Origin of the sequence: Micromonospora sp. NPDC048909, from assembly GCF_040649635.1 — a bacterium.
Classification (GTDB): Bacteria; Actinomycetota; Actinomycetes; order Mycobacteriales; family Micromonosporaceae; genus Micromonospora.
Genome location: NZ_JBEZFU010000004.1, coordinates 1 through 112750 on the forward strand (window position 1 = coordinate 1; position 112750 = coordinate 112750).

The following is a 112750-nucleotide window of genomic DNA, read 5'->3' on the forward strand; positions in this document are numbered from 1 at the left end:
CGCGACGGTCACGGCACGCCGATCGGAGGCATCTTGGTCGCACCACTTGTCATCCCGCTGGCCGCCCTGATTGCCGCCGGGGCCCCGGCCCGTTCCGGCTGCCTCGACGCCGGTCGGTCAGCGGCAGGTCCCGGGACGCTTCGGCTGCCCCACGAACGGGCGCCGGCGTCCCGATCCTCCTCACGCTCCGCAACGGTCACGCCGGTGTCGGGCGCCCGCCCGGTGATGGCGGTCCGGCGGTCCCGCCAGCCGGTGTCACCTTGGTGACAACTTCCAGCGGATGATTCTTGCGTCCCCGTGCTCCGGCGTAGGCTGCGCAGCGTGGCGTACGCGTCGGTAAAGATCATGAGCCGAGCAGCGGCCGGCGTGGCGACTACGCAGCGTGGCAGCGAGACCACTCGATGCGACTGACCGTCCTGGGCTGTGCCGGAAGTTTCCCCGGACCAGAGTCCCCCTGCTCGGCCTACCTGGTCGAAGCCGACGGTTTCCGGCTGCTGGTCGACTTCGGCCCCGGCTCGCTGTCCAGCCTGCAGCGCTACGCGGGGCTGCACGCCCCGGACGCGATCCTCCTCAGCCACCTGCACTGCGACCACATCCTCGACGCCGTGTCGTACGTGGTGGTCCGCCGGTACGCCCCGGACGGCCCCTACCCGGCTCTGCCGGTGTACGCCCCGTCCGGCGCGCCGGACCGGCTCAGCGCCGCCTACGGCGACGACGGCACCATGGACGACGTCTTCCAGTTCTACGGCTTGCAGCCCGGCACCTTCCCGATCGGGCCGTTCAGCGTCACCGTCGACCGGGTCAACCACCCGATCGAGACGTACGGGGTGCGGCTGGAGCACGAGGGACGGGTGCTCTGCTACTCGTCCGACACCGCGCCCTGCGACGCCCTGCTGCGCCTCGCCCAGGACGCCGACGCCTTCCTCTGCGAGGCGAGCTACCTCGACGGCGTGGAGAACCCGCCGGATCTGCACCTGACCGGCCGGGAGGCCGGCGAGGCGGCGACCAAGGCGGGCGTGCGCCGGCTGCTGCTCACCCACCTGGTGGCCGCCTGGGGCAGCGAGGCGCACACCGTCGAGTCGGCCGCCGCCGCGTACGCCGGCCCGCTCGAGGTCGTCCGGCCCGGCGCCAGCTACGACGTCTGACCCACCCGGCGGCCGGTGCGGCGCCGCCGCGACCGCTCTTGCCGCATTGTTCGCCGGCCGGTCAGCGGCCGGTCGTCTGGCGCACCCGTGACACCCGCACGGTGTGGGCATGCGGATCGCCATCGTGACCGAGTCGTTCCCGCCGGACGTCAACGGCGTTGCGCACTCCGTCGTCCGGACCGCCGAGCACCTGGTCGCGTGCGGGCACCAGCCGTTGGTCATCGCCCCGGCCCCGCCGGGCGCCGCCCGGCACGACGCCGGCGCGTACCCGTACCCGGTGGTGCGGATCCCGAGCGTGCCGCTGCCCCGTTACCAGGGTTTCCGGTTGGGCGTGCCGACCACCACCCGGCTCGCCGGGGCGCTGCTGGCGCACGCGCCGGACGTGGTTCACCTGGCCAGCCCGTTCATCCTCGGCGCCCGGGCCGCCACGCTCGCCGCGCGGCACGGCCTGCCGACGGTGGCCGTCTACCAGACCGACGTGGCGTCGTACGCCCGCGCGTACCGGGTCGGCTGGGGCGAGGCGGCCGCCTGGCGGCGGCTTCGCGAGATCCACAACTCGGCGGGGCGCACCCTCGCCCCGTCCACCCGGGCCGCCGCCGACCTGATCGCCAACGGGGTGCAGCGGATCTGGCTGTGGGGGCGCGGAGTGGACGCCGAACGCTTCCAGCCCGCGAAGCGCTCCGCCGAACTGCGGGCCCGCCTCGCACCCGACGGCGAGCTGCTGGTCGGCTACGTCGGCCGGCTCGCCCCGGAGAAGCGGGTCGACCTGCTGGCGGCGGTCTCCCGGCTGCCCGGCGTACGGGTGGTGGTGGCCGGGGACGGCCCGGCCCGCCGGCAGCTGGCCCGGGCGCTGCCCGAGGTCACCTTCCTCGGCGTGCAGCACGGCGAGGACCTGGCCCGGCTCTACGCCAGCCTGGACGTCTTCGTGCACACCGGCCCGCACGAGACCTTCGGGCAGACCGTGCAGGAGGCGCTGGCCAGCGGGGTGCCGGTGGTCGCGCCGGCCGCCGGCGGACCGCTCGACCTGGTGGAGTCCGGGGTGACCGGGCTGCTGGTTCCGCCGGAGGACGGCGACGCGCTGGCCGCCGCGGTCGGCGCGCTCGGCGCGGACGAGGCACGCCGCCGCGGGTACGGGCTGGCCGCCCGGGCCGCGGTGCGCCGCCGCAGCTGGGCCGCGGTGGGCGACGAGCTGATCGGGCACTACCAGGCGGTCCGGTTCGGCCGGGCGGCCGTCGACCTGCCCGCCGCCTCATGACCGGACCCGACTCCGCCGGCGGGCTGCGGATCGTCCGGCTGGCCAACTTCGTGACCGCCCGCTCCGGCGGCCTGCGGACGGCGCTGCGCCACCTCGGCGAGGGCTACCTCGCCGCCGGGCACGAGCCGGTGCTGGTCGTCCCCGGCCGGCGGGACGGCGACGAGCGGCACCCGTGGGGGCGGGTGGTCACCCTCGCCGGCCCGGAGCTGCCCGGCAGCGGTGGTTACCGGCTGCTGACCGGCCGGCGTCGGCTGAGCCGGCTGCTGGCCGAGCTGGCACCCGACCGGCTGGAGGTCTCCGACCGGTTCACGCTCCGCTGGACCGGGGGCTGGGCCCGGGCGCACGCGGTGCCGGCGGTGATGGTCTCGCACGAGTCGCTGACCGGGCTGCTCGGGCAGTGGGGCGTGCCGGACGGGCTGCGCCGGCCGATCGCCGACCGGCTCAACCGGCGCACCGCCCGGTCGTACGACCGGATCGTCTGCACCACACGATGGGCGGCGGAGGAGTTCACCCGGATCGGGGCGGGCAATGTGGAGCAGGTGCCGCTCGGCGTCGACCTGGACACCTTCGGACCGGACCGGGTCGACCCGGGCCTGCGTGCGCGGTACGCCGACCCCGCGGAGCTGCTGCTGGTGCACTGCGCGCGGTTGTCGGCGGAGAAGCGCCCCGAACTGGCCGTCGACGCGCTCGCCGCGCTGCGCCGCGCGGGCGTGCCGGCGGTGCTGGTGATGGCCGGGGACGGCCCGATGCGAGCGGCGCTGGTCCGCCGGGCGGCCGGGCTGCCGGTGCACTTCACCGGCTTCCTGCCCGATCGGCTCACCGTGGCCGGGCTGCTGGCCAGCGCGGACGTGGTCCTCGCGCCCGGACCGGTGGAGACCTTCGGCCTGGCCGGGCTGGAGGCGTTGGCCAGCGGCACCCCGGTGGTGGTCAACTCCGCCAGCGCGCTGCCCGAGGTGGTCGGCCCGGCCGGACTGGCCGCGTACGGCTCGCCGGACGCCATCGCCGCGGCGGTGACCCGGTTGACGGCCCGCCCGGAGGCGGAGCGGCGCCGGGCGGCGCGGGCGCGCGCCGAAGAGTTCGGCTGGCCGGCGGCGGTGGCCGGATTCCTGCGGGTGCACGACGCGCAACCGGCCCGGCCCACCGCTCCGGCCTGACCGATCGGGCAGGTCGGGACACCGCGGCGTGGTTGGATCACCGCACCGCATAGGGTGCAGGCATGGCGCGACCCGACGGGCGACGGCCCGACCAACTCCGACCGGTGACGTTGACCAGAGGCTGGAGCACCCATCCCGAGGGCTCCGTGCTCGTCGAGTTCGGCGCGACCCGGGTGCTCTGCACGGCGAGCGTGACCGAGGGGGTGCCCCGCTGGCGCAAGGGCTCCGGCCTCGGCTGGGTCACCGCCGAGTACGCGATGCTGCCCCGGGCCACCAACACCCGCTCCGACCGGGAGAGCGTCAAGGGGCGCGTCGGTGGGCGTACCCATGAGATCTCCCGGCTGATCGGCCGTAGCCTGCGCGCCTGTGTCGACCTGAAGGCGCTCGGCGAGAACTCGGTCGTGCTCGACTGCGACGTGCTCCAGGCCGACGGCGGCACCCGGACGGCGGCGATCACCGGGGCGTACGTGGCGCTGCACGACGCGGTGACCTGGCTGGCGCAGCGCAAGGCGCTCGCCGGCAAGCCGGCGTCGGTGATGCACCGGTCGGTGGCCGCGGTGAGCGTCGGCGTCATCGCCGGCGAGGCGCGCCTGGACCTCTGCTACGACGAGGACGTGGCCGCCGAGGTCGACATGAACGTGGTCTGCACCGGCACCGGCGAGTTCGTCGAGGTGCAGGGCACCGGAGAGGCGGGCGTGTTCGCCCGCGACCAGCTCGACGCGCTGCTCGACCTCGGCGTTGCGGGCTGCGCGGAACTGGCCGAAGCCCAGCGGAAGGCGCTCTCATGAACAAGGTGCTGCTCGCCACCCGTAACCGTAAGAAGCTGGTGGAACTCCAGCGGATCCTCGACGGCGCGCTCGGCGCGCACCGGATCGCCCTGGTCGGCCTCGACGACGTCGAGGAGTACCCGGAGCTGCCGGAGACCGGCCTGACCTTCGGCGAGAACGCGCTGATCAAGGCGCGGGAAGGGTTCCGCCGGACGGGCCTGCCCACCATCGCCGACGACTCCGGGCTGGCCGTCGACGCGCTGAACGGCATGCCCGGTGTGTTCAGCGCCCGGTGGGCCGGCCGGCACGGCGACGACCAGGCCAACTTCCAGCTGGTGCTGGACCAGATCGCCGACCTGCCGGACGAGAACCGGGGCGCCTCGTTCGTCTGCACGGTCGCCCTGGTGCTGCCCGGCGGCAAGGAGCACCTGGTGGACGGTCGGCAGTCCGGCCAGCTGCTGCGTGCCCCGCGCGGCGACGGTGGCTTCGGCTACGACCCGATCTTCCTGGGGGACGGGCAGACCCGGACCAACGCCGAACTGACCCCGCAGGAGAAGGACGCGATCAGCCACCGCGGCAAGGCGCTGCGCGAGCTGGCCAAGCTGGTCGCCAAGGTGCTGCCGCCGAACGGCGGCTGAAGCATCCACTCTGACCTCGCCTGATGCTGCCCGGCCGCCGATCGCGGCCGGCCGGGCATCGGTTGGTCCGACTCTGCTTCGTCGTGGCCGGCGCCGTACCGGATAGAGAAAAGGCGTGCCGGCCGTATAGCCTCGCCGACGCCACCACTCTGTGGCGGCGTGGCCGCTGAGCGCCACCCTTACCCCTACCGCCGTGGCGAGGCACAGTGCGTGATTCGAAGCTGACCGATCGCGGCGTGCTGCGGCCGGAGATCCAGGCTCTGCGGGCGCTTGCCGTGCTCCTGGTGCTGCTGTTTCATTTCTGGCCACACCGGATCCCGGGCGGTTACGTCGGTGTCGACGTCTTCTTCGTGATCAGTGGCTTCCTCATCACCGCGCACCTGGTACGGGAGGTGCAGACGTCAGGGTCGGTCCGCCTCGGCTCCTTCTGGGCCCGCCGCATCCGGCGTCTGCTGCCCGCCTCGCTGCTCGTGCTCGTCGCCACCGCGGCGGCCGTCTTCATCTGGGTGCCGCAGCTCTACTGGCCGCAGATCCTGCGTGAGATCGCGGCGGCGACCATCTACGTCGAGAACTGGCAGCTGGCGCACGACGCCGTCGACTACCTCGCCGCGGAGAACGTCCAGTCGCCGGTGCAGCACTACTGGTCGCTCTCGGTGGAGGAGCAGTTCTATCTGGTCTGGCCGCTGTTGATCGTGGTCGCGATCGTGGTCGCGGGCCGACTGCGGCGGACGGATCCCACCGGCGCGATCCGGGCCACGCTCGCCATCATCGTCGCGGCGTCCTTCGCCTACTCCGTCTACGCGACGCTCACGAACGGCGCGGCCGCCTACTTCGTCACCCCCACCCGGGCATGGGAGTTCGGGGCCGGAGCGCTGCTCGCGACGCTGCCCGGGCTCGGCCGGTCAGCCGGCGACCGCACCCGGGCGGCAGTCTCCTGGCTGGGGCTGCTCCTGATCGGCGTGGCCGCGTTCGTGCTGCACGGCGGGACTCCCTTCCCGGGCTACGCGGCGGCGCTGCCGGTCGTCGGTGCGCTCTGCGCCATCTGGGCCGGCGCTCCCGACCTGCGGTGGTCGCCCCTCGGGCTGATGAGGTTGGCGCCGGTGCAGAAATTCGGCGACTGGTCGTACTCCGTCTACCTCTGGCACTGGCCGCCGATCGCGATCTTCGCGTTGGCGACCGGCGACAAGATGACCTGGCCGGTGAAGCTCGTCGTCATCGCCGGCGTGGTGGTCCTGGCGGCGCTGACCAAGCGCCTGGTCGAGGATCCGGTGCGGTTCGGTGTGTTCGCCCGTCGGCGTCGGCTGTGGCCGCAGTACGCGGCCGCGGCGATGTCGATGGCGATGGTGATGTCCGTCGTCGTCGTCGGAAACCGACTGCTGGAGCAGAGCAGCCAGGCGAGCAGTTCGCGCCTCGAGCAGTTGTTGGCCGAGGGAGCGCCGTGCCTCGGGGCGGGCGCGATGATCGCGGCGCACGGCTGCGCGCGGGGCGCCCTGGGCCGAGAGGTGTTCCCCGAGGTCTCGATGCTCACCAAGGACACCGGCTCCGCGTACCGGTGCTACGACCAGAAGCCGGGTGCCGAGCTCAGTTCGTGCCGGATCGGCTCCCAGCGGCCCGACGCGACGAAGGTCGCGATAGTCGGCGACTCGCACGCGGCGATGCTCATCCCGGCCATCGAGGGTCACCTCGAGGCCCGGAACTGGGTGCTCGACACCTATGTCGCCCGGGGCTGCATCTGGGCGAGGGTGGACACCGCCGACCAGGCCGACCCGTGCTACGCGCGACGGCAGGCGATGATGCAGCGGCTTGCCGCCGGCCCGAAGTACGACCTGGTCATCATCAGCGGGCGGCGCAGCGCGAGCGCCGACCGCCGCACGGCCGACGGCCAGACGCGCAGGTACGTCGAGGCGTGGCGCCCGGTGCTCGCGCGGGGGACCAGGATTGTCGTGGTGGCGGACAATCCGATGCTCGGCGAGGAGGATCTCGGCTGCCTCGTCGACGACGCGGCGAACGGCGGGGATCCGACCCGGTGCTCCGTCGACCGTCGGACGGCGCTCGGCACCGGGGACGCCCTCGAGGACGCCGCACGTCGGGCCGGCGACAAGGTGCAGGTGGTCGACCTGACCGACCTGTTCTGCACCACGACCGAGTGTCCGTTGGTGATCGGCAACGTCATCGTCTATCGCGACACGCACCACATCACCGCGACCTACGCCCGCACGCTCGGCACGCACCTCGTCGACCGCATCGCGGCAAGCACCGCGCGGTGACAGCAAGCCTGGTGCGGACGGGGAGCGGGCGCGGCGACCGCCGCGCCGAGGCTTCCCGGCGCTCCGGCCGCGTTCCGTCTCGAGAACACGTGCGGGACTGCGCGGATTACTGCTTGAGCCTCGGGGCCGGTGCCATTGAACGTGCCGGAGTGGTCGACAGTTATGGCAGTTCTCCGCCTAATAGCGGCGATCGGTCCTTGCGGTTGCCGACGCGCGTCCTGCCGCCGCCCAGCGAGATGCGGGCGAAAGCGGAGAAAATGCCGCAGGACGGCAGCGCTCGTCATCGGGTTTCGGGGCGCCCGAGGCGACCTCTGGTGGTCATGGTCCTCGCGTATAGTGCCCCGAGAGGTAGGGCGGAGAGGATCATGAAATGGACATAATGCCTCAGAAGCCGGTGGCGACCCAGACTGTGGGCGGTGGCCGTCGTCTGATGGGCAGGAGCCTGCCGCTCTCCGCCGACACCGCGCACAATTCGCCAGGCGACACCCCGATCACACGCTTTCTCTGGGCAGCCGCCCGGATAATGGCGGTGCTCGCCATGGTGATGGTTGGCGTGAAGCCATTCTTCGACGTCTTCGGTGCGAAGGTCGCGGCCGACACCGTGGATTCCGGCATGGTGGCGACGGTGATTGGCGCTGTTCTCATGGTGGGCGCCTTCGTCGCCGTGACCGTGGCGTCGAGAAGGTTCCTGACCAATCTGACGCCCGCGATCGTCGCGCTGGTTCTCCTCGGCCTGTTCTCCGTTATCGGCCTGATCGCCCTGCCGGCCCGGGAGGAGTTCTTCCAGGTCTTCACCACGGCCAACGTTCGGGAGATCTTCGGGCCGTACATCGCACCGAAGAGCGGGATCATCACGCAGGCCGCCCAGCTCGCGGTCGGGTTCGCGCCGATCGTGTTGTTGGCGGTCATGTTCGTCAGGCCGGGCTGGTTCTCGCTCGACCGGCTGCGCTGGGTCCTGCTGCTCGTGGTCGTCGGCGCCGTCGTGCACTCCGTGATCGCCTGGCTGCAGGTCGTCGGCGTCGTGCCGTACACCTACTTCTTCAACCTGATGAGCGGCAAGGTCGGGCGTGCCTCGGGTGGCTACTTCCACCCCGCGTCACTCGGGCGGCTCCTGATCTTCGCGGTGTTCATTCTCTATGCCGCCGGTGACCGGCTGCGGATCAGCCCGCTGGCCCGCTATGCCGCCGTCGCGTTCCTGACCGCCACCGCGGTCGTGAGCACCCACCGGATAACCATCGTCTGCGTGGCGTTCGTGATCGTGGCCTTCGAGCTGCGCCGGCTTCCCGAACTGATCCGTCAGGTTTCCAACCTGCGATTCCGCACCGCCGTCTGGGGCGCTGTCGCTCTCGTCGTGCTGGTGGTCCTCGCTGCGGTCCGTTGGGGCGCCTATCTGTTCGACCGTGCGGTCTTTCTCGCCACGCAGATCGGCTCGCTGAATCCGACGAACGACGAGTTCCTGCACGGCCGCGGGCAGATCTGGTTCAAGTTGGCGGAGGTGTGGGGGGACGCCCCGCTGGATATCTGGCTCATCGGGCTGGCCTACGAACCGTGGAACACGCACAGCGACCCGTTGCGGATCTTCGTGGTCTGGGGGCTGCTCGGGGTCATCCTGATGACGATTATCTTCATCAACCTCTGGCGGGTGACGAGGCGTGCCATCGCGGTCGAGGCGCGCTGGATGCTTTCGGTCCTGTACGCCGTGACAGTCATCTCGGCGCTGACGCAGAAGCCGACCTCCTATTCGTACTTCATGTGGATGTTCTTCCTCTCCCTGATGCTGATCATCGCGTTCTATCCCCGGGTGAACGCGCCGGTCGCACTGGCAACGGACACTAGTGGTGATCGCGAATGAGCGCCCCCCTCTTCATTTCGTGGAAGCGTTATCAGCGTCGGTCGGACGTGCTCGCCCAGGCGTTGGGCGCAGAATTGGCATGGCGTCCGGCCAAGGCGACGCCAAAGGCGCTCCGCCCCTTCGACTACCTCGCCCACACCTGGAACGATCTCAAGCTGCTCCGGTCGCGGCGACCATCGTTCGTGGTGGCGCAGGCGCAGCCGCACCTGGCAGCCCTGGCGCCCTACCTCGGTCGGGTTCCCTACGTGGTCGACGCGCACAACGGGCAGTTCCAGTCGTGGTGGCGCCGGGTTCCGAGCACCGCAACGGTGCTGCGCGGGGCGAGACTGGTCCTGACGCACACGCAGGAGGCCGACGTCATCGCCCGCGCGGCCTTCCCGGGTCTGCGCACACTCGTCGTGCACGATCCGCTCCGGCAGATCCCGCCGGCGGCACCGCGCGACTGGGTGTTCGTCGTGGCTACCGTCGCCCCGGACGAGCCGATGGACGTCCTCATCGATGCGATCGAGGCCATGCCCGAGGTCAACTTCGTGACCACCGCACCGCTGCACCGGCTGCCCCCGCCGCTTCGCGAGCGCGCCGAGGGGCTGCCCAACTTCACCACCCTGGGCTTCCTCGATCTCCCCGACTACGAGGCGGCGCTCGCCGGCGCGCGTGCGGTCGTCGTGTTGACCGACCGGGACGCCACGCAGCCCAGCGGCGCGTGCGAGGCGCTGAGCGCGGGCCGACAGCTGGTCCTGTCCCACACCCGCACCACCGAGGCCCTGTTCGGAAGCTTCGCTACGCTCGTCGCCAACGAGCCCGAGGCCCTCGCCGCCGGCGTCCGGAAGGCGATCGGGGACGACCCTGCCGCAGCCGGGCGGATCGCGGCGGCCCGCGAGGCCTGGATGAGTCGGACGGAGGCCGAGCTGGAGATGTTGAGGTCGCACGTCTCGGCCAGAGCGACCAGATGATGGTGGAGCTGCGGACCGGTACGTCGACGTCCAGCCGGTCCGGCGGCGGCATGGCACGCCGGCTCCGTCAGCTGGGAATGCTCGGAATCAGCCAAGCCGGCGTCACCCTGATCGCGTTCCTCACCCAGGTGCTGCTCGCCCGTAGCCTGCCCAAGGCGGACTTCGGCGCCTTCATGTCAGTCATCTCGCTGGTGACGCTGGCCGGGCCGTTGGCCATCTTCGGGGTCGCCGAGTTCTGGTTGCAGCGGTTCGGACGCGAGGGGCCGAGGGCGTTCCGCTGGGTGCGGCCGTCGATCGTGCTGGTGGTCGTCACGTCCGGCCTGCTGGTCCTGGCGCTCGTCGGGTGGGGTCTGCTCGACCGGGACGACTCCGTCACCGCCGGCCTACGCATCGGGCTCGCCCCGATCATCCTGTCGCTCGTCGCCATGGCGCTGTCCGGGTCGGCCCTCCAGCTGCAGGGCGCCTACGGGCAGCTCGCGGCGCTGCAACTGGCGCCGCAGGTCGGCCGGCTCCTGGTGGCCCTGCTGACCGGCTTCTTCGGGCTGTCGGCGCTCATGGTGGCGCTGGGCTACGCCTTCGTGGCCGCCGTCACGGTGGTCATCAGCGTCCTGGTGATCGCACCGTTCTGGTACGCCCGGGCGACGTTGGAGGGCCACACGCAGGTGCTCGGTCGCCCGGCGCGCGCGCCCCGGATGAGCCACCTGGTCGGCGGAACGAGCCTGTTCCTGCTGGGCAGCCTCTTCTATCAACTGGGCATGCAACTGGGCATCGTCACCTCTGCCGAGTTTCTGAGCCCGGAGGCCGCTGCCGTGCTCGCCGTGCCGATGACGCTGCTGACCGCGATCTACCTCCTGCCCCGCATCGTCTATCAGCAGTACTTCCTGGCGAAGCTGCACCGGTGGTCCCGCTCCAACCGCAGCGCGGTCCTCATCGCCTACCGTGCCGGCACGGTCGGGATGATCGGTCTCGGGCTGCTGGTCGGCCTCGTCGTCGCCGTCGCAGGCCGCTACGCCATTCCCTTGATCTTCGGCGCCGAGTACCGCCCGTCCGTCCCGGTGATGGCGATTCTCGCGCTGGCGATCCCACTCCGCTTCGGCTCCGCCAGTGTCGAATCGCTGCTGATGAGCGGCGGCCTGGTGCGGCAGAAGGTGCTCTATCAGGGGCTGGGATCGCTCGTCTACCTGGCCGCGCTGGCCACCGCGATCCCGATGTTCGGCGTGGCCGGGGCCGCCTGGGCGACGGTGCTGTCCGAGGCGATACTTCTGGTCCTGTTCTGGTCCCGGGTGAAGCGGAATGTCGTGGCGGGCGCCCAACTTCCGTCCTGGGCCGAGATCCGCCGGACGGTCACCAGAGGCTGAGCCCGCGTGGGCACAGGGGTGGAGCGAGGCCCACCCCTGTGCCGGCTCGGCCGCTGGTCAGGCCAGCGGACCGATCTCGCGTTCGATGGCGGCGCGCAGCTCGGGGCCGGCGAGCACGTCCCGGGCCGCGGCCATCACCGGGGCGAGGAAGGTGTCCGGCCCCGGCTCACCGGCGATGCCGCCGAGGGCGGCGACCGCGGCCTGTCCGGCCGGCGACGGGACCAGTGGCGCGCGCAGCTGCAGACCGCGCACCCCGGCCAGCAGCTCGACCGCGAGCACGCTGGCCAGGTTGTCCAGCACCGTACGCAGCTTCTTGGTCGCCGCCCAGCCCATCGAGACGTGGTCCTCCTGCATCCCGCTGGTGGGCAGCGAGTCCACCGAGGCGGGCGCGGCCAGCCGGCGGTTCTCCGCGACGATCCCGGCCGCGGTGTACTGGGCGATCATCAGCCCGGAGTTGACGCCGGCGTCGGGGGAGAGGAACGCCGGTAGGTCCCGGCTGCGGGTGACGTCCAGCAGCCGGTCGACCCGCCGTTCGGCGATCGCCCCGACCTCGGCGGCGGCGATGGCCAGGAAGTCGGCGGCGAAACCGAGCGGCGCGCCGTGGAAGTTCCCGGTCGACTCGACCCGGCCGTCCGGCAGCACCACCGGGTTGTCCACCACCGAGACCAGCTCGCGGGCCGCCACCGTACGGGCGAACTCCAGGGTGTCCCGGGCCGCGCCGGCCACCTGCGGGGCGCAGCGCATCGAGTATGCGTCCTGCACCGCGTGCGCCAGGTCGTCCCGGTGCGAGTCCATCACCCGGGAGTCCTGCAGCAGCCGGTGGATGTTCGCCGCCGAAGCCGCCTGACCCGGGTGCGGCCGGATGGCGTGCAGCTCGGGCAGGAACGGCCGCTCGGAGCCGAGCATCGCCTCGATCGCCAACGCGGCCGTCACGTCGGCCATGGCGAACAGGTGGGCGGCGTCGTTCAGGGCGAGCAGCAGCATGCCCAGCATGCCGTCGGTGCCGTTGATCAGCGCCAGGCCCTCCTTGGCGGCCAGCTCGATCGGCTTCAGCCCGGCCCCGCGCAGCGCGTCGGCCGCGTCGATCCGCCCACCCGCCGGGCCGAGCACCCAGCCCTCGCCGAGCAGCACCAGCGCGCAGTGCGCCAGCGGCGCCAGGTCGCCGGAGGCGCCGAGCGAGCCGTGCTCCGGCACCCACGGGGTGATCTCGTGGTTGAGCAGGTCGACCAGGGCCTCGGCGACCAGCGGTCGGACGCCGGACCGGCCGAGCGCGAGCGAGCGCACCCGCAGCAGCATCATCGCCCGGACCACCTCGCGCGGCATCGGCGCGCCCACGCCGGCGGCGTGCGAGCGGATCAGCGCGTGCTGGAGTTCGGCCCGCCGCTCCGGCGCGACGAAGGTGTTGGCCAGCGCCCCGAAACCGGTGGAGACGCCGTAGACGGGGCGGCCGGCGGCTTCGATGCCGTCCACGATCGCCCGGCTGGTCGCCATCGCGTCCGTCGCGGCCGGGTCGATCACGACCTTGGCGGAGCCGCGGGCCACGGCGAGCACGTCGGCGGGGGAGACCCCGGTGGGCTGAATGGTCACGATCGACATTGCGGTACTCCGTTTTGCAGGACCTGGCGGATCAGTGGAACCCCGGGCCGGTAGGCCAGGTGCAGGTGGGACGGGGCGTCGAGGACGATCAGGTCGGCCCGGGCGCCGGGGCGCAGCACCCCGACGTCGTCGCGGCGCAGCGCCCGGGCGCCGCCCGCGGTGGCGGCCCAGACGGCCTCCGCCGGGGTCATCCGCATCTCGCGGACGGCGAGGGCGACGCAGAACGCCATCGACGAGGTGTACGACGAGCCGGGGTTGCAGTCGGTCGCCAGCGCCACGGTGACGCCGGCGTCGAGCAGGCGACGCGCGTCCGGGTAGGGCGAGCGGGTGGAGAACTCGGCGCCCGGCAGCAGGGTGGCCACCGTGGAGGTGTGCCGCCCGTCGGCGCACATGCAGCCGATCGTGGTCGAGGCGAGCGCGTCGACGTCCGCGTCGCTGAGATGGGTGCAGTGGTCCACGCTCGCCGCGCCCAGCTCCACGCCGAGCTGAACGCCCGGGCCGGGGCCGAGCTGGTTGGCGTGCACCCGGATGCCGAGCCCGACGGCCTGCCCGCAGGCGAGGATGGCCCGGGCGTGGTCGACGTCGAAGGCGCCCCGCTCGCAGAAGACGTCGATCCAGCGCGCGTGCGGGGCGGCGGCGGCCAGCATCGGCCCGCACACCATGCCGACGTAGTCGTCGGGGCGGTCGGCGTACTCGGCCGGGACGACGTGCGCGCCGAGGAACGTGGTGTCCTCGCTGAACTCCGCGGCGATCCGCAGCGAACGGGCCTCGTCGGCGACGGTGAGGCCGTACCCGCTCTTGATCTCGACGGTGGTGGTGCCCTGCCGCAGCGCCTCGTCGCGCAACCGCCGCACGGTGGCACGCAACTCGTCGTCGGTGGCCGCGCGGGTGGCGCCGACGGTGGTCCGGATGCCGCCGCCGGTGTACGGCTGTCCGGCCATCCGGGCCGCGAACTCGGCGGCCCGGTCCCCGGCGAAGACCAGGTGGGCGTGGCTGTCCACGAACCCGGGCAGCACCGCCGCGCCGTCGGCGTCGATCCGCCGGTCGGCGGCCGGGGCGTCCCGGGCCGGGCCGATCCAGGCCACCTGCCCGTCCTCGACCAGCAGGGCGGCGTGCCGGCGGATGCCCAACGGGCCACCCGCACCGCCGTCGGAGTTGGTGACCAGCTCGCCGATGTTGTCGACCAGCAGGCTGCCGGTGTTCCGGCTCGCCGGGCGTACCGGGTCACCCGGCCGCGCCGGCCGCTCTGGGAAGAGGTCCGTGGTCACGACGTCACCGCCGCGATGGCCGCCCGCAGTTCGGTCGGTACGTCGACGGCCACGTGTCGACCCTCGGCCACCACCGTCCGCCCATCGACCACGACGTGCGTGACATCGGCGGCGGTGGCCGCGAAGAACACCCCGACCGGCGGCACTCCGGCGGTCCGGGCACTGTCCGGCCGTACCGTGACCAGGTCGGCCCGGTCACCGACCGAGAGCCGGCCGGCGTCGGTCCAGCCGAGCGCGGCGTGCCCGGCGGCGGACGCCGCCCGCAGCAGGTCGAAGCCGGTGAAGTGGCCGCGCCGGCGGGTGCGCAGCCGCTCGTCCAGCTCCACCGCCCGGGCCTCCTCGAAGAGGTCGATCACCGCGTGGCTGTCGCTGCCCAGGCTGAGCGGGATGCCGACGTCGGCCATCCGCCGCGCCGGGCCGATCCCGTCCGCCAGGTCCCGCTCGGTGGTGGGGCAGAGGCAGACACCGGTACGGCTCTCGCCGAGCAGCGTCAGGTCGCCGCTGGTCGGGTGGGTGGCGTGCACGGCGGTGGTGGCCGGGCCGAGCACCTCGCGGTCGGCCAGCAGCCGGGTGGGCGTGCAGCCGTGCACCGCCCGGCAGGCGTCGTTCTCCGCGGGCTGCTCGGAGAGGTGCACGTGCAGCGGCGCGTCGCGCTCGCGGGCCCAGCGCGCCACCGTGCTCAGCTGCTCGGCGGGGACGGCGCGTACCGAGTGCACCGCCGCGCCGACCCGGACGTGCCCGCCGGTCGGGGAGAACGCGGCCACCCGTTCGGCCCACCGCGCGGCGTCGGAGTCGCCGAAGCGCAGCTGCGGCCCGACCAGCGGATCGCCGTCCACCGAGGCGGTCAGGTAGCAGGCGTCGAGCAGGGTTAGCCGGATTCCGGCCTGGGCGGCCGCCTCGACCAGCGCGGCGCTCATCGCGTTCGGGTCGTCGTAGCGCGTCCCGCCGGGCCCGTGGTGCAGGTAGTGGAACTCGCCCACACAGGTCACCCCGGCCAGCGCCATCTCGGCGTAGGCGGCCCGGGCCAGGGCCAGGTAGGAGTCCGGGTCGAGGCGGTCGGCCACCGCGTACATCTGGTCGCGCCAGGTCCAGAAGTCACCCCGGCCGCCGTGCGTACGCCCGCGCAGCGCCCGGTGGAAGGTGTGCGAGTGCGCGTTGGCCAGCCCGGGCAGGGTCAGCCCGGGCAGCCGTACCGCGTCGGTCAGCACGTCGACCCCGGCGGTCGGTGAGTCGCCGCCGGTCAGCGGCGTCACCGCGGTGAACCGGCCGTCCGTCGCCTCGATCAGCACGTCGGCGGTCGGCTCGTCGTGGTCGGGCAGCCAGGCGTACTCGGCCAGCCAGCGGGTCGCGGTCATTCCGCGGGCCCCCTCTCGAAACAGCGCGGACGCGGCGATCCGCCGCCGCCCGCCGGTGCCGGGCGGGCCGCTGCGACGGCCGTCAACATGCCAGTTCCGCCAGCACCCGGGCCAGCGCGGTCACGCCGGCGGCGCAGTCATCGTCGCTCGCCGACTCGGCCGGGGAGTGCGACACACCGGTCGGATTGCGGACGAAGAGCATGGCGGTCGGCAGGTGCGCGGCGAGGACGCCGGCGTCGTGTCCGGCTCCGGTCGGCAGCACCGGCGCGTCGAGCAGTCGGGCCAGCCGGTCGGCCAGCCCGCCGTCGAAGGCGACCAGCGGGGTGGCGGACTCCTCGGTCACCGTCATCTCGGTGCCGTCGCGCCGGGCCCGCTCGACCGCCTTGCCGTGGACCGCCTCGACCAGGCCGGCCAGCGTCTCCGGCTCGGCCGCGCGGGCGTCCAGCCAGCCGGTCACCTTCGACGGGATCGCGTTGGTGGCGTTCGGCTCCACCGACACCCGGCCCACGGTGGCGTGGGCGCCGCGCAGCCGGGCCTCCTTGTTCGCCGCCAGCACGGTGAACGCGTACGTCAGCATCGGGTCGCGGCGGTCGGCCATCCGGGTGGTGCCGGCGTGGTTGCCCTCGCCGGTGAAGTCGAAGCGCCAGCGCCCGTGCGGCCAGATGGCGCTGGCCACCGCCACCGGCGCGGTGGTGTCGGCCAGCGCGCGGCCCTGCTCGACGTGCAGCTCCACGAAGGAGGAGAACCGGCCGAGCAGCTCCGGTCGGGCGCCCGCCGGCGGGTGGCCCAACGCGTCGGCGAAGCTGACCCCGTCGGCGTCCCGCAGCGCCGCCGCCCGCTGCGCCGGCAGCGCGCCGCTGAGCAGCCGGGAACCCAGGCACGGTACGCCGAACCGGGCCCCCTCCTCCTCGACGAACGCGCCGACGACCACGGGTCGGGCCGGGGTGACGCCCGCGGCGCGCAGCTCGTCCAGGGCGAGGAACGCGCTGACGATGCCGAGCGGACCGTCGTACGCGCCGCCGTGTGGCACCGAGTCGAAGTGGCTGCCGGTCAGCACCGCGTTTCCGGCGTCCGCCTCGCCCCACCAGGCGAGGAGGTTGCCGTTGCCGTCCTCGGTGACCGGCAGCCCGCGTCGGTCGGCCTGCTCCCGGTACCAGGCCCGCAGTCGCAGCTCCGGCTCGGTCAGCGCGTAGCGCAGGTAGCCGCCACTGCCGGCGTCCCGCCCGATCGGCGCGATCTCGTCCCAGAGCGCCCGGAACCGGACGGCGAGGTCGCTCACGGGGTACTCCTTTTGTTCGCGGCTGCGGGGCTCCGCTGCGCTGCACTCCTCGCGCTCACGCGCTTCCCTCGGCCATCGGTACCCGCACGCCGGTCCGCTCGGCCACCTCGCGGGCGGAGTCGTAGCCGGCGTCCACGTGCCGGATCACGCCCATCGCCGGGTCGTTGGTCAGCACCCGCTCGATCTTCTGACCGGCGAGCGCGCTGCCGTCGGCGACGCAGACCTGGCCGGCGTGGATCGACCGGCCCATGCCCACCCCGCCGCCGTGGTGGATGGAGACCCAGGACGCGCCGCTGGCCGTGTTGACCAGCGCGTTGAGCAACGGCCAGTCGGCGATCGCGTCGGAGCCGTCGGCCATCGCCTCGGTCTCCCGGTAGGGGCTGGCCACGCTGCCGGTGTCCAGGTGGTCCCGGCCGATCACCACCGGGGCGGAGAGCTCGCCGGAGGCGACCATCTCGTTGAACCGGACGCCGGCCTTGTCCCGCTCGCCGTAGCCCAGCCAGCAGATCCGGGCCGGCAGGCCCTGGAACGTGACCCGCTCACCGGCCAGCCGGATCCACCGGGCGAGGGACTCGTTCTCCGGGAAGAGCTCCAGGATCGCCCGGTCGGTGGCCGCGATGTCGGCCGGGTCGCCGGAGAGCGCCGCCCACCGGAACGGGCCCTTGCCCTCGCAGAACAGCGGCCGGATGTAGGCCGGCACGAAGCCGGGGAAGTCGAAGGCCCGCTCGTAGCCGCCCAGCTGCGCCTCGCCCCGGATCGAGTTGCCGTAGTCGAAGACCTCCGCGCCGGCGTCGAGGAAGCCGACCATCGCCTCGACGTGCTTCGCCATCGACGCCCGGGCCCGGTCGGTGAACTCGGCCGGCTTGGCCGCCGCGTAGTCCCGGGCGTCGGCCAGCTCGACCCCCTCGGGCAGGTACGACAGCGGATCGTGCGCGCTGGTCTGGTCGGTGACGATGTCCACGGCGACGCCCCGGCGCAGCAGTTCCGGGAAGACGGCGGCGGCGTTGCCGACCACCCCGACGCTCAACGCCCGGCGGTCCCGCTTGGCGGCCAGCGCCCGCTCGACCGCGTCGTCCAGGGAGTCGGCGACCTCGTCGAGGTAGCGGTCGTGCACCCGCCGGTCCAGTCGGCTGCGGTCCACGTCGACGATCAGGCAGACGCCGTCGTTCATGGTGACCGCGAGCGGCTGGGCCCCGCCCATCCCGCCGCAGCCGGCGGTGAGCGTCAGCGTCCCGGCCAGGGTGCCGCTGAACCGCTTGGCCGCGACGGCGGCGAAGGTCTCGTAGGTGCCCTGGAGGATGCCCTGGGTGCCGATGTAGATCCAGGAGCCGGCGGTCATCTGCCCGTACATGGTCAGGCCGAGCTGCTCGAGGCGGCGGAACTCCGGCCAGGTGGCCCAGTCGCCGACCAGGTTGGAGTTGGCCAGCAGCACCCGCGGCGCCCACTCGTGGGTGCGCATGACGCCGACCGGTCGACCGGACTGCACCAGCATCGTCTCGTCGTCGCGCAGGTCGGTGAGGGTGCGTACCAGCGCGTGGTAGGACGGCCAGTCCCGGGCCGCCTTGCCGGTGCCGCCGTAGACCACCAGGTCCTCGGGGCGCTCAGCGACCTCCGGGTCCAGGTTGTTCATCAGCATCCGCAGCGCGGCCTCCTGCGGCCAGCCACGGGCGGTGCGCTCGACCCCGCGGGCGGCGCGGACCAGTTCGGACATCTCGGTTCTCCTCTCAGCCGAGGAACAGCTGTCGGCGGGCGGCGGACGCCTCGAACGCTTCCAGCCGGCGCTGGGTGTCGGCGGGGGCGGCGTCGCAGATCGCCTGGAGCAGCACCATGGCCAGGGTCATCGGGGCGGTGTGGAGGTCGAAGACGAGTTGGGCGCCGACCGCGGCGGGCAGCACCACGTCGGCGTGTTCGGTGGCCGGGCTGACCGGCGAGTCGGTGATCGCCACCACGGTCAACCCGGCGGCGCGCGCGTCGCGCAGCGCGTCCAGGGTCTCCCGGGGGTAGCGGGGCAGCACGAAGGCCAGTACCGCCGAGGCGCCGGCCTCGGCCGCCTGCTCCAGGCGGTCGGTGAGCAGGCTGCCGCCGTCGTCGAGCACCCGGACGTCGGGGTGCACCTTGGCGGCGAAGTAGGCGAAGTACGCGGCCAGCGGCGCGGCGGCGCGCAGGCCGAGCACCGGCAGCGGGCGGCTGGCGGCGAGCTGCCGGCCCGTCTCGGCGATCCGGTCCCGGTCGGCGAGCTGGTCGGTCAGCCGGTCCAGGTTGCCGATCTCGGCGCGGACCGCCTGCTGGAGCTCGTTGCCGGCGTCGGTCGGGCCACCGAGCGCTCCGGCGGTCAGCTCGCGGAGCCGGCGGCGCAGCGCGGGGTAGCCGTCGTGGCCGAGCGCGACCGCGAACCGGGTGACCGAGGGCTGGCTGACCCCGGCGAGCTCGGCCACCTCGGCGGCCGAGAGGTACGCCGCGGCCGGCGCGTGCTGCACCAGGCAGTGTGCGATCCGACGTTGGGTGGGGGTGAGCCGCACTCCGTGGAACAGATCGAGCACCCGCTCGGTGGGCGCGGCGACAGCTCCTTCATTCACGCCATGACTCTATGCATAAAAACTTTCAGGGGGCAACCCGTTGGTGTCCGCTACCGTCCGCCTGCGGGCTGTCGGTCGGCCGACCGGTGGACGACCTTGTGAGCGTCCCCTCTGTAGGATCCGCACGGCGGTCGAGCAGAGGAGTGCGCATGCAGTCGGTTGGCCCGTACCGGTTCACCCACTTGTTGGGCACCTGCCCTGTGGGCAAGGCCTGGGCTGCGATCGACGGGCAGGGCCGGTTCGTGACGGTGGCGGTGCTGGACGCCGCGGCCGCGAACACACCGGGCTGGCGGGAAAGCTTCGCCGGCACCGCCGACGCCATGTCCCAGACGCTGGGCGGCCAGGCCTTCGCGTACGCCGACTTCTCGGCGGCTGAGCCCTGGGTGGCCTATCCGGCAGAGGTCGGCCCGGGCGCCGAGAAGCTGTTCCGCGCGTTGGGGCAGGAGTACCAGCTGGTGCCGACGGACGATCAGGGCGCCGCGGAGCCGGTCTCCGGGGTGCCACAGCAGGTTTCCGGGCCGCCGCAGTCGGTGTCCGGGGTGCCGCAGCAGGTCTCCGCACCACCGCAGTCGGTCTCCGGCGCTCCACATCAGGTCTCCGGGCCACCGCAGCCCGTCTCCGGCGCCCCGCAGCCGACGTCCGGTGGGTCGTTCGCACCCTGGGCCCTGCACGCCGGCCCGCTGCCCACCGTGCAGCCCGCGCCGACCCCGCAGCCCGCAGTCGACGTGCCCCACTCGCCCGCGCCGGTGTCCGCCGCGCCGGCGGATCCGCCGTCCTACGACCCGTTCAGCGCCCCGGTCCGGCGGATCAAGCCGTCGGAGCCGCCCCGGCGGCGTACCGGACTCTGGATGGGGGTGGCCGCGCTCGTGCTGGTGGCGGCCGTGGGCAGCGGATTCGGCGTCTGGGCCGTCGCCGGCAACGACCAGGCCGATCCGGACCCTCTGCCGACGATCGCCGCCACGGCGGCCCCCACCGCCGAACCGGTCGAGCCGGGGCTGAAGCCGTGGGCGCAGGCCGCCCTCTACAGTCCGGAGGAGCACGCCCTCGCGGTGGCCGCACCGTCGCTGGTCTTCGTCGAGGCGGTCTTCACCGGTTACGTCCGCGACGCCGCCACGAACGCTCTGGTGCGCCCCACACCCGTCAGCTTCATCCGTCGATGCAGTGGCTTCCTGGTGAGTTCGAGCGGCCACGCCGTCACCAGCGGCTCCTGCGTCGCGCCGGACGAGGATCACGCCCGGTGGATCGCCGTCGACGCGCTCGCCCGGTTGCTCGTGCAGGAGAAGAAGCTTCCCAGCGGGGAGGTCGCCAACTACATCCGGATCAACCTGCCCAAGGTGCGGTTCACCGGCGCCGAACCGGGCACCAAGCCGGTCAGTGAGGTGTACGGGCAGCTCAACAACGCCAAGGGCAACGTGTCGAAGGAGCCGGCCATCCAGGCCGAGGTCGTCCGGGCCTTGCCCGCGGAGAGTGGCAGCACCGCATTGATCAAGCTTGGCCAGGACAATCTGCCGGCGGTGGAACTCAACCGGTCGGCGAGCCTCGACCAGGACGCCTCGCTGTTCATCCTCGGCTTCCGGACCACCGACACCGTCTTCCGCAACGCTGTCTACCGTCCCCAGTCGAAGAAGGTGACGGTCACCGGCACGAGCCGGCTCGGCTCGGTCTCGATGTACCGGATCAGCGGGGACCTCGGGACCGTGTCGCACGGTGGTATCGCCCTCGATCCCAACGGCCGGGTAGCGGGCGTGATCGACCAGGACCAGGCGCTACCGGACAAGGCGAACCGGGCGGTGGTGCCGGCGTCGACGATCGGCACACTGCTCGATGAGGCCGGGGTAGGCAACACGCTCGGCGACACCGACAAGATCTACCGCAGCGGGCTGGACGCGTACTTCGGCGGCGACCTGTCGGTCGCTGTCACTCAGCTCGACAAGGCCGCCGGCGCGGCACCCGCCAACCTGCTCGCGCAGGCGTACCGGCAGAACGCCGCCGAGCGCGAGCGGTTGGACAGCGCGCAGGGGGATGGGTCGGGCCTGGTCGTTCCCCTGCTGGTCGGATCCGGCGTGCTGCTCGTCGGGCTCGTCATCATGGCCGTGCTACTCGTACGTCGGCGATCGACGATCGGCTGATCGCCGGCTGCTGCGCAGTGGCCAACCGCCGGGCTCGTGATCGGACGATTACACCGGATCGGACACATGGGAATGTAAGCGTAGGCATGCCCCCCGGTTGTTCGGCTCCGCCCGTCATTCGCACACCACGAACAACCCGTGCCGCCATCAAGATCGTATTTTTGGTCAATGTGGATTCCACCGGACGGTGCCCGTTCGGCCGCCTGCTTCGGCGGCGTGTCCGACCGGCGCCGCAATAGCAGCCTGACCAGCGAATTCCTGGCTGCATCAACGATTTCGGGCCCTCATCGTGGTGACTGATGGGTGATGGTGCGGGGGTGTAGCGATGGCTATACTCCCTGTTGTTGCGCGATGGATCTTCATTGTCGTCGATCAAGGGAACGTTCCTACGAACGCGTCGCTGAAAATGTCGCTGCAAATGGTGGCTTTCATGGGGGTGGCGAAGGTATGGACGTGTTGGATCGCGGAGCCGTGTCGACCGGCGGAGCCGTCCTGCCGGGCGGCGCAGGTAGCCCAGCCGGGCTGCGAAACGGCCTCCGTCCGTGACGAGCCATCCCGCCTACTCGACGCCTTCGCTGCGTGACTCCGCCGGCAGCACGCTCCCGTCCGATCAGGAGCCCCAGCTGTCACAGATCGACGAGCCCACGGTGCTGATGATGCCGGCCGTCGACGCGTCGACCGTGTCGCTGGTGCGGGCGGCCGAACGGGTCACCCCGGCGATCTCGGTCTGCATCGCCGTCCGGGACCGACCCCAGCTGCTGGTGAAGTCCATCCAGAGCGTGCTCGCCAACAGCTTCAGCGACTTCGAGATCGTCGTGGTGGACGACGGATCGGCCGTACCCGCTCGGGACGGGCTGGCCGAGGCGGGCCTGCTGGCAGACCGACGGATTCTCGTCGTCCGGCAGGAGCCGACGGGCATCAGCGCCGCGCGCAACGCGGCCCTGCGGGTGGCCCGGGGCAGGACCGTCACCGTGCTCGACTCGGACGACGAACTGGCCCCCGATGGCCTGGCCCGGATCCACGACTTCCTGTCTCGCACGGGGGCGCGCTGGGTCTACACCGACTACGAGGAGTTCGTCGGCGACTCCGCAAGGGTGATCAGGCTCCCGTCCTACCCCGACTCGCGTCGGATGCTCTGGTCCGTGCTGACCCGGCCACGGCTGCCCTTCAAGCACTCCGGCATGTCCATCGACCGCCAGTTGCTGCTTCAACTCGGCGGATACGACGAGCAGATGTCCATCAAAGTTGATGTCGAGCTGGTGCTGCGTGCCCTGAGCACCGGCGTGCACCTGCAACGACTCGACCAGCCGGTTGTCCGGTTCCACCGGCACAGCGGCAACATCAGCCGGCGGCGCCTCGCCGGCGTCGCCGCCTGGCGCAAGATGATCAAGAAGTACAGTCGCCCGCGCATTCCGGGCCTCGCCCTGTGTATCGTGGCGGTGCGCGCGGCGAGTGAGGTCGGCAAGTGGTTGGTCACCGCCGCCGGGCGGTGATCCGTCGGCTGGCGGGCCGGGCGGCGGAGCGACTCGCCGAGTAGGACCGTCCAACCGCGACCGTCGGGCTCGTTCGTGCTGGCCTCGCTGCTTGGGGATCGTGATGACTGGAGTTGTCCCCGCCGGATCTGCCGTCCGTGCGGCCGATCCCACCAGGGACGTCGGTCGGCAAGCGGCATGGACGGTGGACGACGCGGCGGATCCCGCAGTTGACGCCCTTCGGCGACGTCGACGGCGACAACGCGGCCTGATCCGGCTGGCCGCGCTGACCGTGGTGGCCACCGTCGCGGTCGGCGGGGTGCTCGTCGCCCAGTCACAACGGGGCGAAACGCAGACGTTGCCGTCCGCTTCCCCCTCGCCGTCGCCGTCCTGGTCCGGGCTGCGCGGCCTCGCGTCGCCGAACATGCGGATCGGCTCCGCGGTCGACGGGCGACGGCTCGCCGCCGACCAGCAATATCGCGAGACGCTCGCCGCCAACTTCAACGCGGTGACGGCCGAGAACGTGATGAAGTGGGCGAGCCTCGAGCCCCGACGGGGAGAGTACGACTGGACCGCGGCCGACCGGCTCGTGGAGTTCGCCCACGCGCACGGTCAGGCCGTCTACGGCCACACCCTGGTCTGGCACGCCAGCGTTCCGTCCTGGGTGACCGACGACTGGTCAGCCGAACGTCTCCGCGCGCTGATGCGCGAGCACATCGTCACCGTCGTCACCCGCTACCGGGGCAAGGTGTGGGCCTGGGACGTGGTGAACGAGGCGCTGAACGAGGACGGGACTCTGCGGGACAACATCTTCCTGCGCAAACTCGGGCCCGGCTACATCGCCGACGCGTTCCGCTGGGCGTACGAGGCCGACCCCGACGCCCGGCTCTTCATCAACGACTACGGGGCGGAGGGCCGGTCCAAGAAGGCGGACGCCCTGCTGGGCCTGGTCCGAGACCTTCGGGCGCGTGGGGTGCCGGTGCACGGTGTCGGCTTCCAGAGCCACCTGCGTGCCGATCAGGCACCCACCGGCATCGTCGGGAACCTTCAGCGTTTCGCGGATCTGGGCGTGTCGGTCGCCATCACCGAACTCGACGTCCGGGTCAAGCTGCCGGCGACGCCGGAGAAGCTGGTCTCGCAGGCGCTGCTCTACCAGCACATGCTCACGACCTGTCTGGCCGTGTCGACCTGTGAGTCGTTCACGCTCTGGGGGTTCTCCGACGGCAGCAGCTGGATCGGCGCGCACTTCCCGGGCTACGGAGCCGCCTGTGTGTACGACCGGGAATTCAGGCCGAAACCGGCCCACGACGCGCTGATGCAGGAGCTGCGGTCGCGCCATCGACAGTCGACGAACTGATCAGACCAGGCCAGGTACGGCCGAACCGCCACTAGGCAGGGCACCGCGCCAGCACATAGGGTGCTCGTCGCGATCTCCCGCCGGGGGCGATGTGGGAAAGGAAGGTCGTGTCCGCGCACACTCAGTTCCTCCAGGCTGTCGCGCCGCAGGCGGCGCCGAGGTTCGACCCCGATTTCGGGGTCATCACACCGCCATCCAACGGCATGCCCCGGTCGGCGTTCGGTCGTCCGGTGGCCCCGCGAGCGGTCTGGCGCCGACGCTACGTGGCCTGGCTGGTCGTGCTCGACGCCCTCGCCGCGCTGGCGGCCAGCCGGACGGTCGTGGTCGCGCTCGACGAGGCCGACGCCGGCTTCTGGGACCAGCAGATCCTCGGTGGCATCAGCTCGTTCTCGCTGGTGGCGAACGTCGGTGTGCCGTTGGGCTGGCTGGTCATGCTCGCCGCTCTCGGCGCGTACGACCGGCAGGCGCTCGGGCGTGGCACCGAGGAGCTCAAGCGGGTGGTCCGGGCCAACGTGGCGATGGCCGCCGCCGTGTCGTTCCTGGCCCTCGGCTTCAAGAAGGACCTGTCCCGGGCGACCGTCGCCGCGATCATCCTCTGCCTGCTTCTCTACGCCCTGGTGGCCCGGTTCGCGGCCCGGGTGGTGCTGCGCCGCATCCGGCGTAGCGGGCGGGCGTCGCAGAAGGTGCTATTGGTGGGCCGGCTCTCCGACGCGCTCGCGCTGCACGAGGTGGTGACCCGCAACCCCGGCGCCGGGTTCCGCCCGATCGGCATCCACCTACCGAATCATCCGCGGCCGGGGGAGCGGGTGACCGCCCCGGTGCCGGTCTACGTGGGCTGGGACCTGGTGCCGCTGGTGCAGCAGCTCGGAGCGGACACCATCGCCGTCTGCGGCCCGGCCAGCCTGGAGTCGTACGAGCTGCGGAAGCTGGCCTGGCAGATGGAGGGCACCGGGCTGAACCTGGTGGTGGTGCCGCAGGTCACCGACGTCACCGGTCCCCGCATCCACGTCCGTCCGATCGAGGGGCTGCCGCTGCTCAACGTCGAGGAGCCGACCATCTCCGGCCTCTCGCTGCTGACCAAGAGCGTGCTCGACCGGGCCGCCGCGCTGCTCGGAATGGTGCTGCTCAGCCCGGTGTTGCTCGCGATCGCGATCGCCATCAAGGTCACCGACCCGGGCCCGGTGATGTTCCGGCAGACCCGGATCGGCTACCAGGGCCGCGCGTTCAAGGTGTGGAAGTTCCGGACCATGTACACCGACGCCGAGCAGCGGCTGGAGGCGTTGCGGGGGCAGAACGAGAGCGACGGCCTGCTCTTCAAGATCAAGGACGATCCGCGGGTCACTCCGATCGGCCGGCACCTGCGGGCGCTCTCGCTGGACGAGCTGCCCCAGCTGATCAACGTGGTGTTCGGGCAGATGTCGCTGGTCGGTCCGCGCCCGCTGCCCACCGAGGACGACGACTACCGGGGCGACGTCCGGCGGCGGCTGCTGGTGCGCCCCGGCATCACCGGGCTCTGGCAGATCTCCGGCCGCTCAGACCTGACCTGGGACGACGCGGTCCGGCTGGATCTGCACTACGTGGACAACTGGTCGCTCGTCTACGACCTGGGCATCCTCTGGCGGACGGCCAGTGTGGTGCTGGCCCGCCGCGGCGCGTACTGATCGAGCGCCGCACGAGCGACGCGAAACGGGCGGTGGCCTCGCGGCCACCGCCCGTTTCGCGTGTCGGCGCCGGGCCGCCCGTCGGGCGACCCGGTCGGCTACTTCTTGCCCTGCGCGATGATGTCCGGCACCGCGTCCCGCCGCACCGCCTCGTAGAACGACGGGACCCGCTTCGAGTCGGCGAAGACCACGCTCTCCGAACCGACTGTGCCGGTGCCCTTGGTGGGGCTGGTGAGGAACGTCAGGTTGCTGCCGCGCACTCCGCGCATCTGGTTCGCCATGTCCAGCAGGGACATGTTCTTGTCGACCGAGACCGAGTTCGAGGTGGCCTGCAGGAACGAGTTCAGCTTGCCGGGGTTCGTCAGCAGGCCACCGGAGGACGCCTTGTCCAGAATCGCCTTGATGACCTGCTGCTGGTGCCGGATCCGGGCGAAGTCGCCGTCGGCGAACTGCTTGCGCTGGCGCGAGTAGTCGAGCGCCGCCTCGCCGTCCATCCGCTGCACCCCCTGCTTGAAGGCGCGGAACGGCGGGTGGATCGAGGTGAAACTCTTCTCCACGTTGACGTCGATCCCGCCAAGGGCGTCGATGATCTCCTTGAAGCCGGCGAAGTCGATGATCGCGACGTGGTCGATCCGGACGTCGGTGAACTTCTCCACGGTCTGCACCATCAGCGGCACGCCGCCCCAGGCGTAGGCGGCGTTGACCTTCGCGTCCCGGCCGCCGTGGTTGCCGTCCTTCGACCGGGGCACCGGCACCCAGGTGTCGCGGGGGATCGAGATCAGCTGCGCGCTCGACCGGTCCTTCGGCAGGTGGGCCAGGATGATGGTGTCGGTCCGGGAGCCCTCCGTCCGCTCTGGATCACGGGTGTCGCTGCCCAGGATCATGATGTTCATCGCGCCCTTGACGACCGGCTGCGGGCGGGCCTCCTCGGGCACGTCCTCGAAGGCGTCGACCCGCTCGATGCCCGACTCCACCGAACGCAGGTAGAGCCCGCCGGCGACCGCGCCACCGGCGCCCAGCAGGGCCACCACCAGCAGACTGATCAGGACTATCCGCCGCCACCGCCGGCGCCGGGGTGGCTGCGCCGCGGTCGGCTCCTGCTCCGGTCCGCCGGTCAACCCGTTCGTCTCGTCCGAGCCGGGGTCCGCGGTCTGCTCTCGACGTGGCATGGGCGCGATGCTACTGATTCAGGTTCCGGCTCGCGTACCCTCGTCCGGCCAGGACCGCGCACCGGTCGGCCGCCGTCGTCGCGCATATCGAACATGAGCATTTTCAGCCATCGGCCAGCTTCACCTGGTATGAACCAACCCGTGGATGCAACGAAGCTCCGGCGGGCGATCGCCCGTACCCCCCTCGCCCCCGTTGCCGCCTTCCCCAAGCGGCTGGCCCGGGTCGCCCGCCACGACGCCAAGGTGCTGCGCACCTCGGCCCGCTGGCTGGTCACTTCCCGGGAGCACCACAACTACACGTACGAGCTGACCAAGCTCAGCCGCCACCACCTGGCCTGGTTCGTCAGCGTCGTCTGCGACCTGCCGGTGAAGCAGGTCCGCGGCTACCTCGCCGAGATCGAGTCCGACGACGTGCTGCGCCGGCACATCGAACAGGCCACCGCCGGCGCCGCCCGCCGTGGCCTCGCCGACCGGCAGGTCCGCTACGCCCGCCGGATCGGTTGGTACGCCATCGTCCGGGCCACCCGCCCGTCGCACGTGGTGGAGACCGGAGTGGACAAGGGACTCGGCAGCTGCGTGCTCGCCTCGGCCCTGCTGCGCAACGCCGAGGAGGGGCATCCCGGGCGGCTCACCTCGCTGGACATCAACCCCGAGGCGGGCTACCTGGCCCACGCCGCGCCCTGGTCGCAGGTGGTCGACCTGGTGATCGGCGACTCCATCGCCTCGATCGCCGCGCTCGACCGACCGGTCGACCTCTTCCTGCACGACAGCGACCACAGCCGGGCTCACGAGAAGCGCGAGTTCGAGGCGGTGGAGCCGAAGCTCGCCCCGGGCGCGATCCTGCTCACCGACAACGTCACGACCACCAACGTCCTCGCCGAGCACGCCGAGCGGACCGGCCGGCGGTTCCTCGCCTACCGGGAGACCCCGGCCAACCACTGGTATCCCGGGGACGGCATCGGCGTGGCATGGTAGCCGCGTGCGGCTGAACGCGATATCCACGTACCCGGTCAAGGGTTGTCACCGGCTCGACCACGACGGCGCGGTCGTGCAGCCGTGGGGGCTCGCCGGCGACCGGCGCTGGATGGTGGTCGACGCCGACGGTGTCGGCGTCACCCAACGGGAGACCACCCGGCTGGTCGGGCTGCACGCGACGCCCCGCGACGGCGGTCTGCTGCTGCGCGCCGACGGGCAGCCCGACCTCGACGTGCCCGAGCCGGCCGGTGGCGACCCGGTCCTGGCGCGCACCTTCCGCAACCGCAAACTCCCCGTCCCCGCGCTGCCCGCCGGCCCGGTGGCGGACGGCTGGCTGAGCGCGCTGCTCGGCCGGCCGGTCCGGCTGGTCTGGCTGGCGCACCCCGCTCGGCATCTCGCCGCCGCCGAGCGCGCGCACGACACCGGCGACCAGGTCAGCTTCGCCGACGCCTACCCGCTGCTGCTGGCCAACGCCGCGTCGCTGACCGCGCTCAACGACTGGCTCGTCGAGGCCGGCGAGGATCCGGTGCCGATGAGCCGGTTCCGCCCCAACCTGGTCGTCGAGGGCGCGCCGGCCTGGGCCGAGGACGGTTGGGAGGGCGGGTCGCTGCGGATCGGCGGCGTCCAGTTCCGGGCCGCCGGGTCATGCGACCGCTGCGTGGTGACCACCACCGACCAGGAGACCGGGGTACGCGGCCGGGAGCCGCTGCGCACGCTGGCGCGGTACCGCAACGTCCGGCAGAAGCTCCTCTTCGGACTGCACCTCGTCCCGGTGCGGACCGGCCAGCTGGTGGTGGGCGATCCGGTGAGCGTCGACGGCTGACCCGGTCGGTCTTGTGGTCCGCGACCTGCGGATCGATGATGGTCTCATCTTCGAGCCGGAGGTGGCGACATGACGGTGCTGCATCAGCCTCGGGTGGCCTGGGACACCGCCCGGGTGTTCGTCGGTTCGGTCCACGACGACGACCTGTTCAACTTGCTCGGCGCGGAGGTCGGCGAACTGTTCGGCCCGGCCTGGCAGGCGCAGCTCGGCGCGACGCGCGAGCGGCTGCGTCGGGCGACCGACCAGCAGCCCGGCCTGGTCGAGGCCGGGCTGTGGCGGGTCCGGTTGGAGGAGGAGCTCCGCGGCCGGCCCGAGCTGGCGGGGCCGCTGCGCTCGCTGACCACTGTCGCCGCCGGCCGGCTGCGGCAGCGCGCCACCGGGTCGACACTCTCTTGAGCTGACCACCCAGCGCCTACGGCCGCGACGCCGGCCCGGGCCCGGGCCGGTTGCCCGGCTCAGGTCAGGGCCGGTCGGCGGCGGCCGTGGCGGGGACGAGGTCGAGCCACATGAGGACCTCGTCGCGGTCGTCGCCGGGGCCGACCCGCAGCGCGCCGGGCAGCCGGCCGACCTCCCGGTAGCCGAGCCGCTGGTAGAAGTTCTCCAGCCCCAGCCCGCCTCGCAGGGTGACGTGCAGCGCCGTCAGACCCAGCTCTCGGCCCAGGCGCTCGGCCTCTCGCATCAGCGCGAGCCCGTACCCCTTGCCCTGGGTGTCCGGGTGGACCATCACCCGCTTGAGCACGCACCAGTGCGCCTTGAGGTTGAACCGGTTGTCGGTGAAGATCAGCGCGGCGACGAGCTGGTCGCCCGCGTAGCCGAGCAGCAGCCGGTCCGGCCCGTCGGAGATCGCGGCGAACGCCGGGCCCGCGAGGGTGCGGACGTCATCGGTGGTCACCGGCGGCACGAAGCCGACCGCCCCACCGGCGTTGGAGACGTCCGTCCAGAGCGCGACGATCCGCTCGCGCAGCTCGGGAGTCAGGTCGGGGTCGAGGACGAAACGCAAACTCACGCCCGCCATCCTGTTACGGCAGCAGCCGTGCTGGCCCGCGATAGTGACCCTCGTGACAGGGGTGCTGTGGTGCGGGAGGGGGGATTCGAACCCCCACGTCCTTTCGGACAATAGGACCTAAACCTACCGCGGCTGCCATTACGCCACTCCCGCCGACCCGCTGAGTCTAGAGCGTCGGCCCGCGGCGGTCGCGGGGCCGGCGTCCCGCCTCGGGGGCGTACCGGTGTCGGGCCAGGTGCCGAGGATGTGCCGGCCCGGTGGGGCGGGGTCAGTCGAGGCCCAGGTCGCGGCGGAGCTTGGCGACGTGCCCGGTGGCCTTGACGTTGTAGAGCGCCCGCTCGATCTTTCCGTCCGGGTCGATGACGAAGGTCGAGCGGATCACCCCGGTCACCGTCTTGCCGTAGAGCTGCTTCTCGCCGTACGCGCCGTAGGCGGTGAGCACGGCCTTCTCCGAGTCCGAGACGAGCGGGAAGGTGATGGCGTCCCGCTCGCGGAACTTGGCCAGCTTCTCCGGCTTGTCCGGCGAGATGCCGACCACCTCGTAGCCGGCGGCCTGGAGCGAGGCGAGCGAGTCGCGGAAGTCGCAGGCCTGCTTGGTGCAGCCGGGGGTCATCGCCGCCGGGTAGGCGTAGAGGATGACCGTGCGGCCGCGCAGGTCGGCCAGGGAGAGCGTGGCGCCGGTGTCGGTCGGGAGGCTGAACTCGGGTGCCGGGTCGCCGGGGGAGAGGCGGTCGGGAGCGGTCATGGCCCGACCCTACCGCCGGTGGTGGTCGGCGGGCCGGCCCCGGCACGCGGTGGGCCCGTGATCAACACCATTGCTTAATGCCAACTCTTTGCAAGAGAAAGGTTCGGGAAATAGTCTGAGCCCGCCGGCGCGGAGGGCCCCGCCGACGCGTGGGAGGTCGCGTGGAAACCCTGGCGATGCACATCTCGAACGGGATCATCAACGGTCCCGTGGCCGCGGTCTTCGCGGCGCTCGCACTGGCCGCCATGACCATCTGCGTGCTGCGCGGCCGGCGGGACCTGGACGATCGGCTCGCCCCGATGGCCGGCCTGGTCGCCGCGTTCATCTTCGCCGTGCAGATGCTCAACTTCCCGATCTTCACCGCCGGGGTGAGCGGTCACCTGCTCGGCGGTGCGCTCGCCGCGATGCTGGTCGGCCCCTGGGTCGGCGCGCTCTGCGTGGCGGTGGTGCTGGTCGTACAGGCGCTGGTCTTCGGTGACGGGGGCGTGGCGATGCTCGGCCTGAACATCACCAACATGGCGCTGATCGGCACCGCCGCGGCGTACCTGCTGATCGCGCTGCTGCTGCGGGTGCTGCCCCGCACGCCCGGCGGCCTCGCGGTGACCGGCTTCGTCTCCGCCGTGCTCAGCGTGCTGGTCGCGTCGCAGGGCTTCGTCCTGCAGTACTGGCTGGGCGGCACCACCGACCTGGGCGGCAACCTGGCCGGCCTGGCCGGCACGATGGCCGGCGCGCACCTGCTGATCGGCATCGGCGAGGGCCTGATCACCGCGACCACGGTGGTCACCGTCGCCAAGGTCCGCCCCGATCTCGTCTACGCGCTGCGCGGGCTCCGTCCGGTCGCCGCGCCCGCCGTCCCGGCCGTAGGAGGTGCCCGGTGAGCAAGCGTCCCTGGATGTTCGTCGTCGGCGGCCTGCTGGTCGCGCTGCTGCTCGCCGGCGTGGTCAGCAACTACGCCTCGTCCCACCCGGACGGCCTGGACTCCTCTCTGCTCAAGGGCTGCACCGTCGACGCCGACGACAACATCATCGGCGGCAGCTGCCCGGCCCAGCAGGCCAAGGATCACGAGCTGGCCGACAGCCCGCTCGCCGACTACGGCGTACGCGGCATCGACAACGCGTTCCTCTCCACCGGGCTCTCCGGGGTCCTCGGCGTGCTGCTCACCTTCGCGGTGGGCGCCGGCGCCTTCTGGCTGCTCCGCCGCCGCTCCCCGGGCACCGGTGCGACGGCCGGTGGCGCCGGCGACGACCCGACGACGGCGCCGGCGGGCACCGGAGCGGCGGCCGGCGCGGTCGGCGGCTCGGCCGACCGGAGCTGACGACGATGGGAGCCGGGCACGGGCACGTGCTGTACCGGGAGAGCCGATCGCCCGTGCACCGGCTCCCACCCGAGGTCAAGATCGTGGCGATGGTGGTCTTCACCATCGCGGTGGTTTCCACCCCGCGCGAGGCCTTCTGGGCCTTCGGCGGGTACGCCCTGCTGGTGGCGGCGGTCGCGGCGCTGGCCCGGGTGGGCCCGCGGTGGCTGCTCAGCCGGGCGCTGATCGAGCTGCCGTTCCTGCTCTTCGCGGTCGCGCTGCCGTTCCTCGGCGCCGGAGAGCGGGTCGAGGTGGCCGGGCTGCACCTCTCGGTGGACGGCCTCTACGGCAGCTGGAACATCGTGGCGAAGGGCACCCTCGGGGTGCTCGTCTCGCTGCTGCTCGCCGCGACCACCACCACCCGGGACCTGATCGTCGGCCTGGACCGGCTGCGCTGCCCGCAGGTGCTCACCCAGATCGCCACCTTCATGCTGCGCTACCTCGACGTGCTGGTCGGCGAGGCGCGGCGGATGCGGGTGGCCCGGATCTCCCGGGGCGACGACCCGCGTTTCCTCTGGCAGCTGCGCGGCTTCGCGGCCGGCGTCGGCGCGCTCTTCCTGCGGGCCTTCGAGCGCGGCGAGCGGGTCTACCTGGCCATGCTCTCCCGTGGCTACTCCGGTCGGATGCCCGCGGTCTGGCAGGGCGCCGGTGCAGCCACCACCGGGCAGTGGCTGGTCGCGGCCACCGTGCCGGCGCTGGCGACCGCCATCGCTGCCACCGCGGTCGTGCTGGGATGATCGGCGACGTGCAGTCGACAGCTCCCAGCCTGGACGTCACCGGGGTCCGCTACGCCTACCCGGACGGTCACCACGCCCTGCACGGGGTGGACCTCACCGTGCCGCGTGGCGGGCGGGTGGCCCTGCTCGGTCCGAACGGCGCCGGCAAGACCACGCTGGTGCTGCACCTCAACGGCATCCTCACGCCGACCGAGGGAAGCGTGAGCGTCGGTGGGCTGACCGTCACCCCGGACCGGGCGACGCTGGCCGAGGTGCGGCGCCGGGTGGGCATCGTCTTCCAGGACCCGGACGACCAGCTCTTCCTGCCCACGGTCGCCGAGGACGTGGCGTTCGGCCCGGCGAACCTCGGGCTGCGTGGCGCGGAACTGGCCGCCCGGGTCGACGAGGCGCTCGCCTCGGTCGGAATGTCCGCGCACCGGGACCGGGCGCCGCACCACCTCTCGTTCGGGCAGCGCCGGCGGGTGGCGGTGGCCACCGTGCTCGCCATGCACCCGGAGATCCTGGTGCTCGACGAGCCGTCGTCGAACCTCGACCCGGCCGCCCGGCGTGAGCTGGCCGAGATCCTGCGCGACCTGCCGGTGACCCTGCTGATGGTGACCCACGACCTGCCGTACGCGGCGGAGCTCTGCGACCGCTCGGTGATCCTCGACGGCGGCCGGATCGTCGCCGACGCCTCCACCGCGGACCTGCTCGCCGACGCCGACCTGCTGGCCCGGCACCGCCTCGAACTGCCGTACGGCTTCGACCCCCGGGCGGTGGCCCGGCGCTGACCGCGCGGGTCAGACCCGGGTGGCCGCAGGGGTGCGGGCGGCGTGCAGGCGCAGGACGCCGGCGGCGGTGGCGCCCGCACCGGCGATGAGGACGATCGCGACCAGCACCCGGGCCGACGTGGCGGGCCACGGCACCGGCGCGACCGAGCGGGCGAAGACGGCGGCGTTCGCCACCCCGGCGAAGAGCGCCAGGCAGGCGCCGGCCAGCGCCACGGCGAAATCGGCGGCGGGCCGGCGGGCCAGCGCGTAGCCACCCGCGACGATCGCGCCGAGGCCGGTGAGCAGCGCCCAGACCTGCCCGCCGAGCAGCCCCAGCAGCACCCCGCCCGCCCCCTGCGCGCCGGCGTCCAGTTCCCGGCCCACGGTGTAGACCACCGCGGCCGCGCCCCCGGCCACGAGCAGCGCGCCGAGTCCGGCGAGCGCCCGGGCGCCGGGCACCGACCCGGCGGCCAGCAACCCGACCGCGCCGACGGCGAGCAGGCCGACCGTGGCGATCGCCCACCAGGTGTACGCGTCCGGCGGCGGCACCCAGTCCAGCGTGCCGCGGATCTCCACCGGGTCGGCGCCGTCGCGCAGCGGGACCGCCCAGTCCCGGATCCGGTGCTCCCGCTCGGGGGCGGCCCGGACAGCGCTGGGCGGGGCGGACTCCCGGTACAGCGTGCGCTGGTCGTGCCAGCGCACGCTCGGTCCGTCGGCCACCCGTCGCCAGGACGGCGCCGCGGCCGGGTCGGCCTCCGGCGGCAGCGTGGTCTCCCCGGCGATGGTGCGGTTGAGGTACGTGGCGGGTGAGTGCGCGTTCTCGAACACCCCGTCCGGGCCGACCCGCAGGTACGGCTCGCCGGAGTAACCGATCACCTCGACCGGCCGCCCGGTGCGGTTGGTCAGCTCCAGCCGTGCGCCCGCCTCGACCACCCGGACGCTCAGCCCGTCACGGATCGGGGTGATCCCGCTCACCGTGGTGCGGTAGTCGGTGCCGTCCGGCGCGTCGGCGCCGTGCGCGGCGGCCGGGGTGGCGGTCGCGAGGGTGGCGGTGAGCACGCCCGCGGCCACCAGACCGGCGCGGGTCAGCAGGGTGCGGATCACTTGCCGGCCGCCGCCACCGCTGCCCTGATCGCCTCCGGGCTGGGGTTGCCCACCTGCTCGCCGTCGACGATCACCGTGGGGGTGCCGGTGATGTTGTTCCGGCTCGCCTCCTCGGTGACGTGCTCGGTCCACGGCTTGAAGGTGCCCTCGCGTACGCAGTTGCCGAACCCGTCGCGGTCCAGCCCGACACCCGCGCCGATGTCGATCAGCTGGTCGTCGGTGAGCCCGGCGCTGCCCTCCGGCGGCTGCTGCTCGAAGAGGGCCTTCGCGTACTCCCGGAACTTGCCGCCCTCGGCGGCGCAGCCGGAGGCGGCCGACGAGCGGGTGGAGTACCCGGTGCTGGAGAAGCGGTTGAGGTAGGCCACCGGGTGGTAGACCACCCGGATCTTCCCCTCGCTGATCAGCTGGTCGATGGTGGCCCCGCTGGTCTGGTCGAACTGCTTGCAGACCGGGCAGAGGAAGTCCTCGTAGATGTCGACGGTCACCGGACCGGAGCCGGCCACCACGCCGGTGCCGTTCTCGGCGGACCCGGTGGGCGGGGTGAAATCGCCCGACCGCTGGCTGGACCAGACGCTCCAGCCGACCAGGCCGGCGATCACCAGGACGACCACCGCGGCGACCGACACCCAGATCGTCCGCCGGCGCCGCCGCTCCCGGGCCAGCTGTTGACGGACCACCTGGGCGGCGCCCTTCTGCCCCTTGCGACTACTCATCCTCGTCCTCCACGACGGGTTCGCCCGTCAACCAGCCGTCCACCGAGACGGGCGTGCGGGGCCAGATCAGCAGGAATCCCGTCAACACCAGGAATCCCAGGTCCCGGAGGATCTCCGGGAGGTAGCTCGGGGCCTGCCCCTCGGCGAGCTGCCCGCCGCTGCCGAAGCAGCCGCAGTCGATGGCGAGGCCGCGGGCCCAGGCCGAGGCGATGCCGGCGATGAAGACCACCAGCAGCGCCGCGGAGACGCCCGCGCTGAGCCGGGTGGCCAGCCCGAGCAGCAGGAGCACCCCCAGCGCCAGCTCGACGAAGGGCAGCGCCGCGCCGACCACCGTCGAGACGTCGTACGGCAGGAGCCGGTAGGCGTTCACCGCCCGGCCGGAAGCGGCCAGGTCGTCGATCTTCGACGCCCCGGCGAGCAGCCAGACGGCGGCCAGGCCCAGCCGGGCGGCGACGCCGAGCCAGGGGCGGACGGCGGGCCAGCCGGCGACCCGGGTGCGGGGTGTTGTCACGGTCATTGGTCGTCCCGTCGCCACCGGAAGTTCCGCCCGGTCAGCCGGCGAGCGCGTCGTTGACGGCTTCGACCAGGTCGTCGCGGGCCCGGGCGACCCGGGAGCGGATGGTGCCCACCGGCACCCCCTCGACGGCGGCGGCCTCGGCGTAGGAGAGGCCGAGCAGTTGGGTGAGCACGAACGCGCCGCGGCGCTCGGCGGAGAGCCGGCGCACCAGGTCGGCCGCGCCGAGCTGCCCGGCCGGGTCCGGGTGCGGCCGGTCGGTGTGGGCGTTCGCGGCGAGCCGGGCGTCGAGCCGTCGGCGCCGGACCACCGTCCGCAGGTGGTCGGCGCAGGTCCGCCGGGCGATGCCGAGCAGCCAGGTACGGGCGCTGGAGCGGCCCTCGAACGTCGGCAGCGCCCGGAACGCCCGCAGGTAGGTCTCCTGGGTCAGGTCGTCCGCGCTGTCCGGATCCACCAGCGCGGCGGCGAACCGCCAGACCTCCACCTGGGTCAGCCGGACGAACGCGGCCTGCGCCGCGGGATCGCCGTCGCGGGCGGTCAGCGCCCACTCGGTGGCCGGATCCCGGGCAGCCCCCTGCGCCGGGTCGGCCGAGCCGGCGGCGGTGTGGCGCGGGGCGGGGATCACGACAGTCCAGGTTACGCGGCGCGAAAGGGGCCTGGAGGGTCCTTGGACGCTTCCATGGTCTGCGCCACGCCGGGAACTTTTCTCGCGCCCCGACCGACTACCCCCTCATGAACTGCGACGACGTGCGCGCGGCGCTGTCGGCCCGGCTGGACGGTGAGGATCCGCAGGTTGCGACGGCGGTGCTGGACGCGCACCTGCCGGGCTGCCCCGGCTGCCGGGTCTGGCTGGGCCGCGCCGAGCAGGTGACCCGGCTGGTCCGGGTGCAGTCGGTGCAGGTGCCCGACCTGACCGCGTCGGTGCTGGCGGCGGTGGCCGCCGACCCGCGGGCCGCCGATCGTGCGCCGGAAGCGACGCTGCGGGCGCGCCGACAGGTGCTCCGGGTCGCGGTGGGGGTGGCTGCCGTCGCCCAACTCGCCATCGCCCTGCCCATCCTGCTCGCCGGCCTCGGCGTCAGCGTCGACCCGCACACCAGCCGGGAGATGGCCTCGTTCGACGTGGCGTTGGCGGTCGGCTTCGCACTGGCCGCCTGGCGCCCCGATCGCGCCCGCGCGTTCGTGCCGGTGGCCCTGGTGCTGGCGGTCTGCCTCGCCGGCACCAGCGCGGTGGACATCGCCAACTCGACCACGGCCCTGGTGCACGAGGTCGGTCACCTGGCCGCGGTGGTCCAGGCCGCCCTGCTCTGGGCGCTCGGCCGGGCCAGCCGGGACGCCGACCGGCCGCTGGCGCCAGTGCTGGCGGTGGGGCGCGGGTGAGCAGGGGTGGTCGGATACCCTCCCCGTCGGCGAGCATGATCGGCATGACTGCTGCCCCTCGTCGCTGGCTCGCCCGGCTCTGCGCCACCGCCGGCCTGCTGGTCACCGTCGTCGCCCTCCTGATCGCCCCGGCCGGCCCCGCGAGCGCGCACGCGGTGCTGGTCAGCAGCAGCCCCGCCGCGTCGGCGGTGCTGCCGAGCGGGCCGGCCGAGGTGGTGCTGACCTTCAGCGAATCGGTCCGGAAGGTGCCCGACAAGATCCGGGTCATCGCGCCGGACGGCTCCCGGGCCGACCGGGGTGAGCCGACCTTCGGCGGGACGGTGGTGACCATTCCGGTCGACCCGGCCGGCGAACGCGGCACCTACCTGGTCAGCTACCGGGTCATCTCGGCCGACAGCCACCCGGTCTCCGGCGCGTTCACCTACTCGGTCGGCGCGCCGTCGCCGCCCCCGGTGGACACCGGCGACGACAGCCGGGCCGACCCGGTGGTCGGCGCCGCGGTGAAGATCGCCAAGTACCTGGGCTACGTCGGGCTGGTGCTACTGGTCGGGCCGGCGCTGGTGCTCGGCGCGCTGTGGCCGCGGCGGCTGAGCCGACGCGGTCCCGCCCGGCTGGCCTGGGCGGGCCTGGGACTGGTCGCCCTCTCCACCCTCGCCGACCTGTGGCTGCAGGTGCCGTACACCGCCGGTGGCGGGCTCTTCGACGTCACCGGCGCCGGCCTGAGCAGCGTGCTGGGCAGCACCTTCGGGGCGGCGCACCTGGTGCGGCTCGGCCTGCTGGCCGCAGCCGCCTTCCTACTCCGGCCGCTGCTCGCCGGGCCGGTCGGCCGCGCGGACGGGATCATCCTCACCGTGCTCGGCGTGGCCGCCCTGCTGACCTGGCCGCTGGCCGGGCACCCGGCGGCGTCTCCGGCGCCGGCCGTCTCCGTGGTCGTCGACGCGGTGCACCTGGGCAGCATGGCGGTCTGGCTCGGTGGCCTGCTGATGCTCGCCGCCTTCCTGCTGCGCCGGGCCGACGAGCGGGAACTCACCGCGATCCTGCCGATCTGGTCCCGCTGGGCCGCGGTGGCCGTCTCCGCGCTGTTGCTCGCCGGCACCGTCCAGGCGCTGATCGAGGTGGCCACCCCGGACGCCCTGGTCAACACCACCTACGGCCAGCTGCTGCTGGCCAAGATCGGCCTGTTCGTGCTGGTGATCGCGGTGGCCGCGTACTCCCGGCAGCTGGTACGCCGGCGGGTCGCGGCGCAACGGCCGGTGCCGGTGCGCCGGGCGGTCTGGGTGGAGCTGGCGGTCACCGCGGTGGTGCTCGGCCTCTCCGCCACCCTGGTGCAGACCCCGCCGGCCCGCACCGCCGCCGACGTGGCCGGTCCCGAGGCCGGCTACTTCACCACCACGCTGGACAGCCCGCTGCTCAACATCCAGGTCGAGCTGGACCCGGCCGAGCGGGGCAACAACTCGATGCACCTGTACGCGTACACGAAGGACAACCGCCCGCAGCCGGTGGTGGAGTGGCGGGCCACCGCCGCGCTGCCCTCGGCCGGGATCGAGCCGATCGACATCCCGCTGCTGCCGCTCACCGACAACCACGCGACCGGCGAGATCAACCTGCCCGCGTCCGGGGACTGGCAGCTGCGGCTGACCGCCCGGACGTCCGACATCGACCAGGCCACGGTGACCGCCACCGTGCCGATCCGTTAGAGAGAGGTCCCGACTCCATGATCCGTACCCGGCGTACCGCCACGGCAGCTGCCGGCCTGGCGCTCGGCGTCGTCGCCACCGCGGTGTTCGGCTTCGCCGCGCCCGCCTCGGCCCACGTCACCGTGAACCCGAAGGAGGCGACCCAGGGCGGCTACGGCCGGATCGCGTTCCGGGTGCCGAACGAGAGCGACACCGCGTCGACCACCAAGCTGGAGGTGGTGCTGCCGGAGAACGGCCCGGTCGGCTCGGTCTCCACCATGCCGGTGCCGGGTTGGACGGTGGCGGTGGAGAAGCGGAAGGTGGACCCGCCGATCGAGGTGCACGGCAGCCAGCTCACCGAGGCGGTGTCGAAGCTGACCTGGACGGCGACCGGTGACGCGGCGGTCAAGCCGGGCCAGTTCCAGGAGTTCCCGGTCTCCCTCGGGCCGCTGCCGCAGGTGGACCGGATGGTCTTCAAGACGCTGCAGACCTACTCGGACGGCAACGTGTCGCGGTGGATCGAGGAGCCGACCCCCGGCGGCGAGGAGCCGGAGAACCCCGCGCCGGTGCTCACCCTGACCGCCGCCGCACCGACGACGGCACCCGCCGCCGCGACCGGGCCGGTCGCCGACGATGACGACGACGATGCCGAGGGGAATGGCCTCGCCACCGGGCTCGGCATCGCCGGCCTGGTCGCCGGCGTCGGTGGCCTGGTGCTCGGCGGGCTGGCGTTCGCGCGTACCCGGCGGGAGCCGGCCGCGAAGGCCTGAGCCGAACCGACCAAGCGGGCCCGCCGGATCTGTACCGGCGGGCCCGTGGCTTTCCACCGATCGCGTGCCGTGGATATCCCCTGATCGGTCGGCCTGCGTCGGTAAGGTCGGCCGGGTACCTGGCCACGGAGGGGGACGGAACGGATGCGGTTCGTGCGGGCGATCGCCGGAATGCTGTTGCTGATCATCGGTTTGCCGACGCTGCTCGTCGGCGGGGCGCTCGGGGTGGTCACCCGGCACGCCGACCCCAGCGGCGCCTTCACCGCCCGGTTCGAGACGGTGCACACCGCCGGGCACGCGGTGGTCGTCACCGACCTCGGCGAGCTGCTGCGGCGGGAGGTGCCGTTCGCCCGGGTCGGGCAGCAGCGGATCCGGCTGGAGGCCCGCACACCGGACGGCCCGGCGTTCGTCGGCCTGGCCCCGACCGACGAGGTGCGGCGCTGGCTGGAGCACGTCCCGCACGACGCCGTGCGCCGGGTGGCGCTGGCCCGCGGCCCACTGCCGATCCGTCTGGGCGGGGGCGGGACCGCCCTGCCCGCCGGGACTCCGGCCGCCGAGGCCGCGCCGATCGGCCGCTCCTTCTGGGTACGGGAGGGGATCGGCGCGCTGGAGTGGACCCCTGACGACCTGGCCGGACGTTCGCTCAGCCTGGTGGTGACGCGCCCGGACGGTCGCCCGGACTTCGACCTGGAGATGCGCGCCGAGTTGCGGGCCGGGTGGACCGCCCCGGCCACCTGGGGTCTGCTGGCCGGCGGCGTACTGCTGGTGGTGTTGGCCGTGCTGCTCCTGCTCCGCCCGGTGCGCCCCCGAGAGGTGGTCTTCGTGGTCGAGCCGGACCAGGTGCCCGTGCTCGCCGGCCGGCTCGGTGTCAGCTCGCTCAGCGGGCTGGGCGCCCAGCCGACCGGCTCCGACGACCGGGTGGTGCTGGCCCAACGGCAGCTCGCCGCGGTCGGCTCCGGCCCGACCGAGCGGTCCCGGGCCGCCCTCGGGGCATCGCCCGACCGCCGGCCGGCCAGCCTGGCCGACCTCGTCGCGGCCGAACCGACCGCGAAGGACGCCGGGGGCGGCGGGGCGACGCTGCCCGCACGGCCACCGGAGCTGTCCCTCGCGTTGGCCTGGCCGCCGGTGGCGGCGGAGGGCACCCCCCAGCCGGTCCCGGCCGGTCGGCTCCGGTCGGCCACTCCGGCCACCCCGGCCGCCGACGCCGATGCGGCCGCCGCCGGCCCGGTTGGTGACGACGCCCGGTCGGCCGAGCGTCGGCCGGTCGACGGCGGGCAGCCGGGCTGAGCCGGCCGCAACAGGCGAGTGGCCCTCCGCGCTGCCGACGCGGAGGGCCACCCTCACCGGGGGATCGGTGCTGCTACCTGAGATGCGCTTGAGGTAGTTGAGGCCAGATTAGCGCTGATCGTGGCTACTCGGGACGTGTGTCCATTTGGTGCAACTTCTCGGGCTCGGCCGCCGGTCGGCGCGGCACCTCCGGACCGTCGTTGCGCCGCGTTGGCAACGTCACCAGCAGCAGCAGGCTGAGCAGGACATACGTGTTGCGGACCAGAAACTCGCCGGGATTGTCCGTGCGGGCCGGCGCCACGCCCCAGTCGTAGAACGAGACGACGCCGTAGATGATCAACGCGGCGGTGCCGATCGCCAATGTCGTCCGCCAGTACCGCCGCCGGGCACCCTCGAGGGTGGACCGGTCGGCGCGCGCCGCCGCGTCGGCGAGCACCACCACCGCCGGGATGAACCAGTAGAGGTGATGGGTCCACGTGATCGGACTGACCAACCCGCCGACCAGTCCGGTCAGGGTCAGGCCGGCGAGGTGGTCGCCGGCCCGGGCGGCCCGGGCCGCGCGCCACAGCCCGTACCCGGCGATCACGGCGACCAGCAGCAGCCAGGGCAACCGGTCCGGCTTGTCGGGCGCGGTGAAGCGGCTGAGCAGGCCGAAGAGCGACTGGTTGCCGGTGTAGTCGGTGCGCCCGACCCGGTCGTTGTCCCAGAGTTCGCGCGTCCAGAACCGCCACGAGTCGTCCGGCGCCACCGCCGCCGCCAGCAGCGTCGCCGCGGCTGCCGTGGCGCTGGCCACCGCCGCCGCCCACCAGCGCCGGCAGGCCAGCAGGTAGACGATGAAGATGCCGGGGAAGAGCTTGAGCGCGGTCGCCAGGCCGACGCCGACCCCGGCCCAGCGCCGCCCCTGCGGTACGGCGAAGAGCAGGTCGGCCAGGATCAACACGACCAGGAACATGTTGATCTGGCCGAAGGTGATGGTCTCCCGGGTGCTCTCCACGGCCAGCACCAGCAGCACCGCCACGATGATGGTGAACACCCGGGGCAGCTGGTACCGGGCGATCACCGGGCCGAGCAGCCAGCGGGTGGTCAGCACCACGCCCAGGCCGGTGAGGATCGTGAAGATCACCACAGTGGCGCCGAGCGGGAGCAGGGCGAACGGTCGCAGCAGCAGGGCGCTGAACGGCGGATAGGTGAAGTAGAGCTCGCCCTGGACCCGATCCGGCTGGACGTAGTCGTAGAGCGGATTCCCGTCGGCCCACCAGCGCATCGCCCGCATGTAGATCTTCAGGTCGAAGAAGTCGTGCACCAGGCCGGGCAGGTAGAGCGCGGGCAGCACCGCGGCGAGTGCCACCAGCGTGACGAGGCGACGGACCGTACGGCCACCGGGATCGTCGTCGGTGACGGCGGGCGGTGCGACGGGTTCGGCTGGCACTCCGAAACCCTAGCGGGCTGCTCCGCCAGGAGCGCGCAGCCGCGCACCGTGGGCTGCGCGTAGTCTGTGCCGGTGGCTGATCTCCTCGTCTGGATCGACTGTGAGATGACCGGGTTGGACCTCGGCAGGGACAAACTGATCGAGGTCGCGGCTCTGGTCACCGACCCGGATCTCAACGTGCTCGGTGACGGTGTCGACGTGGTGATCCACGCGGACGAGGCGGCGCTGGCGGCGATGCCGGAGATCGTCCAGACGATGCACGCCAAGTCCGGGCTGACCGAGGAGGTCCGCCGCTCGACGGTGACCCTGGCCGAGGCGGAGGACCTGGTGCTCGACTACGTCAGCACCTTCGTGAAGGACCCGCGTACCGCCCCGCTCTGCGGCAACTCGATCGCCACCGACCGGGGCTTCATCGCCCGGGACATGCCCCGGCTCGACAACCACCTGCACTACCGCATGATCGACGTCTCGTCGATCAAGGAGCTGTGCCGCCGCTGGTATCCCCGGGTGTACTTCGGCCAGCCCGCGAAGGGGCTGGCGCACCGGGCGCTGGCCGACATCCGGGAGAGCATCCGGGAGCTGGAGTACTACCGTCGGACGCTCTTCGTACCGCTGCCCGGCCCGGACGTGGAGAGCGCCAAGGCGATCGCCGCCCAGCTCTGAGCCGGGCGGGCCCGCCTCGGGCAACCCGGTGGACGTGGCCGCCCCGCATGTGGGTATTATTTCCCCGCACCCCGCCCGGGGCGTTCGACCGGGTGCGGCGGCATGGTGGCTGTAGCTCAGTTGGCAGAGCACCGGGTTGTGGTCCCGGTTGTCGTGGGTTCAATTCCCATCAGTCACCCGGCTAAGGGATCTACAGATCCGCAGGTCAGGCCCCCTCTTCGGAGGGGGTCTGCTGCATAGTAGGGGAACTCACACGCCGGACTCGCTGTCGTGGCGTCCACCGTTCGGCCGGCGAACGCGATGGTGTCGTCGGCATATGCCACGACGGGCAGGCCCCGCAGCCGTACCGAACCGGGTGTCTTCCGGCAGCATGAACGACAACCAGAACGACTCGTCAGGGCCAACCAGATGGGCCACCAGCCAACCCCCGCGTGACTCAGTCGGCGCCTACGCGTTGTGCCTGTGTCGGCTGGACCGCCAACCAGCCAGAACTACGGGGGGTTCATGTTGACGGTGTCGGTGGTGACCGGCCTGGTAGTCCAGGCCGTGACCGTGATCGGTGTGCACGCGGTCGTACGCGGTGAATGGCTACGCCGGCCCGGCGCGCTCCTGCTCGCCGCGGCCGTCGTGTTCCACGGCGTCACCGAAGTCATGCAGGCCCTCTGGCCCGACCGGAACGTCTTCCGCACCTTTGTCGACCAGAAACTCATCGACGACTGGGTGCTGCTAGTCTCCGTCGCCATCGCCGCCTACGGGATCGGCTATGCGGCCGTCGTCGCCCGGGAGCGGAAGAAACACCGGCCCGCGCATACCCACCACGACGCCGGGCTGGCTGGGCTGCGGCTGCCGTGGCTCCTCGCCCTCGTCATACCCCTGCTCGCCGCCACCTGGTCCGGCAACGGGGCGCTGCAACCCCTCGCCCCCGCTCAAGCCGGCCTGGAAACCCCCGAACGGCAAGGCATCATGGTCGACCTCGCTAGCGGGTTCCTCGTGCCCCTCATCGCGGTGACCGGCGCCGTGATTCTCGTGCGCTACGGCATCCGCTGGGTTATTCCCGTCCTCGCCGTCGAGTGCGCACTGCTCGCCCTAGCCGGCACCCGAGCGATGATCGTCATCGGATGCGTGCTCACCCTGTCCGCCGCCGCCCTACACGACGTGAAACCCACCCGGCGGCAGGTCGCCTCGATCGTCCTCGTCGCTGCGGCGTTCACCGCGCTGATCTCCGCGACGCGGTCAACCTCCGGCCGGGAGGCGTTCGACGCAGGTCAAGACGGCAACGCCCGCCTCGAGGCCCTCACCAAAGGCGCCGGGGCGATCCACACCGAGCGCAGCCGCGAAGCGATCGTCAACGACGTCGTCTACCGCTTCGATGGGAACACCTTCGGCGCGATCATCCTCGGCAGCCTCAATGGCCACACCCAGCCCGTCGGCCTGGAAACCATGAGCAACAACCTTGAGATGCAGGTGCCGAGCCTGCTATCACCGGAGAAGGTGGAAAGCCGCAGCCTTGAGGAACGCAGCGAGGAGGCCTATCTCGGATTGGTGTTCGGCCTCGACCAGTACGTCGACTGGCTACCCACCATCTTCGGCACGGTGGTGGCGTACTTCGGGCCCGTCGGTCTGATCTTCCTCGCCCTGCTGCTCGGCCTGGCCATCGGCTCCGCGGAGGCCGCCGCGCTGCGGGCCGTGACGATCGTTCGGGTCACGTTCGCCGTTGGCCTCGCCCAGTGCGCCCTGCTCTACGGCTCAGGCCCGCAGGCTGTCATCACCACCCTGCGGCTGGTGCTGGTCCTCGCTGCCGTGCTGTGGGTGGTCAGCTGGTTGCGACTGAGCGCAGGACGCGTGGCAGCCAGCCGGACGGCATCGCCCGCGCGACGTGTCAGACCCACCACTCCCGGGCGTACGGAACGACCGCAGCCAGCGTGGCTGGCCGGATCGTGAACACACCCGACGACGTCAACTGGCTGGCTCACGCACCAATGCCGCTCCGTCTCCGACAACGCGGCGCGGCCTACGAATTTCGCGTACGTCACCGAGTATTCATCCGCCTGTTTCGAGCGGACCACACGGGCGAAAGTGCCCCTGTCGGGGATCAGCCGGCGGCTTGATCACGGGGCGATCACGGTCATCGGCGGGCCGTACGGGCACCTGCTGCCGCAGGTCGACGCGGGGATCCTCACCGCGGTCGGCCGGGAAGCTGGAGCACGTTGACCCGGACATGGTTGAAGCCGAGTTAGGGGATGAGTTGGCCGAGGATGGGATCGGGGAGAGGTAGGGGAATTCCCCTACCCCGCGATGCCCGTTGACTCTCGCCGCTCCCCGGCATGTGCAGGTCGGCGGCCGTGCCGATCCGCTGACCAGGGCGTAAAGGCGGGTTCAATTCCCATCAGTCACCCGGCACACGGAAGCCCCCTCCTCGCGGAGGGGGCTTCCGTCGTTGCGGGCCGCCGGGCGGCCCGGCCGCTCAGGCGGTCGGGCTGGTGCTCGGCGTGGTGTCGGGGTCCGGGGTGGTGTCGGTCCCCGGCTCGGCCGGCGGCTCGTACGGCACGGCGCTGCCCTTGACGTACTCGTCCCAGCTCATGTTCCAGTCGGTCCAGCCGTTGCCGTTCTGCAGCTTGCGCTCGGTGCCCTTCACGGTGATCGGGTCGCCGATCCGGGTGTTGCTGAAGAGCCAGGCGCCGTTGGCCATCGAGACGTTCACGCAGCCGTGCGAGACGTTGACGCTGCCCTGCTGCCCCTCGGACCACGGGGCGGCGTGGATGAACTCGCCGCCCCAGGTGAGCCGCTGGGCATAGTCGATCTTCGTGCGGTAGCCGTCCTCCGGGCCGAGCTCCTCGAAGGTGTCGAAGACCGTCTTGCGCAGCTTCTCGATCACCACCATGGTGCCGCTCGACGACGGAGTGCTCTTCTTGCCGAGGCTGACCGGGATCGTCTTGATCACCGAGCCGTTACGGGTGACCGTCATCCGCTTGGTCTTGTTGTCGACCGTCATGATCAGGGACGGGCCGATCGTGATGTCCACGGTGAGGTCGGCGCGGCCGTACCAGCCGTTGCCCATCGGCAGGCCGCCGGCCTGAACCCGGTAGGAGATCTTGGTGTTGGCCTTCCAGAACGCCTTGGGCCGGTAGCGGATCTCGGTGGGGCTCACCCAGTGCCAGATGCCCTCCTGGGCGGGCGTCGAGGTGACCGTCATCCGGCGCTGCACGTCGTCGCGGTAGTCCTCGGGCACCGCCCGGCTGAACTTGACGATCAGCGGCATGCCGACGCCGACCACCTGGCCGTCGCCGAGGAAGCTGCTCACCCGGATCTGGTTGTCGGGCTTGGCCATCGTGGTGAAGTTGCTGGTCGCCGTCGCGGGACGGCCGTCGTCACCGGTCGCGGTCACGGTGGCGGTGTACGCCTCGCCGTACTTCAACGCACCCGTCGGCAGCCAGCTCTTGCCGTCGGCGCCGAGGGTGCCCTCGACCGCCGTGCCGGCGGAGTCCTTCACCTCGATGGCGGTCTCCACCGCGTCCTTCGTGGTGAAGGTGATGCCGGTCGAGGCCGGCACGTCCTTCGCATCGGCCTGCGGCTCGCTGATGGTCGCCGCGGCCTTCGGGGCGGGACTCTCCCCGCCGCCCTGCCACGAGGACGGCTTCCCGCCGTCGCCGTCGGTGCAGGCGGAGGTCAGTGCCATCGTGACGGCGAGCAACCCCGCCGCGAAGAGGCGACGCCGCCCTCGGGGCCGGCTGCCGCGCCGTCCGATCAGCTGGTCCTGGTCAGCTCGCATGATGTCCTCACAGTCGTGGTCCCCCGCATCGCCCATCCTCTCTCACAGACGCACCAGTACTGGTACCCGTTGCAGAGGGTGAAACGAAACACTGCACCGCATGATGCCGGAATATTGATAGAATCCGACAATTTGTGAGGTCGGCTCGGATCAGCGCGACCGTACGGGGCCTGACCAGGCCCGGGACAGCCCGCTGGCGCGACTCCCTGGCGTCGGCCGTGGCCGCCGGCCCGGAACGCGGGCCGGCGCCGTCGGCCGGGTCAGACAGCCGGACCGGCACCGCCCTCGGGCACCGGCAGAGCGCTGCCCTTCACGAACTCCGACCAGCTCAGGCTCCACGCGGTCCAACCGTTGCCGGCGGCCAGCTTGCGCTCGGTGCCCTTGACGGTGATCGGGTCACCGACCTTGGTCTTTCCGAAGAGCCACCGGGCGTTGGCCATGGAGACGTTGACGCAGCCGTGCGAGACGTTCTGCCGGCCCTGGACGTGCTCGGACCAGGGTGCGGCGTGGATGTACTCGCCACCCCAGGTCAGCCGCTGGGCGAAGTCGATCTCGGTGACGTAGCGGTTCGAGGGATCGGGATCGTCACGGGTGTCGAAGACCGTGGACTCCTTCTTCTCCATCACCACCATCGTGCCGCTGGAGGAAGGGGTGCTCTTCTTGCCGAGGCTCACCGGCAGGGTCCGGACCAGCTTGCCGTCCTCGTACACGCTCATCTGCTTGGTGGAGTTGTCCACCTTCATCACGAAGGACTGGCCGATCTTGCCGGTCGCCTTGCGGTCCACGTCGCCGTACCGGCCGTTGCTCAGCGGGACGCCGGCCAGCGCGATCCGGACGGTGATGGTGGTGCCCGGCTTCCAGTACTCCGGCGCCCGGTAGTAGGCCTGGGTGCCGTTCGCCACCCAGTGCCACGCCCCCGGCTGCGGCGGGTCGGTCCGGACGAACATCCGCTTCTGCACCGCCGCCCGGTCCTTCTTCGGGATGCCCGGGTGGAACTCGGTGACCACCGGCATGGCCACCCCGTAGGTCTTGTCGTCGAAGAGGTAGAGCCCGGAGCCGATGGTGGACTTCGGCTTCTTCATCGTGGTGAAGGTGCTGGTGCCCTGGCTGGTCGCCCCGTCGGCACCGGTCGAGGTCACGGTCGCGGTGTAGCGCACGCCGTACTTCAGCGGGCTGTTCGGCACCCACGACGAGCCGTCGGTGCGCAACTTCCCCTCGACCTTGGCACCCTCGGCGGTGGTCAGGGTGACCTGGGACACCTTGCTGCCGTCCGGCAGCTTGGCGCTGATCTCCGTGCTGACCGGCTTGTTCTTCGCCCCGTCCGCCGGGGCGAGGGTCAGCGGCGGCCCGCTCGGCGTCGCCGGATCGGCCGTGCCGCTGGCCGCGTCGACGCTCGCGCTCGGCGAAGCCCCGCCGACGAAGGACGGCTTCTTCGAATCGTTGCCGCAGCCGGTCAGAGCCAGCGACGCCGCCAGGGTCAGGACGCCCAGCACCGCCCCGGCCCGCGTGAACCTGCCCATCCCCACCTCTGTTCTCGCGTACCTGGCGGACATCGTGCCGTATCTCTGGCGTTCCTCAGGACCCACGGCTCTCGGAGCGGGGCGCTTTAGACCATTTGCCCGTTAAGCTCGCCCGAAGGGTGGAGCCGGGTATCGGATTGGAACCCCACTCAGGGGCCGTGCTAAGGTTTTCCCCGTTGCCAACGAGCGCCGCTAGCTCAACTGGCAGAGCAGCGGACTCTTAATCCGCGGGTTCGGGGTTCGAGTCCCTGGCGGCGCACCAGCAATCATCTGGGCATTCATCCCTCGTGGGTGGGTGCCCAGATGTCGTTTCAGCGCGAGTGACAGCAACGGCGTCACTCATCAGCGCCATCACCTGTCCCAGGCTCAGTGAGCGCCGCGTCCATGTGTCCTGCGGCCTCCTGCTGCATCGCCGGCATGACGTGCCCGTAGATGTTCTTGGTCACCGCGATCTGCGAGTGCCCGAGGATGTCCATGACGACTCGTGGCGACACGCCTGCGGCTAGCAGCAGCGCCGCGCAGGTGTGCCGCAGGTCATGAACGCGGATTGTCGTCGTCAACCAGCCACCAACGATGGCAGACCGAGACGCCCCGTGAGCAGTGTCGAAGGCCGTTTCCGCTGGTGGCGACGCAGCCGCCCTTAGTTCCGCTTCAATGTATGACGGTCATCGGTACGGTCCAAGCGTGTGCCGGCGCCCTGGCCGCTCGGAAGGAGATCAGGGCGCGTAGCTAGGACCGGCGACGGTCTCAGCGATGCGGGTCAGGTCTCGTCCGGTACTTGGATCGCGCCAGCGTTACCGCTCTCACCGCCCATGTCGATGAAGCGGACGAAATCGGCGCGCGGAGGACAGTCATCACGCGACCATGGGCGGATGGGGCCAGCATCGGAGCCGGCGCAGACCGGGGGCATCCTGCGCGGCGAGGAGGACGCCCAGCAGGCCAGCTTCCTGGAGCTGTTCTTCGACCTGGTGTTGGTCTTCGCCCTGGTCGGGGTCGTCAGCCGGATGGTGCCGGACCTTCTCTCCGACAACGTGGGCGTGCGCTGGCTGTCGCTGCTGTACACGGTCGTTCTGGCCCTGCCATTGCTGTGGCTGTGGACGACCACCGCGTACGTCACCAGCCGGTTCGACTACCGCAACCGCTGGATTCAGCTGCTGGTCCTGGTCAGTGCGTTCGGCCTGCTGATCATGGCGACGTCCCTGTACGAGTTCGAGCAACGCGGCGCCGCCTTCGCCGTTGTGTACGTGGTGTTGCACATCGGACGTCCCTTGGTGCTCCGGCCGTTGTTACGGGAGCACGAGAAGGTGCGGGCGCTCTACACCCGCCTGGCCATCTGGGCCAGCATCTCCGGCGTCATCTGGCTCGCCGGGGCGGCGATGGGTGGAAACCACCGGTTGGCCCTGTGGTCGATCGCCATCACCGTGGACATGGTCGTGGCGCGGATCAGATGGCCGGTACCCGGCATGGGCCGACCACCGAGCAGCGCGTGGGCGATGGCCAGCAGCCGATACCTCCCCGAGCGCTACCAGCAACTGTTGCTGATCGCCCTCGGCGAGACGGTGCTGTCCATAGGCCTCGCCTACGCCAGTCACCCCGCCACGCTCGCCGCAAAGGCGGCCCTGGTGGTCACATTCGTGACGTCCGTGTTGATGTGGCGGATCTACTTCTATCGCGCCGGCCAAGTGCTGGCCGAGGCGGTCGAGATGTCGTCGAACCGGGCAGTTGCCGGCGGGATCGTCGGCGTGGCCCATCTGCTCATGGTGCTCGGCATCACCTTGGCCGCGGCTGGCTCGGAAATCGTGTTGGCGCATCCCTCCGGGCCCTCCGTGCCGGCCTGGCTCGCGGTCATCCTCGGCGGGCCGGCGCTCTTCCTGTTCGGCCGCAGTCGGCTGGAACGGGTCGTCTTCAACCGGCTCGCCGTGCGCCGCCTCGTCGGCATCGGCGTTCTGGTCCTGCTGGCGCCACCGTTGTTCTTCGGTCCGCCGCTGCTCGCCGCCATCGCCGCTGCGGTCGTGCTGCTCGGGGTCGCCGTTGCGGACGCCCGACGCGCCGCCGGGCGCCCACTGGAGGCCCCGTCCCCGTCTGCCTAGCGCAGCGGTCGGCATTCAGTCCGCGAGAGGTCCACGGACGGCCGGCGAGTGGTGAGAGACGCCGAAAGGTGTTTCCGTTGCTAGGAGCCCATCCGCGCCGCTTGCCGGGTCGCCCGTTCTTGATCTCATATCGCGCAGGTCGTGGCGACAGCAACCGAGGCCCGTTCCACCAGCCACAGGCAGGGCTCGACCGTCACGACGGCCGGGCCAGGCGGCGCCGGGCCGTCGGTCGGTGTATGCCTCTTAATCCGCGGGTTCGGGGTCCGAGTCCCTGGCGGCGCACCAGCAATCATCTGGGCATTCATCCCTCGTGGGTGGGTGCCCAGATGTCGTTTCGGCGCGTGACGTCCTCAGGTTGCGTGCTGCGACGCGGCGGCCGCCGGCGGCGATGGACACCGCGCCGGTCTTCTGCCTCTGCCCACTGGGGAGGCTGGCTCATGTTCCTGGCGCCGCGGTCTCGCTTGAGCACCTGGGCGCGCCCGATGATCTCGGCGTCGGCTGTCCCGCCCGAGCTGCCGCGCACGCGCGCGGGCGGGCGGGAGAGCACGCGGTGACGGCCGGTCTGGTGGGGCGTTGATGGACCGGCGCGCGGCGGCACCTACCCGTTCGTGAGCGGGCGGTGCCCGGAGCGTCTTCACCAGGGGGAACGCGCCGACGAGGGTCGAGCGGTTGCCGTGTGGGGACAGCGGATGGGCGGCCCGGCCGGCGGATCGCCGGCCGGACCGCCCATCAGGCCATCAGGACTTGCGTGTCCGGCGCAGGGAGAGGAAGAACATGAGCGCGCCCAGGGCGACCATCACACTTCCTACGCCCGTCACTGCCGGGACCAGGCTGCTACCGGTTACCGGCAGGACTCCGGAGTCGTCGCCGCGACCACCTGGGCCGCCGGGAGCGCCTGGGGCACCGGGAGCACCGGGACTGTCAGAGGCGCCGGGAGCACCGGGAGCGCCGGGAGCACCGGGAGCGCCGGGAGCACCGGGAGCGCCGGGAGCGCCGGGAGCGCCGGGAGCGCCGGGGGCGCCGGGGGCGCCGGGGGCGCCACTCGGTCCGGGCGGGCCAGTTGGTCCGGGCCCGCCGGTCGGTCCGGGCCCGCCGGTCGGTCCGGGCCCGCCGGTCGGTCCGGGCCCGCCGGTCGGTCCGGGCGGGCCGGTCGGACCGGGCGGGCCGGTCGGACCGGCGCAGAGCGGGGCGGTGATGGTGTTGGTGTCGAGGGTGACGGCGGCGGTTCGAGCGAGCGCCCGGCCCTGGAGCGTCGCGCCCGTGGCCATCGTGATCGACGCCTGAGCCATGATGGTGCCCACGAAGGTGGTTCCTGTGCCGATCGTCGCCGAGCTGCCGATCTTCCAGAACACGTTGCAGGGCGAAGCGCCGTTGATGAGGACGACGCTGCTGTTCGGCGCGGTGGTCAGCGCGGAGTCGACCTGGAAGATGAACACGGCCTGGGGGTTACCCTGAGCGTTGAGCGTCAACGTCCCGGTCAGCTGCGCGGCCCCGATCCGGTAGACCCCCGGGTTGAGGGTGTTGCCGCCAAGTTCCGCGGGCAGGTTGGTGAACGGGGTCCGGCCGGCGGCGTCATTGAACGCCGTGGTCAGGTCGGCTTGGGCCTGTAGCGCCACCGCGTCGCCGAGGTGGACCTCGCCGCCGATCGTCGCCGTCTCGAAGCCCGACGCGGTGTTTCCCGGGTACCTCCCGAGGCTCTGGCCCAAGAAGCTTTCGCCGGTGTTGGTGGGCTCGGCCCCGGCCAGTACGGAGAAGTTGCCGGCCGTCCCCAGGCCAACCGGCGCCTCCTGCGCGTTGGCAGCGGTCGCATTGAGGATCAGCAAGGTGGCGGCCACGGCGGCGGCTGCGGAAGCCGCAAGCGCCGGCAGAACTGCCCGCCGAAGGCGATGAATGGGTCTAACTTTCACAGAACACCCTCCGTGGGTACTACTCGCAGGAGGCGTCTCGAAGTCGCGTCCTGCCTGAAGCGGCGCAGATAACGTGCGGTGACCACAACACCACGCTCCGCTCACCAAAGTGGCGAAAACCGGACAATCCGCAAGGTTTCGCTTTGGAGGGAACGGGGTCGACGCCACCCACTGCGCGGCACTTATGCCGATGTGGAGCGACAGGGCGAACACCAGCGGCAGCGGGACCCGCGATCCGTACCCCGACCCGGAGGAGATCTCATATCCCCGCCTGGCCGAAGACCTCGTCCTGCTGCTGCTCTGCTCGTCCCCTGAGCGCGGACGGGAAGCCTGGCTGAACCGGGTCCGCCTAGCCGAAGCGGTGGATCTGGCCGCCCCGACTTCCGTACGGCGCCCAGCCGCGCTCGGTCAACGCCTCCGCGCCCCGAGCCGCGAACGACAGCCAGGCCGAGCGCAGCGAGCCGCCGCGATCGGCCACGTCCGTCCACAGTTGTCCGGCGAGCATCGGCGCCTGCGCCCAGGCGGCCTCGTCACCGAAGAGCCAGGGCAGGTCGCTGCAGTGGCAGGCCTGGTACGGCGAGGTCGAGCACGTCGCGTCGATGCGGTACGCGAAGACCCGGGCGCCGCCGCGGGCCAGCAGCCGGGCGAAGCGCAGCGTGGGCCGGGCGAAGACCGACCGGGTGGCCAGCGCGATGAGCCCGTTCTCGACGGCGCGCCCGACCAGCGGCACGCGCTGGGAGACCGGGCTGCCGGTGAGGAAGTACGCGATCTCGCGGCGGGTGGTGCCGAGCACGACCTCGAGTTCCGCGGCGCCCGTCCGGCAGGCGATCCGCCAGGCCTGTTCGTCCGGTAGCGGATCCACGCCGGCCACCGGCCCGTACACCGGGGCGAACCCCAGCCCGAGGCGCCCCGCCAGGTCCCGCTCGGCGAGTTGCTGCGCCGCGACCACTTCCGCCGGCGATGCTTCACGCGGATCCTGTCCGAGCCGGGCGAGAAACCGCTCCGCCACCCGTCCCGCCCTGGCTTCGCCGCCCAGCCCCAGCCCGAGCGGCGGGCTCTGCAACACCGCCCGGCGGAACAGCGGCCGCGCCTGCGCCACGCCGAGCAGGCAGGCGACCGAGTGGGCGCCCGACGACTGTCCGATCACGGTGATGTTCTCCGGGTCGCCGCCCAGCGCCGCGGCGTTGTCGCGGACCCAGCGCAGCGCCTCGATCTGGTCCAGCAGGCCCAGGTTGCCGGGGGAGATGCCCGGCACCCGCAGGTAGCCGAGCGCCCCGAGCCGGTAGTTGACGCTCACCACGACCGCGTCGCCCTCGCGGGCGAGCCGGTCGGTTCGGTAACGATCCCAGGAACCGGCGCCGGAGCGGTACGAGCCTCCGTGCAGCCAGACCAGCACCGGCCGTCGGGCCCGGTCGGCGGCCGGGGTCACGATCGTCAGATTGAGGCAGTCCTCGGACTGGCGGCCCACCTCCGACCAGCCGGCGGTCGCCACGGATCGGGTCGGTGGTTGCGGGCTGACGCCACCGTGCTCCAGCGCGTCGCGGATCCCGGACCAGGGTCGTTCGGGCACGGGTGGAGCGAACCGCTGCGCGGTGGCGTACCGGACGCCCCGCAGGATCGTCAGCCCGTCCGCGCGCCGGCCGCGCAGCGTGCCACCGCCTACGGTGACCAGCACGTCCGCCTCGACGTCACCGTTCGCGGCCGCGACGTTGCGGGTGACGGTGGTGCCATCGCTCGTGGCCGGCTCGAACGTCACTGCTGACCCTGCCTCTCAACGACGCCGCCACCCGCTGACGGCTGGACGGTGACGCCGCCGCCAGGGAGGCGAGGACCGCGCCACCCTAGCCTCGCCGGGAGCTGCGCGTCGGGCGGCGTCGGCGCCGGGAGACGCAGGTCATCGGGCGTCCGCCGGACCGACCGGGCCGCGGCCGGGTCATCCGGGCGCCCTCCTCGTGGCCCCGCGCAGCCCGAGCAGGGCGATGGCGGCCAGGACGATGACGCCGATGGTGTACTCGTCGGCGGTGCGGGGCAGGCCGCCGCCGTAGACCACCAGGAAGCCCGCGACGACGGCCGGCAGCCCGAGGCCGGCGTAGCAGACGATGTAGAGCAGGGAGAAGACGCTGGCGCGTTCGTGCGCCTCGACCAGCGGCATGACCGTCTTGAGGCTGCCCTGGAAGCCGCCACCGAAGCCGATACCGCTGATCGCGACGCCGAGGAAGAAAAGGCCGACGGAGTCGGTGTTGATCGACACCATGGTGACGACCATGCCCACGATCAGGGCGGCGATCCCGGTGAGCATCAGGGTTCGGGCGGGGGCGTTGCGCATCACGAGCACGGTGATGGACGAGATGCCGGCGAGGACGAAGAGGGCCACCCCGCCGAACACGATCGAGGTGGGTCCGATGGCGCGGACCAGCGCGGGACCGAGCGAGCCGAAGAAGCCGGCCAGCGACCAGGCGGCGAAGAGCACCGGTGCGACCACCAGAATCGGTCCGCGTACGTTGCGGGGCAGTTTGACGTCCGGTCGCAGGCTCTGCAGCGCTCCCTTCGTCGGGCTGATCGTCTCCGGCATCAGCGCGACCCCGACGCACTGGATCAGCAGGATCACCAGCAGGACGACGTACACCAGTCGCGTCGGCGCGGGCAGGAACTGCACGAGCAGCGCCGAGAGCAGCGCGCCGCCACCGGTCCCGATGCCCGGCGCGATGGAGTTGGCGAGCGTGCCGCGGGCACGGTTGATGTCGAGCATGGCGGCGCCGATGGCGCCGGTGGCGGCGCCGGCCGCCAGCCCCTGCACGATGCGGGCGGCCAGCAGGGTGGGTACGCCGTTGGCGAAGATGAAGATGACCAGCGAGATCATCTGGACCGCGATCGCGACGAACAGGACCGGTCGCCGTCCGACATGGTCGGAGAGCTTGCCGAACGTGAGCAGGGTCGCCAGCACCGCGACGGCGTAGATGGCGAAGACCACGGTGGTCGTGATCGGCGAGAAGTGCCAGTTCGTCTGGTAGGTCCCGTAGAGCGGGGTCGGCGCGGCCGACGAGGCCAGGAACGACACGAGGAGAGAGGCGAGCAGCAGCAGGGTGAGGTTCGGTGAGAGCCGGCCCCGTTGCGCGATACCCATGTCACCCGCTCCTGAAGTTGAGCCGCGGGCGGTTGCCCGCGGACGACCTGGGCGCCCTCCCGGTGACGGCAACCGCAGCGAAGTACCCGATGTGCTCGCCCACACGCGGCCTGGGCGACCCCGACCTGCGCCGGGACCGCCGGCTGCTGATCAGCAGGCATTGACGGACCACCGGCACCCGTTTGTCGCCGGTGGCTGCGGGTAGCCACGCTTCTCCGATCGGGAAGGACGGGGCATGGCCGAGCTGAAGTTCTTCGACAAGGTGGCCGCCCGGGCGAGCGTCCCGGACGACACCGCGCGCGCTCTGACCGAGGCCACCCTGCGCACCCTCGCGGAGCGCATCAGCGGCGGGGAGGCGGCCGACCTGGCCGGCCACGTGGCGCACGAGCTGCGTCCGCTGCTTGCCCGGGCCGCTCAGGAGGAGCCGGAGGTCTTCGCGTACGACGAGTTCCTCCGCCGGGTGGCGGAGCGCGCGGGGGTGGGGCCGCAGCTGGCCGAGCGGGGGGCGGGGGCCGTCCTGCAGACGCTGCACCGGGTGGTCGGGCATCGGGAGTTCGAGCGGGCGCTGGCGCAGCTGCCCACCGAGATCCAGGCGCTGGCGCAGCCGGTGCCGCAGGGCCCCTGACCGGAAGTCGAGGCGCCGTCAACTCATGGTTGACGCGACAGCAGCGTCAACCTATGGTTGACGCATGACGAATCCGGTGCCGCCTGCGAACTCCGTACGACTGGACGACCTGATCCAGGCGATCAAGAAGGCGCATGACCAGCCCCTCGACCAGCTCACCGACGCGGTCCTCGCCGCGGACCATCTCGGCGAGGTGGCCGACCACCTGATCGGGCACTTCGTGGACCAGGCGCGCCGGGCCGGCGCCTCCTGGACCGACATCGGCCGGAGCATGGGCGTGACCAAGCAGGCGGCGCAGAAGCGTTTCGTGCCCCGGCCCGCGGACGCCCCCCTGGACCCGCAGGAGGGCTTCAGCCGGTTCACCCCGCGCGCCCGCAGCGTGGTGATCGCCGCGCAGAGCAAGGCGCGGGCCACCGGGCAGACCGAGATCCGCATTGAGCACCTGGTGCTGGGGCTGCTCACCGAGCCGGAGGCGCTCGCGGCCAAGGCGATCGTCGCGCAGGGCGTATCGCTGGAGCGGGTGCGCGAGGTCGCGACGGCCGTGCTGCCGCCGCCCACGTCGGGTGACATGCCGGAGCTGATCCCGTTCGACGCGCAGGCGAAGAAGGCGCTGGAGCTGACGTTCCGCGAGGCGCTGCGGCTGGGGCACAACTACATCGGCACCGAGCACATCCTGCTCGCCCTGCTGGAGTTGGGCGATGGGACGGGCGTGCTCGCCGGCCTCGGCGTCGACAAGGCCGCCACCGAGGCCGAGCTCATCGCGGCGCTCGACGCCGCCGTGCGGAAGCAGGACTGAGCCGGCGGCTCAGGGCGCGGTGGGGAAGCCGTAGCGGGTCACGTGCTCCGGGTCGTCCGGGTCGACCTGACGGATGCCGGCGTCGGCGAGGCGCTTGTTGACCTCGTCGAGCTGCTCCCGCACCAGCCGGGCCTCCTCCTCGGTGACCCGGCCCCGGTGCGGCTTCCCGGCGTGTTCGATGGTGGCGTAGTCGAGCCGCTCGGGGCCCTTGCGGGCCTTCGGCGGGCGGACCCGCTCGGCGGTCTTCAGCAGCTGCGCCATCGGCACGTCGGTGGCCATCGCGTCGAACTCGCTCGCGGTGAGCACCACCCGGCGGGGCTCGCCGCCGCCGTGCCGATCGTGGATCTCCACGACCGCCACGTCGAGCGCGGCGTCGTCGATGTTCTCCACCTCTGTCGGGGTCGCGTCCAGTTGCACGGGGCCGGCCACCAGGTCAGGGTGCTCCAGCACGACGACGCGGACCACCTCGTCGTCGGGCTGCAGGACCGTGCCGCTGAAGTCGGAGACGTGGATCGTCTTCTTGCCCATGCGCGGAGCTTCTCCTGTCGTCGGCCGGGATTCCGGACCAGAAGACGTTACCCGACAGGTGTGCGAAAGCCCTTGGTGGACGTGCGGGTGTGTCGCCGGCGTCAGCGGCTGTTGAGGCCGTGCCGGGCGGAGACGCCGGCCGGAAGCTTGTTCAGCTCGGCCCAGCCCTGCCCTTCGCCAGCCTGGCGGGCGCCCCGATAGGGCGGCTGGGCCGGGAACCGGCCGGCGCTCTCCGGGACCTCCCAGAGTCGGTCGGTGTCCTGCTGGAACCGGTCATTCGGCTGAATCGGCATGACCATACCGTCCCAAAGAAAGTTGTACATGTATGGAAATAGATATGACGCAGGACCTGAACGTCGGGTTCCGTTGCGGGGAAAGGAATCCGGCCGGGTCCGATCGGTAGGGCCCACCTACCCGTCCGGGGCCTTCGTCAATCCAGAGTCGGTGGGGAAAGTGACCGCCGTCGCTGGCGTCATACCCCCGGGGGGTATATGGTTCGCGGCATGGAGAACGCGAACCTCACCCGGATGGCCATCGCCGCGACCCTGCACTGCCTCACCGGCTGCGCGATCGGCGAGGTGCTCGGCATGGTCATCGGCACCGCGCTCGGCTGGCCCGACCTCGGCACCGTCGCGCTGGCGGTCGCGCTGGCCTTCGTCTTCGGCTACGCCCTCACCGTCCGCCCGGTGCTCCGCTCGGGTCTGCCGCTGCGCACCGCGATCCGGGTGGCGCTCGTCGCCGACACGGTGAGCATCGCGGTGATGGAGGTGGTCGACAACGGGGTCATGCTGCTCGTGCCGGGAGCGATGGCCGCCGGGCTGGCCGAGCCGCTGTTCTGGGGCAGCCTCGCCGGTGCGCTGGCGGTGGCCTTCCTGGTCACCGTGCCGGTCAACCGCGCCCTGATCGCCCGCGGACGAGGGCACGCGGTGACCCACGTCCACCACCACGGCGCCGAGCATCCGGCCGAGGCCGACCACCGCGTCCCGGACCCCGGCATGCCGATCTCGGGCGCCGGCAGCCCGACGCCGGGTGAGCCGCGGCCGGCGGACGACGCATCCACCGCGCACCACCGGCACTGACCGGATCCGCCCGTCCCGGCCGCCGTGCCCGGCGTACGGTGATCGGCGACGGCGCCCCGCGTGGCCGAGCCGGCCCGGGCGCCACGCCGCCGGGACGGGCGGGCGCGCCGGATCGGGAAGTGCGTCGGGCCGGGACGGTGGGCCGGGCGAGGCGGATCAGGGGAGGTGGCGGCGTGCTCGACCGACGGCTCCACCTGCACCTGGCGTCCTGGCTCGGGCAGTGGCCGGCCGGCCCGGGGCTGCACGTGGTCGGCTCGCAGCGGCGTGCCCGACCGGCCTGGGACGGCCGGCTGCGGCCCGCGATCGCGGTCGGCAATGCGTCCGGCACCGTGCTCTCCGTACCGGCGGATCGGGTGGTGGCGGTCCGCGCGCTCGCCGGACGCCCGGTGGAGCGGCTGATCCCGGCGCTGCCCGCGGCCGTCGGCCTGCCCGACTGGCCCACCCACGACGGCGCCTTCCGCTGGAGCCTGGCCCCGGCGCCGCTGCCGGACGTCGGGGAGTGGATCCCGCCCAACTCGCCCGGGCTGCCCGCCTGGCTGCGGCTCTTCGACCGGGACGTGCTGGTGGTCCGCGGGTCGGGCGGTGAGTACCTGGCCGGGGCGGGCATCAAGCGGCACGACGCGCACGGTCACGAACTGGCCGTCGGCACCGTACCGGCCGCCCGGGGCCGGGGCCTGGCGCGGCGACTGGTCGCCCAGGCGGCCCGTCGGGTGCTCGACGAGGGCGCGGTGCCGACCTACCTGCACGATCGGAACAACCGGGCGTCAGCCCGGGTCGCGGAGGCTGCGGGCTTCCCGGACCGGGGTTGGCGCTCGTTCGGGGTCTACCCCGCCTGACGCCGGGCGGGTGCCGCAGAGCGCGGACCGTGGATCCCGGGCCGGATCCACGGTCCGCAGCCTCCCCCCAGGTCCCCGTGCGAGCGACCGGCGGCGGGTGCGCCCGGTCGCTTTCCCGCCGATCACGCTACGTATCGAACTGGTTCCGGGCAAGATGCGCCCCGTCGGTTCGGCGTGTCGAATAGTGGACTTGACCTGGAACGGAAGCCGTCATTGCGGCCGGCGGGGTCAGTGACGCAGCGTGCGGATGAGGTCGAGCACCTGCCGGGTCACCGGGCGCAGCACCCGCAGCCGGGAAAGCCCCACCAGCCGGTCGATCAGTGGCACCGCGCCGTCGATGAGTTGCCGGGTCCGCACCTGCTCCGGCGACCGGTCGTAGACCCAGTAGAGGACCACTCCCATGTACGCCAGCCAGAGCAGCTCGGGCAGGTGCGGGCGCAGCTCGGGGTCGACCTTCGCGGTGGACCCGGAGACCACCTCGGCGAAGAGGTCGATCGCGGCCTGCCGTGGCCCCGAGGACTCGGCGGAGAAGGGGCTCAACGGCGAGGTCGGCTCGGCGGCGGTCTTGAAGAAGCTGGCCGCGAACGAGTGTGATGGGGTCAGCACGTCGATCCCCGCGTGCAGCACCCCGGTGAGCCGGGCCGCGAAGGACTCGTCCCGGTCCAGCACCGGCTGGGCGGCGGCCCGGTGCTCGTCCTGCGAGCGGGCGTAGAACTCCTGAATCAGGTGTTCCTTCGAGCCGAAGTAGTAGTAGGCGTTGCCCACCGCCACGCCCGCCTCCTGGGCGATGGCGCGCATGGTCGTCCGGGCGTAGCCGTGCTCGCGGAACAGCCGCATCGCGGTGTCCAGGATCAACTGCCGGGTCTGTTCACCCCGGGCCGTCGCCGGCTCGCCCCCACCGGTCGTCGGGGCAGTCTGCTCGGTCATCGTCGTCACCGTATCCCGCCCGCTCGTCGTCCGGCGCCGGGCGCGGCTCGCGGACCCGCTCCCGTACCGCCGCAGCCGTCGCGATCACCCGCCGGGCCAGCGGCAGCAGGTGCGGGTGGGCCAACCGCTCGGCCGCCGCCCGGTGCTCGGTCAGTGCCCAGAGGCAGGCGAACCAGGCCCCGTCGCCGGCGTACACCTCACCGGTGTCCGCCACCACTGTCAGGTCCCGCAGCGTCGCGTCGTGGTCCAGGCCGGGGAAGCGCCGCCGGGCGTCGGCCGATCCCGCCGGCAGGAACTCCAGCGGTACGAGCTGCGGGCGCGACGCCAACCAGCGGCGGGCGGTCCGGCAGAGCGGGCAGTACGCGTCGTAGAGGACGGTGAAGCCCCGGATCCCACCACCCCCGTTGTGCAAAGTGGGATCCGGGAGCCCGCCCGCCCCGCCGCTCGGCGAGACCGTCACCGCGTCGGACCTTCCTGCTCACCACCGCCGGGCGCCGATCCGCTGCCGAGCTGCGGCCCGCCGGCCGCATGCGGGGCCGCAGCCGGTGCGCTGCCCTGGTGCGGGCCGGCAATCGGCACGCCGCCCGGGTACGGGGCGGCGGAGAAGGGTGCGGTCGGTTGCGGGACGCGCGGCGCCGGCGCCTGGGGCAGCCGGCCGACCGGGGCGATCGGCGGGTGGGTGGCGAGTTGGCGGAGCCGGCCGCGGCGGTAGCGCCCGAGCGCGAAGACGTTGAAGAAGTGCAGCGCGCCGAGGACCAGCAGCACCAGACCGATCTTGAGGGACAGCTCCTCCATCGCCTGGCTGGTGGTGCTCACCGGGTCGGAATGTTTCATCGCCACCGTCACGTAGCCGAGGTTGAGCAGGTAGAAGCCCACGACGAGCAGGTTGTTGACCGCGCCGGCCAGCCGTTCGTCGGCGAAGACGTCCGCCAGGAAGACCAGCCCGTTGCGGGCGAGGGCGCGGGCCACCCACACGGTCAGGCCGATGCTGACCACCAGATAGACCAGGTACATCCAGACCTTGACGTCCATCCCCGACACCTCTCTTGAACGCGTTCAAAAACTGTCGTCCTGAGCGTAGGGCATGACTTGAACACGTTCAAGAGATGCCGGCAGCGGCGATCAGCCGACGCGCCGAGCGGCGGTTGCGACCTGCCGGTATGGTCGAACGGCGCCGGCCGTCGGGCCGTGCGGACCGACGACTTCCGGCGGGGACGACCGATGGACGTGCGCCTGCGCGACGCGGGCCCGGGGCAGCTGATCCTGCGCCCGGTGGGCGAGGTCGACAAGGCCACCGCCGACACCCTCGACGCCGCCCTGGCCGACGCGCTGAGCCGGCCGGGCACCCGGGAGTTGGTCGTCGACCTGACCGAGGTCCGTTTCCTCGACTCCACCGGCGTACGGGTTTTGGTCGGCGCCGCCGCCACCGCGCGCCGCGACGGCGTGGCGTTCCGGGTGACCGACCCACAGCCCATCGTGGCCCGGGTGCTCCGCATCACCTCGGTCGGCGCGCTGCTCGGACTGGGCGCGGACGGCCTGCCCCGCCCCGCCGAACAAGGTTTCCGGGGCCTCGACCGGTGACGGTGCGCTCAGATGGCGCTGGGCGGGAGCACGGCGGCCCGTCCCGATGGTGACCAGGCCCGGATCCGGCCGACGCGTCGCCCCGTGACCGGTCGGACATCCGGCCCGCCGGCGCTTGGCGTCACGGCTGCACCTTCGCCGCTGCCTGCGGTGACCACTCGACCAGCAGCAGGGTGGTGTCGTCGCGCAGCGGGCCGTCCTGGTGCTCGATCACCGCGTGGCTGAGTCGACGTAGCGTCTCCGGGGTGCGCAGACCGGAGCTGATGTGCCGCTCCGCGAGATCGGCGAGCCGACCGAGGCCGAACAGCTCGCCCGCGACGTCTCGCGCCTCGGTCACCCCGTCGGTGTACAGCAGTAGCCGGTCGTCGGGCTCCAACCTGGTCCGGGCCACCTCGATCCGGTCGTTCGGCAGGCCGAGCGGGAGCCGTCGGCCCTCGGTCAGTTCCTGCACCGTGCGGCCGTGGCGCAGCAGCAGCGGCGGCGGATGCCCGGCGTTGAGGTAGCGCAGCAGGCCGGTGCCGGTGTCGAACTCGGCGAGCACCGCGGTGACGAACCGGGCGTCCCGCCACTGGCCGAGGATCGCGGCGTCCACCGCCCGGGCCAGCCCGGCCAGGTCGTTGCCCGCCCGGCGGGCGGCCCGCATCGCGGCCAGCGCGACCGAGGTGGTCAGCACCGCCGACAGGCCGTGCCCGACCCCGTCGAGGATGGCCAGCGTGACCGTGTTCCCGTTCAAGGCGTAGTCGAAGGCGTCCCCGCCGACCTCGTAGGAGGGTTCGAGCACCGCGCTGATCGTCGCGTCGGGAGCGGCGAAGGTGAGCGGCGGCAGCAGCTGCCAGAGCAGTTCGGCGGAGACCCCCATCGGTTGGCTGCGCCGGGCCCGTTGCAGCCCGTCGCCGTAGCTGGACTTGCTGGTCACCAGGTGTCCGATCAGCCCGGCGATCAGTCGGCAGCCGTCCCGCAGCGCCGCGTCACCGAGGTCCGCTCCCGGCGGCGGGACGATCTCCAGCAGGCCCAGCCGGTCGGTGCCGTCGATCACCGGCACCCAGAGCCGGGGCGGTGGACCCTGGCCGGCGTGCAGCTCGACCTGGGTGAAGGCCCGCCCGGCGAGGCTCGCGTCGATCGGCCGCGGATCCGGCGTCGGCCGGCCCCGCGTGGGTAACGGGCGCAGGTCGCACTGCTCGGCGTCGACCAGGTAGATGGTCGCGGTGACCCGCAGCGGCTCGAGCACGGCGTCGACCGCCACCGGCAGGTCGTCCGGCGGCAGCTGGTGCGACCGGTCGAGCAGGTCGGCCAGGGCCCGGAGCCAGGGTTCTGTCGCGGTCATGCCGCCCATTACCCCGGCCCCGGCCGGCCACGCCCCGCGGGGCTGGCTGCCCCTTCGGTGACCGGGTCAGCCGGCCAGGCCGAGCGCCTCGGCGGCGGCGCGGCCGTTGGCGTGGCTCGCCCCGTACGTGGTGACGAAGGCGCGGACGCCCGCCGGACGCCACCGTGCCGGCCAGCCCATCTCCACGACTGTCACCGGGTGTTCGGCGGCCAGCGCCGCGATCAGCTCCGGGCCGCCGGGCAGCCGGTGCAGGTGCCGGCCGACCAGCACGATCGGTCGGTCCCCTGCGCGCTGGCGCAGGCTCGCCGGGTCGCTCTCGGAGGCCACCACCCGGATCTCCTCCGCGTCGGCAAGGTGCGGGCCGAGTCCCCACGGCACCCGGCCCTCGGCGATGGTCGAGGCGGCGTGCAGCTGCACCACCAGCGGCCGGTTCAGCTCGGTGAGCACGCCGTCGATCTTCACGGCGCGCCGCGCCGCCGCGTATCCGAGGTCGGTGCCGCCACCGGTCGGTCCGCGACTGGCGGCCCGGGTCCAGGCGGCGAGCGTGGCGGCACGCCCGGCCGCCTCCTCGACCCGGGCGCGGTCCAGCCGCCCGTCGCCGAGCGCGCCCGCGATCTCGGCGGCGACGTGCTCCACCAGCTCGGCGTCGACCGCGGCGCCGATGCAGAGCAGGTCCGCGCCGGCGGCCAGGGCCCGGACCGCGGCCGGCCCGACGCCGCCCGCCGCGACGGCCGCGCCCTTCATCTCCAGCGCGTCGGTGATCACCGCGCCGGTGAAGCCGTACTCGGTGCGGAGCAGGTCGACCAGGACCGCCCGGCTGAAGGTGGCGGGGTCGGCGCCGGTCAGCGCCGGCACCCGGATGTGCGCGGTCATCACGGCCTGGGCGCCGGCGGCGACCACGGCGGCGAAGGGTGGCAGATCCCGTCGGCGCAGCACGTCGGGCGGAACGTCCACGGTGGGCAGTTCGTGGTGTGAGTCGGCGACCGTGGCGCCGTGCCCGGGGAAGTGCTTGGCGCAGGCCGCGACGCCGCTCGCCTGGAGCCCGGCGACCGCGGCGGCGGAGTGCGCGGCGACCCGGACCGGGTCCGCGCCGAAGGAGCGGGTGCCGATCACCGGGTTGTCGTCAGCGGTGTTCACGTCGACCGTCGGGGCGAGGTTCACCGTGATGCCGAGCCCGGCCAGCTCGGTGCCGATCGCCTCGTAGACCCGGCGGGTGAGCGCCACGTCGCCGATCGCGCCGAGCGCGGCGTTGCCGGGGTAGGGGCTGCCGGTGGCGTGCGCAAGCCGGGTGACGTCGCCGCCCTCCTCGTCGATGGCGATCAGCACGTCGGCCCGGCCGACCCGGAGCGCGGCGGTACTCGCCGCCACCTGCGCCGGGTCGTGCACGTTGGTGCCGAACAGGGTGTGCCCGGCGAGACCCTCGGCGACCAGGTCGACCGCCCAGTCAGGCGGCACCGGCCCCGGGTACGCGGCCAGCAGCGTGCGCAGCGCGAGCCGGCGCAGTCCTGGATCCAGCCCCACGTGATCTCCCCTTTCGGTGCCGAATCGGCACGGATGTCGTACCCGGTCCCGGCCGTCCCGGTCGCGCAGCGCTGCCGGGTCGTCCGAGTACTGCCGGTCCGGGTGGCCGATACGCTACGGCTACCCGTTCGCAGGTAGGTTTACAGTTAGCAAAGTTTACTAAATCTAGAGGACGTGGCATGAGTGCGACCCGGCTGCCCGGCACCCCCCGCCTGTTGCGGGCGCTCAACGACCGAGCGGCGCTCGAACTGCTGCTCGAGCGGGGGCCGCTGACCCGGGCCCGGCTCGGCGAGCTGACCGGGCTCTCCAAGGTGACCGCGTCGCAGCTGGTCGAGCGGCTGGAGGAGCGCGGTCTGGTCACCCGGGTCGGCGAGCAGGCCGGCGGGCGGGGACCGAACGCCCAGCTCTACGCCGTACGACCGGGCAGCGCGCATGTCGTCGGGGTGGACGTCGGCCCGGACCGGGTGGTGGCCGCCTGCGCGGACATCACCGGCGCGGTGATCGGCCGGGTGGAGCAGTCGACCCGGGACACCGACGATCCGGTTGGCGTGGTGCACAACGCGGTGGTCCAGGCGGCGAGCAGCGCCCAGGCGCAGCTGTCCAGCGTGCGGCGGATCGTGCTCGGCACGCCGGGCCTGGTCGACCCGGGGACCGGCGACATCACCTTCGCCTTCAACCTGCCGCGCTGGCACAGCGGCCTGCTCGCCGCGCTGCGCGAGGACCTGCACACGCCGGTGGTCTTCGAGAACGACGTGAACCTCGCCGCGGTCGCCGAGGCGCAGTCGGGCGCCGCCCAGGGGGTCTCCGACTTCGTGCTGGTCTGGGTCGGCGCCGGCGTCGGTCTGGCGATCATGCTCGGCGGGCGGCTGCACCACGGCAGCAGCGGCGCGGCAGGCGAGATCGGCTACCTGCCGGTGCCCGGCGCCCCCATCCCGCGCGACGTCTCCCGCCGGGCCAAGCCGGCGTTCCAGCAGCTGGCCGGTGCGGACGCGGTCCGCGCCGTGGCCCGCGAGCACGGCTTCCGCGAGCGGGACACCGCCGACGCGGTACGGGCGGCGGTCGAGGCCGGCGCCGCCGGCGGCCCGATGCTGGACGAGGTGGCCCGCCGGTTGGCGCTCGGTGTGGCGAGCACCTGCGTGGTGCTCGACCCGCCGCTGGTGGTGTTGGCCGGCGAGGTGGGCCAGGCGGGCGGCGCGGCGCTGGCCGAGCGGGTGCAGCGAGAGGTCGCGGCGATCACGCTGGTCCGGCCCCGGGTGGTGCCGACCGGGCTGACCGAGGAGCCGATCCTGCGCGGCGCGCTGCGCACGGCGCTGAACGCCGTCCGCGACGAGGTCTTCGGCTCCACCGTCGGCTGACCGGACGCTGTCGAACTGCTCCAAATATGGACCGGCCTGGCGGGCCCGCCCGCTCCGGGGGGACCGGAAGAACTCGGCCCCGGCCCACCCGGCGCGCCCCCGCCAGCCGGATCCGAGCGCCGACCCTACCCCTGCGGGTGGCGTCGCGCCGCGATCCGTCATGCGAAGGAATTCTTCACCATCGGCCCGGGCGCTGCAAGGCGTCGCCGCCGCGCCCGGGCCGGGCTTCGCCGCAGCTCAGATCAGGTCTCGGCGGCGGAACGTGGTGAACGCCGCCACCGCCAGCACCGCCGTCAACCCGAGCAGCACGGCCAGGGCCGGCGCCCAGGTCAAGGTGTACGAACCGTCGCAGAAACCGGTGCCGCTGTTGAGGCAGGCCCGAGCGTCCCAGAACCGGGCCTCGCCGCTGAGCCAGGCACCGATGTGGCTGGAGAGCATGAGCTGGTCCGGGCGGGCCGCGTCGACGATCTCCAGCACCAGCCGCGCGCCGAGCTCCCAGACCACCGCGTACGCCGCGGCCGCGCCGAGCGCGGCGGAGGTGTGCCGGCCCAGCGTGGCGAGCGCGAAGCCGAGCGTGCCGGCGAGCAGCACCAGCACCATGCCGCGACCGTGGATCGCGCCGAGCCCCCGCCAGAACTCGCCGTCCAGCCGGCCCGGCAACCCGGCTGTCTGCCCGATGACCCAGAATGTGGCGAGATAGGCCGCCGAGGCGAGCAACGACAGCACCAGCACCGCACCGAGCAGCGTGCCCAGCTTCGCGCCGAGCACCGTCAACCGGCGAGGTCGCCAGAGCAGCAGGTTGACCACCCCGCCCGAGTTGAGGTCCGCGCCGATGTAGGAGGCGCCGACCAGGAACCCGAACAGCACCAGGAAGGCGATCAGGAAGTAGAGCAGCGGCCGGGCCTGCTGGTCGAAGGTGAAGACCCCGGTGAGGAAGTCGGTCGCCACCGGCAACCGCTCCATCCGCCCCGGGTCGAGTTCGCTGCAGTTCTCCGGGAAGTACTCGCGCTCCACGCCGGGCGCCAGGGTGCCGTTCACCTGGTCCACGCAGCGCTGGTAGGTGAGCTCCAGCTGCTGCCGGGCCTGGGCGGCCTGACTGCGGGCCTCGGAGAGTTCGCTTGCGGTGGGCCGGTGCGACCCGGCCAGGGTGGTCGCCGCGGTGACGCCGAAGGCCAGCACCAGCAGGATCATCATCAGCTGCACGAAGCGGCGGGCGCCCAGCCGCTCCAGCTCGGCACGGACCAGGTTCACGCGTTGCCTCCTCTGCCCGCGCCGGCCTCGGCGTCCAGGTCGATCAGCCCGTCCGCCGGCGGCGCCGCGTCGGGCAGCGCCGAACCGTCGACCTGGCGGGGCAGCGCCAGATGCGAGCCCTCGCCGGTCAGCTCCAGGAAGACGCTCTCCAGGTCGGGCCGCAGCGGGGTCAGCTCGGTCACCCAGAGACCCTGCTCGCCGAGCACCCGGCTGAGCACGCTCGGGTCGGTGACCTGGCCGACCACCAGGTGCTCGGGGTGCGCGGCGACCGGCAGCCCGGCCTCGCGCAGCAGCTCCGCCGCCCGCTCCGGCTCGGCCACCCGGACCAGGAACTCGTGCTCGTCGAAGCCGGCGAGCACCTCGTCCACCCGACCCGCCGCCACCCGACGACCGTGAGAGATGATCGTGACGTGGTCGCAGATCAGCTGGATCTCGCCGAGGATGTGGCTGGACACCAGCACGGTCACCCCGGCCGCGGCCAGTGACCGCATCAGGTCCCGCATCTCCCGGATACCGGCCGGGTCCAGCCCGTTCGCCGGCTCGTCGAGGATGAGCAGCTCCGGATCCTTGAGCAGCGCCGACGCGACGGCCAGCCGCTGCTTCATGCCGAGCGAGTAGCCCTTCACCCGATCGCCGCCCCGCTCGAGCAGGCCAACCTGCTCCAGCACCTCGTCCACCCGGCCGACCGGCACGCCGCCGGCCCGGGCGAGCAGACGCAGAGTGCGGTGGCCGGTGAAGTTGCCGAAGAACTGCGGGCTCTCCACGATCGCCCCGACCCGGCCGGCGACCTGAGGCAGCTGTGTGGGCGACGGCGCGCCGAGCACGCTCATCCGCCCGCTGTCCGGACGGACCAGCCCGAGCAGCGCACGCAGGGTGGTGGTCTTGCCCGACCCGTTCGGGCCGAGGAAACCGTGCACCTGGCCGGCCTCGACGAGCAGGTCGAAGCCGTCGACCGCGATCCGGCGGCCGTGCCGCACACTGTGGAAGGTCTTGCGCAGACCCTCGATCTCGATGACCGCGCTCATCCGCGCGGCTCCCTGCTCGGACCGGGCATGGACCGTCCTCCGGGTGTGGTGACCAACGACACGGCGCCCCACACTATGGCGGGCGGGCCGCCCATGGGGGGCACCGACGCGCTGCGTGGTTGGATGGGCGGGTGACTGGTGACCTGATCCCCGGCGCCGCCGGCGCCGCCCCCGCCGCCGCCCCCGTGGACGCGGATCTGGTGGTCAGCCTCGACGGTGTCGGCGTACGCCGCTCCGGCACCGCGCTGCTGCACGACATGCACTGGCGAGTCGAGCTGGACGAGCGCTGGGTGGTGCTCGGGCCGAACGGGGCCGGCAAGACGACCCTGCTCAACCTCGCCGCCGGCCGGCTGCACCCGACCACCGGCACCGCGCACGTGCTCGGTGAGCGGATCGGCCGGACGGACATCAACGAGCTGCGTACCCGCATCGGACTCTCCACCGCCGCGCTGGCCGAGCGGGTGCCGGCCGAGGAGCGGGTCGCTGACGTGGTGGTCACCGCCGCGTGGTCGGTGGTGGGCCGTTGGCGGGAGAGTTACGACCGCTCGGACGAGGCCCGTGCCCGCGCGCTGCTCGGGCAGCTCGGCATCGGCGGGCTCGCCGACCGCCGGTACGGCACCCTCTCCGAGGGGGAGCGCAAGCGGGTGCAGATCGCCCGGGCCCTGATGACCGACCCGGAGCTGCTGCTGCTCGACGAGCCGGCAGCCGGGCTCGACCTGGGCGGGCGCGAGGACCTGGTGGCCCGGCTGGCCGAGCTGGCCCACGACCCGGACGCTCCGGCGCTGGTGCTGGTCACCCACCACGTCGAGGAGATCCCGCCCGGCTTCACCCACGCGCTGCTGCTGCGCGAGGGGGCCGTGGTGGCCCAGGGTCTGCTCCGGGACACCCTCACCGGTGACAACCTCTCCAAGACCTTCGGCCTGCCGCTGGTGGTCGAGCGCTCCGGCGACCGGTACACCGCGCGCGCCGCCTGAGGCACGCCGCCCGCGCTGCCGCGGCGCTCCGGGATCGACCAGCTCTACGCGTCGAACTGACGCCCGGCCGCCGAGCCGGTACGGAACGCCCGCCGGTACGCCGACGGCGAGGTGCGCATGGCCCGACCGAAGTGGTGGCGGTAGGTGACCGGAGAGTCGAAGCCGACCGTGCCGGCGATCTCCTCGATCGGCACGTCGGTCGTCTCCAGCAGCGTCAGGCTGGCCCGCACCCGCTGGCCGATCAGCCAGCGGATCGGGCTGGTCCCGGTGGCCCGGGCGAAGTGCCGCAGGTAGGTGCGGGTCGACATGTGTGCCTGCCCGGCCAGCCGGGCCACCGTCAGCGGCTCGGCGAGGCGGGCCAGCGCCCAGGCGATGCTGCCGGCGATCCGGTCGTCGTCCGGGTCGGCGGGCACCGGCGCCTCGACGAACTGGGCCTGCCCGCCGTCGCGGTGCGGTGGGATCACCAGCCGACGGGCCACCGCGTTGGCGATGGCCGCGCCGTGGTCGCGGCGGACCAGGTGTACGCACAGGTCCAGGCCCGCCGCGCTGCCGGCGCTGGTGAGCAGGTCGCCGTCGTCGAGGTAGAGCACGTCCGGGTCCACCTCGACGCGGGGGTACCGGCGGGCCAGCAGCTCCGCGTACTGCCAGTGGGTGGTGGCCCGCCGGCCGTCGAGCAGCCCGGCACCGGCCAGGGCGAACGCGCCTGAGCAGATGGACATGACCCGGGCGCCGCGCCGGTGCGCCCGCCGCAGCGCGGTGACCAGTTCCGGCGACGGTTCCGCGGTCACGTCCGGCACTCCCGGAACGATCACCGTCCGCGCGTCGGCCAGCACGTCCAGGCCGTACGGGGTGTGCAGGCTGGCGCCGCCGACCACCGGCACCGGGCCGGGCCGCTCCGCGCAGACCGTGAGGTCGTACCAGTCGACGTCGAACTCGGGCCGGGGCAGGCCGAAGACCTCGGTGACGATGCCGGTCTCGAAGACCGACATCCCCGGGTACGCGAGCACCGCGACGGTCCGTTCGACCGCCGCGTGGTCGCCGGACCGGGAACGCGGCCGAGGCGCGGCGATCGACTGGACCATGGCGGGATGTTAGCGCAGGACGTCGTTCGCGCCACTCGTCCCGGCCGGCGGCGACGCGCAGGATCGATTCATGACGAACACCTTCGCCGTCGCGGCGGCCGACCCCGAGTCCGCCGCCGCTCACTTCCGCGCCCGGCTCAGCGTCGAGACCGACGTCAGTGACGTGCACGCCGACCTGAGCGCCGCAGTGCCCGGCCTGGTGGTGGTCGACTCCCGGGGCGCCGCCGCCTGGGCGCAGGGCCACCTGCCGGGCGCGGTGCACCTGCCGACCGCCGAGATCGCCACCCGGGCGGCCGAGCTGGTGCCCCCGGGCTCTGCCGTGGTCACCTACTGCTGGGGTCCGGGTTGCAACGGCGCCACCCGGGCGGCCCTGGAGTTCGCCCAGCTCGGCCACCGGGTCAAGGAGATGCTCGGCGGCTACGAGTACTGGGTGCGCGAAGGGCTGCCGGTGGTGACCGCGAGCGGGCTGACCCGCCGCCCGGTCGACGAGCTGACCGCGCCCCGGTCGACGATCAGCTGCGACTGCTAGGGGTCAGCCTGGCTGCGCGGCGGTCTCGTCGACGAGCTTCTCACCCCGCCGGCGCAGCATGCCCAGGCCGGGAATGCCGGCGACGGCGAGCTTCAGGTCACGGGTCACGTCGAGCAGGTCGTGCAGGTCGGGGCCGACCCGGTCGAGGGTGGCCAGGATCGGCAGGACGTCGGCGGTGAGGTGTTCCCGCAGCTTCGGCAGCTCGTCGATGAGCCGGATCGCCGCGGTCACCTCCTCGTGGCTGAGCTGCTCGACGAAGCGGGTCGCCATCGGCGCCGCCCGGCGCAGCGCCGGCTCGTACGCCGTCAGCAGCTCGGCCGCGGTCGCTGCCGCCTCCGTCGCGGTGCCGATCGTGACCGCGGCCCGACCGGCCACCGAATCCGCCTCGGCGACCACCGTGCCGGCCCGCCGGGACACCTGCTCCGCCTCGCCGACCACCACGGCCGCGGCGGTGGCGACCTCGGTGGCGGTCCCGATCGCGGTGGTCGCGGCGGCGCTGATCACCTCGACCTCGCGCACGGCCTTCGCGGCGTCGGTGAGCACCCGATCGGTGCGGTCCAACGTCCGCTCGATCCGGTCCACCACCGCGTTGATCCGCGCCAGCAACGCCTCCACGTCGTCCAGCACCGCGAACGCGCGGGCGGGCACGGCCGCGAATGAGGTGGCCGTGCCGAGGGCCTGGTCGACGGCGGAACGGGTGAGACCGACGACGGCGGCCGGCCGGGGGAGGGGAATCGCCATGGCACCCAGTGTGCGTCGCCCACGCTCGCGCCGCCCGTCGGCCGGACCCCGGGCCCGCGCCGCTCAGCGCCGGTCGGTGTGCTGCTCGACGGCGCGCTGCACCGCCCGGTAGATCTGCCCGAACCGCAACGCGTCCGGGATCCGCAGCAGCAGTTCCTCCCGGCCGTGGTGCTGCACCCAGAGCTCGTGCACCTGGTTGCCGCGCTCGTAGGAGCGGTCCAGCCAGCCCAGCGGCAGCTCCAGGAACGGCGTCAGGGCGAGCGCGCCGACCACGCAGCCGACCAGGATGACCAGCGCGAGCCGCCACTCGCCGCGATCCTGCGCCGACCAGGCCAGCGAGACGACGCAGACCAGCGCCACCAGCGGCGGCAGCGACAGCAACAGGACCAGGACGCCGCGGCCGAGCACCCGGCCCCGCACGCCGAGGGTGGCCCGCCCCCGGGCGTGCCAGACGTACGTCACGTCGGCGAGCGCCACCAGATGCCCGCCCACCCGGATCGACTCGGAGGTCACCTGCACCACGTTGTCCCGGTAATAGACCGTCATCAGTCAGCTTAAGCACGCCCCGACAAACCGCGCCGTCGGTGCCGGTGCCTTGTCCGCGACGCTGTCGAACTGCTCCAGATCTGAACCGCCGGGGCTGGCGCGGGCTCCGATGTTCATATCTGGAGCAGCTCGACAGCCTCCGCTGTGCGACAGCCTCCGCTGTGCGACAGCCTCCGCTGTGCGACAGCCTCCGTTGTGCGACAGCCGTCGTTTGTGGGGCGGCCGTCGTTGTGCGGCGGCCGGCCTCCGCCGTGCGGCAGCCTGCATTGTGCGGCCGGTAGCGTCGCCCGGGTGACGGAGCTGGAGCGCAACGTGAAGGTGGTCCGCCGCTACCTGCGGACCTTCGTCAGCAGGTACCTGGCCGAGCTGCGTTCAGTGGTCGCGGAAGATGTGCAGAGGTTCTAGCCGCGCCGGTCGCGGGCGCGCGCCGCGGTCGGGCCCGGCGAGGGACGGGCGGCGCGGCCCGCCCGTACGGGCTGGCCCTGTTCCATCGCCCGCTGCACGGCCCGGTAGATCTGGCCGAACCGCAGCGCGTCGCTCGTGCACAGCAGCCTGACCGACTGGCCGCGCCAGCGCGCCCAGATCTCCAACTGCCGGCTGCCCCGGGTGTAGGAGCGGTCCAGGTGTTCGAAGAGGAAGTCGGCGAGCGGGCCGACGGCGAGCCCGACCAGCACCGAGGCGCCGATGATCGCGGTGGTGACGGTGACCGAGCTGTCCAGCCAGAGCGCCAACGCGACTCCGAACGCGGCCGCCACCAGCGGGCCGGCCAGGGCGGCGCCGATCGCGCCGCGCCCGGCGAGCACCCGCCAGGAGCGGCTGCCCCGGCGGTGCCAGACCATGGTGAGCTCGCGCAGCGGGAACGTGCGGCCGTCCACGCGGACGGCGGTGGAGGTGACCTGCACCGATCTGTCGTCGTAGTAGGTGATCATCGCTGGCCTCCCGGGCCCGGGCCTGATACCAGACTACGTACCCCAACGAGCCGGGCCGTAAGGTTGGCACGCGACTTCGACGAGGAAGTGAGGGCAGCGTGAGCGAGTTCGTGCGGCTGGAGACCAAGGACGGAATCGGCACCATCCGGCTGGAGCGCCCGCCGATGAACGCGCTCAACACCCAGGTCCAGGAGGAGCTGCGGGCCGCCGCGACGGCGGCCACCGCCGACCCCGAGGTTCGCGCCGTCATCGTGTACGGCGGCGAGAAGGTCTTCGCCGCGGGCGCGGACATCAAGGAGATGGCCGACATGTCCTACGTGGACATGGCGGAGCGGGCGGCCGACCTGTCCAGCGCGCTCGGCGCGATCGCCCGGATTCCCAAGCCGGTGGTCGCCGCGATCACCGGGTACGCCCTCGGTGGCGGCTGCGAGTTGGCGCTGGCCTGTGACTGGCGGGTGGTGGCCGAGGACGCGAAGCTCGGCCAGCCGGAGATCAAGCTCGGCATCATCCCCGGCGCCGGCGGCACCCAGCGGCTGGCGCGGCTGGTCGGCCCGGCCCGCGCCAAGGACCTCATCATGTCCGGCCGGATGGTCGACGCCCAGGAGGCGCTGCGGATCGGCCTGGCCGACCGGGTCGCCCCGGCCGCCGAGGTCTACTCGACCGCGGTCGAGCTGCTCCGCCCGTACCTCTCGGGGCCGGCCCAGGCCCTGCGCGCGGCGAAGCTCGCGGTCGACGGCGGCCTGGACATGGACCTGAACTCCGGCCTGGCCTGGGAGAGTCAGCTCTTCGCGGCGCTCTTCGCCACCGGCGACCGGCGCGAGGGCATGGCGGCCTTCGTCGAGAAGCGCAAGCCGGACTTCACCGGCCGCTGACCGGAGGGTCGGGTGAGGACCGCCCGACCGAACCGAAGAGTGTTCACATTCTTCCTACCGGCCAGTAGCGTGTGACTCCGGTCGGGCGACGAAGGGGACGGCGATGACGGAGCGGATCGAGGGCCACGGCGGCGAACTGGCCCTCGCGGCACTACGCGCGTACGGCGTACGGGAGATGTTCACCCTCTCCGGCGGGCACGTCTTCCCGCTCTACGACGCCGCGCACAAGAGCGACTTCCCGATCTACGACGTCCGGCACGAGCAGTCCGCGGTCTTCGCGGCCGAGGCCGTGGCGAAGCTCCAGCGCCGCCCCGGGCTCGCCGTGCTCACCGCCGGTCCGGGTGTCACCAACGGGATCTCCGGCCTGACCAGCGCCTTCTTCAACGCCTCCCCGGTGCTGGTGCTCGGGGGCCGGGCACCAGCGTTCCGCTGGGGCTCGGGCAGCCTGCAGGAGATGGACCACCTGCCGCTGGTCGCCCCGGTCACGAAGCACGCCGAGACCGTGTTCAGCACCGACGACATCCCGCGCGCGGTGAGCGCGGCGCTGACCGCCGCGCTCACCCCGCATCGCGGCCCGGTCTTCCTGGACTTCCCGCTGGAGACCGTCTTCTCCGTCTCCGACGCGACGCTGCCGGCGATGCCCGGGATCGCCCCGGTCGAGCCCGACCCGGACGAGGTCTCCCGGGCGGCCAGTCTGATCGCCGGCGCCGAGCGGCCGGTGATCATCGCCGGCTCGGACGTGTACGCGGGCGACGCGGTGGCCGCTCTGCGCGAGGCGGCCGAGGCGCTGCAGGTGCCGGTCTTCACCAACGGCATGGGCCGTGGCTCGCTCCCGCCGGAGCACCCGCTCGCCTTCGCCAAGGCCCGCCGGGCCGCCCTCTCCGGCGCCGACGTGGTCGTGGTGGTCGGCACCCCGCTGGACTTCCGGCTCAGCTTCGGCGACTTCGGCGACGCCAAGGTGGTGCACATCGTCGACGCGCCCAGCCAGCGCGCCGGGCACGTGCAGCCGGCCGCCGCCCCCGCCGGCGACCTGCGGCTGATCCTCTCCGCGCTGGCCGACCACGCCGGCGACCGGGCCGACCACACCGGTTGGATCGCCGACCTGCGCGCCGCCGAGGACGCCGCCAAGGCCCGCGACGCCGAGGAGATGGCCGCCGAGACCGACCCGATCCGGCCGGCCCGGATCTACGGCGAGCTGCGCAAGGTCCTGGCCCGCGACGCGATCACCATCGGCGACGGCGGCGACTTCGTCTCGTACGCCGGGCGCTACCTCGAGCCGGCGCAGCCCGGCACCTGGCTCGACCCCGGCCCGTACGGGTGCCTCGGCACCGGCATGGGTTACGCGATGGGGGCCCGGGTCAGCCACCCGGACCGGCAGATCTGTGTGCTGATGGGCGACGGCGCGGCCGGCTTCTCGCTGATGGACGTGGAGTCGCTGGCCCGCCAGAAGCTGCCGGTGGTGATCGTGGTGGGCAACAACGGCATCTGGGGGCTGGAGAAGCACCCGATGCGGGCCATGTACGGCTACGACGTGGCCGCCGACCTGCAGCCGGAGCTGCGCTACGACCACGTGGTGAGCGCGCTCGGCGGGGCCGGCGAGACGGTGGCGAAGGCCGCCGACCTCGGACCGGCGTTGCAGCGCGCCTTCGACGCCGGGGTGCCGTACCTGGTGAACGTGCTCACCGACCCGGCCGACGCGTACCCCCGCTCGTCCAACCTCGCCTGAACCTCCCAGCCGCCGCCGTCGCCGAAGCCCGGCGACGGCGGCGCCCGGTTCCGCCACCAGCTAAATAAGAGGAATGTCAGCGCCTGTCGTCGTAACGTCAGCGCCGGATCGACGGAGTGTCAGCGCCGTCGTTCATGGTGGTGACACCAGCGAGGACGACAGGAGTTGCGATGGACTACGCGATTCGCGCCGAGGGACTGGTGCGACGCTTCGGCGCCACCACCGCCCTCGCCGGAGTTGATCTGGCGGTCCCGACCGGGACCGTCTTCGGGCTGCTCGGGCCGAACGGCGCCGGCAAGACCACCGCGGTGCGGGTGCTCGCCACCCTGCTGCGCGCCGACGAGGGGCGGGCGACAGTGGGCGGCTACGACGTCGTCCGCGACGCCCACCAGGTACGCCAGCTGATCGGCCTGACCGGTCAGTACGCCTCGGTGGACGAGACCCTGACCGGCACCGAGAACCTGCTGCTCATCGGCCGGCTGCTCGGCCTGAGCCGGGCCGATTCGCGGGCCCGGGCCGGTCAGCTGCTCGCCGACTTCCAGCTCACCGACGCGGGGGACCGGGCCGCCAAGACCTACTCCGGTGGCATGCGCCGGCGGCTCGACCTCGCCGCCAGCCTGGTCGGCCGGCCCCAGGTGCTCTTCCTCGACGAGCCGACCACCGGCCTCGACCCGCGCAGCCGTAACGAGCTGTGGGACATCGTCCGCTCGCTGGTGGCCGACGGGGTGACCGTGCTGCTCACCACCCAGTACCTCGAGGAAGCCGACCAGTTGGCCGGCGAGATCGCGGTGGTCGACCACGGCCGGGTGATCGCGCAGGGCACCCCGGAGGAGCTGAAGGCCAAGACCGGCGGGCAGAGCCTGGCGGTGCGGCCGGCCGACGTCGCCGATCTGCCCACCGTGGTGAGCATCGTCGGTGCGGTGGCCGGCGTCGCTCCGGAGGTCGCCCAGAACACCGTCACCGTGCCGGTGAACGACCAGCGTGTGCTGCCCGCCGTGGTTCGCCGCCTCGACGAGGCCGGGATCATCGTGGCCGAGCTGGCGTTGCGCGGTTCCAGCCTGGACGAGGTCTTCCTGTCGCTGACCGGCCACCGGGCCGAGGACGACCCGGCCGCCGCCAACCTCGAAGGGAGCGTGGCATGACCAGCGCCACCCTGACCGCCCCGCTCGTCCCGGCCCGCCGGCTCGGCGTCGGCGCCGGTCTGCGGCACACCCTCACGCTCGCCTGGCGCAGCCTGGTGCAGATCAAACACAACCCGATGGAACTGCTCGACCTGAGCATCCAGCCGGTGATGTTCGTGCTGCTCTTCACGTACGTCTTCGGCGGGGCGATCTCCGGCTCGCCGGGCGACTACCTGAAGTTCGCGCTCCCCGGGATCATCGTGCAGAACGCCTTCTTCGCCACGATGACCACCGGCTTCGGGCTGAACAACGACCTCACCAAGGGCGTCTTCGACCGGCTGCGCGCGCTGCCGATCGCGCGCTGGTCCCCGCTGGCCGGGCGGATCCTCGCCGACACCGTCAAGCAGGCCTGGTCGGTGGCGCTGCTGATCGGGGTCGGCATGATCCTCGGCTTCCGGCTCGGCAACGGCCCGCTCGGGCTGCTCGGGGCGTTCGCCCTGCTGCTCGCCTTCTCCCTCGCCGCGGCGTGGATCTCGGTGCTGGTCGGGGTGCTGGTGAGCGAGCCCGACAAGGTGCAGATCTTCGGCTTCATGGTGATCTTCCCGCTCACCTTCACCAGCAACGCGTTCGTGCCGACCGAGACCATGCCGGGCTGGCTGCAGAGCTGGGTCGAGGTCAACCCGGTCACCGTGCTGGCCGACGCGCTGCGCGGCCTGCTGGTCGACGGGCCGGTGGCCGGCCCGGTGGTGCAGTCGCTGATCTGGGCGGCCGCCATCGCGGTGATCTTCGCGCCGCTGGCGGTGCGGGGGCTCAAGCGTCGAGTGTGACTCGGATCACCCGTGCCCGGGTCACCGCTAGACCTCCGGGCGGTCCTCCTCGCGCGGTGGCTCGCTGTCACGGGGACGCAGCGGCTGCTGCGGCCCCTCCGGCGGTGTCCCCTCGCGGCTGCGCAGGTCGTCCTCGCGGCGGCGCAGGTCCTCCTCCCAGCGGCGGAAGAGCTCCTGGTCGTCGGGGCGGGACCGGTCGGCGAGGGAGCCGAGGAACTCGGGGTCGTCGTCGGGCGCGACCGGACGAGGACGCTCGCGCGCCGGCGTCCACCGCTTGGGCCCGGAGGTGGTCGGTCGGCCGGGGGCGGTCTCCCGACCGGCGACGAACCAGGCGATCGAGCCGATCAGCGGGAAGAACAGGATGATCAGCACCCAGGCGATCCGGGGCAGGGCGCGGATCTCGCCCTCCTCGGCGGAGAGACAGCTGATCAGGGCGCAGACGGCGAGGACGATCTGCACCAGGAAGAGGAGGGCGTAGAGCCGGGCCATGCGCCCATCATCGCGCACCCGGTCCGGTCACCACACCCCGCGCAGCACCACCAGCACGGCCAGCAGGGCCAGCACCACCGTGCCCGCGCCGGCCAGCGGCAGGGCCCGCCCACCGCTGCGCGCCGGTCCGGTCCCGGTGCCCCGCCGCCAGCAGAGCAGCAGGAGCCCGCCCGAGGTCAGCACGGTGAGGGCGGCGAGCAGCGCGCCGTCCACGTCGCTGGCGAGGGCTATCCGGAGGGCCAGCACGGTCACCACGGTCACCGAGAGCCCGGTACGCCGCCAGGCCAGCCGGGTCCGCTCCGGTTGCAGCCCGGGGTCGGGCAGCGGTCGGCCCGCAGCACCCCGGCCCGGCCTGCCTGTCGGGCCGGACGGTGGCTCCGGGCCGGGCACCGGGCCCGGCGGCCGGCGTTGCCGGCTCACCGTCCGCCGACGGCTCGGAGCAGCACCGCGACCACCAACAGCAGGGCGCCGAGGCCCACGGCGAGGGCGAGCACCGCCGGGAACCGGGAGGCGGGCAGCTCCTCACCGAGCCGGATGGCCCGTTCGGTACGCGCCCAGTGGTCGACCGCGCGGATCGCGACCGCGCCGCCGAGCAGCAGCAGCGCGATCGCCATCGCCTCACGCAGGTGCCGCAGCGGCAGCGGCGGCAGGAACTGGGCCGCGGCCAGCCCGCCGGCGACCAGCGCCAGAGCGGTACGCAGCCAGGCGAGGAACGTCCGCTCGTTGGCCAGCGAGAACCGGTAGTCCGGGGTGTTGCCGACCGAGCGCAGCTCCCGCGGGTCGAACCAGCGCCTGATCGACTCCCACACGTCGCCCATTATCCGCTGGCGCCCGGTCGTAGCCTGAAGCGATGACGGATCTTGATGTGGCCACCCTGCGCACCGCGTACGACACCCAGCTGCGGCCGGAGCTGCCCGACCCGTTGCCGGCCGGGGTGACCGTCGAGCGCGACGGGCCGCTGCACCGGGTGCTCGGGCTCGACCGCCGTGGTTTCCTCACCTACCAGGACCTGGGTGGGCTGACCGGCGCGGCGCTGGACGAGCTGATCGCGCGGCAGGTGGAGCTGTTCCGGCAGCGGGGCGAGCCGGTGGAGTGGAAGCTCGCCGGGCACGACGAGCCGGCCGACCTGCCCGATCGGTTGCGGGCCGCCGGGTTCGTGCCCGAGGAGCGGGAGACCGTGGTGATCGGCCCGGTCGCGCCGCTGGCCGCCATGCTTCCGGTGGTGCCCGAGGGGGTACGCCTGCGGGAGGTGACCGCCCGGGCGGACCTGGAGCGGATCGTGGCGATGGAGGAAGAGGTCTGGCAGGCCGACCGGAGCCATCTCGCGGACGCGCTGGCCCGGGAGATCGCCACCGACCCGCGCTCGATCACCGTCGTGGTGGCCGAGGCGGAGGGGACGGTGGTGAGCGCCGGGTGGGTCCGCTACCTGCCGGCCACCGGCTTCGCCTCGCTCTGGGGCGGCTCGACGCTGGCCCAGTTTCGGCGCCGGGGGATCTACCGGGCGCTGGTGACCTACCGGGCCCGGCTCGCCGACCAGCGGGGACACACCCTGTTGCAGGTCGACGCGTCCGACGACAGCCGGCCGATCCTTGAGCGGCTTGGGTTCGTCCCGGTCACCACGACCACCCCGTACGTCTACACTCCGTGATCATGGAGCAGCGGTTGACGGACGAGGAGCGGCTGACGCTGAAGACCGGGGCGTTCGGCGCGGTCTTCCTGGTCTCGAACGCCGACCCGGGGATGCTGTCGGTGCTCAGGGAGAGCGCGGCCGCCTCCGGGGCGTTCGCCGACGCGAGCGGCATGGTCAAGGAGGCGCTCACCACCGGCCCGCTGCCGAAGCTGCCCCGCGACTCGGCCCTGGAGATCGAGTCGACGGTGCTGCCGGCGCTCACCCGGGCGCTGCGGATCCTGCACGAGAAGTCACCGGCGGAGGTGGCGGCGTACCGCTCGGTGGTGCTGGCCGCGGCCGACCGGGTGGCCCGGGCGCACGCCGGAGTCGCCCCGGCCGAGGCGGCGGTGATCGAGCGGATCAGGGCGGCGTTGGCCGAGCCGGCCTGAGTCCGGCGATCGACGCGGGCGCCCGGCGCGCCGGCTGCCAGAGCGCCCGGACAGTGGCCCGGACGCAGCGGTCCCGGATTCGGCCCCAGGCACAGCGGTGCGTGCCGAGCAACATGTCCCGATACCTCCTGTAATGAAACTTCACCCAGGCGGAGGCGGCACGGTGAGCTGTGTCACTCCGAGCGCCCGGGAGGCCGAACCTACTGGCAGGTAACATGGCCTTCGTGGGCAACTGCACAGCAGCTCGCGGTTGACCGGGCGTCAACTGACAGGCGAGGCTGCGCCCACCGGGCGAGCGATCGCATCACCACACAGGAGGGTCGTCGAAGCGCGATGAACATCGTCGTACTCGTCAAGCAGGTGCCTGATTCGGGCGCGGACCGCAACCTGCGCAGTGACGACAACACCGTCGACCGCGGTTCGGCGAACAACGTCATCAACGAGATGGACGAGTACGCCATCGAAGAGGCGTTGAAGATCAAGGAAGCGCACGGTGGTGAGGTCACCATCCTGACCATGGGTCCGGACCGGGCGACCGAGTCGATCCGCAAGGCGCTCTCCATGGGCCCGGACAAGGCCGTGCACGTCGTGGACGACGCCCTGCACGGCTCCTGCGCCGTGACGACCTCGAAGGTGCTCGCCGCGGCGCTGGGCACCCTCAACGCGGACCTGGTCATCTGCGGCGCCGAGTCCACCGACGGCCGGGTGCAGGTCCTGCCGCACATGATCGCCGAGCGGCTGGGCGTGGCGGCGCTGACCGGCGCCCGCAAGCTCACCGTCGACGGCGGCACGCTCACCGTCGAGCGGCAGACCGAGGAGGGCTACGAGGTTGTCACCGCCGCGACTCCCGCCGTGGTCTCCGTCTGGGACACCATCAACGAGCCGCGCTACCCGTCCTTCAAGGGCATCATGGCGGCCAAGAAGAAGCCGGTGCAGACCCTCTCCCTGGGTGACCTCGGGGTCGCCCAGAGCGAGGTCGGCTTCGACGGCGCGACCAGCGCCGTACTGGAGCACGCCAAGCGCCCGCCGCGCTCCGGCGGCGAGAAGGTCACCGACGAGGGCGAGGGCGGCGTCAAGCTGGTCGAGTTCCTCGCCACCGAGAAGTTCGTGTGAGAGGTCTGGACATGTCTGAGGTTCTCGTCGTCGTCGAAGCCACTCGGGAATTCGGCGTCAAGAAGGTCACCCTGGAGATGCTCACCCTCGCCCGCGAGCTGGGCACGCCCAGCGCCGTGGTGCTCGGCGGGCCCGGCGCGGCCGAGGCACTGAGCGGCAAGCTGGGCGAGTACGGCGCGGAGAAGATCTACGCCGCCGAGGGCGAGGAGATCGACGGCTACCTGGTGGCGCCGAAGGCCACCGTGCTGGCCGAGCTGGTCAAGCGGGTCCAGCCCGCGGCCGTGCTGCTCGCCTCCTCCCAGGAGGGCAAGGAGATCGCCGCCCGGCTGGCGGTCAAGCTGGACAACGGCATCCTGACCGACGTGGTGGCCCTGGCCGCCGACGGCACCGCCACCCAGGTCGCCTTCGCCGGCTCCACCATCGTCAAGAGCAAGGTCACCCGTGGCCTGCCCCTGGTCACCCTCCGGCCGAACTCGGTGAACCCGGTGCCGGCCGCCGCGACCCCGGCGGTCGAGCAGCTCAGCGTCACCGTGGCCGACACCGACAAGCTGGCCAAGGTGGTGGAGCGGGTCGCCGAGCAGAAGGGCTCCCGGCCCGAGCTGACCGAGGCCTCGGTGGTCGTCTCCGGCGGTCGCGGCGTCGGCAACGCCGACAACTTCAAGCTGGTCGAGGAGATGGCCGACCTGCTCGGCGGCGCGGTCGGCGCGTCCCGGGCGGCCGTCGACTCCGGCTTCTACCCGCACCAGTTCCAGGTCGGGCAGACCGGCAAGACGGTCTCCCCGCAGCTCTACGTCGCGCTCGGCATCTCCGGGGCGATCCAGCACCGGGCCGGCATGCAGACCTCGAAGACCATCGTCGCGGTGAACAAGGACGCCGAGGCGCCGATCTTCGAGCTGGCCGACTTCGGCGTGGTGGGCGACCTGTTCAAGGTCGTCCCGCAGGCCGCCGAGGAGATCCGCAAGCGCAAGTGACGCGGTTTCCGGGGGCGGCGCGTCGTCGCCCCCGGGCCGCAGGCACCACGAGTGGCCATCCGATGACGGATGGCCACTCGTCGTGCGTGTGCTGCGGGAACGGCCGGCGAGGGAGCTGATCGGCGGGCCGGGGAGCTGAGCCGGCCCGCCGATCAGCCCGTCAGGGTGCCCCTGGGCGTGCGGTCGCCGCAGGAGGCAGGCTGTGTCGCTCGGCGGAAGACGTCGACAACCGAGTATGCCTTAGCCGCGGCGATCGGTGGCACCGCGGGCCGTGCTACCCGACATGAATCGCCCGCGCCCCCTAGTACCCCGGCACGTCCCGGGCATTCATCGCCGGCCGTACGCGGTGGGCGACGTCCTCGGCCCGGTCCACCCCGCTCTCCGACGGTGCCCTCGGCCGTCGGGTGCCCACCCCCCGGCCGTAGGCTGAACGGTGATGGCTTACCTGGATCACGCGGCGACCACTCCCATGCTCGACGAGGCACTGGAGGCGTACGTCGCCACCGCCCGCGAGGTCGGCAACGCGTCGTCGCTGCACGCGGCCGGCCGGCGCGCCCGTCGCCGGGTCGAGGAGTCCCGGGAGCGGGTGGCCGCCGCGCTCGGCGCCCGGCCGTCCGAAGTGATCTTCACGGGCGGCGGGACGGAGAGCGACAACCTCGCGGTCAAGGGCATCTTCTGGGCCCGCCGGACGGCCGACGACGCCCGCCGCCGGGTGGTCTCCAGCTCGGTCGAGCACCACGCGGTGCTGGATTCGGTCGAGTGGCTCGCCGCGCACGAGGGCGCCGAGGTCGGTTGGCTGCCGGTGGACGGCGCCGGCCGGCTGGACCCGGACGGGCTGCGCGCCGAGCTGGCGGCGCACGCCGACCAGGTCGCTCTGGTCACCGCGATGTGGGCCAACAACGAGGTCGGCACCGTCCAGCCGGTGAGCGAGCTGGCCGCGGTCGCCGCCGAGTACGGCGTGCCGTTCCACACCGACGCGATCCAGGCGGTCGGCCAGGTGCCGGTGGACTTCGCCGCCAGCGGCGCGGCCGCGTTGACCGTGACCGGGCACAAGCTCGGCGGCCCGATCGGTGTCGGCGCGCTGCTGCTCGGCCGGGACGTCGCGGCGACCCCGCTGCTGCACGGCGGCGGCCAGGAGCGCGACGTCCGCTCGGGCACGCTCGACACGGCCGGCATCGTGGCCTTCGCGGTCGCCGTCGAGGCGGCGGTCAAGGGTCAGCAGGAGTACGCGGCCCGGGTCGCCGCGCTCCGCGACGACCTGATCGATCGGGTTCGCCAGGCGGTGCCCGAGGTGATCTACAACGGTGATCCGGCCGGCCGGCTGCCCGGCAACGCGCACTTCTCCTTCCCGGGCTGCGAGGGCGACGCCCTGCTGCTGCTCCTCGACGCCCAGGGCATCGCCTGCTCCACCGGTTCCGCCTGCTCGGCCGGCGTCGCCCAGCCTTCGCACGTGCTGCTGGCGATGGGCGCCGACGACGACCGGGCCCGCTCGTCCCTGCGCTTCACCCTCGGCCACACCTCCACCACGGCAGACGTGGACGCGCTCATCGCCGCACTTCCCGCCGCCGTCGGCCGGGCCCGCCGCGCCGCCTCGTACCGCACCCCCCGCCCCTGACCCCCACCCCACGCGCTCCGCCGCGTCGCACCGCCGCGTCGATCATGCAGTTATGGTGCCCGTTCTGCCCCGGTAGGAACTGCTTGCCCGACACCAGAACTGCATGATCGGCGGGACGGGTGGCGCGTGGATGAGAGGTCACGGGCGGGGCGGATAGGGTTGTGGGGCGGAAGGGAGTGTGGCTGGTGAGGGTCTTGGCGGCGATGTCCGGCGGTGTGGATTCGGCGGTCGCGGCGGCGCGAGCCGTCGAGGCCGGGCACGACGTGACCGGCGTGCACCTGGCGCTCGCGCGCAACCCGCAGACCTACCGCACCGGGGCGCGCGGCTGCTGCACGCTGGAGGACTCCCGGGATGCCCGGCGGGCCGCCGACGTGATCGGCATCCCGTTCTACGTCTGGGACATGGCCGAGCGGTTCCACGCCGACGTGGTGGACGACTTCGTCGCCGAGTACGCGGCGGGCCGTACCCCGAATCCCTGCCTGCGCTGCAACGAGAAGATCAAGTTCGCGGCGGTGCTGGACCGCGCGGTGGCCCTCGGGTTCGACGCCGTCGTCACCGGGCACCACGCCCGGCTCGGCCCGGACGGCCTGCTGCGCCGCAGCGTCGATCTCGCCAAGGACCAGTCGTACGTGCTCGCCGTGCTCACCCGCGCGCAGCTGGACCGGTCGGTCTTCCCGCTCGGCGACTCGACCAAGGCGGAGGTCCGCGTCGAGGCCGCCCGTCGTGGGCTGGCCGTCGCCGACAAGCCGGACTCGCACGACATCTGCTTCATCGCCGACGGCGACACCCGGGCGTTCCTCGCCGGACGACTGGGTGAGGCGCCCGGCGAGGTGGTCGACGCGAGCACCGGCGCGGTGGTCGGCAGCCACACCGGCGCGTACGCCTACACCGTCGGCCAGCGGCGCGGCCTGCACCTGGACCGGCCGGCCCCGGACGGCCGACCCCGCTACGTGCTCTCCATCACTCCGAAGACCAACACGGTGACCGTCGGCCCGGCCGAGGCGCTGGAGGTGTCCCAGGTCCGCGCCGAGCGCCCGGTCTGGACCGGCGGTCCGCACCCGGACGCGCCGGTCGAGTGCGAGGTGCAGCTGCGCGCCCACGGCGACGTGGTGCCCGCCACCGTGGCGCTGGACGGCGACACCCTGCACGCCGAGCTGCGCCGGCCGGTCCGCGGCGTCGCCGCCGGCCAGGCCGTGGTGGCCTACCGGCCCGACCCGGCCGGCGACGTGGTGCTCGGCTCCGCCACCATCACCGACTGACCCACAGCGGCGCGCTCGCGGGCTCCGGCCCCGGGCAGCCGCCCACCCGATACCCTGCGGCAGTGACAGATCAGGCATGGCCGTGGCCGGCCGGCGCGGCGACCGGCATCGGCTCGCTACCCGGCACCGACATCGCCGAGGCGCAGCGCATCGTCCTCGGTGAACTCCCGGCCCTGCCCCACCTGCCGGAGCTGCCGGCGCGCGGGCCGGGCGCCGACCTGATCGGCCGCGGCGCCGGCCTCCTGGTCGAGCTGCCGGTGGAGTTGTACGCGGCCCGCTGGCGGATCGCCCCGCGCCCCGGCCGCGACCTGCGCCGCGCCCGGGACCTGATGGAGCGCGACCTCGACCAGCTCGCCGAGCAGGCCGAGGAGTACGCCGGCCCGATCAAGGTGCAGGCCGCCGGGCCGTACACCCTGGCCGCGGCCGTGGAGCTGCCGATCGGCGGACGGCTCCTGCGCGACCCGGGAGCGGTCCGTGACCTCGCCGGGTCGCTCACCGAAGGGCTGCGCGGGCACCTCGCGGCGGTGGCCCGCCGGCTGCCCCGGGCCTCGGTACTGCTCCAGCTCGACGAGCCGTCGCTACCGACGGTGCTGGCCGGCCGGGTGCCCACCGAGAGCGGCCTCGGCGTCTACCGGGCGGTGCAGTCGGAGGACGCCGCGGCGCTGCTGCGCTCGGTCGTCGAGGGGGTCGGAGTACCGACCGTGGTGCACTGCTGCGCGTCGGACGTGCCGATCGAGCTGATCCGCTCCACCGGCGCCGTCGGGGTCGCCCTCGACCTGGCGCTCGTCACCGACCTGGACCCGCTCGGCGAGGCGATCGACGCCGGGCTCGGGCTGCTGGCCGGCGCCGCGCCCACCAGCCCGCCGTCGACCGGTCGCGCGCCGACCTCGGCCGAGGTGGCGCAGCGGGTACGCCAGCTCTGGGACCGGCTCGGCTTTCCGCGCTCGCGCCTCGCGGAGCAGGTCGTGGTGACCCCGGCGTGCGGCCTGGCCGGCGCCACCCCGGCGTACGCCCGGGCCGTGCTCGCCGCGTGCCGCGACGCCGGGCGGCGGCTCGCCGAGGACTGAGGTTTCTCGTCGTACCCCCGGGGCAGGATCACCACCATGATTGGACAGTTGCGTTCAACGGTGATCGACTGCCCGGATCCGCGGGCCCTCGCCGCGTTCTACGCGGAGCTGCTCGGCCTCGACCTGATCGAGGACAACTCCGACGGCGACGACTGGGTGGTGCTCGGCGGCCAGCCGGGGCGCCAGCCGCGACTGGCGTTCCAGAAGGCGCTCACCCTGCGTGCGCCGGCCTGGCCCGATCCGGAGCGCCCGCAGCAGTTCCACCTCGACGTCACGGTCGACGACGTCGAGGCCGCCGAGAAGGCCGCGCTGGCGCTCGGTGCCCGGCGGCTCCCCGGTGAGGGCGAGGGTTTCCGGGTCTACGCCGACCCCGCCGGCCACCCGTTCTGCCTCTGCTGGGACTGAGCCCGGGCCGCCGGCAGATCGGGCGGCGCTGGTGCGCCCGGCGCTCGTGCTCCCGGCGGTCGTGCGTGCGGCGCTGGTGCTCCCGGCGGTCCGTCCTGGCCGGCGTACCTGGCGGCCACGGCTGGGTTGACGCGGCTGGCCGGGGTGGCTGCCGGCGGGCATGATCACAGGCGTGATCGACTCTCCGCTCCGCCGGGCCGCCGGCTCGCTCTTCGGCCTCGCCTACGGTGACGCGCTCGGCAAGGACACCGAGTTCCTCGCCGTCGCCGAGATCGTCCACCGCTACGGCCCGGCCGGCCCGCGCGAGCTCGTCGGAGAACCGGCGCTGGTCACCGACGACACCCAGATGGCCCTGGCGGTCGGCTGGGCGTTGCGTGAGGCCCCGGCGCTGACCCCGCAGGCGGTCGAGCCGCTGCTGCGGCGACGCTTCCTGGACTGGGCGGCCAGCCCGGAGAACAACCGCGCTCCCGGCATGACCTGCCTGCGGGCCTGCGGCGAGCTGGGGCGCGGGTTGCGCTGGCAGGAGGCCACCGTCGCCGGCTCGAAGGGTTGCGGAGCGAACATGCGGGTCACCCCGGTCGGGCTGCTCGACGTCGACGTGGACACTCTCGCCGGGCTCGCCCAGCTCCAGGCCGGCCTGACCCACGGGCACCCGACCGGGCTGGCGGCCAGCGAGCTCACCGCGTACGCGGTGCGGGTGCTGCTCGACGGCGTCGCGCTCCCCGAGCTGCCCGGGCTGCTCGCCGACCGGGCCCGGGAGCAGCGGACCGTCTACCGCGCCGACTGGCTCGGCGACCTGTGGCAACGCACCGGGGCGACGAGCCCCGCGGAGTTCATCGCGGCGGGCTGGGACGAGTGCCTCGTCGCGCTGGACCGGCTGGCCGAGGCGCTGGCCCGCCCCGACGATGGTGGCGACGCGTGCCGGCTGACCGGCGAGGGCTGGGTGGCCGAGGAGGCGCTGGCCACCGCCCTTTACTGCGCGCTGCGGCACCCCGACGACCCGGTCGGTGCGCTCGCCCGGGGTGCCACCACGGCGGGCGACTCCGACTCCATCGCGGCCCTCGCCGGCGCCTTCGTCGGCGCCGCCGCCGGCATGCCCGCCTGGCCGACCCCCTGGGCCACCCAGATCGAGTACGCCGACCAACTGGCCACCCTCAGCACCCCCTCCCGCGACCCGTCGCGCTGATCAAGAGATCCGCGTCAGATCCGTCCGCACCGGTGACGCGAACTTCTTGATCACCGGGGCCGGAGCGGGCGGTGCGGGGCGGGTCAGGTGGAGAGGTGGGGGAGGGTGCGGAGGCGGCGCCAGAGGGCCGGGTCGCAGTCACCGGCGCGGTCCTCGAAGGCCGGCAGGGCAACCCGGATCGGGTCGCTCAGATCGAGGTAGCTGTCGTGGTCGGCACCCGGATCCCAGCCGCTGGTCGGGATCGGCACGTGGTCGTCGCGGTCGCTCTTGTCCTGACTGGTGATCTTGAGGACGTCGGCGCCGCGGGCGTCGGCGCGTAGCACCAGGCACGGGCGAACCTTCGCGCCGCTGCCGTCGGCAAACGGGACGTCGGCCCACCAGATCTCACCGGGGCGGGGCGCACCGGCCGGTGCGCGGTCGGCGGCGCGAGGCCGGGGTGGCGCGCCCGCCCGGCCGGGTCCACGGGTCGGGGCGGAGCGCCCGGCCGGCCGGTTCCGGGAAGCGTCCCGGCGGGTGGTCCGCTGCCGCCGGTCCTGCCAGGCCCAGCCGGCCGCCACTGCCAGCACGATCGCGGCCGCCCAGAGCAACCATTCCGGCATCCGTAGCCTGCCTTTCGTCTACCGCCCGGCGCGGTGCGGCGATCCTCGCACGCCACCCGGCCCACCGCCCGGCTGGCGCTGCGCGGCGGCGTGCCGGAGCGCGGTGCGGCGGGGTACCGAGGGCGCGGGGGATGCGGTCGACGCCGGCGCGGCGGATGCGGCGGCGCGTCGGGTGGCGGGATGGCGGCCGGCGGTGCGGTCGATGCGGGCGCGGGGGATGCGGCGGCGCGTTGGGTGGCGGGATGGCGGCCGGCGGTGCGGTCGATGCGGGCGCGGGGGATGCGGCGGCGCGTCGGGTGGCGGGATGCAGCCGGCGGTGCGGTGGGTGGGCGGCGGATTGTCCCACCGGCCCGATACCGTGCCGGAGTAGCGTGATCAGGGGAGGTCAGAGCGTGTCCGAAGGTGGCGGCGTGTCCGAGGAGCAGATCGGCCAGCAGGTCAGCCCGGCGCAGGAGGCGGCGGCGGGTGGCGAGCCGACCCCGGAGGCGCGTGAGCGGCACACCACGCTCAGCCGCGAGCTGACCGAGCACCAATACCGCTACTACGTGCTCGACGCGCCCACGATCTCCGACGCCGAGTTCGACCGCCAGCTGCGCGAGCTGGAGGCGCTGGAGGCGGAGTTCCCGGCACTGCGCACGCCCGACTCGCCCACCCAGCGGGTCGGTGGCACCTTCTCCACCGACTTCACCCCGGTCACCCACGCCGAGCGGATGCTCTCCCTCGACAACGCCTTCGCCGACGAGGAGCTGGCGGCCTGGGCCGAGCGGGTCGAGCGCGACGCCGGCGGGCCGGTGCCCTACCTGTGCGAGCTCAAGGTGGACGGCCTGGCCATCAACCTCACCTACGAGAAGGGTCGGCTGGTCCGGGCGGCCACCCGCGGCGACGGCCGCACCGGCGAGGACGTCACCGCCAACGTGCGCAGCATCCGCGACGTGCCGGGTCAGCTCGCCCCGTCGGCCGAGTTCCCCGACGTGCCCGAGCTGCTCGAGGTCCGGGGCGAGATCTACTTCCCGGTGGCCGCCTTCGCCGACCTCAACGCCGGCCTGGTCGAGCAGGGCAAGGCGCCCTTCGCCAACCCGCGCAACGCGGCCGCCGGCAGCCTGCGGCAGAAGGATCCGCGGGTCACCGCGTCACGACCGCTGCGCCTGGTGGTGCACGGCATCGGCGCCCGGCGCGGCTTCCAGCCGGTGGCCCAGTCCGAGTCCTACGCGGCGCTCAAGGCGTGGGGTCTGCCGACCAGCGACCGTTGGCGGGTGGTGCCCGACCTCGGCGGCGTCGCCGACTACATCGCCCACTACGCCGAGCACCGGCACGACGTCGAGCACGAGATCGACGGCGTGGTGGTCAAGGTCGACCCGGTCTCCATCCAGGGCCGGCTCGGCTCGACCAGCCGGGCCCCGCGCTGGGCGATCGCCTTCAAATACCCGCCGGAAGAAGTCACCACCAAGCTGCTCGACATCGACGTCAACGTCGGGCGTACCGGGCGGGTCACCCCGTTCGCGGTGCTCGAACCGGTGCGGGTGGCCGGTTCCACGGTGGCGCTGGCCACCCTGCACAACGCCCGCGAGGTCGAGCGCAAGGGCGTGCTGATCGGCGACACCGTGGTGCTGCGCAAGGCCGGTGACGTGATCCCCGAGGTGCTCGGCCCGGTGGTCGATCTGCGGCCGGCCGACGCCCGGCCGTTCGTCATGCCGACCAACTGCCCGGCCTGCGGCACGCCACTCGCCCCCGCCAAGGAGGGCGACGTCGACATCCGCTGCCCCAACACCCGCAGCTGCCCGGCCCAGCTGCGCGAGCGGGTCTTCCACCTCGCCGGCCGGGGCGCGTTCGACATCGAGGTGCTCGGCTACAAGGGCGCCGCGGCGCTGCTCGACGCGGAGATCATCCAGGACGAGGGTGACCTCTTCCTGCTCGACGCCGAGCAGCTGCGGCGATCCCCGTTCTTCGTCAACAAGGACGGCAGCCTGGGCAGCAACGCCGCCAAGCTGCTCGACAACCTCGCCGTGGCCAGGGAGCGGGACCTGTGGCGGGTGCTGGTGGCGCTCTCCATCCGGCACGTCGGCCCGACCGCGGCGCAGGCGCTCGCCCGGCACTTCCGGTCCATCGACGCGATCGACAAGGCCAGCGAGGAGGAGCTCGCCTCGGTCGACGGGGTCGGCCCGACCATCGCCGCGAGCATCCGCGAGTGGTTCGCGGTGGACTGGCACCGCGAGGTCGTCCGCAAGTGGGGCGAGTCCGGCGTACGGATGGCGGAGGAGGCGGTCGACGAGGGCCCCCGACCGCTGGAGGGGATCACCGTGGTGGTCACCGGGACGCTCGCCGGGTTCTCCCGCGACCAGGCCGCCGAGGCGGTGCAGAGCCGAGGCGGCAAGGTGAGCGGCTCGGTCTCCAAGAAGACCGGTTTCGTGGTGGTGGGCGACAACCCGGGGTCCAAGGCGGACAAGGCGGCCAGCCTCAAGGTGCCGGTGCTCGACGAGGACGGCTTCCGCCGGCTGCTCGACGCCGGCCCGGAGGCCGCCCGCGAGGTCGCCCGCGTCGAGGGCTGACGGCCGGCCGGTGGGTGGCGCCGCCGGCTGACCGCCCGGCTGTCGGCCTCCGGCGCCGCCGGCTGACCGCGTATACCAACTTAATTACGACTACGACCGATTCGTGACTGTCATACCGGGAAACCCGGCACCGAGGGCGTTTCATTGGTGCACGGCGCGTGAACGGGCGCGCCGACCGCTTTCCGGGAGGTGTGATGGAGGTCGCCGATCCGCGCAACCTCATCCCGCCCGGGCGGCTGGGGCCGTTCACCGCCTTCATCGGCGGGGTCCTGGCGTTGGCGCTGCTCTTCTCCGCCGGTCCACTCGCGACGCTGCCGGATCAGCTGCCCGACCTGCCGGTGGCGTTCTGGACGATGGCGGCCCTGGCCGTCTTCTGCGACGCCCGGCCCTTCGTCCCGCCCGGCCGGCGGCAGTCCTCGGCGGTCTTCCCGTCCACCTGCTTCACCTTCGCCATCCTGCTCGGGTGGGGTCTGGGCCCGGCGGTGGCGGTGCAGGCGGTGGCCGTGATCGTCTCCGGCTGGCGACTGCGGCACGCCGCCTGGCGCACCGCGTTCAACGTCGGCCAGTACGCCTGCGCCCTCGCCGCCGCGTACGGGATCACCCGGCTCGGACCGGGCACCATCTTCGCCGGCGGTGCGCTGCACTCCTCCGACGTGCTGGCGGTCGCCGGCGCGACGGTGGCCTGGTTCGTGGTCAACTACGGGCTGGTCAGCGCGGCCGTCCGGCTCCGCTTCGGCGACCGGTGGTGGCCGAGCTTCCGCCAGGGGCTGGCGTTCGAGCTGCTTTCCACCGGGTCGCTGCTGCTGCTCGCCCCGGTGCTGGTCGCGGCGGCCCGCACCAGCGCGGCGCTGATCCCGCTGGTGCTGGTGCCGCTCTTCGCCGTCTACCGGATGGCTCGGCTCACCGTCGAGCAGCAGCAGCTCGCCTCCCTCGACCCGCTCACCGGCCTGCCGAACCGCAAGGCGCTGCTGGCCGAAGTCGCCGAGCAGGTGCACCTGCACGCCGAACGGTCGGGGCGTGGAGAGCCCGACGGGCACCTGGCCCTGCTCCTGATCGACCTGGACCGGTTCAAGAACGTCAACGACGCGCTCGGGCACGCGGTGGGCGACCGGCTGCTGGTCGAGGTCAGCCAGCGGCTGACCGCCGTGGTGGACGGCCGGGACATGGTCGCTCGGCTCGGCGGGGACGAGTTCGCCATCGTGATGACCGGCCTGCTGGACGTCGCCGAGGCCCGCGACCTGGCCGACCGGGTGGTGCGGGCGCTCGCCGAGCCGGTACCGCTGGACGGGTTGCCGCTGGACGTCGGCGGGTCGATCGGCATCGCGCTCTTCCCCGAGCACGGCGAGGACTTCGCCACCCTGATGCGCCACGCCGACGTGGCGATGTACGACGCCAAGCACCGCAACGACACCGTCGCCGTCTACGCCGCGGAGTCCGACCACAACTCCGCCGAGCGGCTCGGTCTCCTCGCCGACCTGCGCCGCGTACTCGATGCCGGTCCGGCCCTCGACGACCCCGCCGTCGGTGCGGCGGCCGAGGCTCCGGGCCAGGCCCGGTCGGCGGTCGCGGAGACAGCCGGGCCGGGCTCGACGCGCCCGGTCGCCGAGACACCGGGTGGGGCGCGCGGCGGGGACGGTGCCGCGCTCGCCGCCCCCGACGACGACACCCCCGCCGTTCTGCTCGCCGCTTCCGAGGACCGTGGCGTTGTCGCCGGTGGCGGCGGCGATGCGGGTGCCGCTGGCGCCGCGCTCGCCGGCGGCGGCGCCGGCACGCCGCCCGTCGCCGCCACGCCGGAGGGCGGCCGGTTCGCCCGGTGGCGGCTGCGCCGTCGCGGCCCCCGGCCCGAGGTGGTGCCCGACGACGAGCTGATCAGCCGGATCGTGACCGGGGCCGACCCGACCCGTCGGCGCGCCGGCCGGCCGGCCACGGCGGTGGTCGACCGGGGATCGGTCATCGACCGGCGACCGGCCGTCGGCCGGGGCGGAGCCGTCGAGCGCCGAACCGGCGACGCGCCACCGACGGAGTCCGACGCCGGGACGGGCTCGGGCGGGCCGGCGGGTGCCGGATTCGACGCCGGCGCGCACGTCGGGCGAGCGGGCGGGCGGCCCGGGCAGGACCAGCCCGGAGTGGGCGCACCGGCCCGGGTCAACGGCGATCGCCCGCACCGGGGGCGCTCCGGCGGGCGGGACGCGGAGGCCGACCCGGGCTCCGACGCAGGCGAGATCACCATGTACTACCAGCCGCAGATCGCCATCGCCACCGGCGAGGTGGTGGGGGTCGAGGCGCTGCTGCGCTGGCGGCACCCGCGTCGCGGGATGGTCGACCCGGAAGAGCTGATCAAGGTCGCCGAGCAGAGCGCGGTGATGCGGCTGCTCACCCGCCGGGTGGTGGACGACGTGGTGGAGCAGCTCGCCAAGTGGTCGGCTGCCGGCATCGGGCTGCGGGCCGCGCTCAACGTGAGCGTCCGGGACCTGCACACCGGCGAGATCGCCGACCAGATCGCCGACCGGTTGGCCCGGTACGGCGTACCGCCGGGACGGCTGCAACTGGAGATCACCGAGGGGGCGCTGATGGCCGACCCTCGGCGGGTGCTGGCCACCATCTCCCGGCTGCACCGCATCGGGGTGGCGATCGCCCTGGACGACTTCGGCACCGGCTACTCGTCCCTGCAACACCTGCGCCGACTGCCGCTCTCCGAGGTGAAGGTGGATCGCAGCTTCGTGCTCGGGATGGCCGACGACGCAGACGACGCGGCGATCGTCCGGTCGATGATCGAGCTGGCCGGGGCGCTCGGCCTGCGGGTGGTCGCCGAGGGGGTGGAGGACGAGCGGACCTGGCGGATGCTGCACGCCGCCGGCTGCGATGCCGCCCAGGGCTGGTTCTACGCCCGGCCGATGCCCGCCGAGGAGCTGGTCACCTGGCTGGCCCGGTATCGCCCGGTGCGCCCCACCGGCGGCCCCGACCCGGGCACCCGCCGTCGACACGCCCGCTAGCCCACCCGTCCGGGTGGTCGACGAAGCCGCTGGGCGCCCCGGCCGGCAGCGCCGGATGCGTCCGGTTGCCGGGCGGAGGGGGAGTCGGGGACGCGGCCCCGGCGCGGAACAATAGACTCGCTCCGGTCACCGCGCGTCACTCCGCATCGCCGCGCGGTCGGCAGACAGCCGGACCCAGGACCGTCATGAAGGGGGCACCGATGGCCGCCATCTCCCGCGAGGAGGTCGCGCACCTCGCGCGCCTGTCGCGGCTCGCCGTCACCGAGGAGGAGCTGGACACCTTCGCCGGCCAGCTCGACGTGATCCTCCAGGCGGTCGCCCAGGTCGGCAAGGTCGCCGCGGCGGACATCCCGCCGACCTCGCACTCGGTGCCGCTGACGAACGTGCTCCGCGAGGACGTCGAGACGCCCTGTCTGACTCCCGAGGAGGCGCTGTCGGGCGCACCCGACGTGGCGGAGCAGCGGTTCCGCGTACCGCGGATCCTGACCGAGGATGTGGCCTCATGAGCGACCTGACCAGAATGACCGCGACTGAGCTCGCCGGCCTGGTGGCCGGCGGGGAGACCTCCGCCGTCGAGGTCACCCAGGCCCACCTGGACCGGATCGCCGCGGTCGACGAGCGGGTGCACGCGTTCCTGCACGTCGACGGCGAGGGCGCGCTGGCCTCGGCTCGCGCGGTGGACGAGCGCCGCGCGGCCGGCGAGCCGCTCGGCCCGCTGGCCGGTGTGCCGGTCGCCGTCAAGGACGTGCTCGCCACACGGGGCGTGCCGACCACCGTCGGCTCGAAGATCCTCGAGGGCTGGCGCCCGCCGTACGACGCGACGATCGTCGAGCGGCTGCGCGCGGCCGGCACGGTGATGCTCGGCAAGACCAACATGGACGAGTTCGCGATGGGCTCCTCCACGGAATACTCCGCGTACGGCGTGACCCACAACCCGTGGGACCTGAGCCGGATCCCGGGCGGCTCCGGCGGTGGCAGCGCGGCGGCCCTCGCCGCGTACGAGGCGCCGCTGGCGATCGGTTCGGACACCGGCGGCTCGATCCGCCAGCCCGGCGCGGTCACCGGCACCGTGGGGGCGAAGCCCACCTACGGCGGCACCTCCCGCTACGGCCTGGTGGCGTTCTCCTCGTCGCTGGACACCCCCGGCCCGTGCGCGCGCAACGTGCTCGACGCCGCGCTGCTGCACCAGGTCATCGGCGGGCACGACCCGCGCGACTCGACCTCCATCCCGCAGCCGGTGCCGGACGTGGTGGCCGCGGCGAAGCTCGGCGCGAGCGGCGACCTGACCGGCGTGAAGCTCGGCATCGTGACCGAGTTCATCGGCGAGGGCGCCGAGCCGGGTGTGATGGCGGCGTTCCGCGAGGCGGTCGACGCGCTTACCAAGCTGGGTGCGGAGATCGTCGAGGTGTCCTGCCCCAACTTCACCTACGCGCTGCCGGCGTACTACCTGATCGCGCCGAGCGAGTGCTCCTCCAACCTGGCCCGGTTCGACGGCGTCCGGTTCGGCCTGCGGGTCGGCGACGACGGCAACCGGTCGCTGGAGGAGGTCATGTCGCTGACCCGCGAGGCCGGCTTCGGTCCCGAGGTCAAGCGCCGCATCATGCTCGGCACGTACGCGCTCTCGTCGGGTTACTACGACGCCTACTACGGCCAGGCGCAGAAGGTCCGCACCCTGATCACCCGGGACTTCACCGCGGCGTTCGAGCAGGTGGACGCGCTGATCTCGCCGACCACCCCGTTCGTGGCGTTCCCGATCGGCGCGCGCACCGCCGACCCGTACCAGATGTACCTGGCCGACCTGTTCACCATCCCGACCAACCTGTACGGCGGTCCGGGCATCTCGGTGCCGTGCGGGCTCTCCGACGGTCTGCCGGTTGGTCTGCAGGTGATGGCCCCGACGATGGCCGACGACCGGATGTACCGGGTCGCCGCCGCGTTGGAGAGCGCCGTCGGCACGTTCACCCCACCGGCACTGTGAGGCAGGAGCACCGATGACGACGACACTGCCCGCGTACGACGAGGTCGTGGCGCGCTACGAACCGGTGATCGGCCTGGAGACCCACGTCGAGCTGGGCACCCGCACCAAGATGTTCTGCGGCTGCCCGACCGACTTCGGCGGCGAGCCGAACACCCGGACCTGCCCGGTCTGCCTGGGCCTGCCGGGCTCGCTGCCGGTGGCGAACAAGGCGGCCATCGAGGCGACGATCCGGATCGGTCTGGCGCTGAACTGCTCCATCGCCGAGTGGTGCCGGTTCGCCCGGAAGAACTACTTCTACCCGGACATGCCGAAGGACTTCCAGATCAGCCAGTACGACGAGCCGCTCTGCTTCGACGGCTACCTGGACGTCGAGGTCAACGGGGAGCTGGTGCGGATCGGCATCGAGCGGGTGCACCTGGAGGAGGACACCGGCAAGACGCTGCACGTCGGTGGGGCCACCGGGCGGATCCACGGCGCGACCGAGTCGCTGGTCGACTACAACCGGGCCGGCATCCCGCTCGTCGAGATCGTCACCAAGCCGGTCCCCGGCACCGGTGAACTCGCGCCCGAGGTGGCCCGCGCCTACGTCACCGAGCTGCGTGACGTGATCCGCTCGCTGGGCGTCTCCGACGTCCGGATGGAGGAGGGCTCGCTGCGCTGCGACGTGAACACGTCGCTGAACCTGCCCGGGCAGGAGTGGGGCACCCGTACCGAGACGAAGAACGTCAACTCGCTGCGCTCCGTCGAGCGGGCGGTGCGCTCGGAGATGCTGCGCCAGGCGTCGGTGCTCGACGCGGGCGGCCGGATCATCCAGGAGACCCGGCACTTCCACGAGGACACCGGCGACACCACCCCGGGCCGGTCCAAGGAGACCGCGACCGACTACCGGTACTTCCCCGAGCCGGACCTGGTGCCGCTGGCCCCGGACCCGGCGTGGGTGGCCGAGCTGAAGGCGGCCCTGCCGGAGCTGCCCCGGCTGCACCGGCGCCGGCTTCAGGAGCAGTGGGGCCTCTCCGACCTGGACATGCAGTCGGTGCTCAACGCCGGCGCGGTCGAGCTGATCGAGCAGACTGTGGCCGTCGGCGCCAGCCCGGCCGCGGCACGCAAGTGGTGGCTGGGCGAGTTGTCCCGGCGGGCCAACGAGACCGGCGTGGAGCTGACCGACATCGGGGCCACCCCGGCCCAGGTGGCCGAGCTGCAGGGCCTGGTCGACGCCGGCAAGCTCAACGACAAGCTGGCCCGGACGGTGCTGGAGGGCGTGGTCGCCGGCGAGGGTTCGCCGACCGAGATCATGACCAACCGGAACCTGGAGGTCGTATCGGACACCGGCGCGCTCACCGCCGCGGTGGACGAGGCGATCGCCGCCAACCCGGCCATCGCCGAGAAGGTCCGCAGCGGCAAGGTCGCCGCGGCCGGCGCCCTGGTCGGGGCGGTCATGAAGACCACCCGCGGCCAGGCCGACGCCAAGACCGTCCGTGAACTGATCCTGGCCCGCTTCGGCGTCCAGGGCTGATCCTGCGGCCAAGGGCCCCTTTCCGACGCCTCCGGGCGGCGGAGGGGGGCCCTTGCTGACACCCCCGCCGCTCGCCGTCCCGGCCGGCGCGACCCCGCACCCCTCGGAAGGCGTCAACGGCGACGCCCGGATGGAGCCACCGTGAACCAGCACGACCTCGACGTCCTCGACGAGATCCAGCGGCGGGTGCTCTGGCTCGCCACCCGGATCGTGGACGCGGCGAACCACGACCGGAGCACCGGCGACGGTGTGAAGGTCGGCGGGCACCAGGCGTCCAGCGCCTCGCTGGTCACCGCGATGACCGCGCTCTGGTTCGCGCACCTGGACGGCGCCGACCGGGTGGCGGTCAAGCCGCACGCCTCCCCGGTGTTCCACGCCATCCAGTACCTGCTGGGCAACCTGGACCGCTCCTACCTCACCCGGCTACGGGCCCGCGGCGGCCTGCAGTCCTACCCGTCGCGCACCAAGGATCCGGACGAGGTCGACTTCTCCACCGGCTCGGTGGGCCTCGGCGCGGCGGCACCGCTCTTCGCCGCGGCCACCCGGCGTTACGTCGACGCGCACTTCGGCGCCCGACCGCGGTCCCGGTTCATCGCGCTGATCGGTGACGCCGAGCTCGACGAGGGCAACATCTGGGAGGCCGTCGCCGACCCGGCCACCACCGGTCTCGGCGACGTCATGTGGCTGGTCGACTTCAACCGCCAGTCGCTGGACCGGGTGGTCCCCGGGGTGCGGATCAACCAGTGGCGGGGTCAGTTCGAGGCGGCCGGGTGGCACGTGGTCGAGGTCAAGTACGGCCGCAAGCTCGCCGCGGCGTACGACCGACCGGGCGGCTCCGTGCTGCGTGACTGGATCGACGCGATGCCCAACGAGCAGTACCAGTCGCTCTTCGGGCTGGCCGGGCCGGCGCTGCGCAAGCAGTTCCTCGACGGCGCGCCGGCCGAGGTGGGCGCGTTCGTGGCGGACATCGGAGACGACGAGCTGGGCCCGCTCGTCACCGACCTGGGCGGGCACGATCTGGCGGCGCTGCTCGACGCGTACGCCCAGTGCGACGCGGTCACCGACCGGCCCAGCGTGGTGTTCGCGTACACGGTGAAGGGTTGGGGACTGCCGATCGCCGGCAACCCGCGCAACCACTCCGCGTTGCTCACCGGCGAGCAGGTCGAGGCGCTGCGGGTCGCGCAAGGGTTGACCCCGGAGACCGAGTGGGACCGGCTCGACCCGGCGTCGGAGGCCGGCATCCGGGCCGGCGAGCGCCGGGAGGCGCTGGCCCGCGCGCCGCGCGAGCGGGCCCTGGGGGTCACCGTCCCGGAGAGCACCCGGGTACGCGCGAACAAGCCGGTCTCGACCCAGGAGGTCTTCGGTCGGGTGCTGGTGGAGCTGGCCCGCGACGCCGAGGTGGGCCGGCACCTGGTGACCACCGCCCCCGACGTGGCCACCTCCACCAACCTCGCCGGGTTCATCAACAAGACCGGGGTGTTCGCCCCGACCGCCCAGCGCTCCTGGACCGAGGACCGGATGCTGCGCTGGACCGAGGGCCCGACCGGGCAGCACATCGAGCTGGGCATCTCGGAGATGAACCTGTTCCTGCTGCTGGGTCAGCTCGGTCTCGCCTGGGATCTCTCCGGTCAGCCGCTGCTGCCGGTCGGCACGGTCTACGACCCGTTCGTGCTGCGCGGGCTGGACGCCTTCCTCTACGGCACCTACTCCGGCTCCCGGTTCGTGGTCGCCGGCACCCCGTCCGGGATCACCCTGGCCCCAGAGGGCGGCGCGCACCAGTCGACCATCACCGCCTCGGTCGGGCTGGAGCTGCCGGGAGTGACCTTCGTCGAGCCGGCGTACGCGGTCGCCCTGGACTGGCTCCTCTGCGACGCCCTCGGTCAGATCGCCGCCGGGGCGGCCCCGCCGGCGACGGCCGCGCCGACCGAGGACGGCGCGTACTACTTCCGGCTCAGCACGCGACCGCTGGACCAGGCGCCGTTGGAGGCGGCCCGGGCCCGGCTGGGCGACGCGGTGCTGCGCCGGCAGGTGGTGGCCGGCGCGTACCGGCTGGTCGACGCCCACCAGGCGTACCCGCACCTGGTCAACGCGCCGGTGGTGCAGCTGGCCGCGTCGGGCGCGGTGCTGCCCGAGGTGCTCGCCGCGGCGGCGGAGCTGGCCGACGAGGGCATCGCCGCGCACGTCGTGGACATCACCTCGCTGGACCGGCTCTACCGGGCCTGGCAGCGCACCCTGCGGCAGGGCGTGCGCACGGCGACGGTGCCGAGCGTGCCGGGCGCGCTCCGTTCGGCCTTCGACCACCGGGCGCCGGTGGTCACGGTGCACGACGCGGCCTCGCACGCGATGGCCTGGCTCGGCTCCGCGCTGGGTGTGCCCGCGGTGCCGCTCGGGGTGGACGAGTTCGGCCAGTCCGGCAGCGTCGCCGAGTTGTACGAGCTGCACGACCTGTTGCCCGGCAGCATCGTCAACGCCGCCCTGGCCGCCCTGGCCCTACGCTGACGGCGCTGCATCGGCACTCACTGTCGGTGAGTGTGGACGGCTGGCGTCGGGTGTGACCGAGCGTCACGGACCGGCTTCCGGCCGGCACACCGCCGCAGCGCCTTTGCTCTGCTTCAACGACGGCAACACCGCCCTGACCAGGGTGAGTGCCTGACGGGTCCGGTTGACGGCGGCCTGGTCGCCGTCGCTCGCGGTGACTGTTGCCTCTGGTGAAGCAGAGCAAAGGCGACGAGGGGGTCACCCGCCTGGGCGGCGGACATCACCCTCGGTCGCGGTCTGCCCGCCCGCCGAGGCGGGGTCAGCGGGTCGGGGTCGGGGTGACCGGGACCGGGTCACCGGCCTTCGGGTCCTGGATCACGTGCCGCTCCAGGCTCACCTGGGCCTGCCCGGTGCCGCCCACGGTGATGTCGTCGTACGCCTGGAGCAGTTTGTCCTTGTTGTCGAAGTAGAGCACGCTCATCGACAGCGGGGTCGGCTTCTCACCCTCCAGGCCGCGCAGCCCGGCGCCGCCGGTGGAGCCCTCCACCATGAGCTGGGTCGGCATCTGCCCCGGCTGCTGCGGCAGCTTGGAGACCTGCCGGGCGTGGGTGTGCCCGGCCAGCACCAGCGGGCAGGTGCCGGAGAGCGGGCCGGCCGACGCCGGGTCGTGCACCAGCGCGATGTTCACCGGCCGAGGCGAGCTGCGTACGGTGCTGGCGAGCTGCTCGCCGACGCCGATCACCTGCTCGGCCACCTGCTTGGTGAGCCCGCTGCCGGCCGGGGAGGTGTTCTTGTCCGGGGTGAACCGTGGGTCGCCGATGCCGGCGATGGTGAGCCCGGCGACCGTGGTGGTGGTGTTGTCCAGCACGATCGCGTTCGGCTGCCGGGCCACCGCCGCCGCGGTCCGGTTCGAGTCGTGATTACCCCGGATGAACACGTACGGCTTGCGCAGCAGCCCGATCGAGCCGACGAACGAGGCCTCCGGCTCACTGCCCCAGTCGGTGATGTCCCCGGTGTCGATCACCACGTCGATGTCGAACTGCTCGACCACCGTCCGGATCAGTTGCCAACCGGTCGGGTTGAGGTGCATGTCCGAGACGTGCAGCACCCGGGTGGTGTCCGGCGCGGGCTCGAGCACCGGCAGCGCCGACACGGTGGTGTAGAGCTGGCTGACGTTGCCGACCAACCGTTGGAGCTGCTCGGCGTAGCGGGTGTAGTCGTTGGCGATCCGCCGCGCGTCGCCGACGATCGCCGGCGCGTTGACCAGCAGCCCCTCGTACCGTGGCTCCTCGATCGCCTGCGGGCGCACGCTCGCCGCGGCCGCCCCCAGGCTGCCGACGGTGACCAGCAGCGACAACCCGCCCGCCCAGGCGGTGCGACGCACGTCGCGGAAGACCAACGCGGCCAGCAACAGGGTGGCCAGCACCGCGGCGCCGACGGTACGCAGCCCCAGCCGCATCACCCCGGAACGGACGTCCTCCACGGCGGACTGGCTGGCCCGTTGGATGCTCGCCGGGTCGTCGATCAGCGCCTCGGTACGCCCCTGGTCGAGCGCGCCGAGCCGGACGGTCAGCCGGGTCGGCCCGTCATGGCTGTTCAGCAGCAGCGCGCCCAGCGGCGGGACGTCGACGGTGGTGCCCCCGTCGGTGGTGGGGGTGAGGGTGAGAGTCGCCTGGAACGGTCCGATGTCGGTGTCCACCCGGCCCCCGCCGAGGACGCCGAGCACCACCCCGGTCACGGTGACCGCTGCCACCGCCAGCATGACCCCGGCCAGCCGCAGCGCGCGGAACCAGCCGGACCGGGGCTCGCCGCGACGCGCCGTCCAGCGGCGGCGACGGCCGGCCGCCGGGGACTCGCCGTCCCCGGTGGCGTGCTCCTCGTTCTGCTGCCCGTCCATGGTGAAATCCTGACCTGCCCGTAGAAGGATCTTGGCAAACCTGAGGACGGCCGTCCGGAAAGGTTCCGGCCCCGGGTCAGCTCCGTCCGGCACCGCCGTCGGCGAAGACCAGTCGGAGGATCCGGTCGTCCTCCGGCGCCGGGTCGCCCCGTCCGTCGTGGTTGGAGGTGGTCACCCAGAGCGACCCGTCCGGTGCGGCGGCCACCGCCCGCAGCCGCCCGTAGCGATTTGTCAGCAGCTCGCGCGGCTGGCCGAGCACCGTGCCCGTGTCGGTCAGCTCGACGACCCAGAGCCGCTTGCCGCGCAGACACCCGGTCACCAGCAGCCGGTCCACCGCGGCCAGACCGGCACAGGAGGCGTCGGAGTTCCGCCACTGGGTGATCGGGTTGACGAAGCGCCTGTCGTCGGAGCGGCCCTCCACCTGCGGCCACCCGTAGTTCTTACCCTTGACGATCTCGTTGATCTCGTCCCAGGTGTTCTGGCCGAACTCCACCGCGTACATCCGCTTGGCGGCGTCCCAGGCGAAGCCCTGCACGTTGCGGTGCCCCAGCGACCAGACCGGCGAGTTGGGGAACGGGTTGCCGGTTGCCGGCTTGCCGTCCGGGGTGATCCGCAGGATCTTGCCACCCAGGTTCTTGACGTCCTGGGCGCGCGGGCGGTCACCGGCGTCGCCGGTGCTCGCGTAGAGCTGGCCGTCCGGGCCGAAGCCCAACCCGCCGCCGTTGTGCACGCCCGCCTTCGGGATGCCGGTGACGATCGGGGTGGGCTCCTCGCCGAGCTGGAGCCGGACTATCCGGTTGTCCCGCTCGGTGGTGTAGTAGACGAAGAGCGTCCGGTCCCGCTGGTAGGCGGGGGAGACGGCGATGCCAAGCAGGCCGCCCTCGCCGGCCGCCGCCACGTCGGTGATGGTCTGCGCCACGCTGACCCGCAGGCCGTCCGGCCCGGACTCCGGGCCCACCTTCAGGATCCGGCCGCTGTCGCGTTCGGTGACCAGCGCGGCCCCGTCGGGCAGGAACCCGATGGCCCACGGCACCCGCAGCCCCTTGGCCAGCACAGTGGCCACCACCTGCTGACCGGCACCGCCCTGGCTCGGCGAGGTGGACGGGGTGGGGAAGTTCGGCGGCTCGCCCGCCGGATCGGGCTCCGGCTCGCCGAAGCTGCAACCGGTCGCGGCCAGCAGCAGCGCCGCGCACGACGCCGCCAGGGTCGCCCGGGTGCGGCGGATGCGAGGGTACGGGGGACGGGCGCTCACCCGGCCCAGGGTATCCCGCCGCACGGTCCGCGCGGGGCGGTCGACGACAGGAGTGGCCGGTGCGCCGCCTCAGCGTGCCCGGACGGTCAACAGCGCGACGTCGTCCTCGCCGCGGTGGGCCGTGCCGAGCAGCCGGTCGCAGAGTTCGTCGAGCGGCAGCCGGTCCGCCCCGGCGAGCCAGCCAATCAGCTCGACCAACCCCTCGTCGATCGGTCGGTCCCGCCGCTCGACCAGCCCGTCGGTGTAGAGCAGCAGGGTGTCACCGGCGGCCATGGCGGCCCGCCGGGTGGTCCGGCGGACCGGCCGGGCCAGCCCGAGCAGCGGTTCGGGCGACCCGGCGAGCACCTCCACCGCCCCGCCGGCGCGCACCAGCAGCGCCGGCGGGTGCCCCGCGTTGCACCAGGTGACCAGGTGACCGCCGGCGGGGTCGACGTGGAACCGGACCAGGGTCGCCGTGGCGGCGGTGTCCAGGCGCAAGCCGCGCATCGCGTCGTCCAGCTGGGTCATCAGCTCGCCGACCTCGTCCGGCCGGCCGTAGGCGTTGCCCCGGACCATGTTGCGCAGCTGGCCCATGGTGGCCGCCGCCTCGATGTCGTGCCCGGCCACGTCGCCGATCGCCGCGATCAGGTCGCCGTCGGGCTGGACGAACGCGTCGTACCAGTCGCCGCCCACCTCGACCCGGTCGGCCGCCGGTTGGTAGCGGGCCGTCAACTCCAGGCCCGGAATCTCCGGCAGCCGCGGCAGCATGCTGTGCTGCAGCACCTCGGCGACGTGCCGCTGCTCGCCGTACATCGAGCTGTTGCCGATGGCCTGCCCGGCCCGGCGCCCGACGTCCAGCGCGGTGAGCATGTCCCGGTCGTCGAACTGACGTCGGCGCGCGCCGTTGACCAGGGTGATCGCGCCGAGCACGGTGCCGCCGGCCGTGGTGATCGGCACGCTCAGGTGGGACGCGAAGCCGAGCCGGGCGGCGATCGCCGGCATCTCCGGGCCGATCGTGCCCCGCTCCACGTCGGCCAGGGTGGCCGCGCCGCCCAGCACCGGCTGGCCGGTGCGCAGCACCGCCCGGGTGATCGACTCCGGGGCCAGCCCGGTGCGCATCAGCTGGGCGAAGCGGTCCACGTCCGCCGCCAGCGACGGGTCGCGATGCACCGCGGCGACCTCCCGCGGCACCCCGGCCGGGCCGACCAGCGACACGAGGCACCAGTCGCCCAGCAGCGGCACCGTGGTCTCGGCGAGCCGGCGCAGGGCGGTGCCCACGTCGAGCGTGCCGCCCAGCGTCTCGCTCAGCCCGGCGAGCAGCTCCAGCCGCTCGTGCGCCTCCTCCGCCCGCCGCCGCGCCTCCTCGGCGCCGTCGAGCGCGATCCGCAGCCGCAACTCCGACGAGCAGGCCGCGGCCAGGTCGGCGAGGGTACGCAGCTGCGCCGCCGTCCACGACCGAGGCTTGCTGTCGATCGCGCAGAGCGAGCCGAGGACGTTGCCGGACAGGTCGGTCAGCGGCATCCCGGCGTACGCGACCACGCCGAGGTCGATGATCGCCAGGTTGTCCCGGACCCGGGGATGCAGCCGCGCGTCCGGCAGCACCATCGGCACCTCGATGTCGACCACGTGCTGGCAGAACGAGTGACTCAGCGGGGTCTGCCGCCGCCCGGCCCACGGCTCCGGCAACCCGACCGCCCCGGGAAAGAACTGGCGGTCGGTGGAGACCAGTGAGACCAGCGCCACCGGCACGTCGAGCAGGTCGCTCACCAGCCGGGCGAACCTGTCGAACGCCTCGTCCGGCGCCGCGTCCAGCCCGGTGTCCGCCAGCGCCCGCAGCCGGGCCGGGTCGGCGAGCGCCGAGGGCGGGGCGGCGGCACGCGGGGCGGCGTGCGCGGCGGAGCGGTCGATCATGGTGCACCTGTCTGGGAGTGGACGGAGGCCGGCGGGCGCTGCGGCTTCTCGTTATACCCCGCCGGACCGACTGCCGATGCCTGCCAATTCCTCCCCCGCTCGTGCCGGCACCTGACGGCGGGGAGATGCGCTGCCAGGCCCCCGCCGACGGGGGCTATCGTCGTCGGGCGTGAAGGTATGGATTCCGCATGAGGCCGGCCTGGCGCTCCTCGGTGAGCTGCCCCCGGAGGTCACGGTCGAGGTCGTCGAGCATCCCGAGAAGCTCCCGTCTGAGGTGGCCGGCGTCCGGTTCTGGGTACCGCCGTTCCTCGCCGGTTCGGACGCCGGCGCGCTGCTGAAGGAGCTGCCCGACCTCGCGGTGGTGCAGCTGCTCTCCGCGGGCGCGGACACCTGGGTCGGCCGGATGCCGGACGGGGTCACGCTCTGCGACGCCCGCGGTGTGCACGACCCGTCCACCGCCGAGTGGGTGGTCACGGCGATCCTCGCCCAGCTGCGGGCGTTCCCCGCCTTCGCCCGGGCGCAGGCCCGCCGGGAGTGGGCGTTCGGTGCGGTGGCCCCGACCGACGAGCTGACCGGCAAGCGGGTGCTGATCGTCGGCGCCGGCTCGATCGGCGGCGCGGTACGCGACCGCCTCGCGCCGTTCGACGTGAGCTTCACCCTGGTCGCCCGGACGGCCCGGCCCGAGCAGGGCGTGCACGGCGTCGAGGAGCTGCCGCGGCTGCTGCCGGAGGCGGACGTGGTGGTGGTGCTGGTGCCGCTCACCGAGCAGACCCGTGGGCTGATCGACGCGGCGTTCCTCGCCGCGATGCCGGACGGCGCGCTGCTGGTCAACGCCGCCCGGGGGCCGGTGGCCCGGACCGAGGCGCTGGTCGCCGAACTCGGCACCGGGCGGATCTCCGCCGCGCTGGACGTCACCGATCCGGAGCCGCTGCCCGCCGACCACCCGTTGTGGGACATGCCCAACGTGCTGCTCACCCCACACGTCGCCGGCTCGGTGCGCGGTCTGCTGCCGCGGGCCTACCGGCTGGTCGGGGATCAGGTGCGGCGGTTCGCGGCCGGGCAGCCGCTGATCAACGCGGTGGTGGACGGCTACTGACTCGCCTCGGCCGCGCCGGGCAGCGTCTGGCCGGTGGCCGAGACGAGCCGGGGCAGGTCGGTCCCGCGTACCGCCGGCAGGACGACCTGCTGCCCGTCGTCGAGCCGGGCCACGGCCCGCCCGCGCGGGTCGGTGGCCAGCTCGACGACCCGGTCCCAGGTGATCCGGCGCTGCCCGGTGAGCGCCCGCAGGCGCAGTTCGCGGGGATCGGCGTCGGTGCCCGCCCGCCAGGCCCAGACCCCGACGGCCAGCGGGACGAGCAGCACCGGCAGCAGGTAGGCCCGGGCGTTGGCCAGCGGCAGGGCGCCGATGAAGGCGATGATCGCCGCGGCCAGGATCGCCTGGTTGTACCGGAAGCGGACGGTGTCGGGCTTACTCACCCTGCGATGATCCCACCCCGGCCCGGACGGCCGCGCGTCGGGCGGCGTCCGGCGTCCGGTCGCGCCGCGGAGTGGCCAGGGTCACTTATCCGGCGCGGGGCGTCGCCGTAACCCATCCCCTCGCCCATCGTTCACGATGGTTGGGCACCGGACCCGCCCCCGACCCGATCCGTCCGACGCCCGCGCACCGCCGCACCGCCCCAGTGCCCCCTCACGAAGGCGACCGCCGTGCCCCTCGCCGCCACGTTCCGTGCCCACCTGCCCCGCCGGATGGCGCCGGAGACCGCCGCGCTCGCGGCGGTCGCGCTGCTCGTCCTCGCCGCCGCGGCCGGCCTGCTACCGGCCGTGGCCGTGGTCACGCTCGCGGTCGGCGCCGGCGCCACCCTCGCCGGCGTACGGCTCTCCCGGCTCGCCGCCCGGCCACCCGTCGACGCTCACCGCGACGCCGGGGCCGAGCCCCGGGCAGTTGCCACCCGGGCCGCCCGGCGAGCCTGGTCCTCGGCCCGCTCGGCCGCCCTGCTGCTCGACGTCGCCGTGGTCGCCGCCGGGCTCACCGCCGCCCTGTTGCCGCTGATCGAGCGGGGCCGGCCGGCCGCGGCCGGATCCGGAGCGGCCGTGATGGCGGGATTCGCCGTCCTCGGACTGCGCCGGCTGCCCGGTCCACCGCGACCGCCCGGTCGGGTCCGGTTGCGCCGGCTCGCCGACGCGGTCGGCCCGGCCATCGGGCTGGCCCTCGCCGGCTGGCTGGTGCTGCCCAGCTCCGCCGGGCCGCTCCCGGCCCGGCTGGCGGCCGTGCTGCTGCTCGGGGTGCTCGGCATGGCCGCGCTCACCGCGCTGACCGGCCCGCACCGCCGGCCCGGGGCGGCCACCTGCCGGGGTGGCGTGGCGCTGATCCTGTTCGGGCTGGTGCTGCTGGCGGTCCTGCCCGCCGGGCCGGCCGCGGGCCGGTGGACGCTGCTGGCCCTGCCGCCGCTGGTGGTCGGGATGCTGCTCGCCGCGGCCGGCGCGCGGCGTGCCGTCGCGATCGAGCCGGCGGCGGCCCGCCCGGCGCCGCGCTGGCCGCGGGCGGTGGTCCCGGCGGTGGCGCTGCTGCTGGCCGCCGGCTGGCATGTCGACTCGGCCCTGCTGCCGGACCGCGTCACCGTTCTGCTCGCCCTGGCGGCGGTGCCGCCGTTGGTGCTCCGCGAACTGCTGCGCGAGGCCGATTCCGGCGGGGGCGCCCACTCGGCCGACCGCCGGAACGCGCGCCGACACCCGCCGGTGGAGGCGTCCGGACCAGCAGCCGGGCTGTCGGCAGCCGGCCGGGAAGCCGGCCCGCCCGCCGTCACCGTGTCGGAGCCGACGGCGGCGCCCGCGGCGGCCGGGCTGGCCGGCCGGTCGGCGCTGCTGCGCGCCCTCGCCCCGCTGAGCCAGGCCGCACCGCCGGCCGGGGCGCTGCTGGTGGTGGACCTGCACGTCCCCGGCGCCGACGGCGTCGCACCGGCGCTCCGCGAGGACGTGCTGGCCGAGGTGGTCCACCGGGCCCGCGCGGTGGTCGGCCGCGGCGACCTGCTCGCCGGAATGGGCGGCGCCGGGTTCGCGGTGGTCACCACGGTCGGGCCGGTACTGGCGTACGCGCTCGGCACCCGCCTGCTGGCCGCGTTGACCCAGCCCTACCAGGTCGCCGGGGCGGTGCTGCGGGTGCAGGCGAGCATCGGGCTGGCCGAGGTCACCGGCGGCGGCCCGGACGACGTGCTGCGCCAGGCCGACCTGGCCCGGCGGCGGGCGGTCCAGCTCGGCCGGGACCGGGTCGAGTGGTACGACGCGTTCCTGGAGGAGCAGCTGGTCCGCCGGCTCGACCTGGAGCGGGAACTGCCCGGGGCGGTCGCCCGGGGCGAACTGGACCTGGTCTACCAGCCGGTGCTCGGGCTGGCCGACCGGCTGCCGGTCGGCACCGAGGCGTTGCTGCGCTGGCGCAGCCCGGTGCTCGGCACGGTGCTCCCCGCCGAGCTGCTGCCGGTGGCCGAGGACCTGGACATCGTCGGTGAGCTGGAGTGGTGGGTGTTGGACCGGGCCTGCCGCCAACTGGCCGAGTGGTCGGCGGAGAGCCGGCAGCTCTGGATGGCGGTCAACGTGACCACCGGCGAGTTGACCACGCCCGACTTCGTGCAGCGCATGGCCGCGATCCTCGCCGCCTACGGGGTGCCGGCCGATCGGCTGGTGGTGGAGGTGGCCGAGCCGCGGGTCGGCGACGAGTTGCCCACCGTGGTCGCGCGGCTGGCCGGGCTGCGTTCGCTCGGCGTCCGCACCGCGCTCGACGACTTCCGCGCCGAGCACGCCTCACTGGCGCAGCTGCGCCGGCTCCCGATCGACCTGCTGAAGGTCGGTGCCAGCCTGGTCGACGGGGCGCCGGGCGCCCAGCGCCCGCTGATCGACGTGGTGGTCAGCGTGGGCGACCGGCTCGGCGTCGAGGTGGTGGCGGAGGCGTTGGAGTCACCCGCCCAGGTCGAGGGCGCGTACCGGGCGGGCTGCCGGTACGGGCAGGGCTTCGCGCTGGCCCGGCCCGCCACCGCCGAGCGGGTCGAGGCGTACTTCGAGGAGTTTCCCTCCGCGTCGCGCTGACCCCTCGGCTGGTGGCGGTCGGTTCGATCGGGCGGTCAGGCCCGGGCGGCGGCGAGCACCTTCCCGATCAGCTCGCCGGAGGTGCCGGAGCGCTCGTACTCGGAGCGGTTCAGGCTGCCGCCCATCAACGGCGCGGGGTTCCGGTGCACGGCCGGGCTGTCCGAGGTGACCAGCGCCGCGAAGTGGTACTCCCGTGCGCCGGTGGCCTCGACGATGCGGGCGATGTTGCGCGGGGTGATGCCACCACCCGGCATGACGATGATGCGCTCACCGGCGCGGCGGACCAGCTCGGCGATGAGCGGCGCCCCCTCCAACACGCTCACCTCCTGGCCCGAGGTCAGCACCCGGCTGACGCCCAGGTCGATAAGCTGTTCCAGGGCCTGGAACGGGTCACGGACCATGTCGAACGCCCGGTGGAAGGTGATGCTGGCGTCGCCGGCGGCCTCGATCAGCCGGCGGGCGACGTCGACGTCGACGTCGCCCTCTGCGGTCAGCGCGCCGATCACCACGCCGTGCGCGCCGGCCGCCACCGCCGCCCGCACGTCGCGCACCATCGCCTCGACCTCGTGCTCGGAGAAGATGAAGTCACCGGCCCGCGGCCGGATGATGACGTGCACCCGGATCCGGTCCACGCTGCGCAGGGCGACCTCTATGGTGCCGATGCTCGGGGTCAGCCCGCCCTCGAAGAGCGCGGAGCAGAGCTCCACCCGATCGGCGCCGGCCGCCTCCGCGGCGATCGCCCCCTCGACGCTGTCGATGCAGATCTCGAAGTTCGTCATCAGTCTTCCCTTTCCGTGCGGGGAGTTCCCGCGGTCCAATCGATGGCGGCGTCGACGGCGCCCACCGGCTCACCGCCGCCGAGCACCGGCACCCGGCGCAGCTCCGGGGCGCCGTCGACGGCCGCGCCGGCGGCCGTCAACGCGGCGAGCGCGATCGAGGAGGTGGCCCGAGGGCTGCCGTCGATCACCTTCACCGCGACCGCGTACCCGTCGGGAGTCGCCACCCCCAGCACGCCCTCGGCGCCGCCCTTGGCGAGCACCCCGGGTAGCGCCCGCATGAGGTCGGTGTTCGGATGGCCGTGCCAGCCGCCGACGTGTTCCGGGTGGTGGCGCATCGCCTCGGCCACCCGCGCCTCGTCGCTGCCGGGCCGCGCCGTGGCCAGCGCCTGGAAGGTACGGGCCAGGCCGGTGAGCGGCAGGCCGAACAGCGGCGCGCCGCAGCCGTCGACCGCGACGGCGGTGACCGGGGTGCCGGCCAGCCGGGCGACGCTGGCGGCGATCTCCCGTTGCAGCGGGTGCGCCGGGTCGAGGTAGTCCCGTGTCGACCAGCCCCGCGCGACGGCGGCGACCAGCATGGCGGCGTGCTTGCCCGAGCAGTTCATCCGGATCCGGCTGCGCTGCTCGCCGGCCCGGATCAGACGCTCCCGCGTCGCCTCGTCCTCCGGCCAGTCGACCGGGCAGCCCAGCGCCGCCTCGGTCAGCCCGGCGGCGGCCAGCAGCCCCCGTACCACCGCCACGTGCCGGTCGTCGCCGGTGTGGCTGCCGGCGGCGATGGCCAGTGCGGGGCCGGCGAGCGACGCGGCGGCCGGCGACGCGGGATCGGCGGCCGTCGCGGCCGTCAGACAGGCCAGCGCCTGCACCGGCTTGAGGGTGGAGCGCGGCAGCACCGGTTCGTCGGGTACGCCGGCGCGCAGCGCGACGGCACCGGACGGGTCGAGTACCACCACGCTGCCGTAGTGCCGGCTCTCCACGAAGCCGTTGCGGGTCACCCGCGCCAGTTCCGCGTACCGGGCAGTGGTCATCGGGCGGTTCCTCCTTGGGTGAGCGGCGGCGTGGCCGGACCGGGCGCCGCGGACCGGCTGCGAGCGGTGAGCCGCCCGTTGCGGGCCTGCAGTACGCGGGCGAGCTTCGACAGCGAGGCGTTGACCACCAGGTAGATCAGCGCCACCACCAGGAACGTCTGGATCAGCAGGTGGGTGTAGGAGGCGAGCACCTGACCGCTGTAGAGCAACTCGGTGTAGCCGACCACGAAGCCGAGCGAGGTGTCCTTGAGCAGCCCGACCAGCTGACTGACCAGGGACGGGGTCAGCCGGAGCAGGGCCTGTGGCAGCACGATCAGCCGCATCACCTGCCCCCGGCGCAGCCCGATCGCGAGGCCCGCCTCGGTCTGGCCCCGGTCCAGCGCCTTGATGCCGGCCCGGAAGATCTCGGCGAAGGCGGCCGAGTTGGAGACGACGAGCGGCACCACGAGCTTCCAGAACAGCGGGAAGTTCAGGCCGTACCTGGGCAGCGCGAAGAGCGTCACGTAGACCAGGAGCAGCACGGGTACGGTCCGGAAGACCTCCACGTACGCGCCCGCCAGCCACCGCAGCGGCCGTCGTGCCGACAGTCGGCCGAGCGCGAGCACCAGCCCCAGCGCGGCGCTGAGGACGGCGGTCGCCGCGGCGGCGAGCAGCGTCGACCAGAGCGCGTTGAGCAGGTATCGCCAGATCGGCCAGGTGGTGAAGGGCTGCCACCGCTCCGCGGCGAGTTCGCCGTAGCTGGCGAACCGGTGGATCGCCCAGGCGAGCCCGCCGAGGAGGACGAGCGCGCCCAGCACGGTGGCGATCCGGATCCGGCGTTGAGCTCGCGGGCCCGGCGCGTCGAAGAGGATCTGCTGGTTCGGGTTCATCGCACGATCGCCCACCTTCGCTCCAGCGTCGCGGTGACCCGACCGATCAGCAGCGCCAGCAACATGTAGGCGAGACCGGCGCCGGTGAAGACGGCGATCGGCTGGGCCTCGACGAGGTTGACGTTGTTGGCGGCCTGGGTCAGCTCGACCACCCCGACCGCGGCGGCGAGCGAGGTGTTCATCAGCAGCGCGATGTAGATGTTGCCCATCGGCTGGATCACCGCGCGCAGTCCCTGCGGCAGGATCACGTACCGCAGGGACTGGCTGAAGGTGAGCCCGATGGCGCGCGCCGCCTCGGCCTGCCCCACCCCGACCGTGTTGATCCCGGCTCGGATCGCCTCGGCCAGGTACGCCCCCTCGTAGGCGGCGATCACGATGGCCGCCGAGGTGAACAGGGGGAAGGTGATGCCGATCGTCGGCAGGGCGAAGACGAAGAGCACCAGCAGGGCCAGCAGCGGCAGGTTCTGGAGGACCTCGACGTAGACCATGCCGACGCCGCGCAGCAGCGGTACCGGGCAGACCCGCAGGGTCGCCACGACGACGCCGAGCAGCAGCGCGCCGATGGTGGTCACGACGGTCAGGTGGACCGTCGTGACCAGCCCGTGGCCGAGTTCGTCGAGGTGACCGGTGAGGGCTTCCATGGTGGGGGAGTGATCCTCAGGAACCCTCGACGGACCCGATCGCCGGCGGGGTGGGCGTGCCGCCCTCCACCACCGAGCCGAGCGTGCTCTGCCAGACCTTCGACCAGGTGCCGTCGGCCTGGATCTTCCGCAGCCAGTTGTTGACGAACTCCTTGAACTGGGTGTCCTCCTTCGTGAGGCCGATCCCGTACGCCTCGGTGGTGAAGGGGTCGCCGACCACCTTCATTCCCGGGTTCGTCTTGGCGTTCGAGGCGAGCAGCGTGAAGTCCTGCACG

Annotated in this window: 101 protein-coding genes, 3 tRNA genes and 1 pseudogene (1 of these 105 cut by a window edge); 58 read left to right on the top strand and 47 right to left on the bottom strand. The window is 73.1% G+C overall.

The features are described from left to right. Nucleotides 1-401 precede the first annotated feature (401 nt). From AB0C04_RS12240 to AB0C04_RS12280, 9 genes are all read left to right on the top strand, one after another. Nucleotides 402-1145, top strand: a complete 744-nt coding sequence (locus tag AB0C04_RS12240) for an MBL fold metallo-hydrolase (RefSeq protein ID WP_357052299.1) — start codon at nucleotides 402-404, stop codon at nucleotides 1143-1145. Nucleotides 1146-1254: 109 nt separating this feature from the next. Beyond that, on the top strand, nucleotides 1255-2400 hold the full coding sequence (locus tag AB0C04_RS12245; protein ID WP_357052302.1) for a glycosyltransferase family 1 protein: 1146 nt from the start codon (nucleotides 1255-1257) through the stop codon (nucleotides 2398-2400). After that, on the top strand, nucleotides 2397-3554 hold the full coding sequence (locus AB0C04_RS12250) for a glycosyltransferase (protein ID WP_357052305.1): 1158 nt from the start codon (nucleotides 2397-2399) through the stop codon (nucleotides 3552-3554). Before AB0C04_RS12245 ends, AB0C04_RS12250 begins: the two co-directional genes overlap by 4 nt. Before the next feature lie 62 nt (nucleotides 3555-3616). Continuing rightward, nucleotides 3617-4342 (top strand): ribonuclease PH, encoded by a 726-nt coding sequence (rph, locus tag AB0C04_RS12255; protein ID WP_350869268.1) that lies wholly within the window; start codon nucleotides 3617-3619, stop codon nucleotides 4340-4342. Beyond that, a complete protein-coding gene (gene rdgB / locus AB0C04_RS12260) occupies nucleotides 4339-4959 on the top strand; it encodes an RdgB/HAM1 family non-canonical purine NTP pyrophosphatase (RefSeq protein ID WP_357052309.1) in 621 nt (206 codons plus the stop codon). Before rph ends, rdgB begins: the two co-directional genes overlap by 4 nt. Before the next feature lie 206 nt (nucleotides 4960-5165). Further along, nucleotides 5166-7226: an acyltransferase family protein gene (locus AB0C04_RS12265; protein ID WP_357052312.1), complete on the top strand. Its 2061-nt coding sequence runs from the start codon at nucleotides 5166-5168 to the stop codon at nucleotides 7224-7226. A 394-nt stretch (nucleotides 7227-7620) separates the two neighbouring features. Continuing rightward, nucleotides 7621-9078: a hypothetical protein gene (locus tag AB0C04_RS12270; protein ID WP_357052315.1), complete on the top strand. Its 1458-nt coding sequence runs from the start codon at nucleotides 7621-7623 to the stop codon at nucleotides 9076-9078. A 47-nt stretch (nucleotides 9079-9125) separates the two neighbouring features. Next, complete coding sequence (locus tag AB0C04_RS12275; RefSeq protein WP_357052318.1) at nucleotides 9126-10031, top strand: hypothetical protein; 906 nt, start codon at nucleotides 9126-9128, stop codon at nucleotides 10029-10031. After that, nucleotides 10031-11389 carry a polysaccharide biosynthesis C-terminal domain-containing protein gene (locus tag AB0C04_RS12280; RefSeq protein WP_357052321.1) on the top strand — a complete coding sequence of 453 codons (1359 nt, stop codon included), beginning with the start codon at nucleotides 10031-10033 and terminating at the stop codon, nucleotides 11387-11389. Before AB0C04_RS12275 ends, AB0C04_RS12280 begins: the two co-directional genes overlap by 1 nt. Before the next feature lie 57 nt (nucleotides 11390-11446). On the opposite strand, the gene hutH is transcribed toward AB0C04_RS12280, so the two are convergent. From hutH to AB0C04_RS12310, 6 genes are all read right to left on the bottom strand, one after another. After that, a complete protein-coding gene (gene hutH / locus AB0C04_RS12285; protein ID WP_357052324.1) occupies nucleotides 11447-12985 on the bottom strand; it encodes a histidine ammonia-lyase in 1539 nt (512 codons plus the stop codon). Beyond that, the gene (hutI, locus tag AB0C04_RS12290) at nucleotides 12973-14175 is read right to left on the bottom strand and encodes an imidazolonepropionase (RefSeq protein ID WP_357053667.1); all 1203 of its coding nucleotides are present in this window, start codon (nucleotides 14173-14175) and stop codon (nucleotides 12973-12975) included. Before hutI ends, hutH begins: the two co-directional genes overlap by 13 nt. Nucleotides 14176-14249: 74 nt before the next feature. After that, complete coding sequence (locus AB0C04_RS12295; protein ID WP_357052328.1) at nucleotides 14250-15608, bottom strand: formimidoylglutamate deiminase; 1359 nt, start codon at nucleotides 15606-15608, stop codon at nucleotides 14250-14252. 82 nt (nucleotides 15609-15690) lie between these two features. After that, a complete protein-coding gene (locus tag AB0C04_RS12300) occupies nucleotides 15691-16887 on the bottom strand; it encodes an allantoate amidohydrolase (protein ID WP_357052332.1) in 1197 nt (398 codons plus the stop codon). A 55-nt stretch (nucleotides 16888-16942) separates the two neighbouring features. Further along, nucleotides 16943-18598, bottom strand: coding sequence for a urocanate hydratase (hutU, locus tag AB0C04_RS12305; protein ID WP_357052335.1), 1656 nt, complete (start codon nucleotides 18596-18598; stop codon nucleotides 16943-16945). Nucleotides 18599-18611: 13 nt separating this feature from the next. Beyond that, nucleotides 18612-19463: a MurR/RpiR family transcriptional regulator gene (locus tag AB0C04_RS12310; protein WP_350869286.1), complete on the bottom strand. Its 852-nt coding sequence runs from the start codon at nucleotides 19461-19463 to the stop codon at nucleotides 18612-18614. Between the two features lie 149 nt (nucleotides 19464-19612). On the opposite strand from AB0C04_RS12310, the gene AB0C04_RS12315 reads away from it, so the two are divergent. From AB0C04_RS12315 to AB0C04_RS12330, 4 genes are all read left to right on the top strand, one after another. Next, nucleotides 19613-21592 (top strand): trypsin-like peptidase domain-containing protein, encoded by a 1980-nt coding sequence (locus AB0C04_RS12315; RefSeq protein ID WP_357052338.1) that lies wholly within the window; start codon nucleotides 19613-19615, stop codon nucleotides 21590-21592. Nucleotides 21593-22134: 542 nt separating this feature from the next. Next, the gene (locus AB0C04_RS12320) at nucleotides 22135-23085 is read left to right on the top strand and encodes a glycosyltransferase (protein WP_357052341.1); all 951 of its coding nucleotides are present in this window, start codon (nucleotides 22135-22137) and stop codon (nucleotides 23083-23085) included. A gap of 184 nt (nucleotides 23086-23269) precedes the next feature. Next, nucleotides 23270-24421 (top strand): endo-1,4-beta-xylanase, encoded by a 1152-nt coding sequence (locus AB0C04_RS12325; RefSeq protein WP_357052344.1) that lies wholly within the window; start codon nucleotides 23270-23272, stop codon nucleotides 24419-24421. Nucleotides 24422-24624: 203 nt separating this feature from the next. Next, on the top strand, nucleotides 24625-26082 hold the full coding sequence (locus AB0C04_RS12330) for a sugar transferase (protein WP_357053670.1): 1458 nt from the start codon (nucleotides 24625-24627) through the stop codon (nucleotides 26080-26082). Between the two features lie 98 nt (nucleotides 26083-26180). Here the strand turns inward: AB0C04_RS12330 and AB0C04_RS12335 are convergent, their stop codons facing one another. Continuing rightward, nucleotides 26181-27251, bottom strand: coding sequence for an LCP family protein (locus tag AB0C04_RS12335; protein WP_357052347.1), 1071 nt, complete (start codon nucleotides 27249-27251; stop codon nucleotides 26181-26183). Nucleotides 27252-27392: 141 nt separating this feature from the next. On the opposite strand from AB0C04_RS12335, the gene AB0C04_RS12340 reads away from it, so the two are divergent. The 3 genes from AB0C04_RS12340 to AB0C04_RS12350 all read left to right on the top strand — a co-directional run bounded on the left by AB0C04_RS12340 (nucleotide 27393) and on the right by AB0C04_RS12350 (nucleotide 29445). Next, on the top strand, nucleotides 27393-28226 hold the full coding sequence (locus AB0C04_RS12340; protein ID WP_357052350.1) for a class I SAM-dependent methyltransferase: 834 nt from the start codon (nucleotides 27393-27395) through the stop codon (nucleotides 28224-28226). A gap of 4 nt (nucleotides 28227-28230) precedes the next feature. Then, nucleotides 28231-29049, top strand: coding sequence for an MOSC N-terminal beta barrel domain-containing protein (locus tag AB0C04_RS12345; RefSeq protein ID WP_357052353.1), 819 nt, complete (start codon nucleotides 28231-28233; stop codon nucleotides 29047-29049). A 69-nt stretch (nucleotides 29050-29118) separates the two neighbouring features. Further along, complete coding sequence (locus AB0C04_RS12350) at nucleotides 29119-29445, top strand: hypothetical protein (protein ID WP_357052356.1); 327 nt, start codon at nucleotides 29119-29121, stop codon at nucleotides 29443-29445. Between the two features lie 64 nt (nucleotides 29446-29509). Here AB0C04_RS12350 and AB0C04_RS12355 read toward each other — a convergent pair whose 3' ends face one another. From AB0C04_RS12355 to bcp, 3 genes are all read right to left on the bottom strand, one after another. Beyond that, entirely contained in the window at nucleotides 29510-30055 is a 546-nt protein-coding gene (locus AB0C04_RS12355) for a GNAT family N-acetyltransferase (protein ID WP_357052359.1), read from the bottom strand. Between the two features lie 67 nt (nucleotides 30056-30122). Further along, nucleotides 30123-30208 (bottom strand) — tRNA-Leu (locus tag AB0C04_RS12360). Between the two features lie 115 nt (nucleotides 30209-30323). Beyond that, nucleotides 30324-30800 carry a thioredoxin-dependent thiol peroxidase gene (gene bcp / locus AB0C04_RS12365; protein WP_357052362.1) on the bottom strand — a complete coding sequence of 159 codons (477 nt, stop codon included), beginning with the start codon at nucleotides 30798-30800 and terminating at the stop codon, nucleotides 30324-30326. A 161-nt stretch (nucleotides 30801-30961) separates the two neighbouring features. On the opposite strand from bcp, the gene AB0C04_RS12370 reads away from it, so the two are divergent. From AB0C04_RS12370 to AB0C04_RS12385, 4 genes are read left to right on the top strand one after another with little or no spacing between them, the layout of a single operon-like run. After that, a complete protein-coding gene (locus tag AB0C04_RS12370) occupies nucleotides 30962-31678 on the top strand; it encodes an energy-coupling factor ABC transporter permease (RefSeq protein WP_357052364.1) in 717 nt (238 codons plus the stop codon). Then, the gene (locus AB0C04_RS12375) at nucleotides 31675-32115 is read left to right on the top strand and encodes a PDGLE domain-containing protein (protein WP_357052367.1); all 441 of its coding nucleotides are present in this window, start codon (nucleotides 31675-31677) and stop codon (nucleotides 32113-32115) included. Before AB0C04_RS12370 ends, AB0C04_RS12375 begins: the two co-directional genes overlap by 4 nt. 5 nt (nucleotides 32116-32120) lie before the next feature. Then, the gene (gene cbiQ / locus AB0C04_RS12380) at nucleotides 32121-32891 is read left to right on the top strand and encodes a cobalt ECF transporter T component CbiQ (RefSeq protein WP_357052370.1); all 771 of its coding nucleotides are present in this window, start codon (nucleotides 32121-32123) and stop codon (nucleotides 32889-32891) included. Next, a complete protein-coding gene (locus AB0C04_RS12385) occupies nucleotides 32888-33661 on the top strand; it encodes an ABC transporter ATP-binding protein (RefSeq protein WP_357052373.1) in 774 nt (257 codons plus the stop codon). The genes cbiQ and AB0C04_RS12385 overlap by 4 nt, the downstream gene beginning before the upstream one ends. A 9-nt stretch (nucleotides 33662-33670) precedes the next feature. On the opposite strand, the gene AB0C04_RS12390 is transcribed toward AB0C04_RS12385, so the two are convergent. The 4 genes from AB0C04_RS12390 to AB0C04_RS12405 are packed head-to-tail and all read right to left on the bottom strand — an operon-like array spanning nucleotide 33671 to nucleotide 36596. Then, entirely contained in the window at nucleotides 33671-34744 is a 1074-nt protein-coding gene (locus tag AB0C04_RS12390; RefSeq protein WP_357052376.1) for a hypothetical protein, read from the bottom strand. Beyond that, complete coding sequence (locus tag AB0C04_RS12395; protein WP_357052379.1) at nucleotides 34741-35457, bottom strand: thioredoxin domain-containing protein; 717 nt, start codon at nucleotides 35455-35457, stop codon at nucleotides 34741-34743. Before AB0C04_RS12395 ends, AB0C04_RS12390 begins: the two co-directional genes overlap by 4 nt. Then, nucleotides 35450-35974, bottom strand: a complete 525-nt coding sequence (locus tag AB0C04_RS12400; RefSeq protein ID WP_357052381.1) for a MauE/DoxX family redox-associated membrane protein — start codon at nucleotides 35972-35974, stop codon at nucleotides 35450-35452. The genes AB0C04_RS12395 and AB0C04_RS12400 overlap by 8 nt, the downstream gene beginning before the upstream one ends. Nucleotides 35975-36008: 34 nt before the next feature. Then, complete coding sequence (locus AB0C04_RS12405; RefSeq protein WP_357052384.1) at nucleotides 36009-36596, bottom strand: sigma-70 family RNA polymerase sigma factor; 588 nt, start codon at nucleotides 36594-36596, stop codon at nucleotides 36009-36011. A 107-nt stretch (nucleotides 36597-36703) separates the two neighbouring features. Here AB0C04_RS12405 and AB0C04_RS12410 point away from each other — a divergent pair, with 107 nt between their 5' ends. The 4 genes and pseudogenes from AB0C04_RS12410 to AB0C04_RS12425 all read left to right on the top strand — a co-directional run. Beyond that, nucleotides 36704-37348: a zf-HC2 domain-containing protein gene (locus AB0C04_RS12410; RefSeq protein ID WP_357052387.1), complete on the top strand. Its 645-nt coding sequence runs from the start codon at nucleotides 36704-36706 to the stop codon at nucleotides 37346-37348. Nucleotides 37349-37383: 35 nt separating this feature from the next. Next, nucleotides 37384-39045, top strand: a complete 1662-nt coding sequence (locus AB0C04_RS12415) for a copper resistance protein CopC (protein ID WP_357052390.1) — start codon at nucleotides 37384-37386, stop codon at nucleotides 39043-39045. Between the two features lie 17 nt (nucleotides 39046-39062). Further along, nucleotides 39063-39794 carry a YcnI family protein gene (locus tag AB0C04_RS12420; RefSeq protein WP_357052393.1) on the top strand — a complete coding sequence of 244 codons (732 nt, stop codon included), beginning with the start codon at nucleotides 39063-39065 and terminating at the stop codon, nucleotides 39792-39794. Nucleotides 39795-40481: 687 nt separating this feature from the next. Continuing rightward, a pseudogene (locus tag AB0C04_RS12425) lies at nucleotides 40482-40772 on the top strand (hypothetical protein); the annotation flags it as partial. A gap of 433 nt (nucleotides 40773-41205) precedes the next feature. Here AB0C04_RS12425 and AB0C04_RS12430 read toward each other — a convergent pair. Further along, complete coding sequence (locus AB0C04_RS12430) at nucleotides 41206-42510, bottom strand: glycosyltransferase 87 family protein (protein WP_357052396.1); 1305 nt, start codon at nucleotides 42508-42510, stop codon at nucleotides 41206-41208. A 66-nt stretch (nucleotides 42511-42576) separates the two neighbouring features. On the opposite strand from AB0C04_RS12430, the gene orn reads away from it, so the two are divergent. The 3 genes from orn (at nucleotide 42577) to AB0C04_RS12445 (ending at nucleotide 45114) form a co-directional block, all read left to right on the top strand. After that, complete coding sequence (orn, locus tag AB0C04_RS12435; RefSeq protein ID WP_357052399.1) at nucleotides 42577-43173, top strand: oligoribonuclease; 597 nt, start codon at nucleotides 42577-42579, stop codon at nucleotides 43171-43173. 105 nt (nucleotides 43174-43278) lie between these two features. Continuing rightward, a tRNA-His gene (locus AB0C04_RS12440) sits at nucleotides 43279-43351 on the top strand. Nucleotides 43352-43677: 326 nt separating this feature from the next. Continuing rightward, nucleotides 43678-45114 carry a hypothetical protein gene (locus tag AB0C04_RS12445; RefSeq protein WP_357052402.1) on the top strand — a complete coding sequence of 479 codons (1437 nt, stop codon included), beginning with the start codon at nucleotides 43678-43680 and terminating at the stop codon, nucleotides 45112-45114. A gap of 523 nt (nucleotides 45115-45637) precedes the next feature. Here the strand turns inward: AB0C04_RS12445 and AB0C04_RS12450 are convergent. Beyond that, entirely contained in the window at nucleotides 45638-46942 is a 1305-nt protein-coding gene (locus AB0C04_RS12450; protein WP_357052405.1) for an Ig-like domain-containing protein, read from the bottom strand. A 260-nt stretch (nucleotides 46943-47202) separates the two neighbouring features. Further along, nucleotides 47203-48462, bottom strand: a complete 1260-nt coding sequence (locus AB0C04_RS12455) for an Ig-like domain-containing protein (protein WP_357052408.1) — start codon at nucleotides 48460-48462, stop codon at nucleotides 47203-47205. A 186-nt stretch (nucleotides 48463-48648) separates the two neighbouring features. Here AB0C04_RS12455 and AB0C04_RS12460 point away from each other — a divergent pair. Continuing rightward, nucleotides 48649-48724 (top strand) — tRNA-Lys (locus tag AB0C04_RS12460). Between the two features lie 73 nt (nucleotides 48725-48797). Here AB0C04_RS12460 and AB0C04_RS12465 read toward each other — a convergent pair. Next, nucleotides 48798-49022 carry a tyrosine-type recombinase/integrase gene (locus tag AB0C04_RS12465; protein WP_357052411.1) on the bottom strand — a complete coding sequence of 75 codons (225 nt, stop codon included), beginning with the start codon at nucleotides 49020-49022 and terminating at the stop codon, nucleotides 48798-48800. Nucleotides 49023-49334: 312 nt separating this feature from the next. Here AB0C04_RS12465 and AB0C04_RS12470 point away from each other — a divergent pair, with 312 nt between their 5' ends. Further along, nucleotides 49335-50552 carry a low temperature requirement protein A gene (locus AB0C04_RS12470; protein ID WP_357052414.1) on the top strand — a complete coding sequence of 406 codons (1218 nt, stop codon included), beginning with the start codon at nucleotides 49335-49337 and terminating at the stop codon, nucleotides 50550-50552. Nucleotides 50553-51289: 737 nt separating this feature from the next. Here the strand turns inward: AB0C04_RS12470 and AB0C04_RS12475 are convergent. The 3 genes from AB0C04_RS12475 to AB0C04_RS12485 all read right to left on the bottom strand — a co-directional run bounded on the left by AB0C04_RS12475 (nucleotide 51290) and on the right by AB0C04_RS12485 (nucleotide 55583). Continuing rightward, complete coding sequence (locus AB0C04_RS12475) at nucleotides 51290-52387, bottom strand: ice-binding family protein (RefSeq protein WP_357052416.1); 1098 nt, start codon at nucleotides 52385-52387, stop codon at nucleotides 51290-51292. Nucleotides 52388-52808: 421 nt separating this feature from the next. Beyond that, on the bottom strand, nucleotides 52809-54215 hold the full coding sequence (locus tag AB0C04_RS12480; RefSeq protein ID WP_357052419.1) for a carboxylesterase family protein: 1407 nt from the start codon (nucleotides 54213-54215) through the stop codon (nucleotides 52809-52811). Between the two features lie 177 nt (nucleotides 54216-54392). Further along, entirely contained in the window at nucleotides 54393-55583 is a 1191-nt protein-coding gene (locus AB0C04_RS12485) for an MFS transporter (RefSeq protein WP_357052422.1), read from the bottom strand. 235 nt (nucleotides 55584-55818) lie between these two features. Between AB0C04_RS12485 and AB0C04_RS12490 the strand changes: the two genes are divergently transcribed. After that, nucleotides 55819-56208 (top strand): DUF2267 domain-containing protein, encoded by a 390-nt coding sequence (locus tag AB0C04_RS12490; RefSeq protein WP_357052425.1) that lies wholly within the window; start codon nucleotides 55819-55821, stop codon nucleotides 56206-56208. A gap of 64 nt (nucleotides 56209-56272) precedes the next feature. Next, complete coding sequence (locus tag AB0C04_RS12495; protein ID WP_357052428.1) at nucleotides 56273-57004, top strand: Clp protease N-terminal domain-containing protein; 732 nt, start codon at nucleotides 56273-56275, stop codon at nucleotides 57002-57004. A gap of 9 nt (nucleotides 57005-57013) precedes the next feature. On the opposite strand, the gene AB0C04_RS12500 is transcribed toward AB0C04_RS12495, so the two are convergent. Further along, complete coding sequence (locus tag AB0C04_RS12500) at nucleotides 57014-57532, bottom strand: hypothetical protein (protein WP_357052431.1); 519 nt, start codon at nucleotides 57530-57532, stop codon at nucleotides 57014-57016. 101 nt (nucleotides 57533-57633) lie between these two features. Next, the gene (locus tag AB0C04_RS12505; RefSeq protein ID WP_357052434.1) at nucleotides 57634-57825 is read right to left on the bottom strand and encodes a DNA repair protein; all 192 of its coding nucleotides are present in this window, start codon (nucleotides 57823-57825) and stop codon (nucleotides 57634-57636) included. A gap of 210 nt (nucleotides 57826-58035) precedes the next feature. On the opposite strand from AB0C04_RS12505, the gene AB0C04_RS12510 reads away from it, so the two are divergent. Together AB0C04_RS12510 and AB0C04_RS12515 are read left to right on the top strand one after the other, a co-directional pair. After that, entirely contained in the window at nucleotides 58036-58611 is a 576-nt protein-coding gene (locus tag AB0C04_RS12510; protein WP_357052437.1) for a DUF4396 domain-containing protein, read from the top strand. Between the two features lie 173 nt (nucleotides 58612-58784). Next, nucleotides 58785-59447, top strand: a complete 663-nt coding sequence (locus tag AB0C04_RS12515) for a GNAT family N-acetyltransferase (RefSeq protein WP_357052440.1) — start codon at nucleotides 58785-58787, stop codon at nucleotides 59445-59447. Nucleotides 59448-59675: 228 nt separating this feature from the next. Here the strand turns inward: AB0C04_RS12515 and AB0C04_RS12520 are convergent, their stop codons facing one another. Genes AB0C04_RS12520 through AB0C04_RS12530 form a run of 3 tightly spaced genes read right to left on the bottom strand, consistent with a single transcriptional unit; the run spans nucleotide 59676 to nucleotide 61406 of the window. Then, the gene (locus tag AB0C04_RS12520; RefSeq protein ID WP_357052443.1) at nucleotides 59676-60374 is read right to left on the bottom strand and encodes a TetR family transcriptional regulator; all 699 of its coding nucleotides are present in this window, start codon (nucleotides 60372-60374) and stop codon (nucleotides 59676-59678) included. Then, complete coding sequence (locus tag AB0C04_RS12525) at nucleotides 60316-60834, bottom strand: DCC1-like thiol-disulfide oxidoreductase family protein (RefSeq protein WP_357052446.1); 519 nt, start codon at nucleotides 60832-60834, stop codon at nucleotides 60316-60318. The genes AB0C04_RS12520 and AB0C04_RS12525 overlap by 59 nt, the downstream gene beginning before the upstream one ends. After that, nucleotides 60831-61406, bottom strand: coding sequence for a hypothetical protein (locus tag AB0C04_RS12530; RefSeq protein ID WP_357052449.1), 576 nt, complete (start codon nucleotides 61404-61406; stop codon nucleotides 60831-60833). The genes AB0C04_RS12525 and AB0C04_RS12530 overlap by 4 nt, the downstream gene beginning before the upstream one ends. Nucleotides 61407-61595: 189 nt before the next feature. On the opposite strand from AB0C04_RS12530, the gene AB0C04_RS12535 reads away from it, so the two are divergent. Beyond that, a complete protein-coding gene (locus AB0C04_RS12535) occupies nucleotides 61596-61955 on the top strand; it encodes an anti-sigma factor antagonist (protein ID WP_357052452.1) in 360 nt (119 codons plus the stop codon). 121 nt (nucleotides 61956-62076) lie between these two features. Here the strand turns inward: AB0C04_RS12535 and AB0C04_RS12540 are convergent, their stop codons facing one another. Together AB0C04_RS12540 and AB0C04_RS12545 are read right to left on the bottom strand one after the other, a co-directional pair. Further along, a complete protein-coding gene (locus AB0C04_RS12540; protein ID WP_357052455.1) occupies nucleotides 62077-63279 on the bottom strand; it encodes a PP2C family protein-serine/threonine phosphatase in 1203 nt (400 codons plus the stop codon). 66 nt (nucleotides 63280-63345) lie between these two features. Beyond that, a complete protein-coding gene (locus AB0C04_RS12545) occupies nucleotides 63346-64800 on the bottom strand; it encodes a glycoside hydrolase family 3 N-terminal domain-containing protein (RefSeq protein WP_357052458.1) in 1455 nt (484 codons plus the stop codon). A 179-nt stretch (nucleotides 64801-64979) separates the two neighbouring features. On the opposite strand from AB0C04_RS12545, the gene AB0C04_RS12550 reads away from it, so the two are divergent. Further along, nucleotides 64980-66155, top strand: coding sequence for an ROK family transcriptional regulator (locus AB0C04_RS12550; RefSeq protein ID WP_357052461.1), 1176 nt, complete (start codon nucleotides 64980-64982; stop codon nucleotides 66153-66155). A gap of 237 nt (nucleotides 66156-66392) precedes the next feature. Here AB0C04_RS12550 and AB0C04_RS12555 read toward each other — a convergent pair whose 3' ends face one another. Continuing rightward, a complete protein-coding gene (locus AB0C04_RS12555) occupies nucleotides 66393-67406 on the bottom strand; it encodes an ABC transporter permease subunit (protein ID WP_357052464.1) in 1014 nt (337 codons plus the stop codon). Beyond that, a complete protein-coding gene (locus tag AB0C04_RS12560; RefSeq protein ID WP_357052468.1) occupies nucleotides 67403-68431 on the bottom strand; it encodes an ABC transporter ATP-binding protein in 1029 nt (342 codons plus the stop codon). The genes AB0C04_RS12555 and AB0C04_RS12560 overlap by 4 nt, the downstream gene beginning before the upstream one ends. A gap of 131 nt (nucleotides 68432-68562) precedes the next feature. Between AB0C04_RS12560 and AB0C04_RS12565 the strand changes: the two genes are divergently transcribed. Continuing rightward, a complete protein-coding gene (locus tag AB0C04_RS12565) occupies nucleotides 68563-69405 on the top strand; it encodes an ABC transporter ATP-binding protein (protein ID WP_357052471.1) in 843 nt (280 codons plus the stop codon). Nucleotides 69406-69449: 44 nt separating this feature from the next. Here AB0C04_RS12565 and ftrA read toward each other — a convergent pair whose 3' ends face one another. Further along, on the bottom strand, nucleotides 69450-70487 hold the full coding sequence (gene ftrA, locus AB0C04_RS12570; protein WP_357052474.1) for a transcriptional regulator FtrA: 1038 nt from the start codon (nucleotides 70485-70487) through the stop codon (nucleotides 69450-69452). Nucleotides 70488-70557: 70 nt separating this feature from the next. On the opposite strand from ftrA, the gene AB0C04_RS12575 reads away from it, so the two are divergent. Beyond that, nucleotides 70558-71016, top strand: a complete 459-nt coding sequence (locus tag AB0C04_RS12575; protein ID WP_357052477.1) for a rhodanese-like domain-containing protein — start codon at nucleotides 70558-70560, stop codon at nucleotides 71014-71016. 3 nt (nucleotides 71017-71019) lie between these two features. Here the strand turns inward: AB0C04_RS12575 and AB0C04_RS12580 are convergent, their stop codons facing one another. The 3 genes from AB0C04_RS12580 to AB0C04_RS12590 all read right to left on the bottom strand — a co-directional run bounded on the left by AB0C04_RS12580 (nucleotide 71020) and on the right by AB0C04_RS12590 (nucleotide 73232). Continuing rightward, a complete protein-coding gene (locus AB0C04_RS12580) occupies nucleotides 71020-71757 on the bottom strand; it encodes a hypothetical protein (protein WP_357052480.1) in 738 nt (245 codons plus the stop codon). Nucleotides 71758-71820: 63 nt separating this feature from the next. After that, entirely contained in the window at nucleotides 71821-72303 is a 483-nt protein-coding gene (locus tag AB0C04_RS12585) for a DUF6232 family protein (RefSeq protein WP_357052483.1), read from the bottom strand. Between the two features lie 401 nt (nucleotides 72304-72704). Beyond that, entirely contained in the window at nucleotides 72705-73232 is a 528-nt protein-coding gene (locus tag AB0C04_RS12590) for a DUF6232 family protein (RefSeq protein WP_357052486.1), read from the bottom strand. A gap of 98 nt (nucleotides 73233-73330) precedes the next feature. Between AB0C04_RS12590 and AB0C04_RS12595 the strand changes: the two genes are divergently transcribed. The 4 genes from AB0C04_RS12595 to AB0C04_RS12610 all read left to right on the top strand — a co-directional run bounded on the left by AB0C04_RS12595 (nucleotide 73331) and on the right by AB0C04_RS12610 (nucleotide 77778). Continuing rightward, a complete protein-coding gene (locus AB0C04_RS12595) occupies nucleotides 73331-74104 on the top strand; it encodes an enoyl-CoA hydratase-related protein (protein WP_357052489.1) in 774 nt (257 codons plus the stop codon). Nucleotides 74105-74207: 103 nt separating this feature from the next. Next, nucleotides 74208-75830, top strand: coding sequence for an acetolactate synthase (locus AB0C04_RS12600; RefSeq protein WP_357052492.1), 1623 nt, complete (start codon nucleotides 74208-74210; stop codon nucleotides 75828-75830). A gap of 170 nt (nucleotides 75831-76000) precedes the next feature. Further along, nucleotides 76001-76972: an ATP-binding cassette domain-containing protein gene (locus tag AB0C04_RS12605; protein ID WP_357052495.1), complete on the top strand. Its 972-nt coding sequence runs from the start codon at nucleotides 76001-76003 to the stop codon at nucleotides 76970-76972. Further along, entirely contained in the window at nucleotides 76969-77778 is an 810-nt protein-coding gene (locus AB0C04_RS12610) for an ABC transporter permease (RefSeq protein WP_357052498.1), read from the top strand. Before AB0C04_RS12605 ends, AB0C04_RS12610 begins: the two co-directional genes overlap by 4 nt. Before the next feature lie 27 nt (nucleotides 77779-77805). Here AB0C04_RS12610 and AB0C04_RS12615 read toward each other — a convergent pair whose 3' ends face one another. The 3 genes from AB0C04_RS12615 to AB0C04_RS12625 form a co-directional block, all read right to left on the bottom strand. Beyond that, on the bottom strand, nucleotides 77806-78267 hold the full coding sequence (locus tag AB0C04_RS12615; RefSeq protein WP_357052501.1) for a PLD nuclease N-terminal domain-containing protein: 462 nt from the start codon (nucleotides 78265-78267) through the stop codon (nucleotides 77806-77808). 27 nt (nucleotides 78268-78294) lie between these two features. Then, nucleotides 78295-78591, bottom strand: a complete 297-nt coding sequence (locus tag AB0C04_RS12620) for a DUF202 domain-containing protein (protein ID WP_357053673.1) — start codon at nucleotides 78589-78591, stop codon at nucleotides 78295-78297. Nucleotides 78592-78683: 92 nt separating this feature from the next. Further along, nucleotides 78684-79076, bottom strand: a complete 393-nt coding sequence (locus AB0C04_RS12625) for a DUF202 domain-containing protein (protein WP_357052504.1) — start codon at nucleotides 79074-79076, stop codon at nucleotides 78684-78686. A 41-nt stretch (nucleotides 79077-79117) separates the two neighbouring features. On the opposite strand from AB0C04_RS12625, the gene AB0C04_RS12630 reads away from it, so the two are divergent. From AB0C04_RS12630 to AB0C04_RS12670, 9 genes are all read left to right on the top strand, one after another. Beyond that, on the top strand, nucleotides 79118-79915 hold the full coding sequence (locus AB0C04_RS12630) for a GNAT family N-acetyltransferase (protein WP_357052507.1): 798 nt from the start codon (nucleotides 79118-79120) through the stop codon (nucleotides 79913-79915). Further along, nucleotides 79912-80325, top strand: coding sequence for a hypothetical protein (locus tag AB0C04_RS12635; protein WP_357052510.1), 414 nt, complete (start codon nucleotides 79912-79914; stop codon nucleotides 80323-80325). Before AB0C04_RS12630 ends, AB0C04_RS12635 begins: the two co-directional genes overlap by 4 nt. Nucleotides 80326-80658: 333 nt before the next feature. Then, nucleotides 80659-81438, top strand: a complete 780-nt coding sequence (locus AB0C04_RS12640; protein ID WP_357052513.1) for an electron transfer flavoprotein subunit beta/FixA family protein — start codon at nucleotides 80659-80661, stop codon at nucleotides 81436-81438. A gap of 11 nt (nucleotides 81439-81449) precedes the next feature. Next, the gene (locus tag AB0C04_RS12645; RefSeq protein ID WP_357052516.1) at nucleotides 81450-82409 is read left to right on the top strand and encodes an electron transfer flavoprotein subunit alpha/FixB family protein; all 960 of its coding nucleotides are present in this window, start codon (nucleotides 81450-81452) and stop codon (nucleotides 82407-82409) included. A 436-nt stretch (nucleotides 82410-82845) separates the two neighbouring features. Further along, nucleotides 82846-84024 (top strand): cysteine desulfurase family protein, encoded by a 1179-nt coding sequence (locus AB0C04_RS12650; RefSeq protein WP_357052519.1) that lies wholly within the window; start codon nucleotides 82846-82848, stop codon nucleotides 84022-84024. A gap of 185 nt (nucleotides 84025-84209) precedes the next feature. Beyond that, on the top strand, nucleotides 84210-85283 hold the full coding sequence (mnmA, locus tag AB0C04_RS12655) for a tRNA 2-thiouridine(34) synthase MnmA (RefSeq protein WP_357052522.1): 1074 nt from the start codon (nucleotides 84210-84212) through the stop codon (nucleotides 85281-85283). Nucleotides 85284-85345: 62 nt separating this feature from the next. After that, on the top strand, nucleotides 85346-86350 hold the full coding sequence (locus tag AB0C04_RS12660; RefSeq protein ID WP_357052525.1) for a methionine synthase: 1005 nt from the start codon (nucleotides 85346-85348) through the stop codon (nucleotides 86348-86350). A gap of 36 nt (nucleotides 86351-86386) precedes the next feature. Further along, nucleotides 86387-86755: a VOC family protein gene (locus tag AB0C04_RS12665; RefSeq protein WP_357052528.1), complete on the top strand. Its 369-nt coding sequence runs from the start codon at nucleotides 86387-86389 to the stop codon at nucleotides 86753-86755. Between the two features lie 172 nt (nucleotides 86756-86927). Beyond that, complete coding sequence (locus AB0C04_RS12670) at nucleotides 86928-87941, top strand: ADP-ribosylglycohydrolase family protein (protein WP_357052531.1); 1014 nt, start codon at nucleotides 86928-86930, stop codon at nucleotides 87939-87941. Between the two features lie 83 nt (nucleotides 87942-88024). Here AB0C04_RS12670 and AB0C04_RS12675 read toward each other — a convergent pair whose 3' ends face one another. Beyond that, nucleotides 88025-88540 (bottom strand): type II toxin-antitoxin system PemK/MazF family toxin, encoded by a 516-nt coding sequence (locus AB0C04_RS12675; RefSeq protein ID WP_357052534.1) that lies wholly within the window; start codon nucleotides 88538-88540, stop codon nucleotides 88025-88027. A 410-nt stretch (nucleotides 88541-88950) separates the two neighbouring features. Between AB0C04_RS12675 and ligA the strand changes: the two genes are divergently transcribed. The 6 genes from ligA to AB0C04_RS12705 all read left to right on the top strand — a co-directional run bounded on the left by ligA (nucleotide 88951) and on the right by AB0C04_RS12705 (nucleotide 100069). Next, on the top strand, nucleotides 88951-91086 hold the full coding sequence (gene ligA / locus AB0C04_RS12680) for an NAD-dependent DNA ligase LigA (RefSeq protein WP_357052537.1): 2136 nt from the start codon (nucleotides 88951-88953) through the stop codon (nucleotides 91084-91086). Between the two features lie 194 nt (nucleotides 91087-91280). After that, the gene (locus AB0C04_RS12685) at nucleotides 91281-94079 is read left to right on the top strand and encodes a bifunctional diguanylate cyclase/phosphodiesterase (protein WP_357052540.1); all 2799 of its coding nucleotides are present in this window, start codon (nucleotides 91281-91283) and stop codon (nucleotides 94077-94079) included. Nucleotides 94080-94279: 200 nt separating this feature from the next. Beyond that, a complete protein-coding gene (gene gatC, locus AB0C04_RS12690; protein ID WP_350869484.1) occupies nucleotides 94280-94585 on the top strand; it encodes an Asp-tRNA(Asn)/Glu-tRNA(Gln) amidotransferase subunit GatC in 306 nt (101 codons plus the stop codon). Next, nucleotides 94582-96057: an Asp-tRNA(Asn)/Glu-tRNA(Gln) amidotransferase subunit GatA gene (gatA, locus tag AB0C04_RS12695; protein WP_357052544.1), complete on the top strand. Its 1476-nt coding sequence runs from the start codon at nucleotides 94582-94584 to the stop codon at nucleotides 96055-96057. Before gatC ends, gatA begins: the two co-directional genes overlap by 4 nt. A gap of 13 nt (nucleotides 96058-96070) precedes the next feature. Then, complete coding sequence (gatB, locus tag AB0C04_RS12700) at nucleotides 96071-97570, top strand: Asp-tRNA(Asn)/Glu-tRNA(Gln) amidotransferase subunit GatB (protein WP_357052547.1); 1500 nt, start codon at nucleotides 96071-96073, stop codon at nucleotides 97568-97570. 141 nt (nucleotides 97571-97711) lie between these two features. Next, nucleotides 97712-100069, top strand: a complete 2358-nt coding sequence (locus AB0C04_RS12705; RefSeq protein WP_357052550.1) for a pyruvate dehydrogenase — start codon at nucleotides 97712-97714, stop codon at nucleotides 100067-100069. Between the two features lie 298 nt (nucleotides 100070-100367). Here AB0C04_RS12705 and AB0C04_RS12710 read toward each other — a convergent pair whose 3' ends face one another. The 3 genes from AB0C04_RS12710 to AB0C04_RS12720 form a co-directional block, all read right to left on the bottom strand. Further along, nucleotides 100368-101945, bottom strand: a complete 1578-nt coding sequence (locus tag AB0C04_RS12710) for a metallophosphoesterase (RefSeq protein WP_357052553.1) — start codon at nucleotides 101943-101945, stop codon at nucleotides 100368-100370. A 76-nt stretch (nucleotides 101946-102021) separates the two neighbouring features. Next, a complete protein-coding gene (locus tag AB0C04_RS12715; protein WP_357052556.1) occupies nucleotides 102022-103197 on the bottom strand; it encodes a PQQ-dependent sugar dehydrogenase in 1176 nt (391 codons plus the stop codon). Nucleotides 103198-103266: 69 nt separating this feature from the next. Beyond that, entirely contained in the window at nucleotides 103267-105087 is a 1821-nt protein-coding gene (locus AB0C04_RS12720; RefSeq protein WP_357052559.1) for a SpoIIE family protein phosphatase, read from the bottom strand. Nucleotides 105088-105256: 169 nt separating this feature from the next. On the opposite strand from AB0C04_RS12720, the gene AB0C04_RS12725 reads away from it, so the two are divergent. Next, entirely contained in the window at nucleotides 105257-106183 is a 927-nt protein-coding gene (locus tag AB0C04_RS12725; protein WP_357052562.1) for a 2-hydroxyacid dehydrogenase, read from the top strand. On the opposite strand, the gene AB0C04_RS12730 is transcribed toward AB0C04_RS12725, so the two are convergent. Beyond that, nucleotides 106177-106563 (bottom strand): PH domain-containing protein, encoded by a 387-nt coding sequence (locus tag AB0C04_RS12730; RefSeq protein WP_357052565.1) that lies wholly within the window; start codon nucleotides 106561-106563, stop codon nucleotides 106177-106179. The genes AB0C04_RS12725 and AB0C04_RS12730 overlap by 7 nt on opposite strands. A gap of 228 nt (nucleotides 106564-106791) precedes the next feature. Between AB0C04_RS12730 and AB0C04_RS12735 the strand changes: the two genes are divergently transcribed. Then, the gene (locus AB0C04_RS12735) at nucleotides 106792-109164 is read left to right on the top strand and encodes a bifunctional diguanylate cyclase/phosphodiesterase (RefSeq protein WP_357052568.1); all 2373 of its coding nucleotides are present in this window, start codon (nucleotides 106792-106794) and stop codon (nucleotides 109162-109164) included. Nucleotides 109165-109199: 35 nt separating this feature from the next. On the opposite strand, the gene AB0C04_RS12740 is transcribed toward AB0C04_RS12735, so the two are convergent. The 5 genes in view from AB0C04_RS12740 to AB0C04_RS12760 are tightly spaced (at most 16 nt apart) and all read right to left on the bottom strand, a layout consistent with a single transcriptional unit that may run on beyond the window. Then, nucleotides 109200-109943 (bottom strand): copper homeostasis protein CutC, encoded by a 744-nt coding sequence (locus tag AB0C04_RS12740; protein WP_357052571.1) that lies wholly within the window; start codon nucleotides 109941-109943, stop codon nucleotides 109200-109202. Continuing rightward, nucleotides 109943-110965 carry an asparaginase gene (locus tag AB0C04_RS12745; protein ID WP_357052574.1) on the bottom strand — a complete coding sequence of 341 codons (1023 nt, stop codon included), beginning with the start codon at nucleotides 110963-110965 and terminating at the stop codon, nucleotides 109943-109945. The genes AB0C04_RS12740 and AB0C04_RS12745 overlap by 1 nt, the downstream gene beginning before the upstream one ends. Next, nucleotides 110962-111849, bottom strand: a complete 888-nt coding sequence (locus AB0C04_RS12750; RefSeq protein WP_357052577.1) for an amino acid ABC transporter permease — start codon at nucleotides 111847-111849, stop codon at nucleotides 110962-110964. The genes AB0C04_RS12745 and AB0C04_RS12750 overlap by 4 nt, the downstream gene beginning before the upstream one ends. Next, the gene (locus tag AB0C04_RS12755; protein ID WP_357052580.1) at nucleotides 111831-112475 is read right to left on the bottom strand and encodes an amino acid ABC transporter permease; all 645 of its coding nucleotides are present in this window, start codon (nucleotides 112473-112475) and stop codon (nucleotides 111831-111833) included. The genes AB0C04_RS12750 and AB0C04_RS12755 overlap by 19 nt, the downstream gene beginning before the upstream one ends. A gap of 16 nt (nucleotides 112476-112491) precedes the next feature. Further along, nucleotides 112492-112750, bottom strand: partial view of a glutamate ABC transporter substrate-binding protein gene (locus AB0C04_RS12760; protein WP_357052583.1) — the 3' end only. Its footprint extends 695 nt past the window's final position; only the last 259 of its 954 coding nucleotides appear in the window; the start codon falls outside the window, past its right edge; its stop codon occupies nucleotides 112492-112494.

Bases quoted from the DNA above. Each gene is read 5' to 3' on its own strand.
- AB0C04_RS12240 (WP_357052299.1), top strand. From the start codon at position 402: ATGCGACTGACCGTCCTGGGCTGTGCCGGAAGTTTCCCCGGACCAGAG.
- AB0C04_RS12245 (WP_357052302.1), top strand. From the start codon at position 1,255: ATGCGGATCGCCATCGTGACCGAGTCGTTCCCGCCGGACGTCAACGGC.
- AB0C04_RS12250 (WP_357052305.1), top strand. From the start codon at position 2,397: ATGACCGGACCCGACTCCGCCGGCGGGCTGCGGATCGTCCGGCTGGCC.
- rph (WP_350869268.1), top strand. From the start codon at position 3,617: ATGGCGCGACCCGACGGGCGACGGCCCGACCAACTCCGACCGGTGACG.
- rdgB (WP_357052309.1), top strand. From the start codon at position 4,339: ATGAACAAGGTGCTGCTCGCCACCCGTAACCGTAAGAAGCTGGTGGAA.
- AB0C04_RS12280 (WP_357052321.1), top strand. From the start codon at position 10,031: ATGGTGGAGCTGCGGACCGGTACGTCGACGTCCAGCCGGTCCGGCGGC.
- hutH (WP_357052324.1), bottom strand. From the start codon at position 12,985: ATGTCGATCGTGACCATTCAGCCCACCGGGGTCTCCCCCGCCGACGTG.
- AB0C04_RS12295 (WP_357052328.1), bottom strand. From the start codon at position 15,608: ATGACCGCGACCCGCTGGCTGGCCGAGTACGCCTGGCTGCCCGACCAC.
- hutU (WP_357052335.1), bottom strand. From the start codon at position 18,598: ATGTCCGAACTGGTCCGCGCCGCCCGCGGGGTCGAGCGCACCGCCCGT.
- AB0C04_RS12315 (WP_357052338.1), top strand. From the start codon at position 19,613: ATGCAGTCGGTTGGCCCGTACCGGTTCACCCACTTGTTGGGCACCTGC.
- AB0C04_RS12330 (WP_357053670.1), top strand. From the start codon at position 24,625: ATGCCCCGGTCGGCGTTCGGTCGTCCGGTGGCCCCGCGAGCGGTCTGG.
- AB0C04_RS12335 (WP_357052347.1), bottom strand. From the start codon at position 27,251: ATGCCACGTCGAGAGCAGACCGCGGACCCCGGCTCGGACGAGACGAAC.
- AB0C04_RS12350 (WP_357052356.1), top strand. From the start codon at position 29,119: ATGACGGTGCTGCATCAGCCTCGGGTGGCCTGGGACACCGCCCGGGTG.
- bcp (WP_357052362.1), bottom strand. From the start codon at position 30,800: ATGACCGCTCCCGACCGCCTCTCCCCCGGCGACCCGGCACCCGAGTTC.
- cbiQ (WP_357052370.1), top strand. From the start codon at position 32,121: ATGGGAGCCGGGCACGGGCACGTGCTGTACCGGGAGAGCCGATCGCCC.
- AB0C04_RS12385 (WP_357052373.1), top strand. From the start codon at position 32,888: ATGATCGGCGACGTGCAGTCGACAGCTCCCAGCCTGGACGTCACCGGG.
- AB0C04_RS12395 (WP_357052379.1), bottom strand. From the start codon at position 35,457: ATGAGTAGTCGCAAGGGGCAGAAGGGCGCCGCCCAGGTGGTCCGTCAA.
- AB0C04_RS12400 (WP_357052381.1), bottom strand. From the start codon at position 35,974: ATGACCGTGACAACACCCCGCACCCGGGTCGCCGGCTGGCCCGCCGTC.
- AB0C04_RS12410 (WP_357052387.1), top strand. From the start codon at position 36,704: ATGAACTGCGACGACGTGCGCGCGGCGCTGTCGGCCCGGCTGGACGGT.
- AB0C04_RS12415 (WP_357052390.1), top strand. From the start codon at position 37,384: ATGATCGGCATGACTGCTGCCCCTCGTCGCTGGCTCGCCCGGCTCTGC.
- AB0C04_RS12420 (WP_357052393.1), top strand. From the start codon at position 39,063: ATGATCCGTACCCGGCGTACCGCCACGGCAGCTGCCGGCCTGGCGCTC.
- AB0C04_RS12445 (WP_357052402.1), top strand. From the start codon at position 43,678: ATGTTGACGGTGTCGGTGGTGACCGGCCTGGTAGTCCAGGCCGTGACC.
- AB0C04_RS12450 (WP_357052405.1), bottom strand. From the start codon at position 46,942: ATGCGAGCTGACCAGGACCAGCTGATCGGACGGCGCGGCAGCCGGCCC.
- AB0C04_RS12455 (WP_357052408.1), bottom strand. From the start codon at position 48,462: ATGGGCAGGTTCACGCGGGCCGGGGCGGTGCTGGGCGTCCTGACCCTG.
- AB0C04_RS12470 (WP_357052414.1), top strand. From the start codon at position 49,335: ATGGGGCCAGCATCGGAGCCGGCGCAGACCGGGGGCATCCTGCGCGGC.
- AB0C04_RS12485 (WP_357052422.1), bottom strand. From the start codon at position 55,583: ATGGGTATCGCGCAACGGGGCCGGCTCTCACCGAACCTCACCCTGCTG.
- AB0C04_RS12490 (WP_357052425.1), top strand. From the start codon at position 55,819: ATGGCCGAGCTGAAGTTCTTCGACAAGGTGGCCGCCCGGGCGAGCGTC.
- AB0C04_RS12495 (WP_357052428.1), top strand. From the start codon at position 56,273: ATGACGAATCCGGTGCCGCCTGCGAACTCCGTACGACTGGACGACCTG.
- AB0C04_RS12500 (WP_357052431.1), bottom strand. From the start codon at position 57,532: ATGGGCAAGAAGACGATCCACGTCTCCGACTTCAGCGGCACGGTCCTG.
- AB0C04_RS12505 (WP_357052434.1), bottom strand. From the start codon at position 57,825: ATGCCGATTCAGCCGAATGACCGGTTCCAGCAGGACACCGACCGACTC.
- AB0C04_RS12510 (WP_357052437.1), top strand. From the start codon at position 58,036: ATGGAGAACGCGAACCTCACCCGGATGGCCATCGCCGCGACCCTGCAC.
- AB0C04_RS12520 (WP_357052443.1), bottom strand. From the start codon at position 60,374: ATGACCGAGCAGACTGCCCCGACGACCGGTGGGGGCGAGCCGGCGACG.
- AB0C04_RS12530 (WP_357052449.1), bottom strand. From the start codon at position 61,406: ATGGACGTCAAGGTCTGGATGTACCTGGTCTATCTGGTGGTCAGCATC.
- AB0C04_RS12535 (WP_357052452.1), top strand. From the start codon at position 61,596: ATGGACGTGCGCCTGCGCGACGCGGGCCCGGGGCAGCTGATCCTGCGC.
- AB0C04_RS12540 (WP_357052455.1), bottom strand. From the start codon at position 63,279: ATGACCGCGACAGAACCCTGGCTCCGGGCCCTGGCCGACCTGCTCGAC.
- AB0C04_RS12550 (WP_357052461.1), top strand. From the start codon at position 64,980: ATGAGTGCGACCCGGCTGCCCGGCACCCCCCGCCTGTTGCGGGCGCTC.
- AB0C04_RS12560 (WP_357052468.1), bottom strand. From the start codon at position 68,431: ATGAGCGCGGTCATCGAGATCGAGGGTCTGCGCAAGACCTTCCACAGT.
- ftrA (WP_357052474.1), bottom strand. From the start codon at position 70,487: ATGGTCCAGTCGATCGCCGCGCCTCGGCCGCGTTCCCGGTCCGGCGAC.
- AB0C04_RS12575 (WP_357052477.1), top strand. From the start codon at position 70,558: ATGACGAACACCTTCGCCGTCGCGGCGGCCGACCCCGAGTCCGCCGCC.
- AB0C04_RS12580 (WP_357052480.1), bottom strand. From the start codon at position 71,757: ATGGCGATTCCCCTCCCCCGGCCGGCCGCCGTCGTCGGTCTCACCCGT.
- AB0C04_RS12585 (WP_357052483.1), bottom strand. From the start codon at position 72,303: ATGACGGTCTATTACCGGGACAACGTGGTGCAGGTGACCTCCGAGTCG.
- AB0C04_RS12590 (WP_357052486.1), bottom strand. From the start codon at position 73,232: ATGATCACCTACTACGACGACAGATCGGTGCAGGTCACCTCCACCGCC.
- AB0C04_RS12600 (WP_357052492.1), top strand. From the start codon at position 74,208: ATGACGGAGCGGATCGAGGGCCACGGCGGCGAACTGGCCCTCGCGGCA.
- AB0C04_RS12605 (WP_357052495.1), top strand. From the start codon at position 76,001: ATGGACTACGCGATTCGCGCCGAGGGACTGGTGCGACGCTTCGGCGCC.
- AB0C04_RS12610 (WP_357052498.1), top strand. From the start codon at position 76,969: ATGACCAGCGCCACCCTGACCGCCCCGCTCGTCCCGGCCCGCCGGCTC.
- AB0C04_RS12615 (WP_357052501.1), bottom strand. From the start codon at position 78,267: ATGGCCCGGCTCTACGCCCTCCTCTTCCTGGTGCAGATCGTCCTCGCC.
- AB0C04_RS12630 (WP_357052507.1), top strand. From the start codon at position 79,118: ATGACGGATCTTGATGTGGCCACCCTGCGCACCGCGTACGACACCCAG.
- AB0C04_RS12640 (WP_357052513.1), top strand. From the start codon at position 80,659: ATGAACATCGTCGTACTCGTCAAGCAGGTGCCTGATTCGGGCGCGGAC.
- AB0C04_RS12645 (WP_357052516.1), top strand. From the start codon at position 81,450: ATGTCTGAGGTTCTCGTCGTCGTCGAAGCCACTCGGGAATTCGGCGTC.
- AB0C04_RS12650 (WP_357052519.1), top strand. From the start codon at position 82,846: ATGGCTTACCTGGATCACGCGGCGACCACTCCCATGCTCGACGAGGCA.
- AB0C04_RS12665 (WP_357052528.1), top strand. From the start codon at position 86,387: ATGATTGGACAGTTGCGTTCAACGGTGATCGACTGCCCGGATCCGCGG.
- AB0C04_RS12675 (WP_357052534.1), bottom strand. From the start codon at position 88,540: ATGCCGGAATGGTTGCTCTGGGCGGCCGCGATCGTGCTGGCAGTGGCG.
- AB0C04_RS12685 (WP_357052540.1), top strand. From the start codon at position 91,281: ATGGAGGTCGCCGATCCGCGCAACCTCATCCCGCCCGGGCGGCTGGGG.
- gatC (WP_350869484.1), top strand. From the start codon at position 94,280: ATGGCCGCCATCTCCCGCGAGGAGGTCGCGCACCTCGCGCGCCTGTCG.
- gatA (WP_357052544.1), top strand. From the start codon at position 94,582: ATGAGCGACCTGACCAGAATGACCGCGACTGAGCTCGCCGGCCTGGTG.
- gatB (WP_357052547.1), top strand. From the start codon at position 96,071: ATGACGACGACACTGCCCGCGTACGACGAGGTCGTGGCGCGCTACGAA.
- AB0C04_RS12710 (WP_357052553.1), bottom strand. From the start codon at position 101,945: ATGGACGGGCAGCAGAACGAGGAGCACGCCACCGGGGACGGCGAGTCC.
- AB0C04_RS12720 (WP_357052559.1), bottom strand. From the start codon at position 105,087: ATGATCGACCGCTCCGCCGCGCACGCCGCCCCGCGTGCCGCCGCCCCG.
- AB0C04_RS12740 (WP_357052571.1), bottom strand. From the start codon at position 109,943: ATGACGAACTTCGAGATCTGCATCGACAGCGTCGAGGGGGCGATCGCC.
- AB0C04_RS12745 (WP_357052574.1), bottom strand. From the start codon at position 110,965: ATGACCACTGCCCGGTACGCGGAACTGGCGCGGGTGACCCGCAACGGC.
- AB0C04_RS12755 (WP_357052580.1), bottom strand. From the start codon at position 112,475: ATGGAAGCCCTCACCGGTCACCTCGACGAACTCGGCCACGGGCTGGTC.